Source organism: Peribacillus sp. NPDC096622 (assembly GCF_044762665.1).
Classification (GTDB): Bacteria; Bacillota; Bacilli; order Bacillales; family DSM-1321; genus Peribacillus; species Peribacillus frigoritolerans_B.
Map to the genome: position 1 here is coordinate 1 of NZ_JBIWES010000004.1, position 115,343 is coordinate 115,343.

The window sequence follows — 115,343 nt, forward strand, 5'->3', positions numbered from 1 at the left end:
AATTTCGCATAAGAAACTCACCATATTTTTAAGTAGATACTTTTCTATTACTGAACGTATTAAAAGAAACCTCTGTTCAGCAGAGACTTTTACTCGTTTTTCTTCATCCCCCTTTCCATCATGTCTAACTTTTTTAGTAACTCATTCTCAGCTCTCAACAATTGATTTTGTGCTTCTAATCTAGCATTCTTTTCTTCTAGAGAAAGCTCCTTCTGAGTTGGTCTCCCCGAATTATCACTACGCGTATCCCTAAGTCCCAATACTCCTGATTTTTTATAAGCAGTACGCCATCTGGAGGCTGCCCTTTGTACTCTGACAATACCTATGACTTCAATATTAAAACCATTCTCCTCGAAAATCTGCCTTGGCAACTTACCATTTTCATTTTCAGCTATAAAAATCCTCTTAAATTCGTCTGTATATGTAACACCCTTTGAACTTATAGATTTAACATATGGATTATTAGATAGTATTTCTATTTCTTTCTCAGTAAAGAGTTTTTTTGGCATTTAATTGTTCTCCGATTCTCCCATTTTTTTCATTATACATAAAAGTACCCTACAGAGCAGACCTTTTTTTAGTGTCTACTCTATAGGGTACAGTTTAAACCATTCCGAAACCTTTTTGTCTGCAAACTGAAAGAGACTTCATTAAGTCTCTTGTTTTTTTATATTAAGGTTGATTTTCTTCTATTATATACGTTTCGCACCAATATACTTTGGCTTCCAATAGGTATTATTGGTTTTAGCGTATGACACTCCTTTAGATGATGAAGAGTGTATAAATTCTTTGTTTCCAACATATATGGCCACATGTGTAGGTTTTTTCGCTTTATTTGGTGCAAAAAACATTAAGTCACCCTTTTGCAGGGTTTTAACTTTCTTACCTTTTTTATATATGTCAGCAGCAGTTCTTGGTAAATTCTTACCAGCCTTTTGATATGAATACTTCACTAATCCCGAACAATCAAAACCTGATGAAGAAATGCCACCCATTTTATATTTTGTACCCAATTCACTTTTAGCCACTTTAATCGCTTTTGTATGATATGAAGCAGCTTCCACTTGGTCCCCAGCAAATGATGCGGTTACAAGAATTATAGCCAATGACAATCCGACGACAATTTTCTTGAACAAATTATTTACCCCCTGATGTGATCTGCTAAACCTAATATACTAGAAGAAGCAAATCTTTCGCATCACAGGACCTTTACAAATATGTTACATTTAGTAGATTTAGGAAGAATGACCATATAAAACATAAAAATAAGTCGAATGATGGGTCCGTTCAACTTATGTAAAAGTACCTTTAATAAAACTAGCTTTTCCTCATAAAAAAACAGTGGTAAAAAACCACTGTCAAAATTCTTTTGAGAAAAATGGAAGAAATAATTTCACCCCACGTTTATTAAAAGGTAAACATTTCAAATCTGCGATTAAATGACTTATGTATCCTAATATACAAGTGGTGAAAATTCCGTCAATCCCCATAAAGGCTTCGAATTGAAAGGCAATGATGCCAAAGAAAGCGATACCGGCAATCGAATGGGTATAACTTCTATGTGGTGTAAAAGATGCCAGGATAATATAGGCTCCCAACAGCCATAACCAGCTTTCCTGCAAAGATAAACCGCCTCCTAATACCGCTAATCCAGTCAAGGTCAGCATATGCCTTTGCCTAATGAATGATGATATAATGATGATTCCGATTCCTGCCCCTACACCGATCCACTTTTCCGTTTCAGAGCTTTCCAAAAGACTATAAATGATCATCAAAATTCCAATCGTTTGGGCTATCGTCCGGATAAACTTATGTGAAAAGGTAATCCTATTACTTAACTTCCCATCAATATCCATATCGGGCATAAGCCCTGAAACCCCACCGATGCCCACCAAGAATAAAGTGGTGGTTGGATCTGTTTGAAGTGTGTTTGCCGTCAAAAATCCAACTGTTGCCCCTAAAGCCATGTGTGCTGTACCGTTCACTGTCTCTCTCCTGTCCTCTAAGAAGTAATCTGCTTTCAAGAAACGAATGTTTGTTCGAATCCCTGCATACTAACTATACAACATTTTGGGGAAAATTTCTTTATTTCTTATAAATAATGCCATAGTAATCAGTAATTAGAGCAAATAAAGAACCTGGTCGTACATTCAAAACACTTCTTATAAATATCCATAATTGCTTTGTTTAGGAAATTTTCATCACTCTAAATCTGCAAAATATTTTTCTGTAAATTGAAGTTTTTCATGAAATTTTATCCAAAATATGAATATACTAATCTATAAGGGGAGTGATTCAGATAGCTTTTATAAATGCCTTCAATAATTTTAAAAATGGGAAAAAGTCCAAGAAAATAAAGAACATGGATTTTCGGGAAAAGCATGTAAATAAATCGTCTGAGCTCATTGGGAACAATGAAATTGTCCAAAATATAATTAACAATCACCTTTCCAAAAAAAATAACCACTTGTAGGGTGGTTTTTTTAATTATTAGGTGAAATGGTTTCATTCTTTTCCAGCTTCTCGCTCGCTTCGTAAATATAGTTATATTGTAAATAGTAATCGTATATGACGTTTTGCAGAATCTTAAGCAATGATTTATCGAAAGTATCGAATTCAGTTTGATAACTATTTAAGACAGTGACGAATTTCCCGTCCATGTTTTCGAAATAATGGATAAGAAAATTCTTGTAATATTCACTATCGCTATTGCTTTTATTCGTAATGCACGGATCGCCGGTTTGAATGGACTTATCAAGCATCGCTTTAATTGATTTAGGCAGCTTTGCTTTTTTAAACTGGTTCAGGGTATAGATATCATAGGTAAAGGAAAGACCTAATTGATCGGAATAAAAATCCACGGCACAGTCCAGTGTATAGAGTAATGGTGTTTTAAAGTCCTTGCTGTTGGCAATTTCCTCTGATATCTCCAATTGAAATTCCTCGGATGTTAAATACGCTGCAAATTTCATTTTTGAACTGCTCATGCTGAATACTTCATAAACGGCTGCATCTTGTTTTTCAATTTCAATTTCGATATTAAAAAATTTAAAGTGTTTTAAACGGTAAAAAGCAATTGGGGCTAATAGGAAAAGCAATATCCAAACTAGGTAAAGGAATAACGTGTTAAAGATGATTTGATAAAATTCAGACGTTACGATCGGTTCGATGATTAACGATATCAATGTATGTTCAAATCCCTGAGAAACAGGGGGGGCAGGTACAGTGGTTTCTTCAGGATTTTTCAAAGTTTGGATACCTAAACGAGCCATCGCAACTAGTGTATAAACAAAAATTAAAATTGTCCCAATCACATAAAATTTTGGCATGAATCCTATAATCCTGTCGAAAACAGAAATCCGTTTATCTTTCTGCTCCTCTATAGCCAATGTGGTTGCTCCTTTTAAGATTATTAATATCAGGAAAAGTCTACAGGGACTTAGAATTCCTGGAGACTACCTATTTAATTTATATGTTTGCAATTATGTTAAAATACGTAAAATTCGTTTAATCATTGACATATTCCAAATTACTTTCGACGTTTTCATTAAAATTAATAATAATTCGTCGTTAAAAATGCCCAACCCTCTACAGTAAAAATGAAAGGTTGAGCAAATGTTTAGGGTTTTATTTAGGACGGCCCTTTATCGCAAATTCTTCGACTTTCCTTAGAAACAAATCCATGGCTTTCGATGCTTCGAAGTCCAACTTTTTCACGATCGAAAAAGGTCTTATAATGGGCTCATTTTTCAAATGAAAGGTTTTCAATTCATTGGATTTCAATTCTTTTTGTACAGTCAATCGGGATAACAAGGCAATGCCGAGTCCAGCCATCACAGCTTCTTTCACTCCTTGAATACTGGTGAAAATAAAGGTTTTCTTTATGTTTAACTCGAGACTACTCAAAAGTTTATCGGAATATGTACGGGTTCCCGACCCTTGCTCCCTAAGTACCCATGTTTGGTTTTGGAGCATATTGCCCTCGATGAGATCCATCTGTGAAAGTGGATGATCCGGGGGAACGACCACAATCATCTCGTCATTCATGAATGGCCTTACATCTATATCTTTATAATCTGTTTCACCTTCAATCAATCCTATATCAAGCTTATTTGAACGGATTCCTTGAATGACATCATTTGAATTCGAGATGATGATTTGTATGTCCACCATCGGATATTGAGCAGCAAATTCTGCTAATACTTTTGGAAGGTAATATTCTCCTATCGTGAAGCTTGCACCTATTTTCATCGTTCCGCTAACCACGTTATTAAATTCATTTATTTCCCTTTTCGCTGTCTCATAATGATTAAGCATTTGCTTTGCATGTCTATACAAAATTTTTCCCGGCTCTGTTATTTGAACTTGCTTGGGGGAACGATAAATTAATTTCGTTCCTAACTCATTTTCCAGATTCCTTATGTGAAGACTGACTCCTGGCTGCGACAGGTTCAGAAGATTCCCTGCTCTTGAAAAGTTTTTCTGTTCGATTACGGTTACGAATACTTTTAACGGATCCATTGTTACCTCCCTATCTACCTATGCGTTTCATTTTATCATAAGTAGAAGTAATCATTGAAATAGCAAAAATATATTTCACTTATTTTTAATTAAGTTTTAAAGTTAAAGCATCAACATAGATGGAGTGATCACACTGGAACAAATAAAAGTTGAAACTAAAAAACTTGGATTTACAAAAGGAATAGCATTGACTTTGCTAATTGCCATTGCAGCAAAATACTTAGCAGAGCTTCCATTCCTTCATATAATGGGACAGTTAGTCATTGCGATACTGATTGGTGTTGTTTGGAAATCGCTAATCGGTGTCCCGGCTTACGCCGTTGCAGGGACAAATTATTCAAGTAAAGTCCTTTTGAGAGTGGGCATTATCTTATTGGGGATGCGCTTGAACCTAAAGGATATTATTAATGCCGGTCCGAAAACATTTGCAGTTGGTGCCATTAGTCTTGTATTTGGTATATTAGTAGTTTATGGATTGACCCGCCTATTAAAAGTTGAGAAAAAGCTTGGCCTATTGACAGCTTGCGGAACGGGAATTTGTGGAGCTGCTGCCATCCTGGCTATTTCCTCCCAAATAAAAGCAAAAGAAAAAGATACCGCAATAGCTGTAGCGACGGTTGCTGTTTTAGGTACAACCTTCACTTTCGGATATACGATCCTATATCCATTATTGGAGTTATCCGATCAAGGATATGGTATTTTTTCGGGTGCGACACTCCATGAAATTGCTCACGTCATCGCTGCGGCAGCACCAGGGGGAAATGAGTCTGTCGACTTGGCTGTGGTGGTCAAATTGACTAGGGTGGCCCTGCTTATTCCCGTTGCGATTTTGGTTGGATTCGTCATGAATTGGAAAGGAGGATCAACTGTTACCGGAAAGAAATTTTCCTGGAAGTCCATTCAGATGCCGTGGTTCATTTTTGGATTTTTATTAATAAGTGCCATTTATTCTTCAGGTGCAGTTCCTGAACCTTTAGCCGAAAAACTTGTTATGCTTTCCTATATCCTCATGGCTATGTCCATGGCAGGACTAGGATTGAATATTGACCTTGTAACTTTTAGGAAATATGGCGGTAAACCTTTTATAGCTGGACTGATCGGCTCTATATTATTGACTTGCCTCGGGTATGTATTGGTTCAGACTTTCCATTTAAATTAACTTTTTAATTAAAACAAGCATCCCTTAATCGGCATGCTTGTTTTTTTCTATTGGATGTGGAACATTGACACCATAAAAAATTTCATCCATTTCCGTTTGAAGCCTTTCTATAATTTCTTGCCTTTCCTCTTTATTCAGCTTTTCCTCTGTATAACCGAATAAGTAATTATTAATATCGAACCTTTTCAGCTTACATTTTGTATGGAATATATTTTCCTGGTATACATTTACATCAATCATGTCATATAAACCTTTTACTTCATCGGGAATATAGTTTTGAATGGAATTAATATCATGGTCAATGAACAATTTTCGCCCATCTTTATCTCTCGTAAAACCTCTTACTCGGTAATCGATCGTGATAATGTCGGTATCGAAGGAATGAATAAGATAATTAAGGGCTTTAAGGGGTGATATTTCTCCACAAGTAGAGACATCGATATCGGCCCTGAATGTGCTAATGCCTTCATTTGGATGGTATTCAGGGTATGTATGTACGGTAATATGGCTTTTATCCAGTTGCATGACCACATTATCAGGTAAAGGCCCTGGTGATTCCTCATAAGTCTCCATAGGTACTTCGACGACAGGTCCTTCTGAAACAAGAATGGTTACACTGGCGCCTTGAGGGACATAATCCTGTTTGGCCGTATTTAAAACATGTGCCCCTATTAAATCCGCAACATTGTGCAGGATCTTCGAAAGCCGCTCTGCGTTATATTGTTCATCGATATAATCCAGGTAGGCCTCCCTTTCTTCCCTGGTTTTTGTGTAACAAATATCATACATATTAAAGCTTAAAGATTTCGTAAGATTATTAAAGCCATGCAGTTCAATACGCTGCTCAGGTGTAAGTTTCATGATTGATTCCCCTTATACTTATTTTAGGACTACCCTTATAGTTACCCTTTTTCTGAAATAAAAAACTAAGTCTGCCAGTATAAGCTTCTGACTTCTTATCGGTAAGCAAAGGAAGAGCCATTGCATTCACATGCAATGGCTTCAGTTTTAGACAGTATGAATTTTTTTCTTCTTTATCGGTGAAAGAATCCGTTCCAGCCATCCGAGTAAAAGATCTGAGAGAATGGCCATCAATGCCGTCGGAATTGCTCCTGCAAGTATGATTGCCGTTCCATTTGAAGCATTCGTTCCCCTGACAATGATATCCCCGAGTCCGCCTGACCCTACGAATGTACCGACAGCAGTTACTCCGATTGCAACGACAAGCGCTGTACGTAAGCCAGCCATGATGACAGATAGAGATAATGGCAATTCGACCATTCTTAGTAACTGGAGCTTTGTCATTCCCATTGCCTTTCCAGATTCTAAATAAGCATGATCTATACTTGTAATTCCGACATAAGTGTTCCTCAGGATTGGCAGTAAGGAATATAAAAACAATGATAAGATTACCGTATTTGTTCCTAAGCCCATTACTAGCATCAAGAGTGCAAGCATAGCCAATGCTGGTGTGGTTTGTATGACATTCGTTATCGAAAATACCCAATTACTCAATTTCTTATGTTTCGCGATGAAAATGCCTATCGGGATGGCTACAATTGCTGCAAATAACACTCCATAAGCAGACATTAAAAAATGGCGATAGAATTCAGTAAGTACATACATCCAATTTTGGGAATAATAGGTTCCCAGCTGTTGCAAGGTTTCCATTAGTTTGCACCTCCCAATTATTCAAAATATTTATGTGCTTCAAGGAATTCCGATGCTACGACCGATGGCTCCTTCAAGTTCCCATCAACTTCATAATTCAGTTCCTGCATGGTTTCAGTAGTGATTTCGCCAATTAACTTGTTAAGTTCCTCTTCAATTTCAGGATAACGTTCCAACAATTCTTCGGTAATGACCGGTGAACAGTCATATGGAGGGAAATACTGTTTATCATCTTCTAAAAGCTTCAAATCATTAACCTTAATCCGTCCATCTGAGGAATATGCAAGGACAATATCCATCTGGCCATTTTTGACTGCATCATATACCAAGCCAATCTGCATCGGATAAGTTTCCCCAAATTCCAATCCATATGTATCGACGAACCCTTTATAACCATCCCCTTTTCTTTTAAGCCAAGCACTATCCACACCTAATCTTAAATTATCTGCATCCTTTTCCAGATCCGATATTTTCTTATACCCTTTTTCCACAGCCAATTCATTTGAAATAGTAAAGGCATACGTATTATCGAATCCATAAGAATCAAAAAATTTGAACCCATATTGTTCTTTGAATTCCCTTTGAACTATTTCCATCGCCTTTACTGGGTCCTTTTCGATTTCCTGTCCCAGGACACTCGTTAAATCAGTCCCTGTATATCGAGTTGCGGCTATATCGATATCACCTGTCTCCATCGCTTTTTGCTGAACGAAATTCGAACCTAGATTTTTGATGATTTTCGTATCAAGTTCCGTATTCCTTTCAATGAGTTGAGCGATCATGTTCGCCAGGATTTCGGATTCGGTCATGCTTTGGGCACCGATCTTTACAGTATTTTCAGAAGATGATCCTAATCCAGGCAAAGAACAGCCGGTGATCATTAATGAACAAACTAAAAGGGCCAATAAAATTGTACTTCTTATTTTTTTATACATGGTAATCCTCCTCAAGCAACTTCCTTCATACCTTTCAATCCTTTTGGTACGACTTTTCGTTCTATGATCGAGAATACATAATCAACCAGGATAGCCATGATGATTACCGGAACTGCACCAGCGATGATATATTCTGTTTGGTATAAATTCAAACCGATAAAAATGTAATCTCCTAGTCCTCCGCCTCCAATAAAGGAAGCTAAGGTGGCCCATCCAATTAAATAGACGGATGCCGTACGGATACCAGCCATAATGACGGAAAGTGCAAGCGGGAATTCAACCAGACGAATCCTCTCCCAGCTTGTCATCCCGATGCCGCGTCCGGATTCAAGCAGATTTTCATTTACGCCCTTAATGCCTGTGTATGTATTCCTGAGTATGGGTAAAACGGAATAGAAAAATAACGCAATGATTGCGGGTGTTTTCCCAACGCCGAGGAAAGGAATGAAAAAGGCAAGGACCGCTAGGCTCGGCAGTGTCTGCATAATGTTTGCAATTCCGATTATAATCGATGCGCTCCTTTTCATTCGCGTCAACATAATCCCAAGTGGTACAGCAACTATTATTCCAATGAAAACAGCGATCATGGAAATATATAAGTGCTCCCATGCTTTATATATCAATTCTTGCCAGTTCGTTTGTAAAAAATCGAGCATTGTTTCCATCTCATATACCTCCTAAAACATTTCTACTATTTCTGCCACTTGATTTTCTTCCTCTCCCCAAATGCTGTCATATACGATGTCGACCAATGTAGCCCTAGTGACAATTCCGACCAAATGTTTATTCTGGTCAACTACAGGCACATATTTGAAACCTCGTTTTAAAATCTTTTGAACGGAATCCCGGATTAAAGTATCCTGTTTCACTGAATAGACATCAGTATTGATGACTTCGCTGATAAATTTTGCTTTTTTTCGGTATTCACTGATCGTTTCAACATCTACGAACCCTTTCAAAACATTATGCTCATCGACCACAAGTAAAGAATCGACCCTTTTCTCGCGCATTATCGCAATAGCATCGGTAAGGGATTTTTCCTCTGTAATGGATATTGGATTTCGACTCATGATTTGTTCAACCAACTCAACATTGGGTCTTGTTTGAAGCAAACGATCTTTGCCGATGAATTCTTCAACAAACTCATTGGCTGGGTTTCTGAGGATTTCATCCGGTGTTCCCACTTGGACGATTTCACCAGCCTTTAAGATGACGATCTTGTCGGCTAGCTTAATCGCTTCATCCATATCATGCGTAACAAAAACGATTGTTTTATCAAGTGTGCGCTGCAGATTTTTAAATTCCTCCTGAAGGGCATCGCGGGTGATTGGATCTAGTGCGCCAAAAGGTTCATCCATTAAAATGAGTGGAGGATTGGAAGCGAGTGCTCTGAGAACGCCTATCCTTTGTTGCTGCCCGCCACTTAATTCGTAGGGATACCTTTCCAGGTATTCGGGTCCCATATCGACAAGCTTAAGCAATTCCAGTGCGCGTTCCTTTTTCTTCTGTTCATTCCATTTAAGAAGTTTTGGAACGAGGGTGATATTTTCAAGAATAGTCATATGAGGGAAAAGTCCGATTTGCTGGATAACGTACCCGATCTGTCTTCTTAGCTCAACTGGGTCTTTATCCAAAATATTTTCTCCATTAATAAGTATCTTCCCTTCAGATGGTTCGATAAGACGGTTAATCATTTTCATTGTTGTTGTCTTTCCACATCCACTCGGACCAATGAAGCAAATGAACTCCCCTTTTTTAATATCCAATGATATATTTTTTACAGCTTTCTTTCCTCCCTTATAGATTTTCGATACATTTTCGATTTTTAACATAAAAAGCACCTCCATCATTCGCATACAATTACAAATTTTACAAAAATATTAATTTTTCATTTGCACAGTCTCTTGTACCCATAAGGTAAACTGTATAAACATTTTTTTATAAAAACTAGTTCATTGTATTTATTTTGAAAAAATGGTAAAAAAACCGCCCCGTTTTAACTGAGGCAGTTGATAGCTATATAGTATTAAAGATGAATTAAAACCCTATATTTTTAGCAATCAAGGTTTTTATGGTTTCATCTGTCCCTGTAAAGAATGTTGACAAAGGAATGTCCCAATGACGCCGGGCAATTTTATCGTCACCCATACTACCGTAACCATCATGTAACTGCATGCACTTATCAGATATTCGCTTAGACATCTCCGTTATCCATTGTTTAGCCATCGATACTTCAGTTATGATATTCTCCCCAGTCATATGTTTACAGATCAACCCATCAATAAACGTTCTTCCCAGATGAATATCTGTCGCTATTTCAGCAATGGTAAACTGTGCATTTTTAAATTTACTTATTTTCTTAACAAACGCTTTTTGTCTTTTTATAAAATTCATCGTTAAGTGAAGCATGTCTTTCGCTGCCATTAAAGACCTGATTGCACACATTAGTCTTTCCTGCTGCATTTTTTGCATGATATATGAAAGGCCCTTTCCTTCCTCCCCAAGAAGGTTGCCAACTGGAACTGAAGCATCATCGAAAAATAGTTCAGCTGTGCCTGAGCTTCCCTGTTCTGATTTACTAAGCTTTCTTCCCGGTGATAACCCTGGTGTATCTTTATCAATGAGCAGTAAACTGATTCCGTCCTTGGGAGAAACAGCATTAAGATCTGTTTTGCATGCTACTATCATGAAGTCAGCTTTAAAGCCATTTGTAACAAACGTTTTGGCTCCATTGACAATATAATACCCATCTTTCTTGATGGCTGTGGTTTGAATATCAGCCAATTCCGATCCCATTTCCGGCTCTGTCAATGCAAAGGCAGAAATCATTTCTCCTGTAATGAACTTTGGTAAATATCTTTGTTTTTGATCTATTGTTCCGAATGAGGCAATATAAGAGGCTACAACGTCAGAATGAATTGATATTCCTCCTAAGGCTGATCCAACCATCTCCAATTCCTCTGCCAGCACAACTGAATATCCAAAATCTGCTCCTATTCCACCGAATTCCACTTCAATCCATGGACATAAAAATCCATTATCTCCTATCTTTTCCCAAAACGAGCAAGGTATTTCCCCCTCTTTTTCCCATTGATCATAAAAGGGGACAGCCTCCTTGGCGAGAAAATCACGAATTGATTGTTTAAATAATAAATGTTCTTCTGTTAGGCTTTATGACAGGGTTGCTGCTCTAGACCGCAAAGTATAGTTTTCATCCTCTAATAAATAGATTACACTCAAACTAGTAGTTATTCTAAGCTTAGAGGAAGGGTATTTATGAAACGAAATTGGAATGAAGATGAGCTACTAGAACACTTTGGAGTAGTACCAATTGAAAGAAAACTGATTGGTAATAAAATAGGGGCAAGTCGTTTAGGATTTACAGTATTATTAAAGTACTTTCAACAAGAGGCTAGATTTCCGTCTAAGAAACAAGATATTCCTAAAGTGGTAGTTGAATATATAGCGCATCAATTGGAGATTCCTGCAGATCTTTTTGAGGAATACCGTTGGGGAGCAGAGGAAAGAAATTTTACTTACCATCGAAAACAAATTCGGGAATTCTTCGGTTTTAGAGGACTTACGGCAAAGGACAACGATCTTTTAACAAATTGGTTAAACGAACAAGTTCGCTTTACACATGATACCGACTATATAAAAAATCAGGCATACAGTCTATTTCGTAAGTGGAAAGTCGAACCTCCTTCAAATGGAAGTTTAAAGCGAATGATCGATTCTGCCATTGACACTTTTGAAAAGAATTTGTATAAATCGACTTATCAGCAGCTGCCTCCTAGAACTTGTTCTCGATTAGATGCATTACTGGAATCTCATGCTGCTGAGGAATCGGAAGAAGGTTTTGAAGAAGAGTTTCATGAGGAAATAGAATCCGATATTTTAACTTTTCGTCAACTTTTATCTTCTCCTCGTAAACCAAGTGTAAGCACCATGGAAATGGAAGTTAAAAAACTGTTAGCGATTAGGCATCTACACATTCCTCCAAGATTATTTCATCATTTGCCTCCGAAATTAGTTAAGAAATATCTACTTCGTGCAGCTACGGAGACCGTAACGGAATTGCGTGCACACCCGGCACCCATTCGCTATACCCTACTTGCCATTTTATTTTCGCATCGTCATGGAGAAGTTATTGATTACTTAGCTGATTTATTGGATGAAATTACGCTTAAGTTTGGAAATAAAGCCAAGAATACAACTCGAAAGGAAGTAGTAGAAGAATTAGAAAGAATCCAAGGGAAAAATAAACATATTGTCAATTTATTAAAAGCGACCGTAGATCATCCAGAAGGAGTTATTCAAGATACTCTATTCCCTATTGTTGGCTCTGATATGATTCAAGATATTATTAAGGACATGACAAAAAATAACCGGGATTACAAAGAAAAAGTATATACGAAAATGCACTCTTCTTATCAGGGACATTATCGGAAGTCCCTTTCTAAAATTTTAAAAAACCTTACTTTTCGCTCAAATAATCAATTTCATCAGCCGATTATTGAAGCCATCCAACTTATTCGAGAATATGAAGAAAGTGGGCAACGTTATTTTGCTGCTGGAGATGAAGTTCCTATTGAAGCCGTAATTCAGCCCAAATGGAAAGATGTCATTATCGAGACAGATAGTAAAGGCATAGAGAGAGTGAATCGAATCAATTATGAAATTGCAGTGATCCAATCACTTCGTACTCGACTTCGTTGTAAAGAAATTTGGATTGAGGGCGCTGATCGATATCGAAACCCAGATGAAGATCTACCTCAAGATTTTGAAGAGCACAAGGAAGAATATGATGTAGAGCCTTTTATCGAAGATATTATACAGTTGATGAAAGATAAGCTCCAATTACTAAATCAAGGGTTAGAGGTTCAAAATAACGAAAAAGTCGCGATTACTACTAGAAATAACAAGGGATGGATTCGAGTCACTCCACTTGAAAAGCAATCCGAACCCCCACATGTGACTAGGATAAAACAGGAGATTAAGAACCGTTGGTCCGACATCAACCTATTGGATTTACTAAAAGAAACAGATTTTCACACGGAGTTTACCAAGCACTTTAAGACTACAGCCGATCGTGAGATTTTAGATCGAGAAACCATCCAGCGACGGCTTCTTTTAAGTTTATTTGGATTAGGAACGAACACAGGTTTAAAAGCCGTTTCAGCTGGAAACCACCTAGATAGTTATCGGGAACTTCGGTATATACGCCAAAAATTTATTCATAAAGATCATTTACGAAAAGCCAATGCAGAGGTTACCAATCATATTATCTACCATCGACAGAAAGAAGTATGGGGAGAAGCTACTACTGCATGTGCTTCCGATTCAAAACATTTTGGATCTTGGGATCAGAACCTGCTTTCCGAATGGCATCCTCGTTATAAGAGGCAGGGGGTCATGATCTATTGGCATACAGATCGAAAATCGGCATGTATTTATTCTCAGCTTAAGTCCTGTCTTTCTTCCGAAGTGGCTGCGATGATAGAAGGGGTCCTTCGTCACTGCACAGATATGGAAATCGATCGAAATTATGTCGATACACACGGACAAAGTGTGGTTGCTTTTGCTTTTTGTCATCTGCTTGGTTTTAAACTGATGCCACGCTTCAAAAATATAGGTTCTCAAAAGTTATATCGTCCAGAAGCTGGCATGAATGAGGAATATCCTCACCTGCAACCGGTTCTTAGTAGACCGATTAATTGGGATCTTATCCGTCAACAGTATGAACAAATCATTAAGTATGCAACTGCCTTACGATTGGGAACCGCATCAGCAGAAGCCATTTTAAAGCGATTTACTAGGGATACGAAACATCCAACCTATCTGGCTTTATGTGAATTAGGGAAAGCCATTAAAACGATCTTTTTATGTGATTATTTACACTATGAGGAGATTCGTAGAGAAATCCATGAAGGATTAAATACAGTAGAACAATGGAACTCCGTCAATACCTATATTTTTTATGGAAAAAACAGTGAAATGCGTTCCAATGCTATAGAAGATCAAGAGGTAGCTGCCTTATCGCTTCAATTGCTGCAAAATTGCTTAGTCTATATTAATACCTTAATGGTACAAGAAGTACTATATGACAACAATCGATATTGGTTGAAGAAAATGATCCCGGAAGATTTTAGAGGATTAACACCTTTATTTTATCATCACGTCAATCCATATGGAACTTTTGAACTCGATATGGATCAGCGAATACCTATTAAGTTGAAAGTGTCATAGTTTTCATCATTTTGATTGGAGAGAAAACCAGCTAATATCAGATATTAGCTGGTTTTCTGTAATGAACAAGAGCTCAATCATTCCTTCGGAAAAGCGCCCTATATAATGTGTATACATTTGCAATTAGTCAATTGAAAGCTTATTTAGAAGGGTTACAATGAAGGTTGTACCGTTTCCATACTCACTAACAATTTGAATGGTACCATGATGCAGAGCTACTATTTGTTGCACGATTGTTAGCCCTAGTCCATTTCCTTTAACGGCTGCATCGCGTCCTTGGTCAATCTTATAAAAAGGGGTGAAAATAAGTTTTTGCTCATCCTCTGGTATGCCAGGGCCAAGATCCTGAATGAAGACTTCAACCTTATCCCTATTTACTTTCTTCACACGCACATATATTTCACCGTTTTCAGGAGAAAATTTAATAGCATTGCTAATAAGATTCACCCAAACCTGTTGTAATAAATTCTTATCGGCTTCTATAAAAAAGTGTTCCATATCAAGTGAAATATTTAAGTTTTTCGTAGACCATTGAGGCTCTTGGGTAATCAATACTTTGCGAATTTGTTCATCAATGGAAAACGTTGAAAGTACGAGTTGATATTGCCCATGCTGCAAATGAGATAATCTTAAAATATCTTTACTGAGATAGGATAACCGCTCACTTTCACTTCTAATAATGGATAAGTAACGTTTTCGCTGTTCCTCTGTAAGCTGCTTGTGCTGAAGTGCCTTGGTAAAACCTAAAATTGATGTAATAGGGGTTTGAAATTCATGGGATACGTTCGATACAAAATCCTCTCGCATCTTAACAAGTAGGCTTAATTCCTCTGCCATTTCGATAAAGCTTTCTGTAAGCTGGCCAATTTCGTCTTTTCGCTTTGTTTGATAAGTTGCATCAAAATTCCCTTGTGCAAGTTGTTTTGTTGCTTCTGTTAACTTTTTAACGGGATAGACAATGCTTTTTGTGATAATAAGTATAATGATGGTTCCTATTAATATGGCAATCCAAGTGATGGTGGAAAGGGATTCAAATAACATTGACATTTCAAATTCCTTTTTCTTAATAATTAATGCTCCTTTCTCACCTTCAATTGTTATAGGCAGTCCAATATACATATCAGGCCCTGGTGTTAGGTTGTAAATTTCTTTACCAGAATAAATTTTTTCCAATTCATCTTTAGGAATCTTATTTGAACTCTTTCCGTATTGAATGAAATCAATTTGGTAGCGATAAATCAATTGAATATTTTCTTTTATTTCATTGAAGGTTGCATATTGTAATTGCGCTTCAATCGATTGTGTTACATCAGATATTTCATCCTTTATAACTTCTTCGAAACGATTTTTATAAAAATGCGAAGTTACTGACAATGCGATGAGAAAGCTTAGGACAACAATTCCAACAAATGTAACGGCAAGTCTAACGTATAAGCTTTTAAACATCCTGTACCTCAATTCGATAACCAATTCCCCTGAGTGTGACGATTTGCATAGCCGTATCATAAGGTTCTAAACGTTGTCTTAGCTTGCGAATATGAACATCTATAGTTCGGTCGACTCCCATAAAATCCATACCCCAGATCTTTTCGAGCAGCACTTCACGAGTAAATACTTGGCCTGAATAACTACCCAACAAGAAAAGAATTTCAAACTCTTTTAGAGGTAAGATTTCTTTCTCACCAGTCGGGTATGTGATTTCATAAGTGGTTCGGTCTAATGAGATTTTGCCTATCGGTAATGTTTGACCTGTATGGATACTCGCTCTTTTTAATAGTGCTTTAACACGAAGGACCATTTCTACTGGGTCAAAGGGCTTTGCTAAATAATCATCCGTACCTACTTGAAATCCTCTAATCCGATCCTGCGCTTGATCCTTTGCTGTAATCATTAAAATGGGAATATCATGCAGTTTCCGGATTTCTTGGCAGAGTGTGATACCGTCCATTTTAGGCATCATGATATCTAATATAATAAGGTCTGCACTATGATTTTCTAAATATTCATACGCTAATTGTCCATTACTTTTCTCAATTACTTCAAAATGTTCATCTTCTAAATACAATTTCATTAATTCACGAATGTGCATATCATCATCAACAATCAAAATTTTCACCAATATTCGTCCTCCTTTGACCATTCTATGCCTACTATTTCTAGGAATTTATATCCTTGGTTAGTATCTATAAAAAAGCGATGTAATTGTACTATTGTACAAAACATCGCTTTTTCATACAGGCTTATTTACATACTTAGGTTACAATTAAAACTTATTTAACGAAAGCCACGACGGTTGAATTTGCTTACACCAAATATGGCAATGAGTAAGATGAGCAGTGAACCTAGAGTCAATGCCAAGTTTCTCATGGAAACGGAAGGATCGGCAGTTCCGCCTTTAGCCATTTGCCCTGATGCCATTCCTTTAGCCATTTGGCTTGGATCAAACCCTTCCGGAGGTTTCATTCCTTCTGGCATCTTACTTGGGTCCATCCCCTCCGGCATCTGGCCTAGTTCGACACCATCGGGTGGCTCCTTCCCCTCGGCCGCCCCGCTTGGATCATCTCCTTTAGGAGACGTTTGTTTTTGCTCTTCATTTGAAGGCACCGTTCCATTAGCTGCTTCAGCTTCTTCAGAGGCAGGCTTTTTATCAATAACCAACTCACCAGAAAGCTGCTTTAAGATGGAATCTGAGCGAGCACCAGCAAAGGCAGCCAGGCTCTTTTCACCGCTTACACCTTCTAGGAACTGTTCTGTCGTCCCAAATTTGGATGGATCCGCTTCTACATACGTTAATATGGTGGCTGACACTTCTTTTGTGATTTTGCTTACATTCTCTTCAGTAAAATATTGGGTTGATAGTTCCTTTAGATATTTTTCATAAGTGGCTAAATACTCCTTGTTTTTTAAAAGGGCATTCAACAAAGGCCGATCTTCTATAGTTGTACCTGAAACAGGATTAGAAATGTCAAAGTTAATCGATTCTTCTGACATGATATCTTGATTTGTCATTGCATCCAGCATGTTACCACCTTCAAAGCCTTTAGACGACTTTTGTCCTTCCGGAAGTTTCATTTCTTCTTTGGACACGTCCATATTACCTAATTTTGAAGGGTCCATTCCTTCTGGCATCTGCATTCCTTTGCTGCCCATTCCGCCCATGGAGAATGAACCGAATGCCATATTATAATCCCAAGGGATGATCGAAAATTTCCCGTCCTCCTCATATAGATAATAGTTATGCTTCAACATGCCTTGATAGCTATCCATACTGACAAGGGCTGTCGTTGTGGCAAAATAGCGTAACATGTTATCTACATCGATATACTCTTCTATGTCACCACCATTATTAATTACATCAATCATGTCCAGAATATTGGATTGATCGATATTGGATTCGTTTGTTTTTGGATTAAGACCTGAGTAATCATCAATGTCAGAGCTTATATATTTCAAATCACTTCCAGTTCCATCCGGCTTAAACAAAAAGCCGTCATTGCTTCCGTAATTTTTTGCAAGGAAGGTCTCATCAACCGCTTCGACTCCCAGCATCAAGCCATAATCCTCGCCATTGACCGTGACATTCATATAAGAATGCTCCGGAGTGGAAAGTCCCATTGATTCCAGAATTTCATAAGATACATACTCTTTCATCTGGGTTGTATCACTAAAATTGTTATTTAAATTCAGTTTTTTTAATCCATAAATGCTTTGTGAACTATCGTAATAGTCAAAATCTAGTTTTAAACTAAAACGCTTTGAATCACTCGAAGCCACCGACGTTAGAGAGGAATTGCCTTTTGTCCTAATCCCTATATTATTAATTCGCTTTCCATTTACAGTTACTGTTGCTTCCTTAATTTCCTCAGCCGTAGGGTTTTCCATCATACCTGCCCAATCTTTTTCATCTATTTCAATATTGATAGTAGTGACTTTTTTTTCATTAAATAGCTTTGTTTCATAGGAAAATTCATCATGTTTGGCTTCAACATTTAGATTCGGCAGGACCATGAGGACGATTAAAAAAAGAGTGATTAAGCAAGCCATTATTGAGTATACAAATTTATTACTTATCATCTATTGCACTCCTTTTAAAAATAGGAAACCCGCCGAAACAGATTTCCTAATACTGCGTTACGCTGTAAAGTTACCATCATAACTTAACATGACAGCAGACGATACGCCCTTCACTCTGGCAATACTATTTATAATTTGTGAATCATTTTCTTTTACACGTACTTCATACGTGGCTTCAGTTTCATTCGTCATCATCATTGATTTAGATTTTAAACTGAATTTTTTGGTATTCTTTTTTAAAATGGTTTCAATTTCTTGGCCGGTTGCTTCAGCGTCAAATTTTACGACAACTAGATAGGGGTTTTCAACTGTAATTTTGTTTACGAACACAATCAATACTAAACCAATAATAATGGATCCTAATACAGCAAGTAAAATGAAGCCTGCACCGCAAAGTATACCAATTACAATGGACCAGAATAAATAGATTAAATCCATTGGGTCTTTAATCGGTGTACGGAAACGGACAATCGATAATGCACCAACCATACCTAGTGATAATAAAACATTTGAGCTTATACCCATTATAATTAAGGCGGTAGCCATGGTCATAATCATGATCGCAATATTAAATGAATGGGAGTAAATTACTCCGTTAAAGGTTTTTTTGTATATGGCATAAATAAATAAGCCAAGTAAAAAGGCAGATAGTAGCCCTAGTAGGGAATCTGTTATTGAAAATGAAGATGTGTTCTCTATGAAGCTTGATTTAAAAATATCATTGAAATTAATTGTATTTTTATCCATCATGTTACTCCTTCTGATTAAACCCTAGCTTAAACGTACATACGGCTTAATTGGTATTTTGAATATGCTTCATGCTGAGTGTTAATGCCTTGCAACATATTTCGTATGATTTCTGGTAAATATTCGTCATATTTAACCTCAAGAATGACTTCGGTTGGTTCAAGTACATCTACCATTGGCAGGTACTTATTGAACATATCAGTGTTTCGAATACTGGACTGTACTTTGCTGTCAAAGGTTATCCGAACATTACCATATAAATAAATATAGGCTTCACGTTGATAATCAACAACTGTCATCGGCTTCAGCTGATATTGCGTCATTTCAATATATAAATCACGTATAAGTTCTCGGTCATCTTCCTTCATCCACTCAATATCGCCTATACGCATCTTTTCAAATTCTTCTTTTGAAGTTTTACACTTTGACTTAAATGTTAAGTTATTCCTCTTACTTTTTCGCTCTAGGTTTACAACATCTGCACTTTTTCCATAAATACGAACACGATATTTATCGCGATTAAGGTAGCCCTCTTTTTTCTCATTCAAAATTTTGTTATTGATATTATCAAAATAGCAAGAACGAATGAGGTATTTACGGTTGGGACCAGCGTTAGGATCGAGTTTCATTACATGTTTTAACTTATTCTTTAACAACATGTATTCAATATAAGTAATCCCATGCTTTAGTTCTTGTCGGCCATTTGGATTAAATGAAGTGTGAATTGGCATATGAAATGGTTCTCCTTTCTATAATAGATTTCAAAGGGTTGTCCGTTTATACTGTTCTAACGAACAAATGATTTATGATAACTTCTATCAAAGATTTTAAAGAGTTTGTATGAAGAAAACCAATTTTTAAAGAAGGGTTATATTACTCAACTGATTTTATTAAAAACAAACTCGATATGTAAAAGATAGTCTAATAATGTTAACTCAATATTAACTGTGTAAAGAAAATTAATTTTTTTGTAAAAGTTTATTGAATAACATTAAGTAGAACTAAAAAACAACATGGCAAAAACACATGCCCTTTTAGGACATGTGTTTCAATTGACAATACATCATGATTAATACTTCCTTTTATTTATGCATCATAGAAATAGACTTATTCCACAATCTGACCCGATTGCTGAATAACGTAATGCTAGGTTATTACCAAAAACCAGTGTTTTTGTAATACCCTCCCAGCTTCCTACTGTCCTTTGATTTTATTAAGATTAGCAGTTACCAAAAATAATTACCAAAAGCATTACCAAATACCTTTACAATAAATTCCCCTCTAGTAAAATAAAAATATACAAGTTTATTGGAGGTTACAAATGATAATTGGTTATGCTCGGGTCTCTACTATTGACCAAAACTTGGATCGACAAATTAGTATGCTTAATGAATATGGTTGTGAAAAAATAGTTAAGGAGAAATTTACTGGTACGGTTAAAGATCGAAAGGGACTTCATCAACTTTTTGATGTCATCCGGAAAGGCGATACAGTTGTAGTGGAGAGCATCTCCCGTTTAGGACGTAAAACATTGGATATCCTCAACATTATTCAACAGTTAGAAGAAATTGGGGTAGAATTCATTTCTTTAAAAGAAAATATGGATACAAGAACCTCTACGGGCAAAGCCATGTTCCAAATGATGTGCGTCATTGCTGAATTAGAAAGAAATCTTATTGCCGAGAGAGTAAAGGAAGGACTTGAAGCAAGTAAAAGGCGTGGAAAAACATTAGGCAGACCCAAGTTGGATAAAGAAAAGCTTACTGTTGCGCTACGGATGTATGATAGTAAAGAATATTCTATAAAGGAGATAGTTTCCGCAACCGGAATATCTCAAGGTTCCTTGTATAGAGCAGTCAATAGAAGAAGTCTTGAAGAAATAAAAAAATAGGGGGCGTTTTTTTATTTCTCCATTTTTACTTTGCGGTCTACAGCAAGAACCCTGTCACTAAGCCTGTTAGGAAGGAACGGGAATCATCTTTATTTATTGCCATCGTGCTAGCCATGGGTTAACCTCCATTCTCTAATGATTTTGTACTTATAATCACTGCCATGATCAAGTTAAATATGTTGAAGGTCGTGATGTGAACGGTTACAATCTCAAACAGATAAAATGTTCCACAATATTCATGTTCAACAAAAGTTTTGAATTCCCTTTTAGAAATCTATTTTTTACCATTTTAAATTATTTGATTATTACTTAACTGCCTTGCATTTGGTTTTATATATATTCTGTCGAGGTTATTATTGGAATATAAACATTTAATAATTAGACAAGATTGCTTTTCACACTCTAATCTGATTGCTTTTTTGCTTAATACAATTGTTGCTTTAACAGCCTCCGTTAAAGCAATAAACCAGCTAATGGCATGTTTGGGCCATGCCCAATAACCCTCCAAAAAACTTTTTGGAAGGATTTTTCTCTGATTCTGTTAATTAGGCAAAATCTAGTAACGTTTCTTTTCTCCTTAATAAACCGTAATTCCTAATAATACAGACAATGATTCCAGGTTTTCTAAACACGATTATTGACTAGTAAATCTTTCTTGGTTTATATTAAATCCTTCATAACTTCTTTTTTGATAAGAGCAGCTTTTGCAAACTGTTAAGGAATCCGTTTATTCAAATACTTTTTGGTTCTTGTAAAAGATTCTTGATTATGCCGAGGTATTCCAATCCATTCAAAACATCATTCATGGCTTGAAATATAAGTTTCTATATTACCTTCCATAAGCGATAACATCTCTATTCCTTCCGATAATTGACCAAATGCCTTTTCACAAAATACCGAAATCATATTATTAAATAAAAGATTCATTTCTTCGTGTGTATCAACTCCTAAACCTTCTTATTCGTCTGACTTATTGGGGGAAGTTTATAATATCGACTTACAACTTGGCTAACCACAAATTGAACCATCTTCCTCCAACCCGATTGAGTTGTGATTTTTCCTTCTATATGAAAAAAGTAAAATTGATAAGGACATCTTATAAAATCTTGTAAATAGTAATCAGTTAAAGTAGCAATGGAAATCCGATGTTCCTTACCGATCATTCCCTTCATCTCTCTTTCCTCATAAAATTTCAAATTCTATATTGAAGTGACAAAACTATTCTTTATAAATTCCCTTCCAAAATTTTTGCAGTTTTTGATATCCTCATTATCTGGGGTTAATTCTACTTTTAACCCTTCCAGGACAATAACAGCACCCTGTTCCCTTAGTTTTTCGGTCAAAATATCTACGGCTGCACCATATTGTAGGTAAGATGAATCACAGGAACCAAACACCGCAGCTTTCTTTCCTGTTAGATCAATATGATCCATTTCCTCATAAAAGTCTAAAAAATCATCCGGTAATTCTCCGTCTCCCCACGTATATGCTCCTAATATGATCCCATCGTAATCTCCAAGTATGGAAGCTTCAGGACCATCCATTATATCTATCTTATCGATACTCATATCACTGATTTCTGTGATTCCTTCTGCAATGGCATTCGCCATTTCTTCTGTATTTCCACTCATACTGGCAAAAATTATAATGATTTTAGACATGATAAGTCCCCTTCCAACATCTCGAACGATTTATTGTTTTTATGTTATAAGTACATGAAACTTGTTTTCTTAAAAAGCATGTACATCTGCAGAGTTCATTTTATTCTTTATTTTTTGTACGTTGCTCAGTTCATCGGCAAATGAAAGAAATGACTCCCTATCATGTGCATCGAGTGCTTCGTTTACTTTAAAACTCAAATGGTTAATTTTTAGGTTCAAATCCAAAATGGAGCAAATGCTGCCCTTGGAATACAGTTCCTCGATATCCTCCACGTGCAAAAAAAACTGAAACTCGTTGTTGACAACTATTAAAGAGTGCCATCCTAGGCAATCAATGTACTTCCGTTCGTTTGTAATTGTCCAAACATCTCCTTGAAGAAACTCAATTATATGTTGGTGCCTTTGACCCGGACAGCAGCAGCTTACTTCATACTGAAAAGGTTCTAATATTGTAAAATTTTTATCCATTGGTGCTCCTCCTTCAATCACATTCAGTTTTTTTGAATTCTTCTTCAATCTTGGCTCTTTGTCAGTCAGTCTGTTTTTTGGCAGAGTTATCGTCTATTCTGTTGGGTTGACTCATTTTTTTAATTTTTTCCTGGTCTCGCCTTTTTAAATTCGGAAATTTTTTTATTAACATGAAGAGAACTAATCGAAATTGATAATCATTTTCAATTAGTATTTTATGTGATAATGATTATCATTGTCAATCTGTTTTTGCCAAGTTTTCTTATTTTTGTTTTGTTGCTTTGGAAATAGATGGCTAGCTACTGCTGCCTAGTACAAAAAAATACTCTGGAGAATATCTCATCCCAGAGTATTTTTTTACGCTATACAACTATTTTATCGTTTTTCCATTAATGACAACACACTTCCCATTTGTTTGTTTCTTTATCATCCTTCCATCCTTGATGTATACAGTGTAAGTATTATTGACTTTAGCATCTAATTTTGCCAGGTCTCCCGTTATTGCTATGATATTTTTGGCAGCTTCCCTCTTCAGATTATCCATAACTTTCTTTTTCCATTGTTCCCGTTTTTTTTCATCAACCATCAGGATCCCATCCTTCTTGTTTGATTTATGTCTTCTCCCTGATATAAAGTATTAAATTTTTATTAACTTGTTACCCTTATGCTTTTCCTTATTAATCCGTTTAGAATTCTTTTTTTGTTTTCTAACATAACAGGTTACGGTAAAATTAGTGAATGATTCAGGTACAAGCTTTTTTAGCAGGAAATAATCAACGATAACTATGCAAGGGTTTTCCTCATAAAAATGTTTTATGGTATGATAGTTAGATTGTTTTTCCACCCTGTGACACTTTTACATTCATCTAGGAAAGAGGTATTTATGCACACCACAGAATTAACCAAGCGGCATTGGCTGCTCATCTTAACACTTACTTTATTAACATTTGTTCTCGGGACAAGCGAATTTGTTATCGTCGGGATCTTAACCGATATTTCCTCGAGTCTCCATATAACAAATGCAAAAGCAGGCACACTCGTTTCTGCATTTGCCATTACGTTTGCCATTGCCACACCGCTTGTGATGTCGGCAACAAGCCATTTTCCAAAACGGAAATGGATGTTGTTTTTGATAGGTTCGTTCATCATCCTGAATGCTTTGTGCGTGATTTCGACGACCTACGTCATGCTCCTTGTACTTCGGATGATGACTGCGATTGCAACAGGAGTTTTAATTTCTCTTGCCATGATTGTTGCCAGTGAAAACATGCCCATCGCAAAACGTGGACTTGCTATATCATTCGTTTTCGGTGGTTTTACTCTTGCAAACGTGATCGGAGTACCAATTGGCACTGTCATCGCTGAAAGGTACGACTGGAATGCAACCTTCCTGTTAACGACTTTTCTCGGTGGAATTGCTTTTTTGGCATCTTTCTTCATTTTGCCTACTATGCACAGTCCATTTCGCAGTTCAATGCGTGATCAATTTTCTTTGTTAACACACCCACGAATCTTAATGGCTTTTTTCATCCCATCGCTTGGATTTGGAGCGACGTATGCCGTTTATACGTATCTTGTTCCGATCCTGAAAGGAATGGAAGCACCAAGTGGTTCAATCAGTTGGATCTTGTTTGGCTACGGATTTATTTCCATTTTCAGCAACATACTCGCTGGTAAAATTGCCAGCTACAATGCCATCGGGCGCCTTAGGTTTGTCTTCCTCGTCCAAGCAGTTGTTCTGATCAGTTTATATTGGTCGACAGATAATTTTATCTTTGGCTTGGTTAACATTAGCTTGATGTCATTAATGGCCATCCTTTTAACAACATCTACCCAGCTTTATTTGATAGACCTAGCCGGTATTTATCAACCTAAAGCTACAGGACTGGCTGCTTCACTGATGCCAGTGGCAAGCAATGTCGGTATCGCCTTTGGTTCCGCATTAGGCGGAATTGTATACCATCAGGGAAATTTGATGAGTGTAACATTGGTAGGCGGGCTGATTGCTATCTTGGCAAGTCTTCTAACTTTCCTAAGTCATCGCTTAGACCAGAAACAAAAGAAGCCAGCATAAGAGAAAAGTACGAACGCAATGAAAGATCCTTTCTTGCTGCATGGCTTCCCATGGGTTGAACAAGATCCTAATAAACAGTAATATAGCCTAGGTAAAATTAGAGGATGAACGACGCAGATCAAGTCTAAATTCGATATTGTATCCAATTCGAATGACATTCGACTTGGATACAAAAACAAACATTATGTAAATATTTTAATAAACTAGGAGTATTTCTCAAATTCCGAGGAGAAGATCAGTATGTCCGTTCTGCTAAACAATAGTATAGCAAAAGGAAAAACACGTGCCGTTTCATTAGATCTAGCAAGGGGTGCTATGTTGCTGCTCATTGCCCTCGCACATGCGCCGCTATATTTGTACAACTCTGAACCTGGGATCATGCAAAGGGCGGAAAGTATAAACTTTTTTGATCAAGTCGTAAATCTTTTTGGCATGTTCTTTATTGATAACCGGGCCAGAGCGATGTTTGCCGTAATATTTGGGTATGGCTTAGTACTCTCATTCGAAAGTCAAATCTCTAAAGGTAAAAGAAAAAAAGATGCCTTAAAAACGATACGGCGACGTTCCTGGTATTTGATTTTATTTGGGATCATTTTAGCGGTTTTCATTGGCGGTCAAGATATATTAATGGCATACGGTTTAGCAGGGATACTCGTTAGCTGGCTATTAACACGTGAAATCAAAGCACTAATGCGAACGTTAACTATTATTACTTTATTATATTGTCTTTTTACCCCTATAATATGGGGCTTCAACATGCAAGAAATCGGAAGTTATGGTTTTGCTCCAGAGGTTTCAGCCACAGACACATACTTAAGCATAACAATGAAATCCATGATTTCTTTCCCTATCATTCCTATCATGATTCATTTAATGTTCCCCATTCTTCCTTCCGTTTTGGCTGGAATGTGGATTGCTAGATATCAGTTATTAACAAAGCCTGAACAGCATTTAAGAACACTTTATTTCATAACTATTATTGGGTTGACTGTCTCATTCCTAGGAGCGTTGCCTTTATCCTTTATAGGGAGCGTGTGGCACCCTAGGTTCTTTATAGCAGGTTTAATATCCGGACTGCACATGTTAACAGGAATCGCCGGAGGACTAGCCTATGCCGCCATTTTTGGATGGATTGGGGCAAGGTTAAAAAATCCTGGGTTCATTAGCCATTCTTTAATGGCTTTAGGGAAACGTTCATTAACTTTTTATGTTTGGAATGAGGCAATGCTTGTTCTATTTCTATCACCAGTAGCACTTGATTTAGGAGGGCGTGTGAGTAACGGTATAGCTGCTATGTTAGCAGTAGGAATTTGGGCCCTTTCTGTCGTTTTGGCGACTTTATTAGAAAAAAATAATCTGTATGGTCCATTGGAAATTTCATTAAGGCGATTAGTATATAAACATCAATAATCAAAAAGAAAACCGAACATTTAAGTACGGTTTTCTTTTATTATTCATCTACTTCATTATATTAAACTATTAAAAATGTAATACCACATTTAGAACATTTTTTTCATACATAGCAATAGATCATTTGGAGAAATTTCTTTACCACTCCGATTTAAATTTAATACTCATCCTGTCAAATTTTCTTTTGAATTCTGAATGACGATATGCAGTTAGCTTGGCATGATTTAAAAACCTCATTACTTATGGTGCGGTTCCACCACTACAAGGGCATAGGTGTAGCATTTGTTAATAACGGAGAAATAACAAAAGTTAATATAACAATATCCCCAAAACAAATTGTTTCATATAAACAGCACTTACAATTATTTTGGTTATTTTATCCTCATTATGATCTAAATATAGATATTCCTTCTTCAGGAAACCTGCCTCTCTTGTTGTATAAGAAAAGAAGCTGCTGAACAGCTCCCGGTAATGAAGTAAAACACCTTTTGAGTTTAAATGAAATTATTCACAATTTTACTAGTATCATAATATAATAAATACCCATTTTTAAAAATCCACCTCTAAGAACTAGAGGTAAGGTGATATAAATTCAATTAAACTTTACATAGTCCCCTTCTTTTATTTGATTCTTTTCAAACCATCCAAGATTCACTTCAATCGCATAATAATAATAAAGTCCCGGATCATACGTAGGGCAATAATCCTCTATACAAGGCTTCATATCAAGTATTTTTAGAATTTTCCCATATGAATCAAGAAAAGCAATAGATAAAGGAATAAATGTGTTTTTCATCCAAAAGCCACCATATATTTCTTCTGAAAACACAAATAACATCCCCTCATTTTCCGGTAATTTCCTAACAAACATCAAGCCCTTTTCTCTTTTTTTTTGAGTATCTGCAACTTGAACATTTAATCTAGTTACCTTGTTTTCACTGAGTATTTTTATCATTTTTGTTTTAATTCTATTTTTCATGTTCACTCACCTTCGCAGGGAATAGACGTTTTTCGAAAAAAAGAAACTTTCTATCTTATGAACTCCTTTTTAAAAGTCATCAACTTTCCTTCTCTGCTTATAAATAATAAAAAGAAAGTTGGAGATAAAACGAATACAGTTGAAATAATAACTAAGCAAGGTCCATTTCGCTTCTAATACTTTATTCTATGGCTTTTAAATTTAATACTCTGTTTTCGATAATCACAGCAACTGTATATAAAAGTACTGGTGTTTTTTGGAGTCTTTCATGAACTAAAATAAGAAATGGAGAGTTTTTAGTAATTAACGCAAAACCTATTGTCCCTGATGAAGTAATGATGCCATGTGTGTTGAGGTGAAGCTTATCCCTGATTGAAATCAGCGAGAATGCGAGAGCCTGTTCCATATCGCAGTAGCATTATTGAAGAACGAGCTAAAAAGCATGATCAAATTAAAAATGTACTTGAAGGTGCAAAAATCAAATTAGGCAATTTCGTATATGAAATTAATGGCGTTTCATTAAAGGACATGCCTCTTGTGACCACAGCACCTTGTTATACCGCATTCCTATTACGACTATAAACAAAGTTCTCTTTTCTACTGATGAAGGGTTCACTTAATGTCCAGCCGCGGTTGCCGTGCATTATTCCTTTGTAACTATTTCTCATACCTCATATGCCCATTAAATGGATTACGTTAGCGTACTATATGGTTGGAATAACTGTAATGAATCAAGCAAACCTGCTGTCCGAATAGCACCTCGAAGGACTGAGTAACGGATACTTTAGTTCTCTAATTGATTTCGGCAAGTCCCCTGGAAAGTGTTAGAGACACCGTAAGGAACCCGTTCGGGGTTCCACGCTATATACAATATATCTTTATAACATTACTATGCCATAGTTAACAAAGGCAGTTTTTTTGTTTGAATGTTCGATTATGTATTATGTTAAATGGTCTTGTTTTACTTTTTAAGACTTCATATTTTATTCACTTTTCAAGGCTTTTCTCAATGGGAAATGCCTCAACATGAGCCCCGATGAGGATCCTAAAAAAAATCCTCCCTATTTAGCACCTTCATAAGGTCCATCCTAGGGCCTGTACAACTGTACTACGTAACGTCATACGGTATCAGCAAGGCTACTATCATAGGGGGATTTGGTGGATTGGAATAGTATATTATATGCTCAATATTCCAATTGGTGTCGAATAGTCATACATATCCGCATAAGCCCCCGATACCTACCCATGTTTGGATATACCCCTTCAGCCACAAGGGCTAAAGACGACCAAATTGAGATCTTATTTTCTAAGAAGGGTATTTTTGATACTGAAAGGCTAGGTGCTAGATTTAGAATGGAGCACTAATCCATTGATGGACAAAAAAGGGTCAGCATTTCTTTACATAATGAATGCTGACCCTGGTTTTTTACGAAAATCTCTGAATGAAAGTTCTTCTTTAAAGCCTTTTATTGATACTTCTCATGAAGTCTTTCGTAACGCTTGATAATTTCTCCTGAGCTTCCTTCATCGAGCTTCCTTGAACACCGAAATAAAATTTAATTTTAGGTTCTGTTCCGGAAGGTCGTAAACATACCCATGTCCCATCTTCAAGAAAGTATTTTAAAACGTTCGACTTTGGGAGCTTGATGTCCTCTTCCCTATTTGGCCCAAACATGTATTTTTTACTGCTGAGATAATCCTCTTGAACCACTACTTGTTGACCAGAGATTTGAGCTGGTGGATTTTCCCGGAATTCATTGAGAATCGCCTGAATTTGTTTGGCACCTTCAATTCCTTTTAAAGTCAACGACCGTAAATCTTCCAAGTAATATCCATATTTATTGAAAACATCCAGTAAACCTTCGTACATCGTTTTACCTTGCTTTTTGTAATAGGCACAGACTTCCACTGCCAGAATAGTAGCCTGGATGGCATCCTTATCCCGAGCAAAATCTTTGATTAAATATCCATAGCTTTCTTCATAGCCAAACAGGAAAGAATGTTCTCCACTTGTGTGGTATTCATTGATTTTTTCAGCAATGTATTTAAATCCAGTTAAAACATCTACGGTTTTTAAACCATTTTTCGCTGAAATCGCCCGTCCTATTTCCGAAGTCACGATGGTCTTTAATACGACTCCATTATGAGGAAGGCTCCCTTTCTTTTGTTTTTGTGAAATTAAATAATCTAAAAAGAGAGCGCCTGTTTGGTTGCCTGTTAATACCACATAATCTCCAGCATTATTCTTCACGCTAATTCCGAGCCTATCCGCATCCGGGTCGGTGGCAATCAATAAATCAGCATTAATACGGTTTCCAAGCGCAATGGCCAGTTCAAAAGCAGCATGTTCCTCTGGATTAGGCACTTTAACAGTAGGAAAATTAGCATCAGGTATTTCCTGTTCTTTAACAATTTGGACATTTCGATATCCTAGATCATGCAAAGCGCGTTTTACTGATTTATTGGCTGTACCATGAAGCGGTGTAAAAACGAGCTTTACATCGATTTCATCTGCCAACTTTGAATCTTCCGGAATAGTGAGCAAATGCTCATTATAAGCCGTATCCAGCTCCTCCCCAATGATTTGAATGAGCCCTCTGTCTTTTAAGACTTCTTCTTCCTCCACTACAATGGAAAGCTCACTTTCAATCGCGTTCACGTAATCAATGACCTGATCCGCCGCTTCAGGAAGTAGCTGTGACCCGTCTGAACCATACACTTTATACCCATTATATTCACGCGGATTATGGCTTGCTGTAATGACGATACCGGCAAATGCACTCAGCTTACGTACCGAAAAAGAGAGCTGTGGGGTAGGCCGTAATTCATCAAATAAATAAGCTTTAATTCCCTTTGTTGCCAAAGTCTTGGCTGCTTCCAATGCAAATTCGGGAGACTTATGTCTTGAATCGTAAGCAATTACGACTCCTCTGGATTTTGCCTCGTTTCCAAACGATTGAATATATTCAGCAAGCCCTACAGTCGCTTTTCGTACGGTATAAATGTTCATCCTATTCGTACCTGGACCAATTTCCCCTCGCATACCACCTGTCCCGAATTCCAAATTTTTATAAAAGGCGTCTTCAAGTGATATTTCATCATCCTTCATTTCTTCAAGCATTAAACGCATTTCATTATTTAAATTGGGATAACTTGTCCAAATAGTATATAAAGACTTCCAGTCCATGAAAATACAGCTCCTTCCTGCCTGTATGTTTTTTCTCTTCGTCCGGCATTTTTCTTTTTGATCGTAGTACACATTACAAGCTATCAATTGAATATGAAATCTAAAAGCCATCGTTCCTAAAGCATAGCTTCCTTTAGTATTTGTTCATCCTGTAACGGAGGGTGTACCAAATGCACTACCTCCAAAGCTGGTTGGTTACGATCTATTCATTTTCCCAACCAGTACTTTGGAAGAGTGTCATTTATTCTTCATTACTTCTTTGGAAGAAGAGGAAAAAGCTTTTAGAAATTGTAATCCACCAATCGTTATACCTGTTTCTTCACTTACTCCCTACTTGATTTATTTTTTCTTTTTTTCTTTTCCGTTTTCGATTTCTTTATTGTTTCCGTTTCCGTTTCCGCTTTCGTTTTCTTTTTCGTTTTTGTTTGCGTATTCGTTTTCGTTTTCTTTTCTGTTACCGTTTGCGTATACTTTTCCGCTTTCGTTTTCTTTTTTGTTTGCGTATTCGTTTTCGTTTTCTTTTCTGTTACCGTTTGCGTATACTTTTCCTTTTTCTTTTTCTTTTTCTTTTCCGTTTCCGCTTTCGTTTTCTTTTTTGGTTCCGTTTCCACTTTCGTTGTATTAACAAGAGAATATAGTCTTTGTTGCTCAATAATTTGTTTATTGACATCAAATTTTTCTTCAATTACTTTCCGTGCTTTTTCCGTATAGTCGTTCCAAATATCTGGATTTTCTAAAAAGAATTGTATGCCTTTCGCTAGTTCGATATCATTTTTTTCTGGAGCTAGGTATCCTGTTCTCTGGTGTTCAATTAATTCGGGGATTCCCGCGTGTCGAGTGGAAACGACAGGTAAACCGCTAGCCATTGCTTCTTTTAAGGCATTAGGAATGCCTTCGATATCACCATTTTTAGCTGTTTGACTTGCTAGACAGAAGATATGAGCTTTTTTCAATTCGTTCGAAACCTGTTTTGAATCCATAGCTCCTTTAAGAATCACAACATCTTTAAGGTTATATTCTGTAATGGCGGATTTAATTTTTTTCTCATCTTCACCTGCTCCAATAATATGCAGTCTAGCATTTGGATATTGTGTATAAATGCGTTTAAATGCTTTTATAAGAGTAACAAATCCTTTTTTGTCTACAAGTCTACCTACAGATAGGACTCTTATTTCGCCTTCTATAGGAAGAGTGCGGTTAGAATAGGGGAAAAGATCTAATTCGATACCACCATATAATACATGCATATTTTTAGCCGGAATTCCTAACCTTCTTAATCCTTCTGCAAGATATTGGCATACAGGGTAATAGTATGCACCATGCTTATTTAATGCTGAATATCGCTTAGCATTTTTTTCGAAAATTTCCGGTCTGGCCGAACCATCTCGTCCTCTAATGCTAACAATCAAAGGAATATTATATTTTTCACATACAGGTAAAATCTCGTGTCCGTGTGATCCGTGATGAGCATGAATGGCTATGATATCTTGTTCTTCGAAGAACTTTTTTAGATCTTTAATTTTGTTTATATTATAGTAGTTTTCAAAGGGGAATTCTGAACGGTCGGTATTGTCGAATGGGCCGATTACGATTGAGCGATAGTTAGTTATTTTTACGATTTGATTATATATAAAACGTTGGTGGGTTTTAATGTTTTCACTTACAAAATAAGCAATGGTTTTCATCCAACCTCAGTCCCTTTAACAAGAAATTCATATTTGCTCTTTTCACGTTCTGCTAAAAGTTCATGATAATTTCCTGATTTTTTCAGATTTCTTTGTTCTACAATTTGTTTCACTTGCTTGTGAAATTCATGTAGGAACATAGAATGGGTTTTATAAATGTATTTGTATGGTAGGTCTTCAGAACAAACTTTAAAGTAGTTTTCAAACAGAGGATTTAATTTGAATAGAGGATCTTTTGTAGAATTTCGTTTAAGGGATGTCATGAGAAAATCTGACAAATCATACTCATTAAGAACTTCCAATGGAGTTTTCTCTCCTTTAATTACTTACAAAATTTTTTTAATTAATGTTTTTTACTTGCATGCAATTTTTACCCATTTCTTTTGATTTTGGGTCTATATACATTAAATTTTTAATATATTGAACAGTACTGTCATATACACTTCAAAATCTACTAATATTGAATAGACATTTTCAAATTTCAGATTTCATAAAAAAATGGTGTCTATGACAGCTAAGTTTGAGAAGTGGATCGTTTAATGGTTTGAAATGTTTTTGAAATGTTATTGAAACTTCACCTATACCATATTATATTTTTTTCATTATGCAATATTGTAGTTTGACAACAAGCAGCGATTCGATCTTTTTTTTATCCATTAATATCCCATTTTAAAATTCACTACTTCTTTTTTCCTTATTTATTGTACTTTTTGTACCAATTTACAAAATGATTTAAACCTTCTTCTATTGTTGTTGAAGGATGGAACCCCACATCAGCATGCAAATCGGCAATATCTGCATATGTCTCCTTAACATCTCCCGGTTGCATTGGTAATAATTCTATTTTTGCCTTTTTGCCAATTAGTTTCTCTAATGTGTTAATGAAATCCATTAATTTTATGGGTTTATTGTTACCGATATTATAAATTTTGTACGGGGCATAGCTTGAACTTGAATCAGGGTTAGCTCTATCCCATCCAATATTATGAACCGGTGGTTTATCAAGTAATCGGACTATTCCTTCAACAATATCATCAATATAAGTGAAGTCTCTTCTCATATCTCCATTATTAAAAACCTTTATTGTTTTTCCTTCAATTATATTTTTAGTAAAGGAATAATAAGCCATATCAGGTCTCCCCCAAGGACCATACACCGTAAAGAAACGGAGTCCTGTGGTTGGAATATTATATAAATGACTATAAGTATGAGCCATTAATTCATTAGACTTTTTAGTGGCAGCGTATAAACTTACTGGATGATCCACTGGGTCTTTGGTTGAGAAGGGGATATTAGTATTTGCGCCATATACAGAACTAGAGGATGCATAAATTAAGTGCTTGACGTTATTGTGTCGACAAACCTCTAAGATATTTACAAACCCAACCAGGTTGGAATTAACATAAGAATCCGGGTTGTCTATGCTATAACGTACTCCAGCCTGAGCTGCTAAGTTGATGACTATATCAATGGTTCTGTCTTTAAATAATTGATTTAATTTTTCTTTATTTGACAAATCCATTTTGTGGAATTCAAAATCAGGGTTTTCTTCTAATATCTTCAGTCGATTGTTTTTTAAAAAAACATCATAATAATCATTAATATTGTCTACTCCAATAACATTGTTATCTAGGGCTAACAAACGTTGTGTTAAATGGAAACCAATAAATCCTGCTGCCCCTGTTACTAAAATGTTCATAGCATTAATTCCAATCCTTTCTATTACATTAGGATTTTGACACCTTTCCGGAACACTTACTAATCATTATTTATACATTGATTCTTTCGATCCTTTACACCAACAGAACAAAATTCATTAAGGCGGATAAAAAGAGGAGCTAAACTCAAAATTTTCATTGGAGAGACATACGTTTTATTCGTAACCCACCAATTTCATGAATCCTTTTCGCTTTAAGTCTCATGAGTTTTTCACTCTTATACCCGCTGTGAACTAGCACTTACGTAAGTGAGTTTTAAGCTACCATCCTGGAAACCGGTGTAAACGAAATCATCACCGGTTTTGATATATTCCTTTTTAGGCGTAAAACCTTTTTACATTTTTTCGTGAGATTCCAGTTACATAACTATGACTATACAAGGGTATTTTCATTTTCATCTAATGGGATTGGTGTTTTTGTCCATTCAGCATACGTACCAGGATCTATCGCCTTCACTTGTTCTAAAAAGGAATCTAAAAAATTTCTTTCTCGCAGGTCCTTAAATAACTCGAGAGGTCTTTTTTGTTCACGAGAAAACGAGTACACATGGTCGACTAATTTAAAACCATTCTTGGTTACAATAATATGCCGTAATGGGGCATCAATTTGTTTGAAACCTGATTTTTCCATTGTTTTTAATATATAGAGTATTCGTTTTGTTATTTCCTTGGAAAGTACAGATTGTTTTTTAAGAAACGTATTTAAATCTGGTCCTGATAGATATTCCATTAATATATAATTTGGTCCTGTTTCAAAGACTTGCGGGATAAAAGGCAAGTCTTGACTTGATAAAAGAACCATTTTTTCCTGATTTGCATGTTCAGTTTTTCCGTACAGTTTGACGCATGTCTCTTCAGAAACTCGATAAACAGCACCTTGATGCCCTTTTCCTATGAGTGTTTGTGTTATAGCGCTATCCACTTTCACTCCATTACCTGACCCTCCTGAGAGGACTGGAATGTTTCTAAAGTCCAAACTATTTTGATTGAAATAATCCTCCCACTCATTGAAGGTGTCCGGTTCAAGCTTTTTCACTTGATCTAGGAACGAGTCCTTTAATAGGATTATTTTTAAATCTCTTAATAATTTTAATGGTACAGGATGCATCCTTTTAAAGGAATTAACATGATCAATCACCTTCAGTTCCTCATTACCAACGACAAAAATATGGCGTAGGGGGGCATCTATCATGGTGAACTTTGCTTGTTTTAATTCCTTTAATATATAGAGAAGTTTCTTTACTATAGAATCAGGGATATACGTACAATTTCTCAGATATTCTTTTAAGGTCGGGGCATTAAAATATTCCATGACTATATAGTTTGGTCCTGTATCATATACCACAGGCATAAAGGGTAGATGTTTTCCAGCTTCGAGAGCTTCTTCCTCCATTCTCGCTTGTACTGGGTCTGAATAGATTTTTACACATCTATCATCTGAAAGTTGAAACACTGCACCTTGAGCACCCATTCCAATCAGAGAATAGCTAGTTGGATTGTGAATTTCCAAAGATTTTTCACCTTTGGTGACAGTAATGGTTTTAAAATCCTCCATGATCTCCTCCTAACTGCTCATCTAGGGCCTTCTGTTGTAACTTTTGAATTTTATAAAGGGCTTTTTTGACTTTTTCGGCTTTAAGAGCCTTTTTTTCTTTTTTATGATAAGCTATTTTTTCATCATTAACTTTAGCTCTCGGTTGGATTTTAGCTTTTTTTTCATTTTTATTAGATGCTACAAGTTCATCTTTAACTTTATCTTTAGTCTGCTGTTGAAGCTGCGGTAACTGTTGTAGCTGTGGAAGTTCTTGATGCCCTTGAAGCTGTTGTAGCTGTTGCATATAAATAAGGGCTTTTCTGGCTAATTCGGCTTTTTTTCTAGGCGCTGTTGTTTCGCCATCATACTTACCTTGCTGTTGAGGCTGTGGAGCCTCCTTAAGGATTTTTTTATCTATTTGGCGATGTGTTACTAAATATCGTTTACCTACTTTATAAGGGGCTACAAGTTCATCATAAAATTCAGCTTGTTGTTGAAGTTGTTGGACGAGGTTAAAGTTTTGTTCTACTTTTTGACGAGCCGCTACTGTATATGTTTCCCAAATCCCCCTGTTAGTTAGCATGAATTCAAGAGCATCTGCCAGATCATCTACATTGTTTTCTTGTACTAAAACCCCTTCTTTGTTATTTGTTATTAATTCAGGGATGCCGGCATGATTGGTCGAAATCACAGGTACCCCAATCGCCATAGCTTCTTTTAATGTATTAGGTATCCCTTCTACATCTCCATTGGCAGCTTCTAAGCTCGCGGCGCAAAATATATCTGCATTGGTCATTTGTTCTCGTACTTGATCTTTAGGGAGATGATTTAATAAACGAAAAGAGTCTCCTAAATTAAGTTGATTTGCCAATGAAATGAGATATTCTTCAAGCTCTCCTCTTCCGATAATCGTCAAGGTTGCATTTGGAAATTTCCCTCTGATTTTTTGGAAAGCTTGCATTAAGATATGATGTCCTTTTTTTTCCACCAACCTGCCGATGGATAAAATGTTTTGAGTGTCCCCTTTATGTGGAGCCCGGTATTTGAATTCGTTAAGGTCAACGCCCCCATATAGCACTCTAATTTTTTCTGAAGGACAACCCCAAGCAATTAACCTATCTGCTAAATACTGACAAACTGGAAAAAAACGCTCACCTCGATCAAATAGCATTCTCATGTTATCTAAATACCCAATGGGCTGATTAGCAAGGGTTGCATCCCTGCCTCTAATACTTGTTACCAACGGAAGGTTTGTTTCCTCTTTAAAAGGAAGTAATAACATCCCTAATTGGCCATGGTGAGCATGTAATAGGGAGATATTATTTCTTTTCACATATTCTTTTGGTGAGAAAACTTCATTGAGATAATGAACCTTCTCATTTAAAAGGGAAAGATCTATCATATACTTAGGTTGTCGTACCATATGAATATAATCATAATCAGGAACTTCTCTAATCTGTGAGATATATTGGGTCGGATCAACTCTTAAATTCAAATGCATAACTGTGTGCAAGTAAATGTTCTCCTTTCATGCATAGTAAGCAAATTTCCTGGACCGTTTCAAGTATATTATGCAGAACTGTATAGGTACGCATGGACTAATAACATACAGTAAAGCTAAATGGCAGTGAGTATGCGTTTGCCTAATACAATTGGATTGAAGTAAGTGCCATGACACAAGTTCCTTTGCAAACAATGATAATAAATACAACATGTCAATAGTTGATGTTGATCTAAGGTTTTTTAAATAGTCGCTAAAGATTTTTCTCCTATTTAAGAAATATAAAAAAAGCACCCAAGAACTATCAAAGGTGCTGCATCGCCAGTTTAAACCTATTATACGTTTTCAAAAAATCATGTTTGATCTACTGAAGTGTTTTGAAAATATTTTTCGCTTTATGTCTTGCCAATAAAAATTGCTGGTCTACCTATTGGGTAATATTCAATTTTCTTGCACGCTCTGATTCGATTTTCTTCAAGACAATTTCTCCCATCAAAAACAAGCGGTTGACTCATTGTGTTCACCAATGTTTCCAGATCTAAATGTCTAAACTCATTCCATTCGGTAACAATAAATACAGCATCCGCATTCACTGCCGCTTCTCGGACTGAGCTGGCAAATCTGATTGTATCCCCTAATATGTTCTTCGCATTATCTATTGCAACCGGATCATAAGCTACCACTTCTGCTCCAAGTTTGGTTAATGAACGTGCAATTTTGATTGATGGCGCTTCCCTCATGTCGTCTGTCTCTGGCTTGAAAGCGAGACCAAGCATTGCAACCTTTTTCCCTTTTAAATCCCCCAAGCGATTTATTGCTTTCGTTACTAGGATTTCCTGCTGAAAATCATTGATTGCAACTGTTTCTTTTAACAGGGAAAACTGTACTCCATTTAACTTGGCAGTATGAAGCAACGCTTTAACATCCTTTGGAAAACAAGACCCTCCATAACCAATGCCGGGCTGTAAAAAAGCTTCTCCGATCCTTTTATCTTTTCCCATTCCCTTTGCTACATCTTTAACATCTGCACCTACTACTCCGCATAAATTGGCAACTTCATTGATAAAGCTAATCTTAGTCGCCAAAAAGGCATTAGATGCATACTTAATCATTTCCGCACTTCGAATGCTTGTTAGTATAAATGGTACATTTAACGGACGATACATTTCTTGTACTTTCTTAGCAGCCTCATCATTTTCAGAACCGATGATGATTCGATCTGCTTGCATCGTATCCATGACGGCTGACCCTTGTCTTAAAAATTCTGGATTTGAAACCATATTAAAATTGACACTTTCGTTACAATGTTCTTCAATAATGCTTTTAATATAATCATTCGTACCAACAGGCACGGTACTCTTTATAACGACTACTGAACTCTGTACCAGGTTCGCAGCAATATCCTTCGCGGCTTGCACAATATAAGATAAATCTGCTCCCCCGTCCTCCATTTGCGGTGTTCCTACGGCAATGATGATAATCTCGGCACCATTTAGCGCTTCTCGATGAGATGTAGTAAATAGCAGTCTACCCGCTGCAGCATTTTGAGTAAGCAAATTCTCCAGACCCGGTTCATATATTGGAGAAATCCCTTTACGTAGACTTTTAATTTTCTGTTCATCTGTATCGATACAAATGACGTTATGACCTATTTCTGACAAACAGACACCAGTGGACAGCCCGACATAACCTGTACCCAAAACAGCTATTTTCATATTATTCAGGCTCTCTCTTTATAATTTGAAGGTCTTCTTTCTTATTTACATCCCTTAAATAGGAAAGTACCTCGTCTCTTATATCATCCCTGCGCAAAGCAAAGTCTATTGTTGCCTTAATGAAACCAACTTTATCACCAATATCATATCGGTTTCCCTCAAAGTTATATGCTAATACGGCCTGCTGCTTATTTAGCTCATTTATGGCATCAGTAAGTTGTAATTCATTGCCATGTCCAACCGGAAGCTTTGATAGTGTGTCAAAAATCTCAGGTCTTAAAACATAACGCCCCATTATCGCATATCTGGAAGGAGCCTCTTCCCTTTTCGGTTTTTCCACCAAAGAATCGATATGAAAAAGGTTTGGCTCAATCATTGTCCCTTTTGGCTTAATAATTCCATATTTACTGACATCCTTTTCTGGAACATTCTGAACAGCTACGACGGAACTGTTGCAATACTCAAAAACACTGATGATTTGTTTCAGACAAGGTGTTTTAGACATAACGATGTCATCCCCTAACAAAACGGCAAAAGGTTCATTTCCAATGAAGCTTTTAGCACAGAGTATTGCATGTCCTAGCCCCATCGGTTCCTTTTGGCGGACATAATAGATATTTGCCAAACTAGATATTTTCTGAACTTCCTCTAAAATATCGAGCTGATTTTTTCTTAAAAGTGCATCTTCCAACTCATAGGATTTATCAAAATGATCCTCTATTGATCTTTTACCTCTACCGATTATGATAATAATTTCCTCTATACCTGAAGCTACTGCTTCTTCAACAATATATTGAATCGTTGGTTTATCAACAATCGGCAGCATTTCCTTAGCCTGAGCTTTAGTTGCAGGCAAAAATCGGGTCCCTAGACCTGCGGCCGGAATAATGGCCTTTCGGATTTTCATAAGCTGCCTCCCTTTTGTCATTCATTAATCCTTTATATGCAATAGGACAACTTCCGGTCTAGTTAGTAGCCCAATTAGTCCTTTTTTATTTAAGGGACCAGTAGGCTATACATGTGAGAATCCCAATCTGGCCGCGGCCGGGCGTCGCAACTTGTAGGTTAGTCCAAATTAAAAACTCCATTACACTTTTTATGTAATGGAGTTACCATGGTTTTGCTGTAATGGTCGATATACGGTTCGGATAAACCACTGTGGAGCTTTTTTGCGATTCAGTAGACTAAACGATTTCCTTTTTTCTTTCTATGAAAAACTCCAGCTGTCAGAAATGAGAGCAACAATTTCTTAGATTTATATAATGGGTATCGCAGGTCCAGTTTTTAGTGACTAATCCTTTCCGCTCCCCTTTAGATCATAATATATGATGGTCTGTATTCATGGTTTTGAGGGGGGATTCTTCAAATAAAAAGGGGAGGTTTTTTAAGAGCTACGATCTATGTTGAATGGATATAGTTTATAGAATATGATTAACTACTCCTAAAGCAACAATTCTTATCATCCTTGTAGAGGGTAATGCAACACTATTACTTTCTCCGTACATGAAGAGCAAAACTTGGCATATTGGATACAATTCTAATGAATCATTCCGTTAGCAACCATCGGCTAATTCCCATGGGAACCATCGACGCAAAGGTTTCGATTTCTGCAGGAACACGCCTACACCCACTACTTCGATATCTTTGAAGTTGGTTTCTTTACCTTTTGAAGAGTCTTAAATAATTTAGAATGCACATTTTACGGATAGGAATGGCAAATACTGTGAAATCGACCTTCAATGGGGATTTTCAAATAAAGAAGAAGAGGCTTTAACAGCCTCTTCTTTATTTAGTCTCATCTTCATTTTTATTACCACTACTGCTATTAGCTATAAACATCGCAATTTGCGCCTTTTTTTCTACATCTAAATCAAGGGAATCGATTATGCTAAAAGGCGATTTTAATAAGAGGGGTTGTGGTTGTGAAATCTTCGTTATTTCTTGTAAGATTTTATTTGAAGTTTGATCTTGTTGTTTAATTAACTGATTCTGAAGTTGAATCTGAAGTTCCTTCTGTTGTTCTTCTTGGGTTTGGAGTTGGACTTGAATGTTTTCTAGTGGTTGTGAACGCTTCGATATTTCGTGTAAGACTTTATCTAAATGCTCATCTTGTTGTTTAGATAATTTCTCCTGAAGTTGAACCTGAAGTTCCTTCTGTTGTTTTTCTTGGAGTTGGAGTTGGTCTTGAATTTTTTCCAGTGGTTGTGAAATCTTCGTTATTTCTTGTAAGATTTTATTTAAAGTATCATTTTGTTGTTTAATTAACTGATTCTGAAGTTGAACCTGAAGCTCCTTCTGTTGTTTTTCTTGGAGTTGGAGTTGGACTTGAATGTTTTCCAATATATGGCTATATTTCTTCTTATTGTCTTCCCTGTGATTATCTGTTTGATCATATTTACCCATTAGGTTCCCACCCTTTTCACTATTTATTGGTTATGGAGGCACACTTGAATTACATATTGTGTAGTTGGAAAAATCGTCTTCTCAATTGACATTGCATTCACCTTTTTTGTTTCTAGTAAATCGCTTTCGTTGCAGAATCAGTATAAGGACAATCGGAGATAGTTATTTCACCATTTCCTAGTGTTGTTGTTGACATGAATGTGCTGCCGTTGCCGTTCCGATTATAATTACAGCAATGGCCTTGATTTTTTATTGTATTGTCCACATTGGTAGTAAACGTAGGAGTAGCACCTAACATACCTGGGTTTCGGTAAGTTCCTTGACTCGTCATTTTCAAAATGCTACTCGGACAACAGGAAGGTTAAGCTGGTTGCCGTGAAAGTTAAAGCAAGGACAACAACTGATTCACCGTAATCAATGAAATTATTAGTTGGTTTCTCCTTAAAACACTTGAAGCTTTCTGACTTAAGCATTGATGCTGGGAGCGAGGTCTGATTCTTCAAGAGTAATGGAAGCCCAAAGAATGGTCCAGTCTAAGCAGTCTTAATCGAAAGGGTTGGTGTCCAATTTAGGGATGTTTGAAAGTGATTCACCTCTTTTTAGTTAGGAAACCATACATGAGGTTTCCGATTTTCTTATTTGCATAGACAGAGATCTTTATAGATAAACAACTATCACCATTCTTTCTATAGTTATTCAACAAGCCTTTTAATGACTGAGCGTTTGTCATGTGTAGACGTTAAACTTATACCATCTTCCAAAAAAAAATCAAAAAAACCACTTTATCTTGGAAAATCGTTATCTGGTTGTAAAAATGATTTTACGAATATTGTAATTTGTACTTATAACTGCCGAACATGCACTTTTGCGAATGGGAGTTATGATGCTTTTCCGCCCATTTCGCAAATTTTATAGTCTGGGAGAATTCCAAACTAAAAAGTCGAACCCCTTTACGTTAAGGGTTCGACTTTCCTCTTTTAAGTTTCCCTGCTTGTACAGCATCATTGATTTTGTAGGAATCATCATGCACTTTTTTGCGATACTGGGCCGCTTTAATTCTTTGAAGCACCCAATTTCGCATATTCTCATTTATATCGCATTGAAGTCGATGTTTTTCTGCCATTCTTCATACGATTCAGGATCGATTTTCTTTGCTTGTTTCAGGAATGTATCCAATAACCCCAATTTCTTTAGATCACGAAACATCTTTGGATTATATGGATCATTCATTGTGAGGCCATCTGAATGATCGATGGCTTTCAGCACATTTCCCTTTGTTACCACAAAATGTCCGATTGAGGTCTTGATTCTAATAAATCCAACTCTCTTTAGTTCCTTTCGAATCATTATGATTTGTTCTGTAAACGATTCGGGAATATCTTGCTTTCCTTTCAAATAATCTTTTAGATTGGGACCTTTTAAATATTCCATAATTACATAGTTTGGTCCGACTTCATATAACCTCGGAACAATATGGGTTTCCTTCGCTGCTTCAAGTGCTTTCCCCTCTTTTGTTGCTGCATTGGGATTGACATAAATTTTTACGCAAATATCTTCATCAAGCTGAAAAACTGCACCTTGACTTCCTGCCCCAATTAGTTTTAATGTGGTCGGATTATGAATAAGAAGTTCCTTTTTACCGTTCTTTTCTATTCTTTCAACCTTTATTAATTTAAAATCATTCATCTAATCTACCACCTCTTTTCTACTTTTGGACAACCATAATATCTATAATATGAAATCATCGATTAGTTGCTTTAGGTTAATAACACTTTTTCACAAAATTAAGTCATACCTTCTTTTCCTAGCTTCTTAAGTACGAGATATTAGCAATTGATCCATTATTCTCTTAAGGAATGCTTTTCCCAGCGTTTATTCAGTGTCTTATGCTCATGCACATACAATTAAGAACTTTACAAAAAACAAACAAATATATGTACTTGTCCGTTTCGAATCTTTTCTATTTTGCATTTACTATAAAAGAGCATTAACCAGTAACGAAATGATCAGAAGGAGACTTGAGATGGGATACATTGAAGATTTACGTGCTCTCGTTGGAACTAGAGCTTTGATACTTACTGGAGTCACCGTTTTGGTTATCGATCAGAACAGCCGTTTTCTGATGGTACAATCCGAAAAAATGTGGAAATTGCCAGGCGGCTTCATCGAATTAGGAGAATCTGCGGAAGAAGCCTGCAGACGTGAAATTTTGGAGGAAACAGGAATTAACATCGGCACCCTTCAATTAATTGGCGTTTTTTCAGGGAAGGACTATTTTACGGAGCTGCCTAATGGTGATCAATACTTTCCAGTCAACATTGCTTACGTTACCGAAGAAATACTCAGCGGAGATTTAAAACCTGATGATATAGAAATACAAAAAGTACAATTTTTTAAATGGTCCGCTTTTCCGAAAGATCTATCTGAACGAGATCGACAAATATTTCAAAGTTTTATCGAAAATTTGATTTTAGAGAGAAGAAAGGGATTGAAATAGTGAAGACAATCGCTTTTTACATTAGGGAACCTATAAAAATAAATCAAGGATTTATGTACAATCAGATCATTATGTTGGATCAATATCGTCCTATTGTTATAGGACCTTACCCAAATTGTAACAATGTTCAATTTCAGTTTGAACATTATTATAATTTGAACGAAATTCAAGACCTTGGAGCCTTCTTTAAGGAGCAAAATGTCGTCGTGATTCACGCTCATCAAGGGAAACATTCCATCGATATTTTACCAACAGCTATAGAGTATGATATTCCTTTGGTTGTACATTTTCGAGGACGTGATTCTTCCACGCAAACATATAAGAGATTTCGCAAAAATGTCCTACGATATCAAAATTTGGTAAAATATGGGTCTGCTTGTTTTTCAGTTTGCCATTTTCTTGCAGATGAATTAAAAAAATTAGGATTTAAAGAAGATAAAATACATGTACTATATGGGGGGCTAGATTTAGATTTATACCCATTTGTCCAACGTTCCCTACCTAAGGAAGGAGAAATCCGAATCTTGTCCGTTGCCAGACTTGTCGAGAAAAAAGGATTTCTTACGCTTTTGAAGGCTTTTCAACGGATTCATCAGGAATACCCAAGAACGACGCTGCACATCATTGGGACAGGTGAAGATGAAGAGAAGATAAGAGTTTTCATTGATGAAAACCACTTAAACGAACATGTTTTTCTTAGGGGGCCAATGGATTCTAACCAAATTTCCAAGGAATTAAGTGATTCCCATCTCTTTTGCCTTGCCAGTGAAACGGGCGAAGATGGCGATGTAGAAGGGATACCAAATGCATTAAAAGAAGCCATGGCAAGCGGTTTACCAGTCATCTCCACCTTTCACGGAGGGATCCCGGAATTGATTGAGCATAAAAAAACAGGATACCTAGTTCCTGAGAAAGATGATTTAAAATTGGCTCAAGGTATAAAATATTTCCTTAGTCATCCAAGAGTATGGAAGAGATATACCAGAAGTGCAAGACAGGTAATTGATGAAAATTTTGATTTGAATAAACAAATCATCGAACAACAAAGGCTATACAGCTTAATAGAAAAAAATAACGAAGTTAATTGATTGGAAACAATGGTTCAGTCCAAAATTCCAGTTGAGTTCGTAAAAAAAATTAATTGCTGGAACGCTATATGACATTATTTTTGCGACGGTAAAAAGTATGTAGTGAAATGAACTAGTAATTGAGTATGTGAGCAGTATATTAGCAATGTTACTTCCCTTCCCTTTTGTCCCCTTCGGACTAGTGTATACCCAAGACGCAATCATAAGTATATTCCTAACAAATTAAGTTCAGGATGCCAATCTATGTGTTTATTAATCGAAAACAGTATTGTACTAGATGAAATATTTAAAGCTTTTGCATCAAAGACGTAAGAAAATCACAATATGCTTACCGATTGGTGGTATTCGATCTTTAGGTGAATAAAATCGATTAAACCATAAATATTTTCCTTCTAATTCAGCTTAGTAAAGGCGGCTTTTTTTATCCTAACATGTTTTCCTAGTGGACTCAGTGGTCTGCAAAAACGCTTTCTCAGAAACTGAATCCTTTATCAACAAACGTACCCATGGGGGCCTTCTCCATGCTAAATGAACATCATTTGGATAAAAAATTTTATCCCTTCCAGTACGAATTAACTATGAAGTTACCCAATCCATCCCTGTAGAGTGGGGAGTCTCGAAGGAGGAAAGTGAAGTACAGTACAAATTCCTTTTGGAACAGAAAAAGTCATTTATCGAACCCTATAACCAATTTCATCAATCAATGCGGAAGCAATATGGTTAATAAAAAAGCTAAGGTGAAAATGAAAAAGAGCTAGACAAATATTTTTAAAGGAGACAAAGTGATATGACAAAATATCCAGTTCGATATGTACAAACATTAAGGGGGGGAACTGCACATGTCATTCTTTTCAGCGATGGTAAAGAATATGTCGTGAAGTGGTTCGATACTAAGAAAGGAAGAGAAAAGGAAGTGGTCAATGAATACCTTATCGGCAAATTGGCAGAGCTCCTTTCCCTTCCCGTAATCCCATTTGATCTTGTATATATACCGGAAGAATTCATAAAGAAAACTCCTGAATTACAATCCACTAAACACAACTATAGTTCTGGATACCAATATGGCTGTGTTTTTATTAAAAACAGTACAGTTTTCGAGAATGTTAGAGAAAATCCTCCCACTAAGACGGATGTTAAAAACCGAGATATGCTTGCCGGTATAACGGTATTCGACCAATGGGTGAATAACTCTGACCGTGGTACGATGAATGTCATTTTGGAAAATCTCAGTGATGGCGGCTATTATGTCCATATGATTGATCATGGCAGAGTTTTTCCAGGACGCTACCAATGGTCTGCTCAAACGCTAAGTGAAACACCGGTATATAACTACCATTGGCCTTTTTATAAATGGGCCTTCTCTCTTCTCAATGATCACAAAGAGCTTACATCGTTTATAGAAAAAATAGTGAAATTGCCGAACAAATCGATCTATCAAGTGATCGAATCCATCCCTAAAGAGTGGAATGTGAAAACGAAGGATAGAGAAGCTCTCTACAAGTTTCTTTTAGAACAGAAAAATAAATTGCCTGATATCGTTGAACGTATCATCCAGCATCATAGCAATCCAAAATAACGCTGGTTTCTTCCACAGAAAAAAGTAACTCCTTATTTGCTTTAAAGGAGTTACTTTTTTTATTTATAAATCTTTCCATTCCATATAGGATTCGGGATCCAATTCTTTTAATTCTTCCAAAAACAATGGTAATAGACCCAACTTTTTTAAGCCTTTGAATATCAACTCTGGCCTGTTTCGAATCCTTGTATAGGAGCTATAATGATCTATTACTTTTAATTCCTCTCCCTTAGTTACAATAATGTGGCGCAAATCGGCATCCAATCTGGTAAACTTTAAACGCTTCATTTCTTTTAGCACAAAAAGAATTTGCCTCATCAATTTTTCGGATAGGATCCCTCCAGATTCTAAATATTGAAATAAAGTTGGCCCTTCAAGATATTCCATAATAATATAGTTATGCCCCACCTCATAAAGCCGTGGAATAGTGGGAGACTCCTGTGCAATTTTTAATACATTCCCCTCTTTAGCCGCATATTCTGGTTTTGCACAAATTTTCACACATTTGTCTGAAGAAATTTTAAAAACGGCCCCTTGCGCCCCCTTTCCAATCAGCGAAAACGACGTTGGATTTTTTATTACATTTACTTTTTTAATTCCTTCAGTAACACAGATGGATTTAAAGTCCTCCACTTTACATCACTCCTTTACATACCCTATCGTACTATTACTTTTTATCCTTTGTTTCTTTATCTCTAAGATTCTTGAACAGCTCCGTACTGCTGATAATTGGTGACGAACCTCTGCCCCTTTATCATTGTGACACATTCTGAAAGTAAACGTCTTCCATTAATGATTTATAGGGTTGAAAGAATAGCTTAATAAAAACAGTTTTTGTAAAAGCCCTTCTATAATAAAAGGGGATTTTAGTGAAAATACAAATCTAGACAAAGAGACTGGTTCATAGTGTGTGCTTACTATATTTTATGTAAAAAATAAAAGTTTGCTATAGTCAAGCGCCAGTTCATCCAGTAATTTTTACTGGACGACCTCATGATACGAAGCATTGTTAGCGGGTAGCGGAAATAAGAAACAGTTATATAACAATGTTCATGGTATAATCAAAATAGGAAAACGCTTACAGAGATAATTTAAACTAATGGTTCAGAAAATTCATTCTTTTGGGAGTCGATGAAAGTTGACAGTGGATAATAAAATAAGTAAAGAACAAACTATTTTTAATCATAATGGAAATAAAATCAAAACGGAAGACAGAGAAATTAATGTAATTGCTAGACTAGAAGAACCTCTAATTGTAGTTTTAGGAAACGTTTTGAGTGACGAAGAATGTGACGGACTTATTGAATTGTCAAAAGACAAAATGCATCGTTCCAAAATTGGGGTTACGCACGAAGTAAATGAATTAAGAACAAGCAGCAGCATGTTTTTTCAAGAAAATGAATATGACATCATTACCAAAATTGAAAAAAGGATATCAACAATCATGAATATACCCATTGAACATGGAGAAGGTATTCAAATTCTTAAATACACTCCAGGACAAGAGTATAAAGCTCATTTTGATTTTTTTACATCTTCAAGTATAGCAGCAAAAAATAATAGAATTAGCACAATCATCTTGTACTTAAATGATGTGGAGCATGGTGGGGAAACTTTTTTTCCGAAACTGAATTTTTCAGTGTCACCGAGTAAGGGAATGGCTGTGTACTTCGAATATTTCTACAACGATAATAACCTAAACGAACTAACTTTACATGGTGGAGCGCCAGTTATCACTGGTGAAAAATGGGTTGCAACACAATGGATGAGGAGACAAAAAAATCTCTTATAATGTGTAAACGATAGACTTTATAAGCCTCAATATTAGGTGCCAAATAAACTATGGCACCTATTGTTCATTTGGAATCTGTTTTATTTAAAATGTCCACACGAAAAAGTCAAAATAAAAATGTTCCCTTGAAGTCCAAAATTTCCGGGAGGTCTTTACCCTAAACAATCAATTCGTTTCAAAACATACTATTGCCCTAGAATTTTTAAGTTTGATAAAAAAATACTTTGTTTGTATTTAATCACTATTCATTTACCTTTGATGCTCTTTCTAAAATCATCGTAATCAGTCTTTATGTAATGAAAAACCTTTGCGTTGCCATTATGGTCTGGATGAGTTATTTTTAATAACCCTTTATATTCAGCCAACACTTCTTTATTGCTCGCCATTTTAGAAAGCCCTAACTTTTTACTATAATCATTTGATTGAGCAGCGGAGTCCATATTGTAATTGTTTCTGATGTTTTCCTTTAATTTTATCAATTCATTACGTAATTCAATATTTTCTTTCAATAAATCCTTAGTTTCATTTTGCAATTCACTTTTCTCATTCTTTAGTATGGCAACTTCCTTTTTGAACATATCCCTTTGCTGAATCAATATTCTTTTTGCAGTCTCATGAAGTTCTTCGATTCCTTCTATATGCTTATCTTGAGCTTGTATTTTCAATTTTAATCGGTGTATGATTTCGTCCTTGTTTTTATCTATAAAATCATTTATAGCCAGCTTTGAATCTGTTTCATCGCTTATGTATACAGTGCTCCTCTTTCCGTTGCCCGCATTTTTAATCTTACCTTCTTGAAGCCAGCGCCTTACAGTCTGTATGCTATTACTTTCTGTTATTCCTGCATCTTTTAACATTTCAAATGCTTGGTCTGTGTCATCCATTATGTATCCGGTTTTTCTATTCACGCTTCCTCCCTCATATTTAATCTTACCTTCACGAAGCCAGCGTCTAACAGTTTGTATGCTGCTGCTTTCTGATACTCCTGCATCCTTTAACAGGTAGAAAGCTTGATCTGTGTTCACGTTGTTCCACTTCCCCCTTATTACGCAATGAAATGCCACTTCGAATGATTAGCCTATTAAAAGGAATATTTTTTTATACACTATGCGGCTAATATGACTGCCAATGTTTTAAATAATAGCATAGCCATATTCTAAACAAAGAACAAACAGATGAAGAATATATGACGAATATCACAGAGAGATAACGATAAGATATCAAAGTTAAAGTGTGGAACCAGAAAAAATTATCGGAAACTATGTAATCATGATATCCATGGTGGAATTGGTTATTAGGAGCAATATAAATACTTTCAAATTGAATCCATGGTCAAGGGACAGTGTGAAGAATACGCAGAAAGGGGTATTTGGAACTTTTCTGAATGCCATATTACATAGACGTCAATTCACCTTAAATACTATGCTACCGTGTGGAGTGAACTTTGGCAGCATAGTAAATGCGATGAGGTATCATATATACTAATATTAAAAATCCCAATCTCTCAGTGATATAAATGAGAAATTGGGTTTTATTTATTCAACAAAATACAGTTGCAACTAAAAGTAACCAAGGTAGCAGCTGTTATTATTTAACTAGGGAAAATTATTGTTGACCCTCTGTATAAACTTGAAAGGTTACACCGAATTTGTCTGTTACAATCCCATAAGCGGGGCTGAAAAAAGCTTCCTGCAGCGGCATTTTCACTTCTCCGCCTTGAGACAAAGTTTCAAAGATTCGTTTTGATTTTTCAATATCGTTTATTGAAATACAGATCGTTACTTGATCTCCAGACTGACTGGTTTGACCTGGAAACGTATCGGAAAACATGAGGTCCGTTTCCCCAACCTTTAACATTGCGTGTGCCACAAGATCCTTTGCTTCTTCTGGCAGAGGAAATTCAGGGTTTTCTGGCATTTCCCCAAAAGTTTGATTAAAAAGGACTTTTGCATCCAATGCTTCTTCGTAAAATTGGATCGCTTCCTTCGCATTTCCGTTCATCATTAAATATGGAGATAATCGCATGGTCATAATTAAATAACTCCTTTTGCTTTGATTTTTTTCTTAGCTCGGGAAATTTCCAAGCTTCCTTATGAACTGACAATGGCAATAATCACTATACCATTATTACCCATGATTGTATTTTATAACACAGAACACGTGTTCGTCAATGAAAATCTACTGAAAACTTCAAATTTTTTTGTTAATATTGAATTGAAATTTCCAAGGTGGTTTGTTTGTCAAGGTATTTCACGATGATCCATTCAGGAAAACTACTATTTATCACCAAAATTTGATTTTGTTTATTATCGGTTTTTAAAATCCATGAAGCATTTCAAACAAGAACAAGGTGAAATGAAAAAGGTATGATCCCAGTAGATTACCGGTATCATACCTCAAGACTGTTTAAAAAGTGTTTAATTTATTGTGATTTGGGTTTAAATCTAATTAACTTGCTATCATTTCTGAATCTTGTGCTTTTTTAAGGTTTGGTAACTTAGAGTCTATAGATAGGAATCGACTTCCATTCAATAGTAGGTGAAGTGCGATAATCATAAGAACGAGATCCAGTTCGTACCCTGAGCCTTCTCCATTCCCCAAAAAACCTGCGGGGAATTTCACATAAACAATTGCACCAGCCATGATGAATACAAGGAGAGCAGAAATTATTCTTGTACCAAGACCAATTATTAAAGCAATTCCTCCAACCAATTCAATAAAACCGACTACATAGGCCATGAATCCCGGAATTCCTATACTTTGAAACCATCCTGAAGTGTTATCCAATCCACCTTTGAATTTTGACAGACCATGCAAGAAAAATGAAATTCCCAACATAACTCTTAATAAAAAGGTACCGATTTCATGTTTATTCATGACACATCTCCTTTTTTTTATTTTACACTACAAAGTGTAGTGTAATGTGGTAATAAAATCAAGTGAAAGTCATCAGACAATCACTATAGTCATTCCTAACAATATAACCAAAACATAAATAGAAACAAAAATCGTGGTAGTTTCAGCCCTTAAAGGAATTGTTTTATTGGGATCAATTAATTGCTGAAGTCTATAGTTAACTGATTCATTCGAGAAATGAACAAGGACAGGAGAGGATTTATCAGTGCAACCATGTTTAATTAACTTCAATAAAGCGGCACTTATACCTAATTCGGTCCCCATTTTATTAATCGCATTTTCGTCGGCTGATAATTCACTTATTATTTTGTAATTTTTATGACACCATTTTGCCAGCGGGACAAACCATAACGCATCTGAAATCAACTGTAAAATAAAGATTACCAATGGATCATATTTCTTTTGGTGAAAGGCTTCATGCTCCACTACCGCTTCTAGTTCATCAAAGTCCAGTAATCGAATTAAACCAGTACTGAACACAATGAAAGGGCGCCTGAAACCAAGTGTAAACGCAAGAGGCTGTTCAGCGTTCACAACTAAGATATCATTGTTGACCCGTTTGAATGTTTCATTTATATTTTTTGTCATATCAACGTTTTTTGAAAGAAAAAGCTTTTGTTTAAACCTTCTGGATAAGAAATATTGCTCTGTAACTTTAAGAAAGGTGCTCAATATACTATAGGATATTATTATACTGAGCAGTGTGACGACCACAAAGTAGTATACTGAATCTTCCTTGAATAAACTAAAACAAAATTTTAAAAAATTAGCTTTAATATTCACACCAAAAAAGATGTGTACTAAAAACGCTCCCATTTGGCACCATACTACACAGGCAATTAAAAGACTCAGGCTTATCAAAAAATAAGACTTTCTCTTCCACATTATAATTTATCCTTTTTTAACGATTGAATTTTTTGTTCCAATTTTTCAATTAAACCTTGGTCAGCGTCTTTCATGGCATCCAGCATATGGCTGATGACCGCCCCACCAAATTCATCCAGCAAGTTCTCAGTCAGTTTCTTTGACTGCTCTTCTAAAAACTCCTCTTTGGACTGCACCGGGCGAAATAATGAAAGCCTTCCTTCAGACCTCTTTTCAAGAAAGCCTTTTTCAACTAAACGATTCATGACGGTCATTACCGTGTTGAAATTGATAGGTTTGTCAAGTTCCAATGATTGTTGAACCGCTTTAATGCTTTGTTCATCTTTATCCCATAAATATTCCATGATATTAGCTTCCAATGGACCAAAGAAACGATTCAGTCCAACTTCATCATATTTAAAATTTTTAATATTCATCCTGTCCCACCTCCCACTACAAATTGTAGTGGAAATCACCTCTACAATCAAGTTTCATCTGGAAAATTAGAACGTTGATATCCACTCCAGGCGCTCGGCTCGCTTTCCGCTTGCGGTCCGGGAGCCTCCTCAGAACTCCTTACGCGAGTGGGGTCTCCATTGGACTCGGTTTTCCCGCAGGAGTCTCGAACACCCGCTCCAATCAACGGAAACGTTTATAAATGAAAACTGCGGGCAAACTGGCTTTTCTTCGAGTTTGACTACAGTCTGAAAGCCTCGGCTTTTGCAGGCATGCTTCAATAATCAATAGTAATCCTTTGGCCCCCTATTTCCTCAAATTTACAAATCTTTATAAAGAAGGAAGTCTGTAAATCAATTTGTGAAATTATAATGTGTCTTGAGCTTCTTTAGATAGCATTCTGAAAGGAACACACAGTACTTTCTGATCCAATTATTGGGCCAGATTATGTAGCAGCGCAGCTGGGGTATTAAGAAGCAATTTCAGAGGATTTTTTTAAGCTTACTACAAAACTTGCAGGAGGGATCCTTCAAAAATTTGCTAACTACCAAATTAATCATAGGGGATTTTTCATCTTACGAAAGATTTCCCTTTATGAGTGTAATAAAGGGAACAATGTATTTTTTGTTCCATCAGAACAAGAAGCGATTGATAAATTGTCTAAAGAACTATAAACATTAACAGAAAAATTCTCAAAAAAGACCGGGGATTTTTTGCCCGGTTTTCTCATTGAGCTAACTCAGCTAATAGAAGCAACTTAAACCTATTGGTCTAGCTTTTTACCATGCCCTTCTGGTTCTCCACCTCTATTCCACTCCATTTCCTTTTTTTAGTTGAAATGTTCATATGTTCCTTTTCCCTTTTAAGAGAGGATCAAAATTTCTTTTAAATAAAAAAACGAGCCTACTGGGGCTCGTTTCAATAAATAATAGTAACTCTTTGGGCAAGTTCCTCTATTTCAGCAGAATCATAAAAATGATATCCTTTTGCCGTCGTTTGGGCTGCAGCGTACATCGCAGCAGCTACTTTGTTTGCTTCTATTGCACGATATGGCCGTAAAGGGCCCACAAATACAAATTTTGCAAAAGTACTTAGCAGCCCAGAAATCTTTTCTCCCGCCCTGAATTCCTTGCGTTCTCCAAGAAGTAAGGAAGGGCGGAAAATATGTACTGCATTCAATTCCAGGTGCTGTAGTGTTCCTTCAACATCACCCTTAACGCGACTGTAGAAGAACTTTGATTTGGAATTGGCTCCCATGGCCGTGATGACGAGTAATTTATCAACATTGGATGTCTTTGCCATTTTAGCTGCTTCAATTACATAGTCATAATCCACTTTACGAAAATCTTCTTTCGTTTTAGCCTTTTTGATCGTTGTACCCAAACAAATGAAAACATCGGTGACTTTGAACAAATGGGCATACTTGGATAAATTATCGAAATCCACAACATGTCCTATGCATTTGGGATAAATGAGTTTCATTACTCTTCTTGTCAACAAATGGATTTCACTATAGATTTTGCTGTTGCTTAGCTCTTTAACCAACTGGGTGCCTACCACACCAGTAGCGCCTAATATCAATGCCGTCTTATTAGTCATGATTTCCTTCTTTCTATAATTAGCTCCTCAATCAACCATATCCTTTTTAACTCTAACCTAGCTTAATAGGACTAAGATAAATGATTAACTTGATTGAAATCATCAATTATCCAAGAATCAACTTCAAATCTAATCGTACTCAAACATGCATTGAACAAGCGCATTTCGTTGGATACGATTGACTCGTTTGACATCAAGCGTAAAATAAAATGAATGACGGCTCCATGTGCTACAAGTATAACTTTCTTCTCAGGATACTCCTTCTGAATTTCCTGGAGCCCATTCATCAGCCTGTTTCGTAAAGATTCCTGATTTTCCTGACCAGGATAATCTTTATCCCTGAATGCAGACTTCCTTTCCGCTGCTGTCATTCCTTCAGCGACGCCAAAATTCTTTTCAATGAATTCCATTTTTTCAATAACCGGGACTTCAGCATAGTGCGAAATGATATCCGCCGTCTCCCTTGCCCTCTTTAGAGGGCTTGAAATAATTACATCCCAATCATCTTTTGACAAAAATTCACCACATAGCCGTGCCTGTATCTTTCCGAGTTCATTTAAAGGAATATCAGTCTGACCTTGCAGCTTCCCTAGTGCATTCCACTCTGTTTGACCATGCCGCACTAAACAAATAGTAGTAATTGTCCTCAAACCCCTCTAAGTAGATTATTATTTTTTCACTTCTTCTATGATGGAATGTCCTTCAGTCCGTTCGAGATCTGACCATTTCCATCTTTCATGCAAGCGTATCCTTCCATCAGGCAGCATTTCAGGGGTGGAAAGACAGCTGCCTCCTCTAATTTCCCCTTTTTCATTGATATGATTATACCTGAATTCCAGAGTTCCATCCAGATTGACAAGCCCTATTAAAGTCCCTTTAACAATCTCTCCCCCCTGATAACTTGCTGAAAGAATTGAGCCATCTTGTGAATAATGGAAGGTAGTATTTCCTGACACTTCTCCATTTTCAGAATTGACTTTAGCTTTGAATATCCGACCATCATAATTAAACATCATCATTCCCCCAAATGAATTAATAAGGATAATGATACCAAATTAACAAAAAAAAGAATATTGAAAAATCTTATAGAATTTTATTTCTGTATCCATGGAAATGACACAAAAAATACATAATATTCCCCATTGAATTCCCCTATTATGATGTGGTTAGATTATGGAAGATGTTACTTATGGAATGAACAACCCCCAAGTTACGTCTAATCAAACTGAAGATTTTGGTGAGGTGCTCAAGTGAAAGAAATACTTCTGATTCTACTATTACAACTTATTTATGTTCCGATTTACACATTGCGAACCATTTTCTTAGTAAAAAATATTACCATACTTGCCTCGATACTGGGTATCGCAGAAATGTTAATTTACGTTTTTGGATTATCCCTAGTATTTGGCGGTGACCAAAGCATACTCGCCATGGTTGTATATGCGGTCGGTTTTGGAATCGGAATAATTTTTGGTACGAAAATTGAGCAAAAACTTGCCATCGGTTTTATTAATGTAACCGTTAATACTCAAACCAAAAATGAACATTTGGTAGACACATTGAGGAACAACGGATTTGGTGTAACTCTTTATACGGGCGAGGGCAGGGATAGCAACCGTTATCGTATGGAAATTTTGACAAAACGCAATCGGGAACAAGAATTGATAGCAACCGTTGAAAAGTTTGAACCTAAGGCTTTCATCATTTCATATGAACCACGTTATTTTAAAGGTGGATTTTTATTGGATCGGTTGAAAAATAAAGCAAGCTGAATGAAAAGCAAAAGCCCATCTTAAAAAGATGGGCTTTTGCTATATTTCGTTTTGATTTTCTAATCTTCACTGCCCTCGTTACCGGTTGTTTTTAATCCACTTTAAGTATTTTTTTATGCTTCATCATCTTTTACAAAAGTACGGTATTGAGTCGGATGGCCAGCTCTCGGTTTGAATGCAATGCGTGAATCTGTTTGTGACAAGATTTACAGAGATAGCTATCGGTTAAATGATGGATGGTCAGTTATATCTCATCCCTGTCACAAAGCTCACAAGTACCTATCATTTCATTGCTCGGCCATTAAGGCTTAACGGATTTTCCTTCTTCAACAATATGAAACATCAAATGGGCAAGATGGTGGATTGGCCCGTACTCTTCATTGTCATCCTCTTCTTCATCCTCCACTTCCACTTCATCCATCCCTTGTAAATAAAGTGCCATGAACTCATAAAAATCATTTTTAGTAAAGGAGTAACAATCACTTGGATCCTGATTATCTTCTTCATACTGTAAAACTAGATGGGATAAATCACCCTCATCATCTTCAGCATCAAAAAATACAAAATAACCGATATTTGTATCCAGTTCAAATAACCTGCGAAAACCGCGTGATGTCGCTTTTTCAAACTCAGCCGACGTCAATTTTTGCACTTGCATGCTGTCTACATTATCTTCTTGATGAAAGCCCACGATAAATGTGTTCATAATTGAACCTCCTGTTGAATATGGATAACCATTATTATCCCCATTTAACCGGATTTATTCCATTTAGAGGTTTGTTTCCAAGACGACCGGGCAATGATCGCTGCCCATGACATCGCAGTGAATGTCAGCCTCTATTAAAGATTTCGCCAGACGTTTTGAAACAATGAAATAATCGATTCTCCACCCGATATTCCGCTCCCTAACTTTTGCCATATATGACCACCAAGTATAGGCCCCTTCCTGGTCTGGATAAAAATGGCGAAATGTATCGATAAACCCTGAATCAAGTAATTCAGTCATCTTTCCACGTTCTTCAGTTGTAAAACCGGAATTCCCAATATTGGGTTTTGGGTTTTTCAAGTCGATTTCCTGATGGGCGACATTAAGGTCCCCACAAAAGATAACCGGCTTCACCAAGTCCAGTTCCTTAAGATATCCTATCATCTCATCTTCCCATTCGAGACGGTAATTCAGCCTTGATAAATCCCTTTTTGCATTGGGGGTATAAACATTCACCATATAAAAACCCTCGAATTCCAGTGTTATGATCCTGCCTTCCGGCTCTTCATCCAGATCTCCTACACCATATTTCACAGAAAGCGGTTTTTCCTTCGTGAAAATGGCTGTACCTGAATATCCTTTTTTCAGTGCATAATTCCAATATTGATGGTAACCTTCCAACTCAAGTGAAATCTGCCCTTCTTGAAGCTTAGTTTCTTGAAGGCAAAAAATATCTGCATCCACATCTTTAAAGTAATCTAAAAATCCTTTTTTAACACAAGCCCTAATTCCATTTACATTCCAGGAAACCAATTTCATATTCTCTTAAATTCTCCTTATGGCCAATTAATTTCTTTACATTTCAACTATACTATTTATCTGCTTTTTTTCCCATTAGAGTACATTCGAAAACAATCTGGCAAATGATTCTTTTGAACGTTCCAGTAAACCACGATCGTTATACCCGATAGGATCCAGTTTGTCACTGTCCATCATATCCTCTTTGTAATGAATGATGAGATCTTCAATGGTACGGCTGCCCATAAGAAAGACATTCACTTCAAAATTCAAATGGAAACTCCTCATATCCATGTTTGCCGTCCCTATGGAAGCCATATCACCATCTACGATAATAAGTTTTTGATGTAGAAAACCTTTTTTATATGAGTATACCTCAACGCCGAATTGAAGCAGCTCACCGAAATAGGAGCGACTGCCGTATTGGGTTAAAAACCCATCATTTACTGCCGGAACCATAACCCTAACTTGTATCCCCTTAATTGCGGCATGTTTAATTGCTGCTTTAATCGCTTGATTTGGTACGAAGTATGGACTTGCGATCCAAATTGATTTTGTGGCGTTCGTGATAAGTGAATAGTAAAAATCACTCATGATTCCCTGTTGTGTATCAGGTCCGCTTGCTACCACCTGGACAGCTCCATCCCCTTGTACCACTTTATTCTTGAATTCTGGACGTTCTTGCAATACATCTTCCCCGCTGACATATTCCCAATCCAAGAGGAAAACAGTATGAAGCATATATACCGCTTCACCTTTAAGGACCATATGTGTATCTCTCCAAAAACCAATGTTTTTATTTCGGCCTAAATATTCCTCTCCTACGTTTAAACCTCCTACAAAGCCAACTTCCCCATCTATGATGATGATTTTACGGTGATTTCTGAAATTAAATTTTTGATTGAAAAAACCATGTTTTAATGGTGAAAATGGATAGGCTTTTATCCCTGCATTTTTCATCCGTTTAACTTCATTATTTGATAGGCTTAAACTGCCGGCCGCATCAAAAATGAATAAAACTTCCACACCATTTTTTGCTTTTTCAATAAGGATATCTATAATTTCAGTACCAAGCCTGTCGGAACGAAAAATGTAATATTCAATATGGATGAATTTCTCAGCTTTTTTTAACTGTTTTATGATTTCTGTAAACGTTTCGTTGCCATTTTTCAATACTTCCGTTTCCGATGATGTGCTAATGGTGGTCTCAGATGCATTTTTGGCAAAAGCTGCGAATGATCGCTGATGATCATTCAAGAACGATAAATCTGGAAATGATACCTGTGTGACAAGACTCTTCCATTCTTCGCGATCTTTTTTCCTTTTACTTCGGAATAAAAACCCCTTTAAATAGAGCTGACCTGAGAATAGATAAAATACATATCCAAATACCGGGAAAAACAAAAGCACATACATCCATAAAAGTGTCTCGTGGGCAAATCTATTTTCGAGCATGAGTGAAAATAGGGTAATAAACATGACCAAAATATATAATCCAATAAAAAATAGCTTCACGTCGAAGCTAACTTGAGTGAACAGGATCATATAAACTGAAGCGATTAAAATAAATAAAAATACAATTTCCATTCTTCTTCTTTTCATCTTTTTCATTCTCCTACGCAGCAATATTTTATATATAAATAACATATACCCATATTTGATGGTAAAAGAAACAAAACACTTACGAAAACAATGTTCGCAAGTGCTTTGTGTATTACCTATCCAATTCACTTCATGACAGGAATCAAACTTTCATACAGCTCAATATACTTTAAAGAAGATGATGTCCAACTGAAGTCTAACTTCATTGCATTTTCGACCATTTTCCTCCATCTTTTCGGCTGGAATTTGTACAGACCGACAGATTGCTCAATTGTATGCAGCATATCGTGTGCATTATAATTCGTAAAACTGAAGCCGTTGCCTTCACCGGTAAATTGATTATAAGGTATGACCGTATCACGAAGTCCGCCAGTTTCCCTCACTAAAGGCAGCGTACCATAACGCAATGCCAAGAGTTGGCCGATACCACATGGTTCGAATTGTGACGGCATCAGGAATAAATCAGAACCTGCATATATCCTTCTTGCCAAACCCTCATCAAAATATGTATTGACTGAAACCTGATGTGGATATTGGTCAGCTAAATGACGAAATGCCGATTCATATTGCTCATCACCCGTACCTAAAAGAATGAATTGAACTCCCTGGTTCATAATTTCATGAAAAACATGGAGAATAAGATCTATTCCTTTTTGATCAACAAGCCTCGTTACCATTGATAGAACCGGGACGTCCTCATTGACAGGTAGATCCAACGATTCCTGTAGCTGACGTTTATTCTCCATCTTATCCGCATAAGAATCGAATGGAACAGCAAGATGTTCATCTGCTGCAGGATTATATTCCTCATAATCAATTCCGTTGATAATCCCTTTAAGGTCACCATTTCTCTTTCGTAAAAACCCATCCAGGTTTTCCCCAAAATAAGGACTCTGAATTTCTTCCGCATAACTTGGACTTACAGTTGTGACGATGTTAGAAAAAGCTAGGCCGGCTTTCAAATAACTTACATTCCCATGAAATTCAAGACCATCGATATTAAAATATAATTCACTCAAATCGAGTAATTCAGCTAATACAGCTTTAGGGTAAACTCCTTGATAGCGTAAATTATGTATGGTAAATATCGTTTTAATATCCTGATAGAATGGATGGTTATGATAATGGGCTTTCATCAAAACGCTGACAAGGCCCGTTTGCCAATCATGGCAGTGTATGACATCCGGTTTTTCTTCTAAATAGGGTAATGCCTCTAAAATTGCACGGGAAAAGAAGGCGAACCTTTCGCCATCGTCAAAGAAACCATAACTACCATGCCTTTTGAAATAATATTCATTATCCAGAAAATAATATGTAATTCCGTTAGCAACAAGTTTTTCGATGCCGCAAAATTGCTGGCGCCAACCAACAGGAACTTCAATACTCGTCAAATGTTCCAATTCCTGTTTGAATTGGTTAGGAAGATCCCCATATTTAGGAAGGATGACACTTACATGGACTCCCTGTTTTTTCAGCGCTTTCGGGAGCGCGCCTATAACGTCTCCGAGCCCTCCCGTTTTTATAAAAGGGGCGCATTCTGAAGCAGCAAATACAACATTCATTGCCGCACCTCCTCTATTAAATTACTTCCGCTTTTTTAATTACAGTAGGCTGTTTTAAACCAATAACTGATTTTTCACTAGTAATTCTCACTTCTTTATCAGTTATGATATTTTCAACGATGGCTCCTTCTTCAATCACGCCTTTTTGCATGATGATGCTATTTCTTATTATCGCACCCTTTTTCACCTTTACCCCACGGAAGAGTATACTGTTTTCGACAATCCCTTCAATATCACAACCGTTGGCTATCAATGAATTGGTAACCTTCGAAGAACTTGAATATTTGGTCGGTGCCTCATGTTTGATTTTTGTATAAACATCCCAAGTATCCCCGAAGAAGGAACGGATTACCGATGGGTTCAGGAAATTCATATTACTGGCATGAAAGCTTTCAATGGAATGGATGAATGGCATATCACCAGTAAAGTTATAGCCTTTGACCGTAAAACGATGCAGATTTGCTTTCACAGCGTCTTTCAAAAAGTCATATTCCCCACTGGCAACACAACTTTTGATCAAGTTCACCAATAGCGTTTTACTTATGATGAAGGTTTCTAGACAAACATGGTCACCAGGTCTAGGGATGGTATAAAAACTAATGTCGGTTATGTCTTCATCCGAATCCACCGAGCAGGTGTGATAGATTGGTTTTTCAATCAATTCCCCTACATAATCCTTATATACCACCGTGATATCCGCTTTATGTTTTTTGTGATAATCAAGCACTTCATTAAAATCCAATTTGCATACATGGCTTCCAGGGGAAATGATGACAGTATCTGCCTCTGCACGTTCGAAAAAGCTGAGATGATCATAGAATTGCTTCATATCGCCTGTTACCGTTTCATCCGGATGGATAGGGGGCAAGATGTATAAGCCTCCTGAACGCCGATCTAAGTTCCATTCTTTACCTGAGCCAAGATGATCCATAACTGAGAGATACTTTTCTTTAGGAAAAACGGCTACTTTTGATACATCTGCATTAATGAGATTCGACATAGTAAAGTCAATCAAACGGTAGCGTCCACCAAATGGCACAGATGCTACATTACGGTGAGCAGTCAGATCTTTTAAATGTTGTCTTTCATTGATTAAGTTAATAATACCCAACACATTTTCCATAGCATCTTCCCCTTTTTCTAGTTCAGAGTGATCTTTTTTTTGTTTGGATTGATAATGGTCTGATTTTCACCAATTAAGGTAATATCGGATGTAACCGCTGAGTTGCCAACTACGGCACCATCTTCTATAACACAATTACTGGCTATGATGCTTCTTTCTATATGAACGTTTTCACCAATCGTGACATTAGGCATGATGACTGAATCTTTTATGGTTGACCCATAGCCCACCTGTACATTATAGGATAAAACCGAATGTTCAATGTTCCCATGTATCATGCACCCTTCATTGATAAGCGACTGACTGACCTCGGCATCCGGTGATATATATTGCGGTGGATGGTTTGCATTACGGGCAAAAATTTTCCATTGCTGATCATCCAACTGGAAATTTGGCGTATCCTCCAATAAGTCCATATGTGCCTGCCAAAGGCTTTCGACCGTTCCAACATCTTTCCAATAATCATTAAAACGATAGGCATATAGCTTTTTTCGATCTTCAAGCATCTTTGGAATGATGTTGCTGCCAAAATCATTGGAAGAATTTTCATCCTTTTCATCATTTATCAAATACCGTCTTAGGGTTTTCCAATTGAAAAGGTAAACTCCCATGGAAGCGAGGTTACTTTTTGGATACTTTGGTTTTTCATCAAATTGTGTGACTTTATCATCATCATTGGTATTCATGATTCCGAAACGACTTGCTTCCTGCCACGGCACTTGAATGACAGCTATTGTTGCCTCTGCATTTTTTTCGATGTGATAATCCAGCATCTTACTGTAATCCATCTTATAAATATGGTCACCAGAGAGGATCAGTACATGTTCCGGATCATAGTTATCAATGTATTGGATATTTTGATAAACAGCGTTTGCCGTCCCTTTATACCATTCACCACCTTCTTTCCCTTGATAAGGGGGAAGTACGGAAACTCCGCCAACATCCAAATCAAGGTCCCAAGCTTTGCCATTACCAACATAATCATTTAGAATCAATGGCTGGTATTGGGTCAGTACCCCAACCGTATCTATACCAGAATGAGTGCAGTTACTTAATGGAAAATCGATGATTCTATATTTACCGCCAAAGGGAACAGCCGGTTTTGCCAAACCGATCGTCAATTCACCTAACCTTGAACCCTGGCCTCCTGCCAATAACATTGCTATCCATTTTTTCGCTCCCATTATTCGGTCACTCTCCCCCGTCTTTTTTTTGTTTGCTTCATAAAAATAGAAATGCCTAATGGAGGTACAGTTATTTCCATGCTGAATGGTTGATTATGGTATGGTTCCTTTTTGACATTAATAGGTTCTTCATTGATCTGACCCGATCCTCCGAAAGCTTCTGAATCACTGCTGAAAACTTCTATATATTTGCCTTGGGATGGTACACCTATTTGATACTGAGCATGAGCCTGTGCAGAAAAATTACAGACAATAATGCAATAATCTCCTTTACGTTTACCTTTTCTCATAAAGGTAATGATACTCTGTTCACTATTGTTCGGATCGATCCATTCAAAACCCTCCTGGACATGATCCAGTCTCCAAAGGGAGGAAGTTTGCCTATAAAAATCCTGAAGGGTACGGAAGTAATATGCCAGCTTTTCGTGGGATTCATATTCCAAAAGCAGCCAATCCAATTGTTCCTCATCTTTCCATTCTATGAACTGGCCAAATTCACCTCCCATGAATAGCAGCTTTTTTCCAGGATGCGTCATGAAATATCCAAAGAGTAACCGTAAATTCGCAAACTTCTGCCAATAGTCACCTGGCATCTTATTCAATAATGACTTCTTGCCATGAACCACTTCATCATGTGAAAAGGGCAAGACGAAATTTTCTGAAAAAGCATAGAAAAATGAAAATGTTAAGAGGTTATGATGATATGGCCTTTCCTTTGTTTCAAGTTTCATATAACGAAGGATATCGTTGGTCCATCCCATATTCCATTTGTAATTAAAGCCTAGGCCGCCTATATCGGTAGGAGAAGTTATAAGTGGCCGGTCTGTTGCTTCTTCAGCCATCATTAATGCATTGGGATACCTCTTGAAAACCACTTCGTTAAGTTTTTGTAAAAATTGTATGGCTTCCAGGTTTTCCTCACCGCCAAACTGGTTTTTCAGCTTGACCGGCAATGGATTATCATGATTTAAGTAAACCATCGACGATACCGCATCGACACGGACCCCATCAATATGGTATACATCCATCCAAAACATTACATTTGATATAAGGAAACTGATTACTTCTGGTTTTGTAAAATCAAAGTTGTATGTCCCCCATAACGGGCGATCTGCTCTAGTGTTATCAATTGGTTCATAGAGAGGAGTACCATCAAAACGGGAAAGTCCATGCGCGTCTTTACAAAAATGGGCGGGAACCCAGTCAAGGATTACACCTATGCCCTTTTGGTGGCAAAGGTTAATTAAATATTTAAAATCTTCCGGTGAGCCGTACCGGCTGGTTACGGAATAATAGCCCGTGACTTGGTATCCCCACGATTTATCAAATGGGTGTTCCATTATGGCCATGATTTCAATATGTGTAAAACTATTATCAATCACATAATCAATCAATCTATCAGCCAATTCACGGTACGAATAAAACTCGCCATCTTCTTTCTGTTTCCATGTTCCTGGGTGCACTTCATAAATAGACATGGGTTTATGATAAATATTTTCCTTTTTCCTATCAGCTATCCACTTCGAATCTTGCCATTCAAAATTATCCAGCCTTTTGATGACCGAGGCTGTATTTGGTCTGACTTCCGAATAAAAGGCATATGGATCGGCTTTTAGGATTCGTTTATTTCCGGGTGTATGTATTTCGTATTTATAGAGTTCCCCTTCTTGTAGTCCTGGTACGAACAACACCCAGATACCTGATCGCTCGATCCGTTTCATCGCATGATCTTTTCCGTCCCAATTATTAAAATTACCGACTACTGAAACTTGCTTGGCATGGGGGGCCCAAACGGCGAAGCGTACTCCTTCTTTACCTAATGATGTTACAATGTGTGCCCCAAGCATTTTATAGCTTTCATAAAGGGTTCCTTCATGAAACAAATACAAATCGAAATCGCTTGGATAAATCTCTTGTAGCTGGTCAATAATTGTACTCAATAAAACCCCTCCATCAGTATTAACTCGATAGTATTTTACCCATCCTTCCCCAGTTATTATATATATTCGATGAAAATGATATTAATCCTTCAAATGGAGGTGAAGATATTGTTATAAATAGCCGTTTTTTTGTAAATTAAAACATTTTTTTGAGGAAAATATACATTTATTGTAAAAATATTATTATACCAATAAAAGCTCTCCCCATTTATTGGAAAGAGCTCTAAGGTATCATGTATGAATGCTTCATGTTATTTGTTCAGTTCGAATCATGGAAGTCTTCGTCAAAAATAAATAGGACAATGATACTGACCATGCCAAAGGAGTATTCTTGTTTGGAATATTACTGCCCCCTATATATAATTCGGGTACTTCCCAATTATCCGGTATGATCATTTTCGTTTTTTCTATATATTCCTTAACTTTGTTCATCATGCCAAGTTCAAGGTAGCATAAGCCCAACCACGGAAGCCCGAAACACCATTCCGCTTCTTGACCGTCATTATAATAAAGGTCCTTTTCATATCTAATGCAACCATTTGTTCTTTCAAGGCGCTCTGTGACATTCTTCAATATTTTAAGTGCTATGTCACGGTCTACCAGCCGATAAGGATAAATTAAGGATAAAAGGGCTAAATCCGTCTCTTTTGAATAACTTTCCCTTGGAAGCAAGAAACGAAGGGCTTCTTCTCCCTTTTTAATCAGTTCATCCTTGACGTTGACCAGCATTTTGACTGAATTCAAACCAGCAACACATGCACCTATGCTTGAAGCGTGGATTTCTATATTTTCTTCCCACATCCCGTTATCTTCCGCCTGCCAATATTGCAGGCATTCCAAGTAATTGACCAACTTTTGAACAATTTGTAAATCACGTTGATTTCTCATCACCTTTTTACCATGCCTATATCCTTCACCGACACCCCATAAAAAGGCCCCTATCGCATCATTCTGGGCATGGCCCCACTCATCGGGCAGTTCTTTAAGCTCAATGGAATACCTTGCATGGATATGTTCAAATAGAAACTGGGGTTTCTGTTCCGTATGAATATCTATCTTCCACTCATAGGATTGAAATAAGTCGAATAAAGCATGATATGCTTTCTCGTAACGATTGGATGGATCATTTATAAAAGACATTACTGTATAAACGACATCCCTTATCCAGACATAATTATAATCATCGGAAACGCTTGCCGTATATGCGCCATTAGGCAGCCGCATGCGATCAAGAACCTCTAGTGCACCATTCACATTCATTAATTGAGCACCTCCATAGTTATTTGCTTATTCCCATTGTTGACAGACTCCCATTTTCTAAACGTTTGTTATTTCATTTTCAATTAGAAGCGCTTTCAATTCAGCTAACCAAAACAATTTTTCAGAAGTACATTCACCTTAGTTTATGTAATTACTGCCCTTTTTGATAATCAAGCTTCCAATGTTCATTAAAATGCTTCATTTGCCTAAATTGAAATATCCTTCTTGGGAAATAAAAACCCAGTAACGGAAATCCATTACTGGTTATATCGGCCTATCATTAAAATGTTTAGTAATTATTAAAAGAAATTTCGTAATATCACCAAGAAAAGCACGCCAATCGATGCCCCATTCAGGAATGCATTTTACTAAGCAGCACCAAAGGAACGACTCTAAGTATGAAAGTTACAATCGAAGTCCCTATCGACGACCCCTGCAGCAAAACCGTTACTTGGGTATCCCAATAAAGTAGGTATACTATCCTTTATACTTGCCAAAAGCCTTCACCAACATTAACCTCGGAAAGCCATCGTTTTTCCATTCAGCACTATCCTGACTCATATATTCCACCCTTGTTTTAATAAGTTCCTTCAATTGCTTTTCAGCTGACCAAGCAGAATTGGCAACTCACTATATATTTCGATGATATCTTCTATCGGCATTCTAACTAAACCGCTGGAAGAAGGGGCAACGAATTCCATGGTCTCATTCGATGAAGGTACTGGTTGCAGCCCCCAAGAGATCTTTCGTAATTGACGATATTCCTGATAGACACCCTTGCCTACAAAACAGACAAGTTTAGGTTTATACTTTTCAATTTTCCTTTTTAATAGCTTCCTTCCTTTTATGTACTCTTCTTTAGTGATTTCGTCCGCTCCTTTTGTAGGCCTGGAAACGATATTGGTAAAACCATAACCTAAATCCAGCAATGACGAGTCTTCAGTTGGTTCATATTTCCGCGGTGTCAGCCCGGACTCGAAGAGGATTTTCCAAAAGCGATTGTTGGGATTCGCATAATGATGACCAGTCTCGCCTGAGCGAATGCTTGGATTGAAACCTACGAACAATATATCCAAATTTTCCTTTAAATGATCAGAGATGCCTTCCATTTTAAAACTCCTTTTCAAATTTGCTATTTAATCATTGTACAAAACTGAAAAATATTTAACTACCTTTAAAAACTAAATACGGTTTAAAAAGAATGAACGTTGATGGCTCCATAATATGGATGAAGACTTGTCAAATTGAATATTGAAGACCTCTTGCTCCTAAAACATTACGTTCGCCTTCACTCTACATGGGACAAACTACCATAAATCGGGTTAAAAGGATGCCACGGTGGCAGTTAGTGAATATCCCCCAAAGAATATTCAATTAAATGGAATAGATAATTGATTTTTCCCATGCCCTGGCATCAAGCAAAAGTCTGCATGTTTTTCAAAGCTTGCAGGGATTTAAAATTAAAGGATATCCGCAATTTTCATGTACTCATTATTGGAAATGACAGACAGCTAAAGAAAATTTAGAATGTGGCTGCGTGCCTCCAATTTTCAAGTAAGAAAGAGCTCATTCATTTCACTGGCAACAAAAAATGTGATAGTGCACTGCAGAACAATTGTAGGTACGGGGAGGGTTTGGGGAAGCAATGGTGAAAGACCCGTTATTTCTGGGGGAAATCTCGGGAATATCGGGACGGTGAATAAGCCTACATCAATCAAATTCCGATGTTCAAACAGGCAGGATTTAAATTCGATAGAGTAAAAGAAATATTTCCTCCTTTTATATTATATGAAAGTTGCAATTCACTCATTTGAACAGAAAAAGGCCATAAATTAATGGTTCTGCTTCTGTTCTAATTTATTCAAATCTCTCACGATGGCTGACTATAGTAATGGGGAACTATTGATTCTTTGTTAGGAGATAAACTACATAGATATTGGAGGGATAAGTCTCTCGTTTATTAAACAGATTGATAAATGGGTCCAGGAAATAAATGAATCAATTAAATAGGATCAAGATCCATTATTAAAACCGCAGCAACTTAATAGTCGGAATTCCATTTGGCAAATGACTTTACTCGTAGGTACTTAAATACCTACGAGTTTTTTATGTTACGCATCAGAATATGCTTCTTGTGTAAATTCACTCTTTCAAACCCGGGAATCAGGAAACATTCTGCCGGTGTTCGATATGATCATGTTTTCTCGCATTGGACATCTTATTGATGGTAAGAAGAATCCCAGAAAGCCATATAATTACAATGCCAGTATAGATGTATATATGGGCTTCAATCGGAATCCATGTAGCTAATAATGTTCTTACATTAATTAATATAATGAAACCACCCACTAAAACACCCATTAATTGAGCAGGAAGCATCCTGACGAGCCAGGCAGCAATTGGTGCTGCAACCACTCCACCAATTATCAACGCAATGACCCAAAGCCAATTGACAGCTTCCCATCCAAGCGAAATGATAAAACCAAGACTACCGAAGAAAGCAATGGCAAATTCACTCGTATCTACAGTCCCTACGGCTTTTCTCGCCGTCATGCCTTTTTTTGACAATAAAACGGGCGTTGCAATCGGTCCCCAACCGCCTCCGCCTGTTGCATCACAAAAGCCTGCAAAAAGACCTAACGGAATGGATTGTTTTGCGGTCAATGGCCTTACGGTTTCATTTTCCTTTGACGGCTTAAAAATAAATAAAAAGCGGAATAAAACGTATACACCAAGACCAAATAAAAATATGGCAATATACGGTTTTGCTAATTCGGCTGGCAGGTTGCTCAGGAAACATGCACCTACAAATGCACCAACAGAACCTGGAATGATCAAGCGATAGACCATATTTTTATCCACGTTCCCAAACTTTATATGTGAAGCTCCGGATACTGCTGTGGTCACTACTTCCGATAAATGAACGGATGCTGATGCTACTGCAGGGGCAATCCCGAATGTCAACAATAAGGACGTGGAACTCACTCCATACCCCATTCCAAGCGAACCATCGATTAATTGGGCTAAAAACCCGATAAAGGCCAAAACGATTAACTTTTTCATGACATTCCCCTTTTTTCACTAAAATAGAACCTATATCATCGACCCGATGGTACCGTTTGCCTGTATAAATCATTTAGATTTCCTTTAAGACACAAAGAGGCACCTAACCAAAATGAAATGACATGTTGGTTAGGTGCCTTCAGTTTTTCTGATCAGCCCAATGATATATTTTCTTCAGCTTCTACTGGTAAAAGCCTAGCTAAAAAACGATATCTTTCTTTTAAGGAATATTTATAAATATCCTCGATTGAATCTTTCATTAATTTAGACTTTTCTTCTTTTGAAAATGACCCATTCTTTATAATCATTCTTGCTTCAAAAAGGAATTCAAGATATTCTTCATATGATTCATCATATACTTTACCTAGGTCATTCCGTATTTTTTTTGCGAGCGTTGGACTTGCTCCATTGGTAGAAACACTTATGGAAAGCATGCCTCTATTCAATGTGGCCGGTATATGAAAATTACCCAACTCATGATTGCTGATTACGTTAACCAACTGACTTTCGGATACGTTCTCGTAAACTCGTTCATTTACTTCAGTAGAATTGGTAGCAACAATGATTAAAAATGCATCTTTATAGTCAGTTTCTTCCACTTCTTTAAGTAAGACCCGAATCTTACCTTCTTTCTCCAACAGTTGAAAACCTGTGCATATTTCGGGGCTTACGACGGTAACTTCAGCACCAGCTTCCAATAAGGGGCCCGCTTTAAAGTAAGCTATTTTACCACCGCCGATGATGACACACTTTCTGTTCTCGATATTAAGCGTAATTGGATACATAGGCTCCCTCCCCACTCACTTCATGAATTCGTTCCGATATTGCTTGTTCAATCTTTGGGTGATAACCTAAATATCGGCAAAGTATGATTTTTTGCTTCCCCTTTTTTTGGAGCTTTTTTATACTATTTTCAATCGACTGCATTAAGAGACCTGTAAACAATAGGTAAGGAATGATAAATACTTGGTTTGATCGAGATCCCTCTGCAAATTCCAATGCTTCTCCAAAGCTTGGTGTGCCAGCTGTCAAATAACACTCTTGCACCCGGATTTTTGGAAACCTGTTCCTTAGCAAATCGGCCAATCGAGACAAATCCCTTTTCACGTCGGGATCACTGCTGCCCCTTCCAACCAATAAAACCAAGGAATCCTCCGTAACACTTACATTTGTTTCCTCCAACCGTTCCACTAAAATGTCAACCATTTTCTCACTGACACCAATCGGCCTTCCGTATTTCAAGTCAACGGCAGGATACCGTTCTTTCATTTTATTCAATATGACTGGAATATCATGTTTTGCATGTACAGCTGTCAGCAATAGAACTGGAATGGCCAATATTCTCGTCGCACCTTTTTGGATGCATCGTTCGTAGGCCTCTTCAATCGTAGGGGTTTCCAATTCCAAGAAGCAATACTCTTGAATGGAATAGGGCTGTGCTTGCATACAAACTTTAATAAAATCAATGGCTTGGGCTGAAGCTTCTTTAACACGGCTTCCATGGCAAATATATAAAATGGCTTCCATTAAAAGGCCTCATTCGCCAACAAATTTTCGGTTTGTTTTCCTTCAAACCATTTGATTTTTTCCCGTAAATTGACGACATCTCCCACGACTATCATGCAAGGGTTCGAAATTTGTTCGTTATTGGCGGTTTCCACTACTTTAGCCAACGTACTGACAACTGTTTTTTGCGTTGTTAATGTACCCCAATGAATAAGGGCTACCGGAGTCTCTGGGCTTTTTCCATGTTCCAAAAGTTTTCCTTGAATATATGGCAGGTTTTTAACACCCATATAAATGGCTAATGTATCGATTCCTTTTGCAAGGGATTCCCACTTGATATTATCCTCTTCATCTTTTTTCCGATGACCGGTAACAATTGCAAATGATGAAGCATGGTCCCTATGTGTAACTGGAATTCCCGCATAGGCTGCAGCAGCGATTCCAGCCGTAATTCCTGGTACGATTTCAAAGCTCACGCCATTTTTGGCAAGGGCTTCCGCTTCCTCACCGCCTCTTCCAAAGACGAATGGATCGCCGCCTTTCAAGCGGGTGACTATTTTTCCCTTTTTTGCATATTTAACGAGGAACCGATTGATGGTATCCTGCTGCAACAAATGATAATCCGGCAGTTTACCGCAATTAATCAGCTCGACACCCTCTTTTGCATGATTCAAAAGTTCTTTATTGACAAGTCGATCATATAAAATGACATCAGCTTCTTGGATGCATTTTAATCCTTTTAATGTAATTAAATCTGGATCTCCGGGACCGGCTCCTACTAGATATACTTTCCCCATTTTTGCATCCTGCCTTCCCTTAGAGAATTGTTTCGAATTCCGATAAAACGAAACCTGCTCCATTTTTAATTTTCCTTTTTTCATATAGTGAGATGTCATCCACTTCAGGCATTTTCAAATAATGCTTTTCCAGCTCGATATCAACAAGTTCAAACGCCTTTTCATCTGAATCGGCAACAATGATGACATGAATTGGTTTTTCCTTGATAGTAACTTCAAAACGGTATAGATTCATGGAATGCTTACCTTCCCCTATTAAACGGCCACTTTCGCTAATATATCATCAAGTTTACGTTGTAATTCGTCTATCCCTACCCTTTCCACAAAATCGAGGAAGGTTTCGGATAGAAGTTTTGTTTCTTTGAAAAATAGGATCATTTCTTTCAAAACTTGATGGAGCTGTTCAGCTTCCACTTTTCCTTTAAGTTTTTCATTGAACTTCCCGCCCTCATTCAGCGTTCCTCCAACGTATATTTCAAAAGCCTCGACCACCTTTTTATCTTGGTTTTTCATTTTTATGCCTTGCAGCCCTATTTCGGCGATCGCTCTTTGACCGCAATTATTCGGACAGCCGACCATATGCATCCTTACAGGTACATCGAGTTCTATTTCCTTGTCCAGTGATTCAGAAATGGTCCTCATTCGGTTTTTCGTTTCCACGAGCGCCAGGTTGCAATACTCGATGCCTGTACAAGAAACGGAATAACCAATGAATTTCTTTGGTTGATATGGAAATCTTTCAAAGATGGCTTCCTGCTTTAATTTCTCAAGTTTAGCATCAGGCACATTGGGAATGATTAGATTTTGAGAATTACAGTTACGGATTTCACCATTTCCATATTTTTTTGCAAGTTCGGCAAACTCAATCACTTCGTCTGGATTTAGACGACCAACTGGTATGTTGACTCCAACATAGTTCAGACCATCTTGCTTTTGTTTATGGATGCCGTAGAAATACCCTGCATTCCATCCCTTCACCGCACTTTCTCCCTTTTCAGGAAGCGGACCGGTGTATTCCAGCAATTTTTCCTTGAATTGTTCAGGGCCCCAGTCAGCGACAAGGAATTTCAATCGCGAGCGATGACGCTTTTCACGGTACCCAAAGTCGCGGAATATCGTCGTGATGGCGGCCGCCACTTCCACTGTTTTTTCAGGTAAAATGAATAAATCAAGTTCCTCTGCCAGCATCGGGACGGAGGAAAGCCCCCCGCCTACTTTAACATGAAAACCAACTTCCGTTACCCCATCAATTTCTTTAGTGGCTGGATTGAATGAAACACAGTTGATTTCAGCATTTGAAGCATTATGGATATTGGCACTTATGGACATTTTATATTTCCTCGGAAGGTTCGAATAGTCTTCGTTAAGGCGGAAATACTCAAATACATCATAAAGTACCTCGCGTGTATCAAAAAGTTCATCAGGATCGATGCCTGCCAGTGCATTACCGATGATATTACGTGTTATATCACCACAAGCACCAGCCGTAGTCAATCCAACCTTTTCCAAACGATTCAAGATATCCGGGACTTGTTCGATGGTCAGCCAGTGGAATTGAATGGCTTGACGGGTTGTAATGTCATATACATCCCTCCCGTAATCTTTAGCGATGTTAGCTAGAGTTATTTGTTGATCATAAGTCAGGATACCTCCGGGAATTACGACTCGCATCATCCAATAACCAGCTTCTTTAGGCCGTTGCAGGTATAGACCTGCCCATTTGAACATATCCCATTTCTCTTTAGGGATGGAATCAAAACCATTTGCTGCGTAATGTGGAATATCATCAAATATCTTCAAGCCGTCTTTTTCCAATTTCCAGATTTCCGTTTTATTTTTAGCGATTAGTGGATTTTCCGACCAAAATTTTTCGTAAACCATTACATTTCCTCCTTGATTAAATCGCTTTCTTTGCTGTCAAATAGCCGATTACCTGTTCAACGCACTCTTCAATGCTGTATTGGTCGGATTCTAAAATGATTTCCGGTCGTTCAGGTTCTTCGTATGGAGAGTCGATTCCGGTAAAATCTTTAATGATGCCTTTACGGGCCTTGTCATAAAGCCCTTTTGGATCACGCACTTCGCACTCTTCGATCGGACACTTTATGTATACTTCAATAAACTCCCCTTCTTCGAGTAAATCACGTACAATCTGCCGATCTGCCCTGAAAGGTGATATGAAAGCGGTCAATACGAACTGCCCACTATCCACGAATAACTTGGATACCTCACCGATCCGTCTAATATTCTCCGTTCTATCCTCTTCAGAAAAACCTAAATCTTTATTTAAACCGTGGCGGATATTATCACCATCCAAAACATAACTTCGAATATTCCGATTGTATAACTCTTTAGCGACCGCGTTTGCAATCGTTGATTTTCCGGACCCCGATAGTCCTGTAAACCATAGAACCGTGCTTTCATGCCCGTTCTGCTTCCGTCGGTGCTCCTTGGTCAATGACGTCTCATGCCATGTGACATTCGTACTTTTACTCATTTGATAATCCCCCTCTTCATTTGACCCTTCCATTTATGTCCAATCAGTTATAAACTTCATTTTTTTTAAGACCTTCGATCAACACCTCGATGACTTCCTTACGGCTAAAGGTTGCTGGAGGAATTTCTCCATTACGCAACATTTCCCTTACCTTCGTTCCAGACAGGATGACATGGTCTTCCTTGCCATGCGGGCAAGTTTTAGCGGAAGCCATATTGCCACATGCTTTACAGTAAAAACTATGTTCAAAGAATAATAGCGTGATTCCTAACTCATCTGCGTTAAAGTTCCCGAAGATTTTTTGAGCATCGTATGTGCCATAATAATCGCCCACACCCGCATGATCACGTCCGACGATAAAATGGGTGCAACCATAATTTTTACGGACCATCGCATGGAAAATGGCTTCTCTAGGTCCTGCATAACGCATGGCAGCAGGGAAAACTGCAAGGGAGACGCGATCCTTAGGATAATATTTATCAAGCAGCACTTTATAGCTTTCCATTCTTACATCTGCCGGAATGTCATCTGATTTAGTGGCACCAACGAGAGGATTTAAGAATAAGCCGTCGACGATCTCCAATGCTGTCTTTTGAATATATTCATGTGCACGGTGAACAGGGTTCCTCGTTTGGAAACCGACAACCGTTTCCCATCCTTTTTCAGCGAAAGCCTTCCTTGTCTCGACTGGGTCCAAATAATGAGCTTGAAATAGCGGACGCTCTATTCTCTTGATCAACTTTATTTCCCCGCCGACATATACATCCCCGCGGTTATATAAATTTTTCACTCCAGGATGCTTCTCATCATCTGTTTGATATACCAATGTCGCTTCCAATTGCTTATCTGGAGTGTAAATATCGGAAACGGAGAGAACCCCGTATGTTTCACCTTCATGGGTTAATGTTACTTCTTCACCTATAGTGAGGCTTTCTGCAGTATCTTCGGTCAAAGGCAGCGTAATCGGGATGCTCCATACATGTCCGCTGCTAAGCCTCATATCCTTTACCACTGTATCATAGTCACTTTTTGTAAAGAATCCTTTAATCGGGCTGTAGGCACCAGTGCCTATCAATTCAAGATCGCTTAAAGCAATTTCATCGATTTCGATTGACTTCGTTATTTTACTAAAATCATATTTTGGTTCCCAAAGATCGATTAATGTTCCTCCGTGCGGTATACTGATTGTCATGCTAATTTCCCCCTATGGTTTCTATTTATTTAAGATAAATGCAATCCGCATTCCGTTTTTTGAGCTCCTTGCCAACGGCCTGACCGTAAATCATCTGCATTGAAGGCAGGTGCAGTACACGTTTTACATCCAATGCTCGGATATCCATTATCATGCAGGACATTATATGGAAGTCCATTTTTGTGGGCATAGCGCCAAACATCTTTCCATGTCCAATGTATGAGTGGGCATATTTTAACTGATTTGAACTTATTATCCTTATTGATATACTCGGTCTTAGCCCTTGTTTCGGATTGCTCCCTCCGCAGTCCCGAAAGCCAGGCTGTTGCTGTTGAAAGCACATCAGTAAGCGGAATGATTTTACGGATGTTACAGCACTTATTGGAATCTCTAAGCCATAGTTCATCGCCATATTCCGCCGCTTGTTCCTCAAGCGTCAAGTCAGGTTTCTTCATTTCGATCAAAAGCTTCGGATATCGCTTCTTCACTTCCTCGATCAATTGGTAAGTTTCCTCAAAATGGACATCTGTATCAAGAAAAACTATTTTTGCCGAAGGATTGACCTTCGCCAATAAATCCGTAAGCACGATGCCTTCAATACCAAAACTGCAAGCATAAATCAGTTTGTCTCCGTAATGGTCATTCGCCCATTGCAGAACTTCCAAAGCACCTTTTGTCTCACTGCCTTCAGGAAATACAGGGAAGTCCCCTGTATTGAAATTTTCATAGTTTATTAATGCAGCCAACTTTGTAGCCCCCTCTAAAAACTTGCTGTATCAGGTTAGAGTAACTGTTGATCAATTCCCGTTGTAATATTCCCCGGGTTATTTGAATCTAGGAAAAAGAGACGAATCTAACCAATACTCTCTTTATATCAGTTAAACCCGCCTCTAGTTTTTCTAGTCAGCAGATACCTTATTTAATTCTTAGTTTTTCATTTCTTTCCATTTGAATGATTTTACCATCCTGGACAATAAGTGTAATGGATCCATATTTCATTGAAGTAAGCATTTCTTGAAGTCGTTCAAAAATTTCTTCAAGCTGATTCTCTTTATCCAAACCAGTTCCTCCTTTAAGAAAATCCGCGAATATTTTATTTTAAATTTCTTAGATTTATATAATTCCATACAACCTTACATTGTTATGGTCTGCCTAAAATTTTCACAAAAAACAAAAATCTTTCCATGATGGAAAGATCGCAAGGTAAATATCTTTACCTTATCTTCCAAAATGATCAACATTTTGTTGGAGGTAGCACCTTGCATCCATCATGCAGGTTGCTGGACTTCAAAGGGCCAATTCCCTCCGTCGCTCTGGATAAGTTTTATTATTTTAAATATTAACATATATTTAATCCTTGTCAATGGAGTTTTCTTATAAAATAACTTGGTTTAATATTATGGATGAACTGTTATTTTTATACACTCTATTCAATTTATGATTTTATGTTCATATAAATACGAAAATAGACTCGTCTTTTTAGATAAAGTCTCCAAAAAAATGAGTCTATTTTCATTAATAAGCCTATTATTGACTCGTGTTATTCTAAAAAAAATTTCTAGGGTTCAGTCTTTTTATAGAAGGAATTAATTTATTTAAGTCATTAATTTCTTAACTGTATCGCTTCTACAAATTCTTGAACCTGACTCTGGACGCGATCAATTAAATGCAAATCATTGATCGGGTTTTCTGGATTCTGTTTATCTATTTCCTTATCAACAAAATAAATCCCCTGCAGCGGCTCGCCTTTTAATATTGAAATTAATGGTTTAAGCGCATAGTCAATCGCCAATAGATGCCTGTTACTTCCACCAATCATGATTGGCAGCACCGGCTTACCCTTAAAAGCACCTTCTGGCAGCAAATCAATCAAGGCTTTCAATACACCTGTATAAGAAGCCTTATAAACCGGTGAACCTATAATGACTCCTCTGGCTGCTTGAATTCTCTCTGAAAGCTTTGAGATATCCTCGCTATTATATTTGCCTTGGAATAAATCATCTGCTGTGAAATCCGTAATCGAGAAATAAGCTGTAGTAAATCCTGCATTTTCGACTAATGATTGAATATGTTTTAGTGAAATGTCCGTTCTTGATGGAATAGCCGGACTTCCTGATAAAATCACGATATCGCTCATTTGATACCCTCCAATGTTACATGATTTCCAGATAAAATTTTCTTAAAGCATTTCGTGAAGTATACATTTATCGTAATTGTCTGAAAAATATAAGTCAAATCTTACACTCTGGACATCTACTCTTAATGAAAAAAGAAACGGTCATATTTACGGCTTGATGCTCATGCCCTTAAATATGACCGTTTCATTATGTATGATTTTGTTTCCCATGAATACCATATACCAAAAGTTGAGCAATGCTCTTAATTCGTTCAGAAGTAAAATATGGCTCCTTTTTTTGTTGATGGATCTCATAATGTGTAGATAAAGCCAATGTGAAAGAAATGATCCCTACATTAAATAAAATAATATCAGAGATATATTGTATCTCTCCGCTATCTATTCTCTTCTGTATTTCAATATGCCTGGCATTTGGTTTGAAAATCTGATCTACATATTGCTTTGAAATATCTTGATCGAATTGTGTTTCCCTAAATAATATCGAAAACTGTTCTTTATTTTCAAGAATTTTTTTTATCATGGTGGCAACATGATTCTCCACTAGATCATCCGTGGATAGATGGCTAGCCCCATCTTCGGATTCCTCTTTTTCATTAGGGGTAATTGTAGCCAAAAGCAAATCTTTTTTGCTGTCAAAGTATTTGTAAATAGTAGCTTCGGAAACATTGCATGCAGAGGCAATTTCATTCGTTCTTGTCATGTCAAAACCTTTAGTGGCAAAAAGAGTCCGGGCTACATTTATGATTCGTTCTTTGGTTTGCTGCCCTTTTTTCAAAAATATCAACCTTCTTTTATAAAGATAAGACCGGTTTCACCCATCTATTTCCCATGATATATCGCTGGTATCAATCGGTCAATATTACCTTTGATCTATTAGAATTCAATATTCCCATATATCATAAATAGAAAACATCGTCTGGTTGGGACAATGTTTTCTATTTATGAATATCACTTAAAAGATGCATAGCCATCATCGACCATGACTACACTTCCATTGATCGCATCCGCTTCCTCTAACGATAATAGATAGACGGCATTTGCAATGGCTTCTGGCTTAATCAATTCACCGCGCATTTGACTTGCATTCAATTTATCGATGATTCCCATGTCTTTATAACCTTGTATGATAGGAGTGTCAACCCCGCCCGGCGCAATGCCCACAACGCGTATGCCATAAGCACCCAATTCCAAAGCTGCTGTCTGTGTCATCATTCTTACAGCGCCTTTAGTCGCCTGATAGGCAAAAGTCCCATGTGAAGCTAAGTAGCCAAACACAGAAGCGGTATTTATAATGACTCCCTTGTTACCCAGTTCCTTCATTTTCCGTCCTGCTGCCATGATTCCAAAGGCCACTCCGTGCTGGTTCACTCCAATCGTTTTGTAGTAACCTTCCATATCTTGGTCTAGGATCATACCGCCCGCACCAATGCCGGCATTATTAAACATGATATCGAGCCTTCCGTATGTTTCCACTGCTTTATTGATTAACGATTCAACATCTTCCTGCTTAGAAACATCCGTTTTAACATAAATGGCCACTCCGCCATTAGCTGTTATCTGATCAACGGTTTCCCGACCCATTTCTTCATTAAAATCCGCAACAACGACATTGTCCCCTTTTGCTGCGAATTTCAGGCATGTGGCTCGGCCTATACCGCTTGCTCCCCCTGTAATAATTGCAACTCTTGCTGTCATATACATTCCCCTTTCAAATAAGTAAGTGATCACTTACTTTTTATTATAAAAGTGAAGAATAGTAAATTCAAGCAATATGTATTTTTATAGAGTTTTGAGCTTTCAAAAGTAAAGCTGTCCTATTAATAGGACAGCTTCATTTGTTTAGCAGGTTTTCAATTCGACCTTACTTACGGATGTCTTCACCATTTCAATGAAAAGTTGAAGGAAGCGACCATCACCTGTTAATTCTGGATGAAATGCACTTACGAGGACATGGTCTTGTCTCGCAGCCACTACATTCTCTTCATAAACAGCCAATACTTCTACACCTTCTCCAACTTCATCAGCAAATGGCGCCCGGATGAATACTGCCTTATAAGGGTCTTCCATTCCTTTGATGGATAGGTCAGCCTCGAAACTTTCCCGTTGACGTCCAAATCCGTTCCTTTTCACGGAAATGTCCATTAGTCCGAGATAGGCCTCCTCATCGCCAGTCAATTCATTGGCCGCCAATACCATCCCAGCACAGGTACCGAAAATAGGTTTTTTACCTTCGAAGAAAGTTTTGACCGGTTCCATAAATCCATAACGATCCATTAGCTTCCTCATCGTCGTGCTTTCTCCGCCTGGAATGATCAAGCCATCGATTTCCCGCAACTGTTCCGGTTTTTTTACTATAATCGCTTGTTCGCCGGCATCTTTGATTTGGTTCAAGTGTTCTTCAACCGCTCCCTGTAATCCTAAAACACCGATCGTTATCATATTACCATCCACGTTCCTGCATCCGTTCTGCCGGAGCTAGTTTGGAAATATCAATGCCTTTCATTGCACTGCCCAATTCTTTGGACAACTTGCCAATCAACTCATAATCGGTGAAATATGTAGTCGCTTGAACGATTGCTGATGCGAATTTTTCCGGATTTTCAGATTTAAAAATACCGGACCCAACGAAAACGCCATCTGCTCCCAATTCCATCATCAATGCTGCATCTGCTGGAGTAGCAATTCCGCCAGCTGCAAAGTTAACTACAGGCAATTTACCTGTGCGTTTGATTTCTCTTAGAATTTCAAATGGGGCTCCAATATTTTTTGCCTCTGTCATTAATTCATCATCACTCATGATGCTCACTTTACGAATTTGTGACTGTACCTTTCTCATATGACGCACAGCTTCCACAATATTACCCGTACCTGGTTCTCCTTTTGTACGAAGCATTGATGCTCCTTCACCAATACGGCGTGCAGCTTCGCCTAAATCACGGCAGCCACAAACGAAAGGTACTGTGAAATCACTTTTTAGAATGTGGTATTCTTCATCAGCAGGAGTCAGCACTTCACTTTCATCGATATAATCGACTCCCATGGATTCAAGGACCCTTGATTCAACAATGTGACCGATCCTTGCTTTAGCCATGACCGGGATGGACACTGCATTCATTACTTCCTCGACAATTCGCGGATCTGCCATTCTAGCTACTCCTCCAGCCGCACGGATGTCGGAAGGAACCCTTTCCAATGCCATGACAGCGACAGCACCTGATGCTTCTGCGATTTTTGCTTGTTCTGCGTTAATGACGTCCATAATTACGCCACCCTTTTGCATTTGTGCCATTCCTCTTTTTACTGTGTCAGTACCTAATAATTTTTCCATTTCTCTTCCCCCTAATATTTGCATTTTTTAGATTTGTTAGATTTAGTATAAAAAATAGTTGACCGCATTGAAAGTGTCAGTTTTAATAAATTTAATGGTGTCAGCAATAAATTTCTCTAAAAGGTGGAAACAAAATGAATATGCTTTCTTGTGATTTAAATCGGTTAAGTGAAGTACCTTTGTATGAACAATTATATTCACATATTAAAAAAGAAATCATAGATGGCCGTCTTCTTTTCGGCACGAAGCTCCCTTCCAAACGGAAATTGGCAGAGTTCCTTCAAATAAGTCAAAATACTGTCGAGACTGCATATGAACAATTGACTGCTGAGGGATACGTAGAAGTCATACCAAGAAAAGGGTACTATATTCAAACATTCGAGGATTTGGAATATACACAAACTAGCCAAGTATCCTTGGAAAAAAGCAATCATAAAGAAGGGGAATTGCTGTATCATTTTCATCCCAGCCAAATTGACACGGAACACTTCCCATTTGAAAAATGGAGAAAATACATGAAAAGCAAAATCGATGAATCGCATCAAGATCTTCTTTTACTAGGGGATAATCAAGGGGAATATGAATTACGATGTGAAATCGCCCATTATTTGTATCATGCACGTGGTGTACAATGCGTTCCCGAACAGATCATCATTGGTGCAGGAATGGAAATCTTATTGCAGCAGCTTGTCCTTCTTTTCGATAAAAATGCGATCTATGGTGTTGAAGATCCTGGATACCACTTGATTCACCGGATTTTACGCAGCTACCCAAATGAAGTCCATCCACTGCAAATTGATGAAGAAGGCGTAAAGGTGAACCAAATTGAAGATTCAAAGATCGACGTCGTGTATGTCACACCCTCACATCACTTCCCCAATGGGACGATCCTATCCGTTAACAGACGGACGCGATTGTTGAACTGGGCTCAAGGTGCAGCAAACCGCTATATTATCGAAGACGATTATGATAGTGAATTTCGTTATAGTGGAAAAACAATTCCTTCCTTACAAAGTATGGATGCTGGTGATAAGGTGATTTATTTAGGGTCATTTTCCAAATCATTGATGCCATCAATTCGGATCAGTTATATGGTTCTTCCCGCTCCATTGTTACAAATGCATCAACAGGAATTGTCTTTTTACCATTCAACCGTTTCTCGGATTGATCAACATGTGTTGACACAGTTCATGAAGGAAGGGGATTTCGAAAAGCATTTGAATCGCATGCGGAAAGTTTACCGTCGCAAGTTGGATAAAGTGATCGATCTGTTTAAACCCCATCAACAAATAAAGATCATTGGTGAACGGTCAGGATTGCATATCGTCCTCATCGTTAAGAACGGCATGGATGAACAGACACTTATTCAAAAGGCAAAGGAAAATCAAATTAAAATTTATGGACTATCGACATATTCAATCGAAAAAATTGAGGAACACTCTCCTAAAATCATATTGGGCTTTGCAGGGATCCCTGAATCCGAATTGGAAAAAGCTATTCACCTTTTATTGAACTCATGGGGTTTATAAAGAAAAAGAAGTTCACTGTCGTGAACTTCTTTAGTTTGAGTGAAATGAAGAAATTTGCGTCACTCCCACTGAATGTCTGGGTCCAAGGCCCCGTTTGATGCTTGCAGTGAGGAGTTTTTGGCTTGACTTCGACCGAAAGGGAACGGAATCATAATGTGTACCGCAACATGTATGTTCCGGAATCCGAATAATGCGTTGACGGTCAAAAAATTCCTGAATGGTCGAATAAATCACGTTTTAGGACGACAGACTGCTTCGGCTGAAGATAACTGAGACGGTTTTTTTAATTAAAATCTGCAGGCAAACTCGCTTTCCTTCGAGTTTGCCTGCAGTCTGAGAATTTCACTCTTGTGGGATTTTTTTAGCTTTTAGATAAATACTGTTCCATCATATCCTTCGGTACCATGCTCCCGCCGGTCGCCCAGATGATATGTGTGGACCGGTTCATTTTATCCAGAAGTTTTTGATCCATAAGGTATTCCCTTCCTCCAGGAGCTGACAAAAGTTGTATCGGACCAAATGCTCCTGCTAGGGCAGATGGCTCTAAATAATGACCTTCCGTCTCTGCCATTTCCCTGAGCAGTTCGAATAACCTTCTATCCTCTATGGTATAGCTGCCGCTTAACATGGTCGTCATCATACTGGAAACCAATGCTGAAGGCCTTCCGACGGCAAGACCGTCCGCTTCCGTCTTATTATCGATACCAAAGTCCTTCACCGAGACTTTGTCATGAAGTCCTGTCATCAATCCGAGCGTCATGCATGGTGAATGTGTCGGCTCTGCAAAAAAACAATGTACATCATCTTCAAAGGCTAACTTGAGCCCATATGTTATGCCGCCGGGCCCGCCGCCGACTCCGCATGGTAAGTACACAAACAAAGGGTGATCTTCGTCTACTGTAATGGACATATCTTTCAGTTGTTTCTTCAGGCGAGTTGCAGCCGTTGCATATCCCAGCAGCAAATCCACCGAATTTTCATCATCAATAAAATGGCAATTTGGATCAAATGATGCTTCTTTACGGCCTTCTTCTACAGCTTTACTATAATCATCATCATATTCCTTTACAACGACACCAAGACTTGTTAATTTATCCTTTTTCCACTGCTTGGCATCTGCAGACATATGGACCGTTACTTTAAATCCCAGCTTAGCGCTTATTATTCCAATACTCATTCCTAAATTGCCGGTTGAACCGACAGCAATCGAATATTTTGAAAAAAGCTCCTTATATTCATCATTCGCAAGTACTCCATAATTATCAGTCCGCTTTAAACCACCATGCTTCATTGCTATTTCCTCAGCACGTTTTAAGACCTCATAAATACCTCCGCGTGCCTTGATGGAACCAGATATAGGTAAATGACTGTCACATTTCAGCAAAAGTTTCCCAGCCATTTTAGTTCCATAGGATTTTTCCAAGTTTTTTTGCATAAATGGAATCTCGACTAGTGGTGATTCAATGATCCCCTTCATTGGTTCGGTTTCTGGAAATGCTTTAATTATATAATTGGCGAATCTATTTAATCTTTCTTCAGCCGATTTAACTTGTTCAGCTTGGACGATTGGATTTTCTTGTTTGTTACCGTAATGCGGATTCGTCCAGAAGACTTCATTCATTTCCATCAAATTAGTAAGTATAGGATCTTGCGCTTTCCATTCGATAATCGATAAACCTGCGATTTTATGCATCTCCACACAGTCCCTCCCGGAAAGTAGTATTCATCATCTACTATATCTCAACAAACTGCAATAAAGATTACAATTTTCACTTTTTTACGAATAATCAGCTTAGAAAGTTAAATCCACTTTTAATTTCCCTCGGACACTATTAATGAACCAAATTTCCTCAGCGTTATTGAGCTCAGCTTTTGAAATGGGTTTTTCCTTGATTTCCTTCTTCCTGATCAATTCTTGACGAAATGTTCCAGCAAGCAGACCTGCTTCCACCGGGGGGGTATAGAGGTCACCATTTATCTTCACCACTACATTTCCATTCGTGAATTCCGTGATGAATCCTTCTTCATTCCAAAGCAGAATATCCTGGAAGTCGGGATTATTCATTTGAAAGCCTTCATATACATCACGATTGGTGGTTTTATGAAATAGAAATGGATTTGCACTTGATATTGGAGCTTCAGCCAATATGGCCGTAAATTCTGGATCAAGGGGCTTGATTGGTTGTCCGGAGACTTCAATTTCACCATTTTCTTGTAGTAATACCCTTACCTTTTGCAACGCCCCGTGGTTTAATTCCGCATACTTTTGGAGCCGATCTCTAAGATGTAATTCAGAGAATCGGTAATCGAAGTACTCAGCGGATTGTTTCATCCGGTCGATATGATCATTCAACAAATAATATTCGCCATCGCTGAGCTTTATCGATTCCAATAGTTTGTAAGCAGGCCTTTCCACAGTCAATAATTTGGCTTTTAAAAAGGCTTCGTCATATTCTTCCGATAACTCGGAATCCCAAGTGATCCCCCCGCCTACCCCATACTCGGCCTTCCCTGTTTCCTTATCGATCACGACCGTACGAATCGGCACATTAAAAACGGCTTCGGATTCAGGAGTGATGAACCCGATCGCACCGCAATAAACTTCACGTGGTGAATTCTCGATATCAGCGATAATCTCCATCGTTTTAATTTTAGGCGCCCCTGTTATCGATCCACAAGGAAAAAGGGCCTTGAATATATCAATGATTGTTGTTCCTGGATTCGTATCGGCTGTAATCGTGGATGTCATTTGCCAAACGGTCGGATATTTTTCAATTGCCTTAAGCTGTGGAACCTCGACACTTCCTGGTTCCGCAATCATTCCCAAATCATTTCTGAGCAGATCCACAATCATGTAATTTTCGGCTTGATTCTTTTCCGAGGCTGCTAACCATTCTGCATTGAGCTGATCCGATTTCAGTGTCGTTCCCCGCTTTACCGTCCCCTTCATTGGCCGTGTAATCAGCTGACCATCTTCCCAACGAAAAAACAACTCGGGTGAAGCCGATAGGATTCGATGTGTACCCACATTCAAATAGGCACTATAGTTCGAGCGTTGAGCTCTCTTCAAACGTTCAAAAAAAGCGAAGTCATCTCCTTCGAACTGGGATTTCAAACGCATCGTATAATTGACTTGATATGTATTGCCTTTCTTGATTTCTGATTTTATTCTTTGAAATCCGGAACGATAGGTATTTGAATCCGTTTCTGATTGCCATTCAGCTAAATTAAATGCCCCGGTCATTTTTTCAGGTATTTCCTCTTCCGGTTTATCAAAAATCCCGAACCATAATAATGGCATTTGGGCTCCATCTTTTACTTTAAAAGATTTTTCAAAAGCAGGTGCCGCTTCATAGGAAACATATCCCGCTGCATAATGCCCCTGTTCGATCGCTTCCTGGACTTTTTGGAATTGGGGAAGGACATCCTCAATTGAATGGGCGGTGATCACTTTTTTCGGGTTCGCAAAATATAGAGGCCTGCTGTCACCTTGTTTATCTGTGAAGTGAAATATTAAGGATAAAGGATCTTCTCGTTTCATTACTCTCTCCTATCTTTGTTTATGAAGTAAATCGGTATGTATTTTACAAAAAAGCTTGCAGACACGGAATCTGCAAGCTCATTCTTTGACACTTATTTCATTCCAGTAACCTCTGCAATGATTTCATAAGAACGAAGGCGTGCATCCTGATCATAAATGGCAGAGTTTATAATCATTTCATCCGCCTGGGTTTCATCTAAAAAGGTCTGCAACTGCTCTTTTACCTCTTCCGGGTTTCCTATAATGGAGGCATTAAGTTGTTTCATGACAATGGCCTTTTCATATTCTGTCCAAAGGCCTTCCATCGTATCAACTGGAGGAGCAAGTTGTCCTGGTGTATTACGGATCAAATTCAAGAATTGCTGTTGATAAGATGTAGCAATCCTTTGTGCTTCTTCCGAAGAATCGGCTGCAAAAACATTGACACCAACCATGACATAAGGTTTATCGAGAACGTCGGATGGTTGGAAATTATTACGGTAACGAGCTAAAGCTGGTTGGGTATTTTCAGGGGAAAAATGGCTTGCAAATGAAAATGGCAATCCCAGCTGAGCTGATAATGCTGCACTGAAGCCGCTTGAACCAAGCAGCCAAATGGGAATGTCCTGTCCTTCCCCAGGGATGGCACGCACACGATTATGTTTAGAATCCGCATCCAAATAACTACGGAGCTGCGCCAATTGTTCAGGAAAATCCTGACCGTTATTACGTACATCACCCCTGAGTGCCATGGCCGTATATTGGTCGCTTCCCGGAGCTCGCCCAAGTCCCAAATCTATTCTACCAGGATACATTGCTTCCAATGTTCCAAATTGTTCTGCAATAACGAGCGGGGCATGATTCGGCAGCATTATGCCGCCAGAACCCACGCGAATGCTTTCCGTTTTTCCTGCCACATAGCCTATAAGCACTGACGTTGCAGAGCTTGCAATCCCAGGCATGCTATGGTGTTCTGCAACCCAGAACCGGTTATAATTCCATTGCTCCACATGCTTGGCTAAATCTACTGTATTTTTAAAAGCTCCCGAAACTGTACCACCCTCAACAATAGAAGCTAGGTCCAGAACGGAAAAAGAAATGTCGCTAAGTTTTTTTGCATGTTGATCAGCATTCATATCTTCATCTTCTTTCTTTCAATTATGATAAATTGGACGCAAAGCCATCATATAGAAAATACACGCAAAATGCACACAAAATGCTCGAGGGGATTAACTGTTAAGGATTTCCCTGGCAATCAATCGAAACGAATTAAGCCGATCCTCCAACTTATGAGTGATGGTTATCAGCATGATTTCATCTGCTTGATATTTCTCCTGAATCTCCAATAGGCGATCTTTAACTTGTGAAGGGGTACCAAAAATCAATTTTTTATGCATGGTTTCCATCTGTGTTTTTTCTTTTTCAGTCCATTCATGATTCCTTACCTCTTCTATACTTGGAACCTGCTTCATTGCCCCATGTCCACTTTGAATCTTCCATAGGGTGTTGCTGAGGGCGATTTCTTTCGCATATTCTTCCGTTTCAGCACAAATGGCCGATACCGTAACAATCGTTTTAGGTGCTTTGAGTAACCCTTTTGTTTGAAAGTGCTCACGGTACTGTTGAAAACTCTGCACGCCATCATTTTCACTCATGAATTCACCAAAGGCGTATGCAGTTCCATTCTCAGCGGCAAGTTTTGCACTTTTTCCGCTTGTTCCCAATATCCATGGTTCAGGTGATACCATTGGGATAGGAGCAGCAGAGACATTTGAAAACGGATGTTCATTCGGAAATTCATCTCTAATAAAATTCAGCAGTTCTTGAACAAGTTCGGGCATTTTGTAAACATTCTGAAGAAAATTATCGGATAAGGCCATCGTGGCTTCGGCAGATCCACCAGGAGCACGTCCCATTCCTATATCAATCCGGCCTGGAAAAAGAGTGGCTAGCATATTATACGTCTCTGCTATTCGGTATGGCTTATAATGTGGAAGCAGCACTGCCCCTGATCCAATCCGGATATTTTTTGTTTGTGCACCAATATAGCTTATCAAAACCTCTGGAACGGAACAGGCCAATCCCGGCAGATCATGATGTTCAGTAAACCAGATTCTGCTATAACCCAGTCTATCTCCTTCTTGCGCTAGTTGAAGTGAAGCCTGCAAAGCTTCTTGTGCTGATTGTCCGGATGCAATTGGGGATTGATCCAAAATGCTCAATTTCATTTTGTTACCTCCTTTCTTGGCTTTCGTAACATAATGGTAAATCATAACTAGTCGAAAGTCGCCTGAAACGCTTGCTTTGTTATTTTAGTTTGCAGCCTTTAGCAAAAAATATAAGGAGATGAATCCAAATTGGGGAGTATAAGTAAATAATATATTCTAACGAGGTGTTTGTTTTAATATATCAATGACGTAAGGGACTGAAGTAATCGTCGCTTATTCTATCGAGGTCTTTTTAAGGATATATGTTAAAAAGAAAAGCCCTTTTTAAGGGCTTTTCAGGAGCTATTCACTTTTTTTGAATTGAGATAGTAATTCATCCGCCATTATTTGTGAATCCAAACGAGCCGCTATAAATGGGGGATGAACCCGATTATTGGACTCTACGGGCAATCCTAGCCAGATAACTCGATTATCAAAGATGATAAAGGAAAAGGAAATAGGTGAACAAATAAAATGATCCGGGATGATATCAGGGTTTCTTTTTGCTGATATGATCGTCAATTTCACTGCTGGATTCCGTTTTATTAAATATTGCTGCCATTCTTCCGACAAACTGTTCAAATCCGGTACAGCGATAACGATCCCATGTTTTGTTGATTCAATATCTTCCTGAAAATCCCCCAATTTACGGGCATGCATCCATCGCAATTTCGGGTGCTGGTGGTTAACCCAATTTCCAATGTCTTTCTTTGATACAATCTGATCATTTTGAATTTGATGATCGACAAGCTGACGAAGTGTTTTACTGCGATAAACGTGTTTGTTAACAAACGAAGTGTCACATACATGTACGAACTTACCCTTAGTCCTTGTTATGGCCACGTTAATCAGCCTTTCACTTTCTCTCCCTGTCAATAACATTCCAGCCCTGTTTTGCGGATAACTATCAACAGTGTCAAAGATCATCATTTCACGTTCACTTCCCTGGAAACGATGTACAGTTGCAGCGATGATATCCGCCGTTTGCCGTTCTTTTTCATATAAGTCATCCAATAGTTTTTCCATCAATTCTGCCTGAGCCCGATATGGTGCGACATAACCAATTGACCTTGACCCGCCCACATAAGCTTCATGAATCAGCTGAAAAGATAAAAGCAATTGCCATAAATTCATTCTTGAGTGGGAGGTCCGTTCAGTGATGCAATATTCCCCTGCAAAACTAGTATCGAGAAGTGCCGCTGCCCTATTGGCAAACGGTTCCGCCAGCATTATGCCCTCCCTGCTAGTCGCAACACTTTTATGATCGCCAACAAAATTGTTATAGACGACACGATTAGTGAATGCTGAAATTTCCGGATGCATGCGGCGCTGTTCCTTTAATAGGAATAAATGGGGATGGAGTTCTCCTTCTTCAACAGACTGGGCGACACCGGCCCGATGAAATATGTCTTCCTTCAGCCATAGTTTCACGAGGGAATCACGAGCCGAAGCAATGGGTGGCAATTGTTTGAAATCACCACAAACGATAATATGCTTGGCTAACGCTGCAGCAAAAGCCACTTGAGGTACGTAAGCCATACTCGCTTCGTCCAAGATGACCAGATCATACTCCTTTTGATAAACCGTTTCGTCATTTGCTGCTTTAGCTAAGGTCGTCCCGATGACTTTTGCTTCTTTTACGAATTGAATCTCTTTTTGGCGGATTTTCTCCAAGACTTTGGCCAGCTTTTTCTCTATCTCAATTAATTGATCTGTATCCCTTTTACTGAAGGACCCTGCCAAGTCATATTTTAATAGACGTTTCTCTTCGCCAAGCTCTTCTTTTTCTTTAATTAATGTCGGTTCATGTTTACCTAATAATTCCCCCGTAACAATATCATCATGGATAGCTAGTGATTCACCGATTTGAGATCCATAGCGAAGCACATCGCCTTCTTTGAAACGATCCTTCTTTTTAATGAATGATGAAATTTCAGCCATCAAAACATCGACTGCCTGGTTGCTATGGGACAAAACCAGAACTTTTTTAGCTTGTAAATAATGATTGGCTACTGTACGAGCCAATGTATAGGTTTTTCCTGTTCCAGGGGGTCCCCAAACAAAAGTGACAGGATTGAACTTCGAGCGGGCATATAATTCTTTCACACTGCTTTGTTTTTCGGTTAAAGGATGTTTTTGCGGCATGGACGGATCCATCAGGCGCTTGATCCGAAGCCTTTTCCTTTTACTTCTCTTGATTTCATCCAAGCGGATGTTCAATTGCTCCAGCAATTCCCAGGGATCATGGTATAAAAAGGCTTCACCGATGATATCGCCTAACGAACGATCAAAAACAATGATTATACTTTTCCCTTCCGATGAGAGGATCCTTCCATCCTGTTTAATCCCTCCCCATTCCAATCGAACGAGGGAACCGACAGGGATTTTTACCGATGAACCTGTTTCAAAATAATAGTTGAAGGAACCTTCACTTGTAAGCAGATGGCCGTTCGAAACCAAGTATTTTGTGCTGCCATATTTTTTCAAATGCAGGATTTCAAGTTGAAGTGCCTGCTGCCATTCTTTTATATAATTTACTGTCGAATTCATTTTTCACTTTCCTCACAAAATATGCCATTGTAGTACAAAGAAACTGGCCCATTGGCTAGGCTCCGATGTTGAAAATAACGCTGTCATCATCACTTTTTTCGCGAATTACCTGTTTCTTTTGCATATAGAATAAGGCCCAATCAAATTGATTGGGCCTTTCCTACGCCAATGTTTTAACTATAGCATTTTTTATAACATCATACCATGGGCTCTTTTGGAAGAAATGGTTTAGATTAGCCTTCTGTCAACTCAGTGAATTGGTCGACGAGATCACTGAAAATCTTCATTGCATTTTCGATTGGATCAGGTTTAGTTAAATCTACGCCTGTTTTCTTAAGAAGCTCCAATGGGAAATCGGAACTCCCGCTTTTCAAGAAGGTCAAATAACTTTCAAGTGTTTTTTTGTCCCCAGAAAGGATCTTATCAGCGATCGTAATGGCTGAAACGTAACCAGTAGCATATTTGTAAACATAAAATGGACGATAAAAGTGTGGGATGCGAGACCAGCCATACTTCACTTCTTCATCGAAAATTATTTCATCTCCATTATATGCACGAAATATCGATTCATAGGCTGTATTAAAAACCTCGGCATTTAGAGGTTCATCATTTTCAGCTTTTTCATGTACAATCTTTTCGAACTCCGCAAACATCACTTGTGTGAAGAATGTTCCTTTAAAACTATCTATGAAATGGTTAAGTAAATGTTTTTTCTTCTGAACGTCTTTTGTTGTCTTAATTAAATGGCGAATCAAAAGGATTTCATTCACAGTGGAAGCAACTTCAGCGACAAAAATGGAATATCCAGCACTTATTTGCGGTTGGTATTTTGAGCTATAGTATGAATGCATGCCATGTCCGGATTCATGTGCAAGTGTAAATACGCTGTCTAAATCATCACGGTGATTTAATAAGATGAAAGGGTGAACACCATAAAGTCCTAAATTGTAAGCACCTGAACGTTTTCCAGGTGTTTCCCTGACGTCGATATATCTGTTTTCCTTAAAGGTTTTAAGGATCGTTATATACTCTTCGCCAAGAGGTTTCAGTGCCTCCAACATTAAGGAAAAACCATCATCGTAAGAAATCTCCTCTTTAGCCCCTTCGACTAATGGTACACTTAAATCATAAGCACGCAATTCTTCTACACCCAGCAATTTTTTTCTTAAATGAATGTATTTATGCATGGGGCCAATATTTTGCTTAGTAGACATAATCAAATTATCATATACCTCTTTTGGAACTTGATCTCCAAATAAGGATTTTTCCAAGGCAGATGGATAATTTCTTAGTTTTGAAAGATTCACATTATTTTTGATTGCCGTGGAAAGTGTGGAAGCGATTGTATTCTTCAATTGTACATATGGCTGATAATATGCGAAATAGGCCTCTTTTCTTTTATCGCGATCATCATCTTCAATCAATTTGGAATACATTCCTCGCGTCAGCTCTACCCTCTCGCCGTCTTCATTCGTAACTTCCCCAAACTTTATATCAGCATTGTTGATCATCCCGAACGTTTTTTGTGGAGCTGAAAAGGCTTCGCCTATTTGGGAAAGCACCTCTTCCTGTTCTTTCGTTAATACATGGGCTTTATAGCGGAAGGAATCCAGTAGATCCTCCTCAAAATATTTCAAACCCTCGATTTCATTTATGTACCCTTTTAATGTGTGTTCTTCCAGGCTCAAAAGAAACGGCATGAAAAATGCAGAAGCATTGCTTATTTTCTGCCCTAACTTACCAGCTCGATCCAGCAATGCTTGTGATGAGGTTACCCGCGTATCCAGATCCGCTTGCAGCATGGCAAATACATATAGCTTATTATAAATGTACCCAAGTTCCTCACTTAATCGTAAATACTCGAACAAATCTTGAGCTGACTTAATATGCCCATCGTAAGTTTTTAACTTTTCTGTCATCTTCAGGACTTCTTGATAATCTTTATCCCAATTACCCTGATCTTCGTAAATATCCTTTAAATTCCATGTTTCTTCTATTTTTATTTCGTCGCGTGATTTAAACGTTTGCATATCGTCTGCACTTCCTTTCATGCTTATAGCTTACCCTTTATTATAATCGACTTTCAGAAAAATCTGCATAGAAAAACCAGTATGCTAAAAATACATACTGGTTTTCCTTTTTAAAATTAGAATTTTGCTGCAGTTTCAGCAACTTTCGCCAATCCTTCTGCAACGATATCCTGTGAGCGATCTGGGTACTGATTATGTCCCTCGATTACGACTGTTTCCGGGTTTTTTATGCCCCATAAGTTTAAATTCATCGTTACATATTTCTCTGCCATTTCGCCAGCATCCATACCAGGCAATGCATAATCGGATCCACGCGCATTAAGTAAAGCCACTTTTTTACCTCCAGCTAAGCCGACAGGGCCTTCAGCTGTATATTTGAATGTTGTTCCCGCTTGGGCAAGGTAAGAAATATAAGTTACCAATGGTGCCGGAACCGTTGCGTTCCAGAGCGGGAAGGCAAATACCACTTTATCCGCAGCAAGGAATTGATTCAAGTATTGTTGCACGATATCGGCAATCTTCACTTCTTCTTCAGTCAATTCCATGCCTTGGTTGCGTTTATATAGGGCAGTGATTGCAGTGTTTCCGTAGTAAGGCAAGTTCAGTTTAAATAAATCCAATTCAGTTATTTCATCGTTACTATTTGCTTCCTTATATGCGTTCAAAAACGTTTCATACATTTTGACACTAATAGCTTGATCCGCTGGGCGGTCATTTGATTTAACAAACAATACTTTAGACATCTTTGTTCCCCCAATTGTTAATTTTGTATGTTTTTATAAAAATAGCATTTAATCCATATATCTCGAATTAACTGCAATTGGTACTTTCACATTATAAAACCGAAAATCCAATAAGGCAAGGATTATGTTTTTTAATTTTCAGCGCCTGGATTTTTTATCTCCGCCGCTTCCTAAGTAAGAAGCGAAAAAACCGCGAGCGATTTGCTCACGGTTAAGTTAACTCTTTATGATGGAAGGGACACTTACCTTTTATCGGTTCTATATCATCCCCTATGAAAAATTGTTTCCATTCATTATGATTTACATCGCCAAAGTGACTGATATCAGGATGTTTCGGAAGATTATCCCATTTCTCCACTCGTTCCCGGACCTTTTCACGCGACATGATTCCGCCTTTTTCCGTTCCTTCCAAGCCTTCAAAGATCATCCGGGGTTGGAATCCAAGGACAAGGCTATTTCCTAAATCGCGAGTTTTACGCTGTTTATAAGCAGGTGCATTACCAAAGACAAAGATTGGTTCCCCTGCAAAATGATAGTCCCATAAATAATGATCGGGATCTTTCGGCTTTTCAATTGGCCAAGGTTTTTCATCCGCTTTATGTAGGTATTGCAGGATATCCCAAAACCTTTTACGGTAAAATTCTATATCACCCTCAATTGATTCAGGCTCCATAAAGACGAAAAGGCCGTGCCTTATATATGGTGGTTCCTGAAATAAATCAAGAAAGCTTTCCACTGCTTTTGGTAGATTGGACCAATCTTTCTGTGTGATATAAGCATAACGGAGTTCCCCTTTATTTTCAGCTTTCATACCAAAATAACAAGGAAAGGTTTTATCGGTCACTGTATCATGGAATGTTTGATATTCCTTGATTAGCCATTGCGGCACTCGATCGGGATTTGTCATATCTTCTTTTGTTAACAAACTTGAATTAGCAGTCAGCATCATTTTTCTCCTTAAATCGTTTTATTATATGTTACCCGCTTTAAATAAACTAAAACTTCTTCTTAGAATGGCAAATCAATTCAATCAGGTTCATCCTATATAATCGCTGGATTCCAATAAAAAAAACATTCGATCTGCAGGTTAATCATTTTCTTTACATTAGGATAACCTAAGAAAAAAATAGGAGGAGTGTTGCTAAATGGCAAGGAGAAGGAAAATTTTAGTATCTGAAGCACGAAAAGGTCTTGATGATTTAAAAGCCAAAGTCGCTGGTACAACGAATCCCGAAGAGGCAAAGTTTGAAGTAGCGAAAGAAATTGGCGTACCGCTTAAAAAAGACTATAACGGTGAACTGACATCCAAGCAAAATGGAAAAATAGGCGGAAAGTTAGGCGGAGGCATGGTGAAGGAACTTATAAAGATGGCACAGGAAAACTTAGGAAAAAAGCATTAAATAGAGTAATGTTTGAATGAAAAATTATGGAATTAAACAGGTTAGAACGCAAAAAAAGCCAACCTTTACAGGCTGGCTTTTTTAGTGTCAATTAATTCTAACGGGTGAAACTCTTGAAACAACTGACATTATTAATTCCTCTGACATCGGGTAATTAGCGGCAGCTGGATCCGTCACGACTGCTTTCAGAATTCTTTCCATATCCGACTGGTTAATTCCATAGGCGCTGAAGTCGGAGGGCAGCCCAAGATCAGATAGAAATACACGGAGCTTTTCTACCACTTTCGCTAAGATCCCTTTTGAATCTTCATCCTGTATTTTTACACTAAAGGCTTCGGCTAACAAATGAACCTTTGGAAGATATAAATCGGGGGTTGATTCCATGACGACCGGTAGTAATACGGCATTGGCCAATCCATGCGGAATACGGAATAACGCCCCGTATGCGTGGGCAAAGTTATGAACCGGAATCGCATTCAATGCACTGCAAAATGCAGTGATTCCCATCATGCTTCCATGCAGCATTTCCATTCTAGCCTCAATATTCGTTCCGTCCTTTACTGCCCTCGGTAAATTTCTTTCAATAACTCGAATGGCCTGATATGCATATGCATCGGTTATTGATGTCGCTGCAGGTGAAATGATCGCTTCAATTGCATGTGTCAATGCATCGGCACCAGTATACGCCGTAATGTCAGATGGCAGTCCGACTGTTAAATCGGGATCTAGAATGGCAACATCCGAACTTAAAAAAACATTGTATATATTCATTTTGACTTTTTTATGTTCATTATATATGACTGCGATCGGGGATACTTCGGAACCGGTTCCTGCTGTTGTGGCTACGGAAATATGCGGGATATTCATGGATTGTGCTTTTGGAAAACCCTCATACAGAAAACCGCTTGGTATTGAATCATTTATATCCGTAATTCCTTTATATAATCCGTATTTCAATGCTTTTGCGGTATCGATGACACTCCCTCCGCCAATGGCAAGTATGGCATCGGCATGAACTTCGCGTGCATATTTCAATGCTTCGTTTACACATTTACTCGCTGCGTCTTGTGTAACACCCAGAAACTGTCCAACTATTTCAGCTTTGGCACCTAATTTCTGCTGTTCAAAAGTTTCGGCAACTTGTTGAACGACGCCTGCATTCTCCAAGCCCACATCACTCACGAGTAAAATCCTTTTTGCCCCCAGACCATTGAATAGGCCCGGAATGAGTGAACGAGTGTTAGTGCCACTGTAAACAGAAGACCTTAACCAAAAATTCGAATGAGCATTTACCTTCATAAAGTTTCACCCCAGATTTAATAGTCTATATTCGCAGTTAAGGATAGTTCACATTGCTTACATTTCCTGATGGCCATTCATTATTAAATATAAACCTACCAGTATGCTTGTATCTTATTTCGGCATTACAAAACCCCATATTCCTTTTCGTTACTTTGATAGATCTCTTCAATCCCCTTCCCTTTTGCCCTGGATAATATCTCCATCCGCACTGATAATTGTTTCAGTGTAAAATTCAATACAGCTTGTTGGTCATTACCAAAAGGATTTCCTAACCGATCATATCCCTCTGTATTTAAAGTGATGGCCAGTGGTGAAAGTTCCTCCATCCTCTTTTCAACCTGTTTAAAGATATGTGGATGTTCACTGATGATTCGCTGCAGCAGGAAAGTCCCATATGCAATATGGCGTGATTCATCCTTCTTCAAAAGACCTACACCTTTTAATAAACCAGGCATCATTTTATTAGCTTCGAGAGTCTGATAGAACCCGAAATATCCAGTTTCTGCAAGGACGCCTTCGGTAAACATATTATAAACAGTGGCTGCTTCTGCCAAAGCTTCTGGGGATTGATCCGTTAAAAGCTTCTCCATCGTTTCAGGCAATATTTCATAAAAAATCGATTTATAAGTGTCTGAGTGATAAACCGTCAAATCACCCGTTTCACCAATTTGATCTAATGTATAACGAAAGAACTCCATATGCTTCGCTTCCTCGAACAGAAATGTCGTTAAGTACATTTCTTCTTCGATCCGGCCTTCTTTGGCTATCGTCATTATGAGCGGCAGCAAATCCAAAGTCACGGCTTCTTCCCCGCCTTGAAAAAGGGAAATGATCCGTAATAACACTTCCCTTTCAATATCAGTAAATGACTTCCAATCTTCTTTATCCTGGCTGAAATCAATATCTCGAGGATTCCATATACCGAATTTCTTTGCCTTTTGGTAAAGTTTAAATGGTAGGGTATCTTCTCTAAAACTTCTGCTGGTGGTCGTTAAACTCTTTCTTTTCATGGTAATGCCTCCTTGAAATTATGAACTTTGAACTTTTTGAATCTCTAAGGATTTTTTTAATTTGTAAGAGTTTTCATTATATTGTAAGATATTAGTAGCATTTATCCTAGTACTGAAAATGTAGGGAGGAATAAAGTCGAATGCTTGAGGAAACTCTGATGAATCATGTTAAAAAGATTTCCCAACAAAAAGATATGGCAAATAAATCACAAATGATCGTGAAAGGCTGTGTGGATTTTTTTTCATTTCAACGAGCATCTTTATTCAGTTACTCATGTTTAACAGGAATGGGTGAAGGAATATGTGCATGTACAAGTGAAGATACCTTTTCATTACATAATGTTAGAGAAAATATTCATGATATATACCCCATCCACCAAGCAGTCATCCATAACAAACCCATATACTTAACCATCCAACATGCGAAATCCTCCATCCCTGCAAAATACGTTAAAAGATTTTCCATCTCTTCATTGGCTATCATTCCGATAATTGTGAATGACTTTGCCATCGGTTTAGTGTTGGTTGACCCAATTCACGCCAACGAACCAGTTACCAAAAATGATTTAATGAAACTTTCCCATTATTTGAAACTGGCTGTCAGTTCAACATTTGATTCCGCCCCTCCTACTTACCTTCTAAGCAAGCGTGAAGTGGAGGTCCTTCAATATTTAGCCAATGGGATGGGATTAAAGCAAATGGCACATGAAATGAGCGTTAGTGAATTTACTGTCAGAGATCATATTTCTTCTGCTATCAGGAAATTGGGAGTGAATCACCGGACCGAGGCCGTCGCTGTTGCCATAAGGCACAAAATGATTATGTGAAAACAAAAAAAACCTTCAAAGAAGGTTTTTTTTGTTTAAGTCATAGAGTCACTTTTTCTTCAACTTTCGTAGTCCAGTTCAACTCATCTGCAACTTTGCCTGTTTGGACACCTGTCAGTGTATCATAAAGCTTTCTGGAAAGTACGCCAGTTTCCCCGCTTTGAACAATCATTTTTTCACCATTCCACAAAAATTCACCAATTGGTGATATTACTGCGGCTGTACCCGTTCCAAAGGCTTCTTCCAATTGACCTAATTTATGGGCTTCATGAACTTCCTCCATCGAGATGCGTCTTTCCGACACGGGAAGACCCCAATGTTTCAGCAATTCAATAATGGAATCACGAGTAATACCAGGAAGGATACTTCCATTTAAAGCTGGAGTGATGATTTCACCATTAATTTTAAAGAAAACATTCATGCTTCCAACTTCTTCGATATACTTTTTCTCCACTCCGTCCAACCATAGAACTTGGGCATAACCCATCTTTTCGGATACTTCCTGGGCTTTTAGGCTTGATGCATAATTACCGCCCGTTTTGGCTTCACCTGTACCTCCATTAACTGCACGTGTGAAAGCTGACTCCACTGCAATTTTAACGGGATGAATACCTTCTTTATAATACGAACCCACTGGTGACATGATGATGATGAACTGATATTTATCCGATGGAGAAACTCCCAGATAAGGCTCAGTAGCTATAATGAATGGCCTGATATATAATGATGTCCCTTCTGCCTGGGGAATCCAGTCCTTATCAACGCTAATTAAAGTCTTTAAGGCCTTCAACGCAAAATCAACGTCGATATCCGGTATGCATAATCGGCTATTTGAACTATTTAAGCGTTGGAAATTCTTTTCCGGACGGAATAAGATAATTTCATCCTCTGGTGTTGCATATGCCTTCAATCCTTCAAAAACGGATTGACCATAGTGAAAAATCATAGCTGACGGCTCTAATGAGAGCGGTTGATAAGGAACAATTCTTGGATCATGCCACCCTTGCCCTTGTGTGTAATCCATAATAAACATATGATCGGTAAACTGCTTACCGAACTCAAGCTGTTCCGCTTGTGGTTTTTCTTTCTTTGTTGTACTAAGCGTGATTTGCATGTCATGTTCCTTCATTACCAAAACCCCTTGTTGATTAAATTTACAAGATTTCACTTCCATAAAATCTATCTTTAATTAGTTTACTCCTATCAGGAATCATAGTTCAAGCCTTTAAGACTAAATTTTCGGAATTTTTTAAAATAAACGGGATTTTTTTGATATCCAGACTATGATTCCTGAAAAAAGAATCAATTATTCCTGAAACTTCTCAAAAAATATCAATTCCATCGTTTGCTAAGTTATCTTGAAATCCTGAATATAAGGTTAATTTTAACAAAGTGATTACAATAAAGCCAATGAGAATAATTCTGATTATTCCATCACGGTACCTTAAGTAGAACTTTTCGTTTCCTTTTTCTAACCCTGGAAGATCGAAAATAAAAAGATGTTCAACAGGTTGGTTATCACAGCTTCTCCATAGCACTTAGAGCTGAAACCCTATATAAGCTTTTATGTATATTCAAAAGACTAGGAAATATAACATTTTATCCTGATTCATTAAATGGTTTTTCTTAGTGCCATCCCCAAATTTAATCCAATGGAATATAGAGGGAATTTTTTCATGAAATTCAATTTAGTAGTTTACTACTAAATAATAATCTTATATACTTATCCCACAAGATAGATAAAACGCATGCAAAACGCTATATTATAGATAAAACGCATGCAACTTTCTTATTTTTGACGAAAAGGGGTAACAACATGACAAAAAACAGATGGTTAATCGCTTTATCTGCCATCGCCATTCACCTTTCCATTGGTGGTGCATATGCATATAGCGTTTACAAAAAACCATTAGTTGAGACTATGGGGTGGTCTGAGACTGAAGTAACATTAGCATTCACAATAATGATGGCGCTTGCAGGAACTTCTGCTGCCTTCTTTGGTAAATTCGTAGAAAAAAATGGACCACGAAAGTCAGCTATGGTCGCTGCGGTATTATTCGGTTTAGGACAAGCCGGTTCCGGTTTAGCAGTAATGGTCGATTCACTTCCGCTCTACCTATTGACTTATGGGGTTTTAAGTGGACTTGGTATGGGGATCGGGTACATTTCACCAGTATCCACTTTAGTCAAATGGTTCCCAGATCGCAGGGGATTGGCAACAGGAATGGCAGTATTAGGTTTCGGTGCCGGAGCTCTCATTACAGCCCCAGTCGCTGCAAGCCTTATGGAATCAGTTGGCATTTATACTACATATTATATTTTAGGCGCAGGCTATTTCATACTGATGTTCTTAGGAGCATCCTATATTGCTCCTCCAAAAGCCAACTGGCTGCCTGAAGGAATGAAGAAAGATATTGAGTCCGGTAAGAAAGAACTAAAGAAAGACCTAAGGCAATTAACTGCAAAAGAAGCGGTTAAAACTAAACACTTCTGGATGTTATGGTCCATGAAATTGATCAACACAAGTGCAGGGATCATGATGATTTCGGTTGCTTCTCCTATGGCTCAAGACGTTGTCGGGCTGTCAGTAGCAGGTGCAGCAACATTAGTCGGTATCATGGGAATCTTTAATGGCGGAGGAAGACTTGGCTGGGCAGCTGCATCTGATTATATTGGCCGACCAAATGTTTTCATCATTTTCTTCATCATTCAAATCGGAGCGTTCCTTTTACTTCCAACGACTACAAATACACTATTGTTCCAAGGACTCATCTTGCTGGTCGTTAGTTGTTATGGAGGAGGATTTTCAAATCTCCCTGCATTTGCCGGGGATTTATTTGGAACTAAGGAAATTGGGGCCATCCACGGTTATCTTTTAACTACATGGTCTCTAGGCGGGGTTTGCGGCCCGATGTTGGTTACTGCAATCAGGGAAAGTACGAATAGTTACATCCCGGTATTCTACGTTTTCGCAGCATTAATTGCGATAGCATTCGCCATCTCCATCTGGTTGCGTCTGGACATCAAAAAAATGCAAAGAGAACAGAAACAAGGCGCAACGAACACATTAAGTAAAATATCCTAATTTAAAACCTTTATAAAAAGGCATTATCAAGTAAACTTCCCTAACCGGAATTTACCTTGATGATGCCTTTTTTAATTGGTTATGGCCGTATCGGTGCTTTTTGAACTATGGCATTCGAATAATATATGGATTAGGTCATCTCAACCAGATTCTTTGCCGGAGCAGTTGTGAGCAGTTCTTATACTTAAACTCAGCAGTCCTGGAAAAGGCAATTAGCGGTACAATCCTAGTAGGCGGACCTTATTATCGACTTAGTTCCGTAAAGACATGTAAACGTCAATGTGGTCGATATATTTTTTAAATATGTCCTTCATTTTACGGTGAGAGTCTTGTTTTGCTTTCCATATATTAACTTCGTTTTTTGCGGCTATAGCTATTGGAATTCCAGAAATATTAAAAAAATACGAACTCCAGCTTTATGAACATGTGTTCAGGTAGTATTCCTTTTATGAATAAAAATTGTAACAGCACAATCTAATTAAAGTTGAATGATAATCGTTCATTCTTATAAAATGTTTTGCACCAAACATTTGAACAAGTTATTTAGTTTAACATTAAGCTAAATCAGGGAATTAAGTAAGAGATGGAATTAGGGGGGGATTGTCTTGTGGATCAATAAACCGTTTTTCAAATATGCTTGCGGGATCATTTTGATCATTTTAATTATTTTTTTACTAGGTAAGATTGACTATGTTCTACTGCCGCTACAAAAAGTCATCGCTTCCATGTTTTTCCCAATTATTGTGGCTGGGCTTTTATACTATATACTACGGCCGGTCGTTAACTTGTTAACTGAATTTATCCCGAGGTCAGCTAGCATCTTCACCGTGTTTTTGATTATATTTAGCATGATTGGGATGGTAAGTTACTTTGGAAGTCCTGTAGTCGTGGACCAATTTCAAAAATTATCTGAAAACCTCCCCAGCAAAGTCAAGGAATTCTCTAAGGAATCTGAAGTCATGATTGAAAAAAATGATTTTGGCATGGTAAATATGGAAGAGTTGAAAGAAAAAGCGGTAACGCATCTGAAAGATTATTCGGAAAAACTCATCGTGAATGTCCATACCATTTTTTCCACGATCACTAGTGTCTTAACGGTATTGGTGATTACACCATTCATTCTATTCTATTTCTTGAAGGATGGAGAAAAATTACGGCCATTTCTATTAAAATATATACCGAACGATGTAGAAACAGAGGGAAACAAGATTTTAAAAGACGTCGATAAAGCACTTTCCACTTATATTATCGGTCAATTCATCATATCAATCGTCATTGGGACCTTGATGTATGTTGGCTACCTTATTATCGGTCTCGACTATGCACTCGTATTAGCCTTATTCGCCATGATTTTTACCGTTGTACCATTCCTTGGTCCACTAATAAGCATCATCCCCGCCCTTCTCATTGCCTTACAGCAAGACATTGGGCTGGCAGTGAAAGTACTCATTGTCCTTGCTGTTGTTCAACAGCTCGAGGGGCACTTGGTTACACCGAATATTATGGGGAAACGGCTTAACATTCACCCACTTACCATTATCTTATTGCTGCTTGCTGCTGGATCAATATACGGATTCACTGGCATTTTAATCGCTATCCCCACTTATTCCGTAGTAAAAACGATAATAGGTAATTTCAGTAAGTTTTACAGGTTACGAAATAGGGTTACATAAACAGGAAAGGTTGTCTACTTACTTAATTAAAAGAGTGCTTAAAAATAAATACAAAAATCACTCTATCATCGTTTCAGACTGTAGACAAACTCTAAAGAAAGGGAATTTGAGGAAAACCTAGTCTTACTATCATGGTTGGGATAGACCATTCCGCCTTTTATAGACAAAATTAAAAAACGTTGATGGTTGTATCAACGTTTTTTAAATAATTTTTTAACACAGCGTTTGAAAAACGCTGTGAAGCTTTTCTTTTTGATGACTTGCTGTACATGATTTTTCTTCTCGATATAAATTTCTTCTTTGTTTATGGCATTATTTTCTGCTAATACTAGACCCAAATCGGAGTTATGATCTTTGTTTAGGACAATTTTGTACGGAATATTATGACTCATTGCCAATTTTATATATTTCCCTAAATATTGATAGTCCATCTGACCATTTAAAAACAAATTTGAACGGGGATACTGCTTCATCAATTGCTCTATCTCCGGATATACATTCGTTTCAAAGACTTGGCTTTTTTTTAGGACGATTACGACCCGCTCCCGTAATGTGCCCAAAAATTCCCTTCGTTCACCAGGCTTGATTTCTTTTGGACCATGGATGCCTTGTTCTAGATAGTCCTCCACGTTTAGGCGTGACAATTCTTTCCCACCTCCACTTTCACTTCAATAATGTATGTAATATGACCAAAAATAGTGCCCATCATTCTTTAAGCATGCATAAAAGTAGAATTTGGTCCAAGTTTGACTTTTCCCATAGTTAATTAGTCTACCCTTTTTTTAAAAAAATGTCACTTTAGCCTCACTTCATGCATAGGATAGTATATGTGTAAATGTAGGTTGCTTAAATGAGGGACGGGGAAAACATGAAAAAATTAATTGTATTTGTATTGATTTTCGCCTTTAGTTTTTTGGGGTTCAGTAATACTTCAGGTGCGGCAGCAAGACAACTGATTATCATCAATAAAACCAATAATCAGCTTGCCTATTACGAAAATGATAAATTGGTGAGGGTATTCATCGTGGCGACAGGTAAGAAAGCTTCCTACACTCCTGAAGGAAAGTTCAAAGTAGTGACAAAGATTGTGAATCGTCCCTATTATAAAGGCAACATTAGAGGTGGAGACCCAAAAAACCCTCTAGGTAAAAGGTGGCTGGGGATCAATGCAAGGAATACACCAGGTAATACGTACGCAATACACGGCAATAATGATCCCACAACCATCGGGAAATATATAAGTGCAGGCTGTATTCGTATGTATAACGATGATGTTCAATGGCTTTACGATAGGGTGAGAATGAACACCGTAGTCTTGATTGCCAGTTCGAATAAATCATTTGCCAACATAGCTGCCACGAATGGATATAAAGTAAGCGGTTCTGTGAGCCTGCCGGTAAATTCAAACGCCACCCTGAAGAAAGGAAGCAGTGGCCCCCAAGTAATCGAACTACAAAAAAGATTAACTAAACTTGGATACAGCACTAAAGGAGTGGATGGGTCATTCGGAAAAAACACCGAAGCGGCTGTGAAGAAATTCCAAAAGTCCAAAAAACTTACTTCTGATGGTATCGTCGGACCAAAAACAAAAAAAGCACTAGGACTTAAATAATTTTCTCACCGATATCCACTGATTAGAGGATATCTTTTTTATGTTTTAACTGTACAACCTATACATTATTACCCATATCGGCTTTAATTTTCCACCATCAGTTATTAACTTTATGTTATAATTTATACATCAACAGCTAATCATAATCGCACTGTCATTACATACAAGGAGGTAATACAAATGTACGATGATATTCTCGTAACAACAATTAAATCAATTTTTGTTATCGGCACCATTTCGATGTTTGTGATTTTAGGATTCGTAAAAGGACGCAAGTATTAACTTTATCCACTTCATTAAAAATTCCTCACTTGCCTGATTACTTGTATTATTTTTATACAGGCAATCAGGTTATTTTCTCTATAAAAAAAGCATATCCTCTTTGGGCATGCTTTTCCTTACCAATTCCAATTATCCGTTTTATCTAAAAGTTGATCGATGTCAAATGTATCAAGATGGAATGGAACTGACTCTTCTGCTATCGCTTCAGTGGCTAACAATAATTGGTCGATATCAATAATGGCCAAAACAGTCCTCTCCCTTTTTTAATGGTCTTTACCCTCATTTTTAATCCATTAAACACTTCGGTCAAAAGAAATTTTATTAGTGGGTATCCTTAAAATTTTACATTTGACATTTATTTAAGATTCAATGAACCTTTTTCAGATCCTTCGGGAGAAAGCGTATGTATCAACTTAACCAGCTTATAAAAGGTCCCGCTGCAGATTGTTACCTCGGGCAGATTATGAAATATTGATTTTTTATTAATATGATAATTGTCTTTCTCAGGCGAATACACAATAATTTTCTTATTTAAAGATAAAGCATATCCAAGCTCATATAGATTACCTTTTCCTGCCGTTAGGAAAATCAGCATGAAATCGGCTTCCTCAATCCCCTTTTTTTCATAATCTCCAATGCCGTCCGTTATTTGGTTTTTCTCATCATTTGTAATTAAATTCAAGTCATTCACACAAGTAAACCCTTTTGAAGTCAATTTCTTGATCAATGATTTAACTTGCTTCAAATTTTTTTCGTCTGATGCTATATAATATTTCACACATACACCTCCAAAATATATAACTATTGATACTTTTTACCTATGTTACCTATACTATACCTATTCGTTATAAAGAACGCAATATCCTTTCTCCAAAAATAAAAAATAATTAAAGGGAAAAATTTTAGCGAAACAAAAAACCATCATTCCTTTTACAGGAAATGATGGTTCTTTATATTTTATGCAGTGGTATCATTATCACCGTCGACTTCACCTTACTATGTACTGGTCTGACATTCCGGGTTACAAATTGTTCATGGAATTTCAGGAAATCCAAAATAAAAACCTTGTCCCTTAACCGGCAAGGTTTTTTTATTTTTCGTATGTGATATTTTCTATTTCAATCCTGAAGGGTGCAGCCTCGCATATATTAATTCCCCGATCCAGATTCACCTTTTCCATTTCGCTAGCATCCGGGATTTTTTTTTTATCGTGAATAAAATGTTCGACCATGGATTCCAACAGTTCTTGAGCACAAGCTAAGGCATCTAACCGATTTTTGCCGCTAACGGAAGAAATAATTCCTTCTCGCCTAAAATCCGGGAAACAAACTTGAACGGAAAAAGAGTCGATAATCAACGGGTGCTTCTCATAATAGAATACGGCTGGGTACTCAAAGATTTGAATGGTCAAAATATCATCCCTTCATACAATATTTAGGTTTTTATAATAATTATAACATGAATTTCCATTTTATATAGGTTTAATTTACTTTTCTTTGTTTGTCAAGTTAATACATTCATTCAATAGGTTGATATGTCCGTATTAACTACGAAATAAAAAAACACCAGGAAAATCAGTATCATGAGAACATTCAAGATTATTCCAATTATGCTGCACACTTTTCCAGCTGTCACTAAACCATTTCCAGATTCACCAGTAAGCTTAATTTCTTGTTTACTCTTCGATGCAAATATTAACCCTAGAATACCTAATATGATGCCGATGAATGGAATAAACAGGGATAATACCCCCATGATCAATGATACAATCGCTTTGCTATTGTTTCTTTTAACTTCCGACATATATCCCACCTTCTTTCTTCCCTTATATATACGGTTATTAAAAGCAAAAGATTCATTTTTTGTTACACATTCATCACTAATATTCCAGTTGATTTCAGAAGCCCCTCCCTTTCAACCAGCGGTCTGCCAAGCTCTTCAATATATTAGGGCTTTCATAAAACAGTTAAAAAACATAAAGGATAACATGGAATTGTGCTTGGTTCGAGGTGATTCCAGCCTACGGTTTTTTCTTAAATTACATTCCAGGTGATTTCAGAAATCCACTCCCTTTCCGACTGTCTGCCAAGCCTCATCAAAGCAAGCGTCTGCGGGGTCTCGGCTAGCCAGTAATTCGGCAGGAGTGTCGCAAATTTCTTTAATCTACTAGCGGTTCCGTCCATTTAATATATAAAAAAATCATGGAGTAAACCAAGTCTTGTTTTATGATTTGGTGTGAGACACTTCCGAACCTCCCAGACAAGTAGAAAACGACTCATTTCTGAGTCGTTTTTTAAGTGCGTTTCAATTCAAGTCTCTGGGCTACCAAAGAAAGGCTATAGTTAACTATGAAATACATGAGCGCCACCAGGATCAAAATCGGTATTAAATACTTTTGACTTTGTCCATATATGATTTGACCATGATGAGTCAGCTCCGGTAAAGAGATGACAACAGCTAAAGAGGTATCCTTTAATAAAGAAATGAATTGGCTGACAATGGGAGGAACCATGCGGCGCAGCGCTTGGGGCAGAATAATATGTATCAATGCCTGTGTATAGCTCAAGCCTGATGAACGGGCAGCTTCCATTTGGCCTTTATCAATGGATTTTAGCCCACTTCGGATGACTTCAGAAAGCATGGCTGATTCGAAAATTGTCAAGGCAACAATGGCTGCTGGTATGATTTCCAGTTTAATCCGTATCTCAGGCAAAGCAAAATACGTAAAAAATATTATTAATAACAGAGGTAAATTACGTACCGTTTCTACAATTAAAGCTAATATTTGTGATAACACCGGCACTTTTGCGTATCTGATTATACCTACAAGCCCGCCAATAATGAAACTTAGAATAATGGATATAAATGCTACCTGGAGCGTTACCCAAAATCCTTCTAATAAAAACTTAAGATTATCTGGTGTATAGGCACCTGCAAAATCCATATCTTATACCTCCCTCAATTACTCTTAGCCAGACGTTTTTCCAAATAACCAACGCCAAAACTTAAAGGAATGGTAAGTATTAAGTAAAACGCTGCAACAAAAATGTACACATCAAACACGACAAATGTCCTTGAAGAAATCAAATCCCCGTGGTACATAAGGTCGAGTCCTGCAACGACGGCTAAAATGGAAGAATTCTTTACTAGATTGATAAATTGGTTCCCTAAAGGAGGAATGACTATTTTAACTGCCTGCGGCAGTATGACGAGTCTCATGGCCTGCCCATATGTCAGACCTGAAGAACGGGCAGCTTCCATTTGACCCTTTGGCACGGAAAGTATGCCTGCCCGAATTGCCTCAGCAATGAAAGATGAAGTGTAAATGGTCAATGCTAATGTCCCTGCGTATAGACCGCTTAGTTTAAGACCGAGAAAGAAAAAAAAGGTAATGATCAATAACGGTATGTTCCGAATGAACTCGACATAGACGGTACCCAGCCAGTTTAACGGCTTTATTGGCGCAATCCGCATGATGGCAATTAGCACACCAAGAATCAAACTCGCTACCAACGCGACCAAACTCGACATGATCGTATTTTTAAAGCCTAATAAATACATATCCAGATTCTCTGTTAAAATGGAGAAATCAAGCACGGCATACAACTCCTTTAACTAGTAAGGATGAGCAAAACGCTCATCCTCACAGACAAATGTTCAAATGTCATTCAAGGCCAGCTGCCCATATACATTTGCTAAAATGTTTAATGTTTAATCCATTTATCATGGATTTCGTCGTACTTGCCTGAATCTTTAAGTGACTTAAGGGCTTTATTCAACTCTTCAACAAATTCAGCATTTCCTTTTTTCACGGCAATTCCATAAGGCTCTTCCGTAAATGTACCACCAACAAGCTCATAACTTGGATCTTCATCTGCCATTCCATAAAGGATGGAATCATCCGTAGTCAGTGCATCCCCTTGTCCGGATTTAAGTGCAGCGAACGCTTCGGAATAGTTTTCAAATTCCAGCACTTGTGCTTCAGGAGCTTTTTCACGGATATTTATGGAAGAAGTAGAGCCCTTGACGGCCAATACCTTTTTCCCTTTTAAACTATCAATACCCTTGATATCGCTGCCCTTTTTGACTAACAGAGATTGTCCGGCGTCGAAGTAGACATCAGTGAAGTCAACTTCTTTTTTACGATCTTCCGTGATTGTCATAGTTGCTACAATTGCGTCGATATCACCATTATTCAATAAGGCCATCCTAGTTTTAGAAGTCACTTCTTTAAATTCAACTTTATTCTCATCACCAAGGATTTCTGCTGCAAGGGCTTTGGCAATATCAATATCAAAGCCTTCTACCTCTCCAGTACTAGGATTCTTCAATCCGAATAGCCTTGTATCATTTTTCACCCCAAAAACGATCTTATCCTTTTCCTTCACTTGTGCGAGAACATCTTCTTCCTTACCTTTACCTCCACCCTCTTCAGCTTTGTCGGAATCATTCCCCCCGCCGCATCCAGCTAATAAAATGACAGCCAGTAATGATAGCAAAGATAATTTTAACCATTTCTTTTTCTTCAACATGAAATTCACCCCTGTTTTTTATTTAATGATTTAATATACGGCTAAGGAATAAACGAGCCCTCTCTTCACGAGGATTGGCGTAAAACTCAGCCGGTGATGCCTCTTCTAAAACCCTGCCTTCGTCCATGAATACGATTCGATCCGCTACTTCACGGGCAAATCCCATTTCGTGCGTAACCACCACCATCGTCATCCCTTCATGGGCAAGTGCTTTCATTACATCCAGTACCTCGCCAATCATTTCCGGATCCAAGGCTGAGGTAGGTTCATCAAAAAGCATGATTTCGGGTCCCATTGCCAAACCTCTGGCAATCGCAACCCGTTGCTGCTGTCCACCTGAAAGCTGGGAAGGAAATGAATTTGCTTTATCTCCAATCCCCACTTTGTCCAGATACTTCAGTGCAATCTTTTTCGCTTCCTCTTCGGATTGCCCCAGAACCTTCCTGGGAGCAAGCATGATATTCTCGAGCACGGTTTTATGGGGATACAAGTGAAAATGCTGGAAAACCATGCCGATATTCCGACGAAGTTTGTTTATGTCCGTTTTTTTATCCGCTACATTTAAACCATTTATTGAAAGGGATCCTTCCGAAATGGTCTCTAGACGATTAATGCATCGAAGCAGGGTACTTTTCCCTGATCCGGACGGCCCGATGACCACTACCACTTCCCCTTTCTTGATTGTAAGATTAATTTCTTTCAATACATGGAAATCGCCATAATACTTATTCACTCGGTCAAAAACTATCATAAATTAGCACCCCGCCCATAATCATTCTTGTAAAACTGAAAATTTACAATTATCAGAATTCTAAAAGCGTAAATATAGCATTCTCTTAACGAATCAAATCTTATGTATAATCCTTTCTTCCAATATTATTTCCCAATATTTCAATATTGATAGTGAAGCGACCATTTTAATCGTTATTTTAAACTAGTAATTTAAATAATATATTCAATATTCACATTTTTTATTATATATAACATTTCTTAAAATTACCATATAAACTTTAAATTGTTACAAACGATATCATATTTCATGATATTATTGCTATATTTCATAAAAATGATAAATTTAAACTGATATTCCCTTGGAAAAATTCCCTCTTTTTGTAAAAAGTCAGTTATTTCCCGAAAGCTGAATAAGGTTTAAAGAATACAAAAAGACAGCAATTGCTGTCTTTTTCATCATTCCTTTATCGCATCTTCAAACGGAGCTGAATATAAACCCTTTGGCGCCAGCATATCCGTATCCGATTCACGAATTTCCCCATTGTGGGTATATCGACCTGCTGGAAAAAAATCAAACAAATCACTTTCCTTATGTATGATTAAGAAATAATCGAATAAATCATCCATAAGTTCCTGATGTTCATCTATTTTCATGATTTCGCCATATTCATCAATTTCAAAGTTTTCATTAATCGCATCTTGAAGCTCCTCATTATTTGAATACACGATATAAAAATCGACATCTCCGCACTCCATGCAAAGCAAGAGTTTTTCTTCCAGTGCTTCTTCATAGGTTTTCAGCACGATTTCCTTTAGTATGGCATCAATCTTTCCAGTATTAATCAGTTTAATTTCAGTCTGGAACACAAAACCCCTCCAATCAAATATAGGCATTTAAAAAAACGCCTGTTTAACAAGCTCACTCTTTAATATTAAATGAAATTGTTGAATATCATTTTTAATAACACCTAAATGCAAGACCATAAGTTCATTAACCGCGATGGGAACCTAGCCCAAGATTTGGTCATCAAGGGCCATGCTTATAATTTGGCCGGATCGAGTTTATTAGGTAGAAAACCTCCGATTCGTATTTATAATAAGTTTGCCCACATAATTAGAATCATAATCTTCTATAATACGAAGAAAAAGATGATTGGAAGCGTAACCAGGCTTAATGATGTACTAATGAACGTAGCACTTGAAACGAATTCAGGCTCCGTATTGAATTGGAGCGCATACATCGTAGTGTTTGCCGCCGTTGGCATGGCAGCTACGATGATCATGATATGCCTGACCATTTCACCCACTGGCAAGGCAAGTGATAACAGGAAGGCTATTGCTGGTGAAACGGCAAGTTTAAGAAGAAGCGAAACTGATAGCTTTCGATAGGCAATTTTTTTCAGGGAGATGTTGGCCAGCTGCATTCCCAATGTAATCATGATTGTTGGGATTGCTGCGTTTGCAACAAGGTTAATAGCTTCCATAACCGAATTGCTTAAAGGTATGTTCACGAACTGAAATACTGTACCTGCTAAAGCTCCATAAACAATTGGCATCCGGCATACCGCTTTAATTGCTGTTTGAACTCCGTTACCTTCCGGACTGCCCTTTGCTGCGAAGTATATGCCAATCGTGCACATCACTAACTGCTGTCCCACCATAAGGATGATTGCATAATCGAGTCCTGCGGCTCCGAATAACAGGAAAATGACGGGTGTTCCGTAATTCCCGTTATTCATGAAGGCCGATGCCAATATCATGCCGCTTGTTTCAGTGACTGTATAATTGCGAAAAAAAGATATTATGTAGACTACCAGTATGAGAGATAGGCAAAGTACTATCGTGAATAAGAACAGGTAAAAATAATTAATCGTAAATTCTGCGGAATAAAAAGTCCGGAATACAAGAAAAGGTGACATTAAATATAATGCCATCGTGGAAATCGATTTTGTATCAAGTTTAAACTTTTTCTGACCGATGAACCCTAAAACAAATATACCGAATATCGGTAAAAGAACTCCCAAAAAACCCATGCATATCACCTTCATAATTTTAATGGTTTTCTTCTAACAATATCAGTTTTATAATTATTTGTAAAAATTCTTATAAACCACTTTAAAGTGCACGTCATATATTCTAACATAAAATGATTTTTCTTTATTTTCTGAAAACAATATTCCATTTCTGATTGCATATGGTATATTGTTTATTATATTTACGTTAAAAAACGTAACATTAACACTTTTGGGGTTATTACTATATGAAGGGGTGTTTTTTAGTGGATGTAAAATTCATGGAGATGGCTGTTCGGCTTGCATATGAAAATGTACTGGCGAAGAACGGAGGACCTTTTGGTGCTATAATCGTAAAAGATGGCAAAGTCGTAGGCAGAGGATGTAATAATGTGACAACGGCCAACGATCCTACAGCGCACGCCGAAGTACAGGCGATTCGTGATGCATGCAGGAATCTCGACAGCTTCCAGCTTACAGATTGTGAAATATACACTAGCTGCGAACCATGCCCCATGTGCATTGGTGCTATTTATTGGGCACGTCCAAAAGCCATTTATTACGCATGCACTAAAGAAGACGCTGCACTTATTGGCTTTGATGATCACTTTATATACCAAGAACTTGCCCTGCCAATGGAAAATCGCACAATTAAAATGAAACAATTGTCTTTTAATGACCACGATTTACCCTTCCGAACATGGGAAACCAATACTGAAAAAGTGAAATATTAACCGGTTATATATTGCCAAAGGGGTTATTAAGATGAAAAAAAACTTGCTTAAAAGGAGAATTGACGTTGCAACAGGAAGAACACCTGCGGATTGCGTCATTAAGAACGGGCAAATCATAGATGTTTTCAATGGTGATGTCTATACAGGCGACATTGCGATTGCCGATGGTTACTTTGCTGGAATTGGCCGTTATGAGGGTATTTCGGAAATCGATGCTGCAGGAAGATTCATATCCCCTTCCTTCATTGATGGCCATGTTCATATAGAATCATCGATGGTCAGGCCTTATGAACTCGCAAAAATCCTACTTTTACATGGTGTGACCTGCATCGTTGCAGATCCTCATGAAATTGCCAATGTTTCTGGTAAAAAGGGCATGGAATATATGATCGAACAATCCGATCAACTTCCTTTTGACTTTTACTTCATGATGCCCTCTTGTGTGCCTGCTACGGAGTTTGAACATTCTGGTGCGGTCTTAAGAAGTGAAGATTTAATTTCCTTTTATCAAAACCCGAGAGTGCTTGGTTTAGCCGAAGTAATGAATTTCCCAGCCGTTTCACATACAGATGAGGATATGCTGCAAAAAATATACGATGCAAACAGACTTGGCAAAAGCATCGATGGCCATGCAGCTGGATTATCCGAACAACAGCTCGATGTTTATCTGAGTGCAGGCATTAAAACGGATCATGAATGCACTACAGCGGAAGAGGCAAAAGTAAGACTGCGTAAAGGAATGTATCTTATGATCAGGGAAGGCACCGTCGCTAAAGACTTAATTAACCTGATTCCAGTTATTAATGAGCAGAATTTCCGCCGTTGTTTATTCGTCACCGATGACCGGCACCTTGACGATATTGTATCTGAGGGGAGTATCGATCACAACGTTAGACTTTCCATAAAGACAGGTGTCCCGCCTATTACCGCCATTCAAATGGCGACCATTAATGCAGCAGAATGCTTTGGTTTAAAGGAACAAGGTGCAATTGCACCTGGATACAAGGCAGACTTCCTTCTATTGGATGATCTTGATTCAGTCATCATCCACTCGGTCTTTAAAGATGGAAACCTTATGGTTCAAAATAATCGTTTGCTTAACTTTCCAGCTGATGAGAAACAGGTTATTGATGACGGGTTGAAGCGCTCTGTTCATTTTCATGAAATAACCGGGGAAGATTTCGCGATACCTTTAAAAACTGAGTTCGCTAATATTATTGAGATAACTCCAAACAGCTTGATTACAAAGCATTCGATTGAATCGGTCACACTTAATCATAATGGTCTATTTCAGTTTTCCGAACATGTTGATCATCTAAAACTTGCTGTTATTGAACGGCATCATATGACCAAACGAATGGGTCTGGGAATCGTCAAAGGGCTCGGTTTGAAATCAGGTGCAATTGCCACGACAGTAGCCCATGATTCACATAATTTGATCATTGCCGGTACGAATGATCAGGATATGCTGCTGGCAGCTAAGGAAATCAAAAAAATGCAGGGTGGATTGACTGTAATCCAAAATGGGGAAATACTCGCTTCCCTTCCGCTTCCAATAGCTGGATTGATGAGTGAGCGTAATTATATGGATGTGGTTCATTCATTGAAAAAAATCGATGAAGCCCTATTGAAACTCGGTGCTAACAGTCATTTCAACCCTTTTCTTACACTTGCATTCTTGGCGTTACCTGTCATCCCTGAAATCAAACTGACGGATCAGGGTTTATTTTCCGTTTCTGAGTTTAGGCATATTTCCATCGAAGCCTCAAAGCCAGTCGATTTAATTTGACCCCTAGTCGGGTTTTTTTCTTATCACCCCAAAAATTTCTAAAAGAAAAAGGTTCCAACTCAACATAAACCGGGAAAAGGATATATGGATTTCATCTATGTTAAAATAAAAATAAACACAAACCTTTCTTGGAGGAGATAAATATGGCAAAACATGATCAACAGAACATTATTGGATACATAGGCACTTACACAAAAGGAAACAGCGAAGGTATTTACCGATTTACTTTAGATACAGCAGAAGGAAAACTCAGCACACCGGTTCTTGCAGCAGAATTGACCGATCCGACTTATGTCGCCATCAGCCAGGACAAAAAGAATCTTTACGCCATTTTAAAAGAAGCGGGCAGCGGCGGAGTTTCAGCCTATTCAATTAATGAAGATACAGGTGAGCTTACCTTCTTGGGCAAACAACTGACACCAAATGGCTCTTCCTGCCATATAAGTGTCGACAGCAAGAAGCAGGTCTTGATCACTTCCAGCTATGGAGAAGGCGTGATTGAATCATACCCGCTTCATGGCGATGCGACCCCTTTGCCTGTATCATCCACTGTTCAACATGAAGGTCAAGGACCGAATGTTGAACGTCAGGAAAAAGCACACACTCACTTCGCTGGTTTCACGCCGGATGAAAGGTTCATTGCTGTAGTCGACCTGGGAATAGATAAAGTAATAACATATAAAATACATAATGGGGTTTTGAAAGAAGTAAACAGCTTATCTGTTGCTCCCGGCAGCGGACCACGGCATTTGACCTTCCACCCAAACGGAAAATATGCGTATGTCATGGCAGAACTTGTACCAGAAGTCATTGTTTTGAGCTTCGATAGTCAAACCGGAAGTTTTTCTGAATTACAAACGGTACGGACCGTCCCGGAAGATTTCAAGGAAAATAACCAAGGAAGCGCCATTCATATTTCTGATGACGGGCAATTCATA

The 115,343-nt window shown here is 37.7% G+C and carries 103 protein-coding genes, 2 pseudogenes and 1 riboswitch (1 of these 106 running past the window's edge); of the genes and pseudogenes, 20 read left to right on the plus strand and 85 right to left on the minus strand.

Going from position 1 to position 115,343, the window contains the following annotated elements; translation table 11 throughout:
* The 5 genes and pseudogenes from ACIQYG_RS08930 to ACIQYG_RS08950 all read right to left on the minus strand — a co-directional run.
* Positions 1–509 (minus strand): annotated as a pseudogene (locus ACIQYG_RS08930) (HTH domain-containing protein); the annotation flags it as partial.
* Between the two features lie 183 nt (positions 510–692).
* Positions 693–1,136 (minus strand): C40 family peptidase, encoded by a 444-nt coding sequence (locus ACIQYG_RS08935; RefSeq protein ID WP_402837206.1) that lies wholly within the window; start codon positions 1,134–1,136, stop codon positions 693–695.
* 222 nt (positions 1,137–1,358) lie between these two features.
* A complete protein-coding gene (locus tag ACIQYG_RS08940; protein ID WP_402837208.1) occupies positions 1,359–1,985 on the minus strand; it encodes a metal-dependent hydrolase in 627 nt (208 codons plus the stop codon).
* A gap of 498 nt (positions 1,986–2,483) precedes the next feature.
* Positions 2,484–3,389 (minus strand): hypothetical protein, encoded by a 906-nt coding sequence (locus tag ACIQYG_RS08945; RefSeq protein ID WP_402837210.1) that lies wholly within the window; start codon positions 3,387–3,389, stop codon positions 2,484–2,486.
* A 238-nt stretch (positions 3,390–3,627) separates the two neighbouring features.
* A complete protein-coding gene (locus ACIQYG_RS08950; protein ID WP_402837212.1) occupies positions 3,628–4,521 on the minus strand; it encodes a selenium metabolism-associated LysR family transcriptional regulator in 894 nt (297 codons plus the stop codon).
* Between the two features lie 133 nt (positions 4,522–4,654).
* On the opposite strand from ACIQYG_RS08950, the gene ACIQYG_RS08955 reads away from it, so the two are divergent.
* Complete coding sequence (locus ACIQYG_RS08955) at positions 4,655–5,680, plus strand: YeiH family protein (protein ID WP_402837879.1); 1,026 nt, start codon at positions 4,655–4,657, stop codon at positions 5,678–5,680.
* Between the two features lie 24 nt (positions 5,681–5,704).
* On the opposite strand, the gene speD is transcribed toward ACIQYG_RS08955, so the two are convergent.
* The 6 genes and pseudogenes from speD to ACIQYG_RS08985 form a co-directional block, all read right to left on the minus strand.
* Positions 5,705–6,541: an adenosylmethionine decarboxylase gene (gene speD, locus ACIQYG_RS08960; protein ID WP_402837214.1), complete on the minus strand. Its 837-nt coding sequence runs from the start codon at positions 6,539–6,541 to the stop codon at positions 5,705–5,707.
* A 147-nt stretch (positions 6,542–6,688) separates the two neighbouring features.
* On the minus strand, positions 6,689–7,351 hold the full coding sequence (locus ACIQYG_RS08965; RefSeq protein ID WP_402837216.1) for an ABC transporter permease: 663 nt from the start codon (positions 7,349–7,351) through the stop codon (positions 6,689–6,691).
* Between the two features lie 17 nt (positions 7,352–7,368).
* Positions 7,369–8,286: an osmoprotectant ABC transporter substrate-binding protein gene (locus ACIQYG_RS08970; RefSeq protein WP_402837218.1), complete on the minus strand. Its 918-nt coding sequence runs from the start codon at positions 8,284–8,286 to the stop codon at positions 7,369–7,371.
* Between the two features lie 11 nt (positions 8,287–8,297).
* Positions 8,298–8,951: an ABC transporter permease gene (locus ACIQYG_RS08975; protein WP_402837220.1), complete on the minus strand. Its 654-nt coding sequence runs from the start codon at positions 8,949–8,951 to the stop codon at positions 8,298–8,300.
* Between the two features lie 12 nt (positions 8,952–8,963).
* On the minus strand, positions 8,964–10,118 hold the full coding sequence (locus ACIQYG_RS08980) for a betaine/proline/choline family ABC transporter ATP-binding protein (RefSeq protein ID WP_402837222.1): 1,155 nt from the start codon (positions 10,116–10,118) through the stop codon (positions 8,964–8,966).
* Positions 10,119–10,323: 205 nt separating this feature from the next.
* Positions 10,324–11,454: pseudogene (locus ACIQYG_RS08985) on the minus strand (acyl-CoA dehydrogenase family protein); the annotation flags it as partial.
* Positions 11,455–11,562: 108 nt separating this feature from the next.
* Between ACIQYG_RS08985 and ACIQYG_RS08990 the strand changes: the two are divergent.
* A complete protein-coding gene (locus tag ACIQYG_RS08990; RefSeq protein ID WP_402837224.1) occupies positions 11,563–14,535 on the plus strand; it encodes a Tn3 family transposase in 2,973 nt (990 codons plus the stop codon).
* A 123-nt stretch (positions 14,536–14,658) separates the two neighbouring features.
* Here the strand turns inward: ACIQYG_RS08990 and ACIQYG_RS08995 are convergent, their stop codons facing one another.
* The 5 genes from ACIQYG_RS08995 to ACIQYG_RS09015 form a co-directional block, all read right to left on the minus strand.
* Positions 14,659–15,981 carry a HAMP domain-containing sensor histidine kinase gene (locus ACIQYG_RS08995; protein ID WP_402837226.1) on the minus strand — a complete coding sequence of 441 codons (1,323 nt, stop codon included), beginning with the start codon at positions 15,979–15,981 and terminating at the stop codon, positions 14,659–14,661.
* Positions 15,974–16,654 (minus strand): response regulator transcription factor, encoded by a 681-nt coding sequence (locus ACIQYG_RS09000; protein WP_402837228.1) that lies wholly within the window; start codon positions 16,652–16,654, stop codon positions 15,974–15,976. The genes ACIQYG_RS08995 and ACIQYG_RS09000 overlap by 8 nt, the downstream gene beginning before the upstream one ends.
* A 155-nt stretch (positions 16,655–16,809) precedes the next feature.
* On the minus strand, positions 16,810–18,609 hold the full coding sequence (locus ACIQYG_RS09005; RefSeq protein ID WP_402837230.1) for a CotH kinase family protein: 1,800 nt from the start codon (positions 18,607–18,609) through the stop codon (positions 16,810–16,812).
* Between the two features lie 57 nt (positions 18,610–18,666).
* The gene (locus ACIQYG_RS09010; RefSeq protein ID WP_264641342.1) at positions 18,667–19,356 is read right to left on the minus strand and encodes a DUF4956 domain-containing protein; all 690 of its coding nucleotides are present in this window, start codon (positions 19,354–19,356) and stop codon (positions 18,667–18,669) included.
* A 29-nt stretch (positions 19,357–19,385) separates the two neighbouring features.
* A complete protein-coding gene (locus ACIQYG_RS09015) occupies positions 19,386–20,087 on the minus strand; it encodes a polyphosphate polymerase domain-containing protein (protein WP_402837232.1) in 702 nt (233 codons plus the stop codon).
* 590 nt (positions 20,088–20,677) lie between these two features.
* On the opposite strand from ACIQYG_RS09015, the gene ACIQYG_RS09020 reads away from it, so the two are divergent.
* Positions 20,678–21,247, plus strand: coding sequence for a recombinase family protein (locus ACIQYG_RS09020; protein WP_402837234.1), 570 nt, complete (start codon positions 20,678–20,680; stop codon positions 21,245–21,247).
* Positions 21,248–22,446: 1,199 nt separating this feature from the next.
* On the opposite strand, the gene ACIQYG_RS09025 is transcribed toward ACIQYG_RS09020, so the two are convergent.
* The 3 genes from ACIQYG_RS09025 to ACIQYG_RS09035 form a co-directional block, all read right to left on the minus strand.
* The gene (locus tag ACIQYG_RS09025; protein ID WP_402837236.1) at positions 22,447–22,908 is read right to left on the minus strand and encodes a flavodoxin; all 462 of its coding nucleotides are present in this window, start codon (positions 22,906–22,908) and stop codon (positions 22,447–22,449) included.
* A 69-nt stretch (positions 22,909–22,977) separates the two neighbouring features.
* Positions 22,978–23,376: a hypothetical protein gene (locus ACIQYG_RS09030; RefSeq protein ID WP_402837238.1), complete on the minus strand. Its 399-nt coding sequence runs from the start codon at positions 23,374–23,376 to the stop codon at positions 22,978–22,980.
* A 370-nt stretch (positions 23,377–23,746) separates the two neighbouring features.
* The gene (locus ACIQYG_RS09035) at positions 23,747–23,962 is read right to left on the minus strand and encodes a hypothetical protein (protein ID WP_402837240.1); all 216 of its coding nucleotides are present in this window, start codon (positions 23,960–23,962) and stop codon (positions 23,747–23,749) included.
* 297 nt (positions 23,963–24,259) lie between these two features.
* Here ACIQYG_RS09035 and ACIQYG_RS09040 point away from each other — a divergent pair, with 297 nt between their 5' ends.
* Both ACIQYG_RS09040 and ACIQYG_RS09050 read left to right on the plus strand, forming a co-directional pair.
* The gene (locus tag ACIQYG_RS09040) at positions 24,260–25,450 is read left to right on the plus strand and encodes an MFS transporter (RefSeq protein ID WP_402837242.1); all 1,191 of its coding nucleotides are present in this window, start codon (positions 24,260–24,262) and stop codon (positions 25,448–25,450) included.
* Between the two features lie 240 nt (positions 25,451–25,690).
* A complete protein-coding gene (locus ACIQYG_RS09050; protein ID WP_402837244.1) occupies positions 25,691–26,860 on the plus strand; it encodes a DUF418 domain-containing protein in 1,170 nt (389 codons plus the stop codon).
* 592 nt (positions 26,861–27,452) lie between these two features.
* Here the strand turns inward: ACIQYG_RS09050 and ACIQYG_RS09055 are convergent.
* The 11 genes from ACIQYG_RS09055 to ACIQYG_RS09105 form a co-directional block, all read right to left on the minus strand.
* Positions 27,453–27,839, minus strand: coding sequence for a DUF192 domain-containing protein (locus tag ACIQYG_RS09055; protein ID WP_402837246.1), 387 nt, complete (start codon positions 27,837–27,839; stop codon positions 27,453–27,455).
* 1,456 nt (positions 27,840–29,295) lie between these two features.
* Complete coding sequence (locus ACIQYG_RS09060) at positions 29,296–31,026, minus strand: phospho-sugar mutase (RefSeq protein ID WP_402837248.1); 1,731 nt, start codon at positions 31,024–31,026, stop codon at positions 29,296–29,298.
* A 323-nt stretch (positions 31,027–31,349) separates the two neighbouring features.
* Positions 31,350–32,711, minus strand: coding sequence for a glycosyltransferase (locus ACIQYG_RS09065; protein WP_402837250.1), 1,362 nt, complete (start codon positions 32,709–32,711; stop codon positions 31,350–31,352).
* A complete protein-coding gene (locus tag ACIQYG_RS09070) occupies positions 32,708–33,013 on the minus strand; it encodes a hypothetical protein (protein ID WP_402837252.1) in 306 nt (101 codons plus the stop codon). The genes ACIQYG_RS09065 and ACIQYG_RS09070 overlap by 4 nt, the downstream gene beginning before the upstream one ends.
* A 392-nt stretch (positions 33,014–33,405) precedes the next feature.
* Positions 33,406–34,410, minus strand: coding sequence for an NAD-dependent epimerase (locus ACIQYG_RS09075; protein ID WP_402837254.1), 1,005 nt, complete (start codon positions 34,408–34,410; stop codon positions 33,406–33,408).
* Between the two features lie 391 nt (positions 34,411–34,801).
* Positions 34,802–35,983, minus strand: coding sequence for a hypothetical protein (locus tag ACIQYG_RS09080; protein ID WP_402837256.1), 1,182 nt, complete (start codon positions 35,981–35,983; stop codon positions 34,802–34,804).
* Positions 35,970–37,475 carry a glycosyltransferase gene (locus tag ACIQYG_RS09085; protein WP_402837258.1) on the minus strand — a complete coding sequence of 502 codons (1,506 nt, stop codon included), beginning with the start codon at positions 37,473–37,475 and terminating at the stop codon, positions 35,970–35,972. The genes ACIQYG_RS09080 and ACIQYG_RS09085 overlap by 14 nt, the downstream gene beginning before the upstream one ends.
* Before the next feature lie 383 nt (positions 37,476–37,858).
* Positions 37,859–39,178 carry a UDP-glucose dehydrogenase family protein gene (locus tag ACIQYG_RS09090; RefSeq protein ID WP_402837260.1) on the minus strand — a complete coding sequence of 440 codons (1,320 nt, stop codon included), beginning with the start codon at positions 39,176–39,178 and terminating at the stop codon, positions 37,859–37,861.
* 1 nt (position 39,179) lies between these two features.
* Positions 39,180–40,085, minus strand: a complete 906-nt coding sequence (gene galU, locus ACIQYG_RS09095) for a UTP--glucose-1-phosphate uridylyltransferase GalU (RefSeq protein ID WP_402837262.1) — start codon at positions 40,083–40,085, stop codon at positions 39,180–39,182.
* A gap of 878 nt (positions 40,086–40,963) precedes the next feature.
* On the minus strand, positions 40,964–41,581 hold the full coding sequence (locus ACIQYG_RS09100) for a hypothetical protein (protein WP_402837264.1): 618 nt from the start codon (positions 41,579–41,581) through the stop codon (positions 40,964–40,966).
* A 1,089-nt stretch (positions 41,582–42,670) separates the two neighbouring features.
* A complete protein-coding gene (locus tag ACIQYG_RS09105; RefSeq protein WP_402837266.1) occupies positions 42,671–43,267 on the minus strand; it encodes a serine/threonine protein kinase in 597 nt (198 codons plus the stop codon).
* Positions 43,268–43,604: 337 nt separating this feature from the next.
* On the opposite strand from ACIQYG_RS09105, the gene ACIQYG_RS09110 reads away from it, so the two are divergent.
* From ACIQYG_RS09110 to ACIQYG_RS09120, 3 genes are all read left to right on the plus strand, one after another.
* Positions 43,605–44,078, plus strand: coding sequence for an NUDIX hydrolase (locus tag ACIQYG_RS09110; RefSeq protein WP_402837268.1), 474 nt, complete (start codon positions 43,605–43,607; stop codon positions 44,076–44,078).
* Positions 44,078–45,166: a glycosyltransferase gene (locus ACIQYG_RS09115; RefSeq protein WP_402837270.1), complete on the plus strand. Its 1,089-nt coding sequence runs from the start codon at positions 44,078–44,080 to the stop codon at positions 45,164–45,166. The genes ACIQYG_RS09110 and ACIQYG_RS09115 overlap by 1 nt, the downstream gene beginning before the upstream one ends.
* A 787-nt stretch (positions 45,167–45,953) precedes the next feature.
* A complete protein-coding gene (locus ACIQYG_RS09120; RefSeq protein WP_402837272.1) occupies positions 45,954–46,742 on the plus strand; it encodes a HipA family kinase in 789 nt (262 codons plus the stop codon).
* A gap of 63 nt (positions 46,743–46,805) precedes the next feature.
* On the opposite strand, the gene ACIQYG_RS09125 is transcribed toward ACIQYG_RS09120, so the two are convergent.
* On the minus strand, positions 46,806–47,375 hold the full coding sequence (locus tag ACIQYG_RS09125; protein ID WP_402837274.1) for a kinase: 570 nt from the start codon (positions 47,373–47,375) through the stop codon (positions 46,806–46,808).
* A 505-nt stretch (positions 47,376–47,880) separates the two neighbouring features.
* Between ACIQYG_RS09125 and ACIQYG_RS09130 the strand changes: the two genes are divergently transcribed.
* Positions 47,881–48,534, plus strand: a complete 654-nt coding sequence (locus ACIQYG_RS09130) for a 2OG-Fe(II) oxygenase (RefSeq protein ID WP_402837276.1) — start codon at positions 47,881–47,883, stop codon at positions 48,532–48,534.
* Positions 48,535–48,779: 245 nt separating this feature from the next.
* Here the strand turns inward: ACIQYG_RS09130 and ACIQYG_RS09135 are convergent, their stop codons facing one another.
* The 5 genes from ACIQYG_RS09135 to ACIQYG_RS09155 all read right to left on the minus strand — a co-directional run bounded on the left by ACIQYG_RS09135 (position 48,780) and on the right by ACIQYG_RS09155 (position 52,751).
* A complete protein-coding gene (locus ACIQYG_RS09135; RefSeq protein ID WP_402837278.1) occupies positions 48,780–49,442 on the minus strand; it encodes a hypothetical protein in 663 nt (220 codons plus the stop codon).
* 697 nt (positions 49,443–50,139) lie between these two features.
* On the minus strand, positions 50,140–50,565 hold the full coding sequence (locus ACIQYG_RS09140) for a VOC family protein (protein ID WP_402837280.1): 426 nt from the start codon (positions 50,563–50,565) through the stop codon (positions 50,140–50,142).
* 417 nt (positions 50,566–50,982) lie between these two features.
* Complete coding sequence (locus ACIQYG_RS09145) at positions 50,983–51,411, minus strand: DoxX family protein (protein WP_402837282.1); 429 nt, start codon at positions 51,409–51,411, stop codon at positions 50,983–50,985.
* A 72-nt stretch (positions 51,412–51,483) separates the two neighbouring features.
* Positions 51,484–52,335: a M56 family metallopeptidase gene (locus ACIQYG_RS09150; RefSeq protein WP_402837284.1), complete on the minus strand. Its 852-nt coding sequence runs from the start codon at positions 52,333–52,335 to the stop codon at positions 51,484–51,486.
* Complete coding sequence (locus tag ACIQYG_RS09155) at positions 52,335–52,751, minus strand: BlaI/MecI/CopY family transcriptional regulator (RefSeq protein ID WP_402837286.1); 417 nt, start codon at positions 52,749–52,751, stop codon at positions 52,335–52,337. Before ACIQYG_RS09155 ends, ACIQYG_RS09150 begins: the two co-directional genes overlap by 1 nt.
* 498 nt (positions 52,752–53,249) lie before the next feature.
* Here ACIQYG_RS09155 and ACIQYG_RS09160 point away from each other — a divergent pair, with 498 nt between their 5' ends.
* A complete protein-coding gene (locus ACIQYG_RS09160) occupies positions 53,250–53,444 on the plus strand; it encodes a DUF4180 domain-containing protein (protein WP_402837882.1) in 195 nt (64 codons plus the stop codon).
* A gap of 244 nt (positions 53,445–53,688) precedes the next feature.
* On the opposite strand, the gene ACIQYG_RS09165 is transcribed toward ACIQYG_RS09160, so the two are convergent.
* The 3 genes from ACIQYG_RS09165 to ACIQYG_RS09175 all read right to left on the minus strand — a co-directional run bounded on the left by ACIQYG_RS09165 (position 53,689) and on the right by ACIQYG_RS09175 (position 55,388).
* Positions 53,689–54,369 carry an NAD(P)H-binding protein gene (locus ACIQYG_RS09165; protein ID WP_402837288.1) on the minus strand — a complete coding sequence of 227 codons (681 nt, stop codon included), beginning with the start codon at positions 54,367–54,369 and terminating at the stop codon, positions 53,689–53,691.
* 71 nt (positions 54,370–54,440) lie between these two features.
* Positions 54,441–55,010, minus strand: coding sequence for a histidine phosphatase family protein (locus tag ACIQYG_RS09170; protein WP_402837884.1), 570 nt, complete (start codon positions 55,008–55,010; stop codon positions 54,441–54,443).
* A gap of 27 nt (positions 55,011–55,037) precedes the next feature.
* Entirely contained in the window at positions 55,038–55,388 is a 351-nt protein-coding gene (locus tag ACIQYG_RS09175) for an avidin-fold protein (protein WP_402837290.1), read from the minus strand.
* 231 nt (positions 55,389–55,619) lie between these two features.
* Here ACIQYG_RS09175 and ACIQYG_RS09180 point away from each other — a divergent pair, with 231 nt between their 5' ends.
* Complete coding sequence (locus ACIQYG_RS09180) at positions 55,620–56,141, plus strand: DUF2179 domain-containing protein (protein WP_034306915.1); 522 nt, start codon at positions 55,620–55,622, stop codon at positions 56,139–56,141.
* A gap of 301 nt (positions 56,142–56,442) precedes the next feature.
* Here the strand turns inward: ACIQYG_RS09180 and ACIQYG_RS09185 are convergent, their stop codons facing one another.
* The 24 genes from ACIQYG_RS09185 to pdxS all read right to left on the minus strand — a co-directional run bounded on the left by ACIQYG_RS09185 (position 56,443) and on the right by pdxS (position 80,836).
* Positions 56,443–56,847 carry a cytosolic protein gene (locus tag ACIQYG_RS09185; protein WP_402837292.1) on the minus strand — a complete coding sequence of 135 codons (405 nt, stop codon included), beginning with the start codon at positions 56,845–56,847 and terminating at the stop codon, positions 56,443–56,445.
* 63 nt (positions 56,848–56,910) lie between these two features.
* A complete protein-coding gene (locus ACIQYG_RS09190) occupies positions 56,911–57,666 on the minus strand; it encodes an exodeoxyribonuclease III (protein WP_402837294.1) in 756 nt (251 codons plus the stop codon).
* 75 nt (positions 57,667–57,741) lie between these two features.
* Entirely contained in the window at positions 57,742–59,247 is a 1,506-nt protein-coding gene (gene cls, locus ACIQYG_RS09195) for a cardiolipin synthase (protein WP_402837296.1), read from the minus strand.
* A gap of 125 nt (positions 59,248–59,372) precedes the next feature.
* Positions 59,373–60,809: a glycogen synthase GlgA gene (glgA, locus tag ACIQYG_RS09200; protein WP_402837300.1), complete on the minus strand. Its 1,437-nt coding sequence runs from the start codon at positions 60,807–60,809 to the stop codon at positions 59,373–59,375.
* Positions 60,810–60,825: 16 nt separating this feature from the next.
* The gene (glgD, locus tag ACIQYG_RS09205) at positions 60,826–61,932 is read right to left on the minus strand and encodes a glucose-1-phosphate adenylyltransferase subunit GlgD (protein WP_402837302.1); all 1,107 of its coding nucleotides are present in this window, start codon (positions 61,930–61,932) and stop codon (positions 60,826–60,828) included.
* Positions 61,933–61,949: 17 nt separating this feature from the next.
* Complete coding sequence (locus ACIQYG_RS09210) at positions 61,950–63,116, minus strand: glucose-1-phosphate adenylyltransferase (protein ID WP_053535126.1); 1,167 nt, start codon at positions 63,114–63,116, stop codon at positions 61,950–61,952.
* Positions 63,116–65,056 (minus strand): 1,4-alpha-glucan branching protein GlgB, encoded by a 1,941-nt coding sequence (glgB, locus tag ACIQYG_RS09215; protein ID WP_402837305.1) that lies wholly within the window; start codon positions 65,054–65,056, stop codon positions 63,116–63,118. The genes ACIQYG_RS09210 and glgB overlap by 1 nt, the downstream gene beginning before the upstream one ends.
* Before the next feature lie 246 nt (positions 65,057–65,302).
* Positions 65,303–66,316, minus strand: coding sequence for a glycoside hydrolase family 15 protein (locus tag ACIQYG_RS09220; protein WP_402837307.1), 1,014 nt, complete (start codon positions 66,314–66,316; stop codon positions 65,303–65,305).
* A gap of 590 nt (positions 66,317–66,906) precedes the next feature.
* The gene (locus ACIQYG_RS09225) at positions 66,907–67,425 is read right to left on the minus strand and encodes a mismatch-specific DNA-glycosylase (RefSeq protein ID WP_402837309.1); all 519 of its coding nucleotides are present in this window, start codon (positions 67,423–67,425) and stop codon (positions 66,907–66,909) included.
* Between the two features lie 1,054 nt (positions 67,426–68,479).
* The gene (locus ACIQYG_RS09230; RefSeq protein ID WP_402837310.1) at positions 68,480–69,379 is read right to left on the minus strand and encodes a sulfite exporter TauE/SafE family protein; all 900 of its coding nucleotides are present in this window, start codon (positions 69,377–69,379) and stop codon (positions 68,480–68,482) included.
* 152 nt (positions 69,380–69,531) lie between these two features.
* Complete coding sequence (locus ACIQYG_RS09235; protein ID WP_402837312.1) at positions 69,532–70,164, minus strand: NAD(P)-binding protein; 633 nt, start codon at positions 70,162–70,164, stop codon at positions 69,532–69,534.
* Positions 70,145–70,906 carry a sirohydrochlorin chelatase gene (locus tag ACIQYG_RS09240; protein ID WP_402837314.1) on the minus strand — a complete coding sequence of 254 codons (762 nt, stop codon included), beginning with the start codon at positions 70,904–70,906 and terminating at the stop codon, positions 70,145–70,147. Before ACIQYG_RS09240 ends, ACIQYG_RS09235 begins: the two co-directional genes overlap by 20 nt.
* Positions 70,906–71,682 carry a uroporphyrinogen-III C-methyltransferase gene (gene cobA / locus ACIQYG_RS09245; RefSeq protein ID WP_402837316.1) on the minus strand — a complete coding sequence of 259 codons (777 nt, stop codon included), beginning with the start codon at positions 71,680–71,682 and terminating at the stop codon, positions 70,906–70,908. Before cobA ends, ACIQYG_RS09240 begins: the two co-directional genes overlap by 1 nt.
* A gap of 19 nt (positions 71,683–71,701) precedes the next feature.
* On the minus strand, positions 71,702–71,917 hold the full coding sequence (locus ACIQYG_RS09250; protein WP_034306935.1) for a DUF3906 family protein: 216 nt from the start codon (positions 71,915–71,917) through the stop codon (positions 71,702–71,704).
* 20 nt (positions 71,918–71,937) lie between these two features.
* Positions 71,938–73,563, minus strand: a complete 1,626-nt coding sequence (locus ACIQYG_RS09255) for a nitrite/sulfite reductase (protein ID WP_402837319.1) — start codon at positions 73,561–73,563, stop codon at positions 71,938–71,940.
* Between the two features lie 16 nt (positions 73,564–73,579).
* On the minus strand, positions 73,580–74,179 hold the full coding sequence (gene cysC / locus ACIQYG_RS09260; RefSeq protein ID WP_098185935.1) for an adenylyl-sulfate kinase: 600 nt from the start codon (positions 74,177–74,179) through the stop codon (positions 73,580–73,582).
* 43 nt (positions 74,180–74,222) lie between these two features.
* Positions 74,223–75,371 (minus strand): sulfate adenylyltransferase, encoded by a 1,149-nt coding sequence (gene sat / locus ACIQYG_RS09265; RefSeq protein WP_402837322.1) that lies wholly within the window; start codon positions 75,369–75,371, stop codon positions 74,223–74,225.
* A gap of 29 nt (positions 75,372–75,400) precedes the next feature.
* Positions 75,401–76,117 carry a phosphoadenylyl-sulfate reductase gene (locus ACIQYG_RS09270; RefSeq protein WP_402837324.1) on the minus strand — a complete coding sequence of 239 codons (717 nt, stop codon included), beginning with the start codon at positions 76,115–76,117 and terminating at the stop codon, positions 75,401–75,403.
* A 169-nt stretch (positions 76,118–76,286) separates the two neighbouring features.
* Positions 76,287–76,430 (minus strand): YezD family protein, encoded by a 144-nt coding sequence (locus ACIQYG_RS09275; RefSeq protein ID WP_402837326.1) that lies wholly within the window; start codon positions 76,428–76,430, stop codon positions 76,287–76,289.
* A gap of 156 nt (positions 76,431–76,586) precedes the next feature.
* Positions 76,587–76,695, minus strand: a riboswitch (SAM riboswitch).
* A 279-nt stretch (positions 76,696–76,974) separates the two neighbouring features.
* Positions 76,975–77,508: an NADPH-dependent FMN reductase gene (ssuE, locus tag ACIQYG_RS09280; RefSeq protein ID WP_249597777.1), complete on the minus strand. Its 534-nt coding sequence runs from the start codon at positions 77,506–77,508 to the stop codon at positions 76,975–76,977.
* 187 nt (positions 77,509–77,695) lie between these two features.
* A complete protein-coding gene (locus ACIQYG_RS09285) occupies positions 77,696–78,283 on the minus strand; it encodes a TetR/AcrR family transcriptional regulator (RefSeq protein WP_402837329.1) in 588 nt (195 codons plus the stop codon).
* Between the two features lie 173 nt (positions 78,284–78,456).
* Positions 78,457–79,203 (minus strand): SDR family NAD(P)-dependent oxidoreductase, encoded by a 747-nt coding sequence (locus tag ACIQYG_RS09290; protein WP_402837331.1) that lies wholly within the window; start codon positions 79,201–79,203, stop codon positions 78,457–78,459.
* 144 nt (positions 79,204–79,347) lie between these two features.
* Positions 79,348–79,947, minus strand: coding sequence for a pyridoxal 5'-phosphate synthase glutaminase subunit PdxT (gene pdxT, locus ACIQYG_RS09295; protein ID WP_402837885.1), 600 nt, complete (start codon positions 79,945–79,947; stop codon positions 79,348–79,350).
* A gap of 1 nt (position 79,948) precedes the next feature.
* Positions 79,949–80,836, minus strand: coding sequence for a pyridoxal 5'-phosphate synthase lyase subunit PdxS (gene pdxS / locus ACIQYG_RS09300; protein WP_402837333.1), 888 nt, complete (start codon positions 80,834–80,836; stop codon positions 79,949–79,951).
* A gap of 134 nt (positions 80,837–80,970) precedes the next feature.
* Between pdxS and pdxR the strand changes: the two genes are divergently transcribed.
* Positions 80,971–82,365, plus strand: coding sequence for a MocR-like pyridoxine biosynthesis transcription factor PdxR (gene pdxR, locus ACIQYG_RS09305; RefSeq protein ID WP_402837334.1), 1,395 nt, complete (start codon positions 80,971–80,973; stop codon positions 82,363–82,365).
* A 361-nt stretch (positions 82,366–82,726) separates the two neighbouring features.
* Here pdxR and ACIQYG_RS09310 read toward each other — a convergent pair whose 3' ends face one another.
* The 8 genes from ACIQYG_RS09310 to ACIQYG_RS09345 all read right to left on the minus strand — a co-directional run bounded on the left by ACIQYG_RS09310 (position 82,727) and on the right by ACIQYG_RS09345 (position 94,361).
* Entirely contained in the window at positions 82,727–84,058 is a 1,332-nt protein-coding gene (locus ACIQYG_RS09310) for a D-serine ammonia-lyase (protein WP_402837887.1), read from the minus strand.
* Positions 84,059–84,157: 99 nt separating this feature from the next.
* Complete coding sequence (gene pabB / locus ACIQYG_RS09315) at positions 84,158–85,906, minus strand: aminodeoxychorismate synthase component I (protein WP_402837336.1); 1,749 nt, start codon at positions 85,904–85,906, stop codon at positions 84,158–84,160.
* 92 nt (positions 85,907–85,998) lie between these two features.
* Positions 85,999–87,021: an LLM class flavin-dependent oxidoreductase gene (locus tag ACIQYG_RS09320; RefSeq protein ID WP_402837338.1), complete on the minus strand. Its 1,023-nt coding sequence runs from the start codon at positions 87,019–87,021 to the stop codon at positions 85,999–86,001.
* Positions 87,022–87,114: 93 nt separating this feature from the next.
* Entirely contained in the window at positions 87,115–88,113 is a 999-nt protein-coding gene (locus ACIQYG_RS09325; protein ID WP_402837340.1) for an LLM class flavin-dependent oxidoreductase, read from the minus strand.
* Between the two features lie 282 nt (positions 88,114–88,395).
* Positions 88,396–90,642 carry an AAA domain-containing protein gene (locus ACIQYG_RS09330; RefSeq protein ID WP_402837342.1) on the minus strand — a complete coding sequence of 749 codons (2,247 nt, stop codon included), beginning with the start codon at positions 90,640–90,642 and terminating at the stop codon, positions 88,396–88,398.
* Positions 90,643–90,875: 233 nt separating this feature from the next.
* Complete coding sequence (pepF, locus tag ACIQYG_RS09335; RefSeq protein WP_402837888.1) at positions 90,876–92,672, minus strand: oligoendopeptidase F; 1,797 nt, start codon at positions 92,670–92,672, stop codon at positions 90,876–90,878.
* Positions 92,673–92,788: 116 nt separating this feature from the next.
* Positions 92,789–93,415: an FMN-dependent NADH-azoreductase gene (locus tag ACIQYG_RS09340; RefSeq protein WP_402837344.1), complete on the minus strand. Its 627-nt coding sequence runs from the start codon at positions 93,413–93,415 to the stop codon at positions 92,789–92,791.
* A 211-nt stretch (positions 93,416–93,626) separates the two neighbouring features.
* Entirely contained in the window at positions 93,627–94,361 is a 735-nt protein-coding gene (locus ACIQYG_RS09345) for a YqcI/YcgG family protein (RefSeq protein WP_402837890.1), read from the minus strand.
* A gap of 199 nt (positions 94,362–94,560) precedes the next feature.
* Between ACIQYG_RS09345 and ACIQYG_RS09350 the strand changes: the two genes are divergently transcribed.
* Positions 94,561–94,815 carry an alpha/beta-type small acid-soluble spore protein gene (locus ACIQYG_RS09350; protein WP_402837346.1) on the plus strand — a complete coding sequence of 85 codons (255 nt, stop codon included), beginning with the start codon at positions 94,561–94,563 and terminating at the stop codon, positions 94,813–94,815.
* 87 nt (positions 94,816–94,902) lie between these two features.
* On the opposite strand, the gene ACIQYG_RS09355 is transcribed toward ACIQYG_RS09350, so the two are convergent.
* Positions 94,903–96,114: an iron-containing alcohol dehydrogenase gene (locus ACIQYG_RS09355; RefSeq protein WP_402837348.1), complete on the minus strand. Its 1,212-nt coding sequence runs from the start codon at positions 96,112–96,114 to the stop codon at positions 94,903–94,905.
* A 125-nt stretch (positions 96,115–96,239) separates the two neighbouring features.
* Positions 96,240–97,127 carry a R2-like ligand-binding oxidase gene (locus tag ACIQYG_RS09360; RefSeq protein ID WP_402837350.1) on the minus strand — a complete coding sequence of 296 codons (888 nt, stop codon included), beginning with the start codon at positions 97,125–97,127 and terminating at the stop codon, positions 96,240–96,242.
* A gap of 140 nt (positions 97,128–97,267) precedes the next feature.
* On the opposite strand from ACIQYG_RS09360, the gene ACIQYG_RS09365 reads away from it, so the two are divergent.
* The gene (locus tag ACIQYG_RS09365) at positions 97,268–97,954 is read left to right on the plus strand and encodes a response regulator transcription factor (protein WP_402837352.1); all 687 of its coding nucleotides are present in this window, start codon (positions 97,268–97,270) and stop codon (positions 97,952–97,954) included.
* A gap of 40 nt (positions 97,955–97,994) precedes the next feature.
* Here the strand turns inward: ACIQYG_RS09365 and ACIQYG_RS09370 are convergent, their stop codons facing one another.
* Positions 97,995–99,083 (minus strand): branched-chain amino acid aminotransferase, encoded by a 1,089-nt coding sequence (locus tag ACIQYG_RS09370; RefSeq protein WP_402837354.1) that lies wholly within the window; start codon positions 99,081–99,083, stop codon positions 97,995–97,997.
* A 687-nt stretch (positions 99,084–99,770) separates the two neighbouring features.
* On the opposite strand from ACIQYG_RS09370, the gene ACIQYG_RS09375 reads away from it, so the two are divergent.
* On the plus strand, positions 99,771–101,039 hold the full coding sequence (locus tag ACIQYG_RS09375; RefSeq protein ID WP_402837357.1) for an L-lactate MFS transporter: 1,269 nt from the start codon (positions 99,771–99,773) through the stop codon (positions 101,037–101,039).
* A gap of 605 nt (positions 101,040–101,644) precedes the next feature.
* Complete coding sequence (locus ACIQYG_RS09380; RefSeq protein ID WP_402837359.1) at positions 101,645–102,712, plus strand: AI-2E family transporter; 1,068 nt, start codon at positions 101,645–101,647, stop codon at positions 102,710–102,712.
* Between the two features lie 191 nt (positions 102,713–102,903).
* Here ACIQYG_RS09380 and ACIQYG_RS09385 read toward each other — a convergent pair whose 3' ends face one another.
* Entirely contained in the window at positions 102,904–103,356 is a 453-nt protein-coding gene (locus tag ACIQYG_RS09385; protein WP_402837361.1) for a YueI family protein, read from the minus strand.
* A 224-nt stretch (positions 103,357–103,580) separates the two neighbouring features.
* On the opposite strand from ACIQYG_RS09385, the gene ACIQYG_RS09390 reads away from it, so the two are divergent.
* A complete protein-coding gene (locus ACIQYG_RS09390; protein ID WP_402837363.1) occupies positions 103,581–104,324 on the plus strand; it encodes a L,D-transpeptidase family protein in 744 nt (247 codons plus the stop codon).
* A gap of 398 nt (positions 104,325–104,722) precedes the next feature.
* Here ACIQYG_RS09390 and ACIQYG_RS09395 read toward each other — a convergent pair whose 3' ends face one another.
* The 10 genes from ACIQYG_RS09395 to ACIQYG_RS09440 form a co-directional block, all read right to left on the minus strand.
* Positions 104,723–104,851 carry a hypothetical protein gene (locus tag ACIQYG_RS09395; RefSeq protein ID WP_402837365.1) on the minus strand — a complete coding sequence of 43 codons (129 nt, stop codon included), beginning with the start codon at positions 104,849–104,851 and terminating at the stop codon, positions 104,723–104,725.
* A gap of 110 nt (positions 104,852–104,961) precedes the next feature.
* On the minus strand, positions 104,962–105,384 hold the full coding sequence (locus tag ACIQYG_RS09400) for a nucleoside 2-deoxyribosyltransferase (protein WP_402837367.1): 423 nt from the start codon (positions 105,382–105,384) through the stop codon (positions 104,962–104,964).
* Positions 105,385–105,696: 312 nt separating this feature from the next.
* Positions 105,697–106,017 carry a type II toxin-antitoxin system HicB family antitoxin gene (locus tag ACIQYG_RS09405; protein ID WP_402837369.1) on the minus strand — a complete coding sequence of 107 codons (321 nt, stop codon included), beginning with the start codon at positions 106,015–106,017 and terminating at the stop codon, positions 105,697–105,699.
* A gap of 110 nt (positions 106,018–106,127) precedes the next feature.
* Positions 106,128–106,409 (minus strand): DUF4190 domain-containing protein, encoded by a 282-nt coding sequence (locus tag ACIQYG_RS09410; protein ID WP_402837371.1) that lies wholly within the window; start codon positions 106,407–106,409, stop codon positions 106,128–106,130.
* 490 nt (positions 106,410–106,899) lie between these two features.
* Positions 106,900–107,550, minus strand: coding sequence for an amino acid ABC transporter permease (locus ACIQYG_RS09415; protein WP_034307000.1), 651 nt, complete (start codon positions 107,548–107,550; stop codon positions 106,900–106,902).
* Positions 107,551–107,564: 14 nt separating this feature from the next.
* The gene (locus tag ACIQYG_RS09420; RefSeq protein WP_402837374.1) at positions 107,565–108,203 is read right to left on the minus strand and encodes an amino acid ABC transporter permease; all 639 of its coding nucleotides are present in this window, start codon (positions 108,201–108,203) and stop codon (positions 107,565–107,567) included.
* 107 nt (positions 108,204–108,310) lie between these two features.
* Positions 108,311–109,138: a transporter substrate-binding domain-containing protein gene (locus ACIQYG_RS09425; protein ID WP_402837376.1), complete on the minus strand. Its 828-nt coding sequence runs from the start codon at positions 109,136–109,138 to the stop codon at positions 108,311–108,313.
* Between the two features lie 22 nt (positions 109,139–109,160).
* Positions 109,161–109,889 (minus strand): amino acid ABC transporter ATP-binding protein, encoded by a 729-nt coding sequence (locus tag ACIQYG_RS09430; RefSeq protein WP_214750059.1) that lies wholly within the window; start codon positions 109,887–109,889, stop codon positions 109,161–109,163.
* Between the two features lie 437 nt (positions 109,890–110,326).
* Complete coding sequence (locus ACIQYG_RS09435; RefSeq protein ID WP_402837379.1) at positions 110,327–110,737, minus strand: hypothetical protein; 411 nt, start codon at positions 110,735–110,737, stop codon at positions 110,327–110,329.
* Positions 110,738–111,000: 263 nt separating this feature from the next.
* Positions 111,001–111,903 carry an AEC family transporter gene (locus tag ACIQYG_RS09440; RefSeq protein WP_402837381.1) on the minus strand — a complete coding sequence of 301 codons (903 nt, stop codon included), beginning with the start codon at positions 111,901–111,903 and terminating at the stop codon, positions 111,001–111,003.
* 227 nt (positions 111,904–112,130) lie between these two features.
* Here ACIQYG_RS09440 and ACIQYG_RS09445 point away from each other — a divergent pair, with 227 nt between their 5' ends.
* The 3 genes from ACIQYG_RS09445 to ACIQYG_RS09455 form a co-directional block, all read left to right on the plus strand.
* On the plus strand, positions 112,131–112,616 hold the full coding sequence (locus tag ACIQYG_RS09445) for a nucleoside deaminase (protein WP_402837383.1): 486 nt from the start codon (positions 112,131–112,133) through the stop codon (positions 112,614–112,616).
* Between the two features lie 31 nt (positions 112,617–112,647).
* A complete protein-coding gene (gene ade, locus ACIQYG_RS09450) occupies positions 112,648–114,405 on the plus strand; it encodes an adenine deaminase (protein ID WP_402837385.1) in 1,758 nt (585 codons plus the stop codon).
* 143 nt (positions 114,406–114,548) lie between these two features.
* A protein-coding gene (locus tag ACIQYG_RS09455; protein WP_402837387.1) for a lactonase family protein crosses the window boundary here: on the plus strand, positions 114,549–115,343 show its 5' portion. 264 nt of this gene lie beyond the right edge of the window; 795 of the gene's 1,059 nt are visible here — the first part of the coding sequence; the start codon lies at positions 114,549–114,551; its stop codon lies beyond the right edge, outside the window.

Bases quoted from the DNA above. Each gene is read 5' to 3' on its own strand.
- ACIQYG_RS09030 (WP_402837238.1), bottom strand. From the start codon at position 23,376: ATGGATAAAAATTTTACAATATTAGAACCTTTTCAGTATGAAGTAAGC.
- ACIQYG_RS08995 (WP_402837226.1), bottom strand. From the start codon at position 15,981: ATGTTTAAAAGCTTATACGTTAGACTTGCCGTTACATTTGTTGGAATT.
- pdxR (WP_402837334.1), top strand. From the start codon at position 80,971: ATGAATATGCTTTCTTGTGATTTAAATCGGTTAAGTGAAGTACCTTTG.
- speD (WP_402837214.1), bottom strand. From the start codon at position 6,541: ATGAAACTTACACCTGAGCAGCGTATTGAACTGCATGGCTTTAATAAT.
- cls (WP_402837296.1), bottom strand. From the start codon at position 59,247: ATGAAAAGAAGAAGAATGGAAATTGTATTTTTATTTATTTTAATCGCT.
- ACIQYG_RS09060 (WP_402837248.1), bottom strand. From the start codon at position 31,026: ATGGACTGGAAGTCTTTATATACTATTTGGACAAGTTATCCCAATTTA.
- ACIQYG_RS09240 (WP_402837314.1), bottom strand. From the start codon at position 70,906: ATGGAAGCCATTTTATATATTTGCCATGGAAGCCGTGTTAAAGAAGCT.
- ACIQYG_RS09055 (WP_402837246.1), bottom strand. From the start codon at position 27,839: ATGAAAAATAGAATTAAAACAAAAATGATAAAAATACTCAGTGAAAAC.
- pabB (WP_402837336.1), bottom strand. From the start codon at position 85,906: ATGAAACGAGAAGATCCTTTATCCTTAATATTTCACTTCACAGATAAA.
- ACIQYG_RS08975 (WP_402837220.1), bottom strand. From the start codon at position 8,951: ATGGAAACAATGCTCGATTTTTTACAAACGAACTGGCAAGAATTGATA.
- ACIQYG_RS09120 (WP_402837272.1), top strand. From the start codon at position 45,954: ATGACAAAATATCCAGTTCGATATGTACAAACATTAAGGGGGGGAACT.
- ACIQYG_RS09415 (WP_034307000.1), bottom strand. From the start codon at position 107,550: ATGGATTTTGCAGGTGCCTATACACCAGATAATCTTAAGTTTTTATTA.
- ACIQYG_RS09100 (WP_402837264.1), bottom strand. From the start codon at position 41,581: ATGGGTAAATATGATCAAACAGATAATCACAGGGAAGACAATAAGAAG.
- ACIQYG_RS09005 (WP_402837230.1), bottom strand. From the start codon at position 18,609: ATGATAAGTAATAAATTTGTATACTCAATAATGGCTTGCTTAATCACT.
- ACIQYG_RS09345 (WP_402837890.1), bottom strand. From the start codon at position 94,361: ATGCTGACTGCTAATTCAAGTTTGTTAACAAAAGAAGATATGACAAAT.
- ACIQYG_RS09220 (WP_402837307.1), bottom strand. From the start codon at position 66,316: ATGAATGTGAATGGTGCACTAGAGGTTCTTGATCGCATGCGGCTGCCT.
- ACIQYG_RS08970 (WP_402837218.1), bottom strand. From the start codon at position 8,286: ATGTATAAAAAAATAAGAAGTACAATTTTATTGGCCCTTTTAGTTTGT.
- ACIQYG_RS09035 (WP_402837240.1), bottom strand. From the start codon at position 23,962: ATGGTTGATGAAAAAAAACGGGAACAATGGAAAAAGAAAGTTATGGAT.
- ACIQYG_RS09250 (WP_034306935.1), bottom strand. From the start codon at position 71,917: ATGAATCTATACCGTTTTGAAGTTACTATCAAGGAAAAACCAATTCAT.
- ACIQYG_RS09440 (WP_402837381.1), bottom strand. From the start codon at position 111,903: ATGGGTTTTTTGGGAGTTCTTTTACCGATATTCGGTATATTTGTTTTA.
- pdxS (WP_402837333.1), bottom strand. From the start codon at position 80,836: ATGGAAAAATTATTAGGTACTGACACAGTAAAAAGAGGAATGGCACAA.
- sat (WP_402837322.1), bottom strand. From the start codon at position 75,371: ATGACAATCAGTATACCGCACGGAGGAACATTAATCGATCTTTGGGAA.
- ACIQYG_RS09105 (WP_402837266.1), bottom strand. From the start codon at position 43,267: ATGAATGATTTTAAATTAATAAAGGTTGAAAGAATAGAAAAGAACGGT.
- ACIQYG_RS08980 (WP_402837222.1), bottom strand. From the start codon at position 10,118: ATGTTAAAAATCGAAAATGTATCGAAAATCTATAAGGGAGGAAAGAAA.
- ACIQYG_RS09355 (WP_402837348.1), bottom strand. From the start codon at position 96,114: ATGAAGGTAAATGCTCATTCGAATTTTTGGTTAAGGTCTTCTGTTTAC.
- ACIQYG_RS09065 (WP_402837250.1), bottom strand. From the start codon at position 32,711: ATGAAAACCATTGCTTATTTTGTAAGTGAAAACATTAAAACCCACCAA.
- ACIQYG_RS09185 (WP_402837292.1), bottom strand. From the start codon at position 56,847: ATGAACACATTTATCGTGGGCTTTCATCAAGAAGATAATGTAGACAGC.
- ACIQYG_RS09230 (WP_402837310.1), bottom strand. From the start codon at position 69,379: ATGAAAAAGTTAATCGTTTTGGCCTTTATCGGGTTTTTAGCCCAATTA.
- glgD (WP_402837302.1), bottom strand. From the start codon at position 61,932: ATGGAAAATGTGTTGGGTATTATTAACTTAATCAATGAAAGACAACAT.
- ade (WP_402837385.1), top strand. From the start codon at position 112,648: ATGAAAAAAAACTTGCTTAAAAGGAGAATTGACGTTGCAACAGGAAGA.
- ACIQYG_RS09325 (WP_402837340.1), bottom strand. From the start codon at position 88,113: ATGAAATTGAGCATTTTGGATCAATCCCCAATTGCATCCGGACAATCA.
- ACIQYG_RS08990 (WP_402837224.1), top strand. From the start codon at position 11,563: ATGAAACGAAATTGGAATGAAGATGAGCTACTAGAACACTTTGGAGTA.
- cysC (WP_098185935.1), bottom strand. From the start codon at position 74,179: ATGAGTAAAAGTACGAATGTCACATGGCATGAGACGTCATTGACCAAG.
- ACIQYG_RS09010 (WP_264641342.1), bottom strand. From the start codon at position 19,356: ATGGATAAAAATACAATTAATTTCAATGATATTTTTAAATCAAGCTTC.
- ACIQYG_RS09390 (WP_402837363.1), top strand. From the start codon at position 103,581: ATGAAAAAATTAATTGTATTTGTATTGATTTTCGCCTTTAGTTTTTTG.
- ACIQYG_RS09075 (WP_402837254.1), bottom strand. From the start codon at position 34,410: ATGAACATTTTAGTAACAGGGGCAGCAGGATTTATTGGTTTCCATTTA.
- ACIQYG_RS09430 (WP_214750059.1), bottom strand. From the start codon at position 109,889: ATGATAGTTTTTGACCGAGTGAATAAGTATTATGGCGATTTCCATGTA.
- ACIQYG_RS09020 (WP_402837234.1), top strand. From the start codon at position 20,678: ATGATAATTGGTTATGCTCGGGTCTCTACTATTGACCAAAACTTGGAT.
- ACIQYG_RS09290 (WP_402837331.1), bottom strand. From the start codon at position 79,203: ATGACAGCAAGAGTTGCAATTATTACAGGGGGAGCAAGCGGTATAGGC.
- ACIQYG_RS09015 (WP_402837232.1), bottom strand. From the start codon at position 20,087: ATGCCAATTCACACTTCATTTAATCCAAATGGCCGACAAGAACTAAAG.
- ACIQYG_RS09255 (WP_402837319.1), bottom strand. From the start codon at position 73,563: ATGGTTTACGAAAAATTTTGGTCGGAAAATCCACTAATCGCTAAAAAT.
- ACIQYG_RS09365 (WP_402837352.1), top strand. From the start codon at position 97,268: ATGCTTGAGGAAACTCTGATGAATCATGTTAAAAAGATTTCCCAACAA.
- ACIQYG_RS09350 (WP_402837346.1), top strand. From the start codon at position 94,561: ATGGCAAGGAGAAGGAAAATTTTAGTATCTGAAGCACGAAAAGGTCTT.
- ACIQYG_RS09445 (WP_402837383.1), top strand. From the start codon at position 112,131: ATGAAGGGGTGTTTTTTAGTGGATGTAAAATTCATGGAGATGGCTGTT.
- ACIQYG_RS09040 (WP_402837242.1), top strand. From the start codon at position 24,260: ATGCACACCACAGAATTAACCAAGCGGCATTGGCTGCTCATCTTAACA.
- ACIQYG_RS09140 (WP_402837280.1), bottom strand. From the start codon at position 50,565: ATGACCATGCGATTATCTCCATATTTAATGATGAACGGAAATGCGAAG.
- ACIQYG_RS09310 (WP_402837887.1), bottom strand. From the start codon at position 84,058: ATGCATAAAATCGCAGGTTTATCGATTATCGAATGGAAAGCGCAAGAT.
- ACIQYG_RS09080 (WP_402837256.1), bottom strand. From the start codon at position 35,983: ATGGAGGATTTTAAAACCATTACTGTCACCAAAGGTGAAAAATCTTTG.
- ACIQYG_RS09370 (WP_402837354.1), bottom strand. From the start codon at position 99,083: ATGAAGGAACATGACATGCAAATCACGCTTAGTACAACAAAGAAAGAA.
- ACIQYG_RS09225 (WP_402837309.1), bottom strand. From the start codon at position 67,425: ATGGAAGGCATCTCTGATCATTTAAAGGAAAATTTGGATATATTGTTC.
- ACIQYG_RS09145 (WP_402837282.1), bottom strand. From the start codon at position 51,411: ATGAATAAACATGAAATCGGTACCTTTTTATTAAGAGTTATGTTGGGA.
- ACIQYG_RS09410 (WP_402837371.1), bottom strand. From the start codon at position 106,409: ATGTCGGAAGTTAAAAGAAACAATAGCAAAGCGATTGTATCATTGATC.
- ACIQYG_RS09050 (WP_402837244.1), top strand. From the start codon at position 25,691: ATGTCCGTTCTGCTAAACAATAGTATAGCAAAAGGAAAAACACGTGCC.
- ACIQYG_RS08965 (WP_402837216.1), bottom strand. From the start codon at position 7,351: ATGGAAACCTTGCAACAGCTGGGAACCTATTATTCCCAAAATTGGATG.
- ACIQYG_RS09190 (WP_402837294.1), bottom strand. From the start codon at position 57,666: ATGAAATTGGTTTCCTGGAATGTAAATGGAATTAGGGCTTGTGTTAAA.
- ACIQYG_RS09150 (WP_402837284.1), bottom strand. From the start codon at position 52,335: ATGTGGAAGAGAAAGTCTTATTTTTTGATAAGCCTGAGTCTTTTAATT.
- ACIQYG_RS09340 (WP_402837344.1), bottom strand. From the start codon at position 93,415: ATGTCTAAAGTATTGTTTGTTAAATCAAATGACCGCCCAGCGGATCAA.
- ssuE (WP_249597777.1), bottom strand. From the start codon at position 77,508: ATGAGCGATATCGTGATTTTATCAGGAAGTCCGGCTATTCCATCAAGA.
- ACIQYG_RS09110 (WP_402837268.1), top strand. From the start codon at position 43,605: ATGGGATACATTGAAGATTTACGTGCTCTCGTTGGAACTAGAGCTTTG.
- ACIQYG_RS09360 (WP_402837350.1), bottom strand. From the start codon at position 97,127: ATGAAAAGAAAGAGTTTAACGACCACCAGCAGAAGTTTTAGAGAAGAT.
- pepF (WP_402837888.1), bottom strand. From the start codon at position 92,672: ATGCAAACGTTTAAATCACGCGACGAAATAAAAATAGAAGAAACATGG.
- ACIQYG_RS09425 (WP_402837376.1), bottom strand. From the start codon at position 109,138: ATGTTGAAGAAAAAGAAATGGTTAAAATTATCTTTGCTATCATTACTG.
- pdxT (WP_402837885.1), bottom strand. From the start codon at position 79,947: ATGATAACGATCGGTGTTTTAGGATTACAGGGAGCGGTTGAAGAACAC.
- ACIQYG_RS09330 (WP_402837342.1), bottom strand. From the start codon at position 90,642: ATGAATTCGACAGTAAATTATATAAAAGAATGGCAGCAGGCACTTCAA.
- glgA (WP_402837300.1), bottom strand. From the start codon at position 60,809: ATGAATGTTGTATTTGCTGCTTCAGAATGCGCCCCTTTTATAAAAACG.
- ACIQYG_RS09375 (WP_402837357.1), top strand. From the start codon at position 99,771: ATGACAAAAAACAGATGGTTAATCGCTTTATCTGCCATCGCCATTCAC.
- ACIQYG_RS09175 (WP_402837290.1), bottom strand. From the start codon at position 55,388: ATGATGATGTTTAATTATGATGGTCGGATATTCAAAGCTAAAGTCAAT.
- galU (WP_402837262.1), bottom strand. From the start codon at position 40,085: ATGAAAATCCGAAAGGCCATTATTCCGGCCGCAGGTCTAGGGACCCGA.
- ACIQYG_RS09210 (WP_053535126.1), bottom strand. From the start codon at position 63,116: ATGGGAGCGAAAAAATGGATAGCAATGTTATTGGCAGGAGGCCAGGGT.
- ACIQYG_RS09155 (WP_402837286.1), bottom strand. From the start codon at position 52,751: ATGAATATTAAAAATTTTAAATATGATGAAGTTGGACTGAATCGTTTC.
- cobA (WP_402837316.1), bottom strand. From the start codon at position 71,682: ATGGGGAAAGTATATCTAGTAGGAGCCGGTCCCGGAGATCCAGATTTA.
- ACIQYG_RS09165 (WP_402837288.1), bottom strand. From the start codon at position 54,369: ATGACTAATAAGACGGCATTGATATTAGGCGCTACTGGTGTGGTAGGC.
- ACIQYG_RS08950 (WP_402837212.1), bottom strand. From the start codon at position 4,521: ATGGATCCGTTAAAAGTATTCGTAACCGTAATCGAACAGAAAAACTTT.
- ACIQYG_RS09025 (WP_402837236.1), bottom strand. From the start codon at position 22,908: ATGTCTAAAATCATTATAATTTTTGCCAGTATGAGTGGAAATACAGAA.
- ACIQYG_RS09090 (WP_402837260.1), bottom strand. From the start codon at position 39,178: ATGAAAATAGCTGTTTTGGGTACAGGTTATGTCGGGCTGTCCACTGGT.
- ACIQYG_RS09235 (WP_402837312.1), bottom strand. From the start codon at position 70,164: ATGTATCCAATTACGCTTAATATCGAGAACAGAAAGTGTGTCATCATC.
- ACIQYG_RS09320 (WP_402837338.1), bottom strand. From the start codon at position 87,021: ATGAATGCTGATCAACATGCAAAAAAACTTAGCGACATTTCTTTTTCC.